The organism is Pseudoalteromonas sp. 2CM39R (assembly GCF_023161845.1).
In genome coordinates, this window is sequence record NZ_JALNTM010000004.1 from 230686 (window position 1) to 346028 (window position 115343).

General features: G+C 39.8%; 100 protein-coding genes (2 of these 100 only partly in view). 39 read left to right on the forward strand and 61 right to left on the reverse strand.

From position 1 onward, the window contains the following. The 8 genes from MTF66_RS11435 to thrS all read right to left on the reverse strand — a co-directional run. On the reverse strand, window positions 1–1448 hold the 5' portion of the coding sequence (locus tag MTF66_RS11435; RefSeq protein WP_055011907.1) for a SulP family inorganic anion transporter. It extends 109 nt beyond the left edge of the window; only the first 1448 of its 1557 coding nucleotides appear in the window; it begins with the start codon at window positions 1446–1448; its stop codon lies off the left edge, out of view. 116 nt (window positions 1449–1564) lie between these two features. Continuing rightward, entirely contained in the window at window positions 1565–2023 is a 459-nt protein-coding gene (locus MTF66_RS11440; RefSeq protein WP_008110469.1) for an Lrp/AsnC family transcriptional regulator, read from the reverse strand. A gap of 84 nt (window positions 2024–2107) precedes the next feature. Continuing rightward, entirely contained in the window at window positions 2108–2749 is a 642-nt protein-coding gene (locus tag MTF66_RS11445; RefSeq protein ID WP_248527281.1) for an MBL fold metallo-hydrolase, read from the reverse strand. 1 nt (window position 2750) lies between these two features. Then, complete coding sequence (locus MTF66_RS11450; protein WP_248527282.1) at window positions 2751–4568, reverse strand: M14 family metallopeptidase; 1818 nt, start codon at window positions 4566–4568, stop codon at window positions 2751–2753. Between the two features lie 317 nt (window positions 4569–4885). Continuing rightward, a complete protein-coding gene (rplT, locus tag MTF66_RS11455; RefSeq protein WP_008110477.1) occupies window positions 4886–5248 on the reverse strand; it encodes a 50S ribosomal protein L20 in 363 nt (120 codons plus the stop codon). 15 nt (window positions 5249–5263) lie between these two features. Continuing rightward, on the reverse strand, window positions 5264–5464 hold the full coding sequence (rpmI, locus tag MTF66_RS11460; protein ID WP_004587840.1) for a 50S ribosomal protein L35: 201 nt from the start codon (window positions 5462–5464) through the stop codon (window positions 5264–5266). Window positions 5465–5676: 212 nt separating this feature from the next. Next, complete coding sequence (gene infC / locus MTF66_RS11465; protein WP_008466946.1) at window positions 5677–6237, reverse strand: translation initiation factor IF-3; 561 nt, start codon at window positions 6235–6237, stop codon at window positions 5677–5679. 59 nt (window positions 6238–6296) lie between these two features. Further along, window positions 6297–8207, reverse strand: coding sequence for a threonine--tRNA ligase (gene thrS, locus MTF66_RS11470; protein ID WP_008466944.1), 1911 nt, complete (start codon window positions 8205–8207; stop codon window positions 6297–6299). A gap of 374 nt (window positions 8208–8581) precedes the next feature. Here thrS and MTF66_RS11475 point away from each other — a divergent pair, with 374 nt between their 5' ends. Beyond that, window positions 8582–9028 (forward strand): DUF3010 family protein, encoded by a 447-nt coding sequence (locus MTF66_RS11475; RefSeq protein ID WP_010389888.1) that lies wholly within the window; start codon window positions 8582–8584, stop codon window positions 9026–9028. A 169-nt stretch (window positions 9029–9197) separates the two neighbouring features. Beyond that, entirely contained in the window at window positions 9198–10931 is a 1734-nt protein-coding gene (locus MTF66_RS11480) for an AMP-binding protein (RefSeq protein ID WP_138621111.1), read from the forward strand. 45 nt (window positions 10932–10976) lie between these two features. Here the strand turns inward: MTF66_RS11480 and MTF66_RS38595 are convergent, their stop codons facing one another. The 7 genes from MTF66_RS38595 to MTF66_RS11515 form a co-directional block, all read right to left on the reverse strand. After that, window positions 10977–12083, reverse strand: a complete 1107-nt coding sequence (locus MTF66_RS38595) for a GGDEF domain-containing protein (protein ID WP_138621109.1) — start codon at window positions 12081–12083, stop codon at window positions 10977–10979. 181 nt (window positions 12084–12264) lie between these two features. Beyond that, on the reverse strand, window positions 12265–13617 hold the full coding sequence (gene gdhA, locus MTF66_RS11490; RefSeq protein ID WP_138621107.1) for an NADP-specific glutamate dehydrogenase: 1353 nt from the start codon (window positions 13615–13617) through the stop codon (window positions 12265–12267). Window positions 13618–14020: 403 nt separating this feature from the next. Beyond that, window positions 14021–14494: a DUF1456 family protein gene (locus MTF66_RS11495; RefSeq protein ID WP_138621105.1), complete on the reverse strand. Its 474-nt coding sequence runs from the start codon at window positions 14492–14494 to the stop codon at window positions 14021–14023. Window positions 14495–14592: 98 nt separating this feature from the next. After that, complete coding sequence (locus MTF66_RS11500; RefSeq protein WP_138621103.1) at window positions 14593–15837, reverse strand: lipoprotein-releasing ABC transporter permease subunit; 1245 nt, start codon at window positions 15835–15837, stop codon at window positions 14593–14595. Continuing rightward, window positions 15827–16525 (reverse strand): lipoprotein-releasing ABC transporter ATP-binding protein LolD, encoded by a 699-nt coding sequence (gene lolD, locus MTF66_RS11505; protein WP_010389881.1) that lies wholly within the window; start codon window positions 16523–16525, stop codon window positions 15827–15829. Before lolD ends, MTF66_RS11500 begins: the two co-directional genes overlap by 11 nt. Beyond that, window positions 16518–17735, reverse strand: a complete 1218-nt coding sequence (locus MTF66_RS11510; protein ID WP_138569599.1) for a lipoprotein-releasing ABC transporter permease subunit — start codon at window positions 17733–17735, stop codon at window positions 16518–16520. Before MTF66_RS11510 ends, lolD begins: the two co-directional genes overlap by 8 nt. Before the next feature lie 136 nt (window positions 17736–17871). Then, window positions 17872–18744 carry a LysR family transcriptional regulator gene (locus MTF66_RS11515; RefSeq protein ID WP_171043244.1) on the reverse strand — a complete coding sequence of 291 codons (873 nt, stop codon included), beginning with the start codon at window positions 18742–18744 and terminating at the stop codon, window positions 17872–17874. Window positions 18745–18874: 130 nt separating this feature from the next. On the opposite strand from MTF66_RS11515, the gene MTF66_RS11520 reads away from it, so the two are divergent. Next, complete coding sequence (locus MTF66_RS11520) at window positions 18875–19996, forward strand: S-(hydroxymethyl)glutathione dehydrogenase/class III alcohol dehydrogenase (RefSeq protein WP_109874696.1); 1122 nt, start codon at window positions 18875–18877, stop codon at window positions 19994–19996. Window positions 19997–20054: 58 nt separating this feature from the next. Beyond that, the gene (gene fghA / locus MTF66_RS11525; protein ID WP_248527283.1) at window positions 20055–20897 is read left to right on the forward strand and encodes an S-formylglutathione hydrolase; all 843 of its coding nucleotides are present in this window, start codon (window positions 20055–20057) and stop codon (window positions 20895–20897) included. Here fghA and MTF66_RS11530 read toward each other — a convergent pair. Next, on the reverse strand, window positions 20851–21225 hold the full coding sequence (locus MTF66_RS11530) for a hypothetical protein (RefSeq protein WP_138621097.1): 375 nt from the start codon (window positions 21223–21225) through the stop codon (window positions 20851–20853). The genes fghA and MTF66_RS11530 overlap by 47 nt on opposite strands. A 202-nt stretch (window positions 21226–21427) precedes the next feature. Between MTF66_RS11530 and MTF66_RS11535 the strand changes: the two genes are divergently transcribed. Further along, window positions 21428–22612, forward strand: coding sequence for a DUF1624 domain-containing protein (locus tag MTF66_RS11535; RefSeq protein ID WP_138621095.1), 1185 nt, complete (start codon window positions 21428–21430; stop codon window positions 22610–22612). Between the two features lie 117 nt (window positions 22613–22729). Here the strand turns inward: MTF66_RS11535 and MTF66_RS11540 are convergent, their stop codons facing one another. Continuing rightward, window positions 22730–24544 (reverse strand): DNRLRE domain-containing protein, encoded by a 1815-nt coding sequence (locus MTF66_RS11540; RefSeq protein ID WP_138621093.1) that lies wholly within the window; start codon window positions 24542–24544, stop codon window positions 22730–22732. A 457-nt stretch (window positions 24545–25001) separates the two neighbouring features. Next, window positions 25002–26909, reverse strand: a complete 1908-nt coding sequence (locus MTF66_RS11545; protein WP_138569592.1) for a beta-ketoacyl synthase — start codon at window positions 26907–26909, stop codon at window positions 25002–25004. Window positions 26910–27037: 128 nt separating this feature from the next. Between MTF66_RS11545 and MTF66_RS11550 the strand changes: the two genes are divergently transcribed. Further along, a complete protein-coding gene (locus tag MTF66_RS11550; protein WP_021033106.1) occupies window positions 27038–28048 on the forward strand; it encodes a GlxA family transcriptional regulator in 1011 nt (336 codons plus the stop codon). A gap of 129 nt (window positions 28049–28177) precedes the next feature. Next, window positions 28178–29407 carry an EAL domain-containing protein gene (locus tag MTF66_RS11555; protein ID WP_138569590.1) on the forward strand — a complete coding sequence of 410 codons (1230 nt, stop codon included), beginning with the start codon at window positions 28178–28180 and terminating at the stop codon, window positions 29405–29407. 13 nt (window positions 29408–29420) lie between these two features. On the opposite strand, the gene MTF66_RS11560 is transcribed toward MTF66_RS11555, so the two are convergent. The 3 genes from MTF66_RS11560 to MTF66_RS11570 are packed head-to-tail and all read right to left on the reverse strand — an operon-like array spanning window position 29421 to window position 32486. Beyond that, a complete protein-coding gene (locus MTF66_RS11560) occupies window positions 29421–29933 on the reverse strand; it encodes an MgtC/SapB family protein (RefSeq protein ID WP_008110519.1) in 513 nt (170 codons plus the stop codon). 13 nt (window positions 29934–29946) lie between these two features. After that, window positions 29947–31092, reverse strand: a complete 1146-nt coding sequence (locus MTF66_RS11565; RefSeq protein ID WP_138569589.1) for a GNAT family N-acetyltransferase/peptidase C39 family protein — start codon at window positions 31090–31092, stop codon at window positions 29947–29949. Beyond that, entirely contained in the window at window positions 31092–32486 is a 1395-nt protein-coding gene (locus MTF66_RS11570) for a RimK family protein (protein WP_138569588.1), read from the reverse strand. The genes MTF66_RS11565 and MTF66_RS11570 overlap by 1 nt, the downstream gene beginning before the upstream one ends. Before the next feature lie 311 nt (window positions 32487–32797). Between MTF66_RS11570 and MTF66_RS11575 the strand changes: the two genes are divergently transcribed. Further along, window positions 32798–33133: a zinc ribbon domain-containing protein YjdM gene (locus MTF66_RS11575; RefSeq protein ID WP_138621089.1), complete on the forward strand. Its 336-nt coding sequence runs from the start codon at window positions 32798–32800 to the stop codon at window positions 33131–33133. Between the two features lie 52 nt (window positions 33134–33185). Here the strand turns inward: MTF66_RS11575 and MTF66_RS11580 are convergent, their stop codons facing one another. The 5 genes from MTF66_RS11580 to MTF66_RS11600 all read right to left on the reverse strand — a co-directional run bounded on the left by MTF66_RS11580 (window position 33186) and on the right by MTF66_RS11600 (window position 37752). Further along, window positions 33186–33737 carry a hypothetical protein gene (locus MTF66_RS11580; protein WP_054200843.1) on the reverse strand — a complete coding sequence of 184 codons (552 nt, stop codon included), beginning with the start codon at window positions 33735–33737 and terminating at the stop codon, window positions 33186–33188. A gap of 104 nt (window positions 33738–33841) precedes the next feature. After that, window positions 33842–34318, reverse strand: coding sequence for a GreA/GreB family elongation factor (locus MTF66_RS11585; protein WP_138562292.1), 477 nt, complete (start codon window positions 34316–34318; stop codon window positions 33842–33844). A gap of 103 nt (window positions 34319–34421) precedes the next feature. Beyond that, window positions 34422–35351: a protein translocase subunit SecF gene (gene secF, locus MTF66_RS11590; protein ID WP_054200841.1), complete on the reverse strand. Its 930-nt coding sequence runs from the start codon at window positions 35349–35351 to the stop codon at window positions 34422–34424. Continuing rightward, a complete protein-coding gene (gene secD, locus MTF66_RS11595; RefSeq protein WP_138621087.1) occupies window positions 35344–37182 on the reverse strand; it encodes a protein translocase subunit SecD in 1839 nt (612 codons plus the stop codon). The genes secF and secD overlap by 8 nt, the downstream gene beginning before the upstream one ends. 108 nt (window positions 37183–37290) lie before the next feature. Then, a complete protein-coding gene (locus tag MTF66_RS11600; protein WP_138621085.1) occupies window positions 37291–37752 on the reverse strand; it encodes a hypothetical protein in 462 nt (153 codons plus the stop codon). 112 nt (window positions 37753–37864) lie between these two features. On the opposite strand from MTF66_RS11600, the gene MTF66_RS11605 reads away from it, so the two are divergent. The 4 genes from MTF66_RS11605 to MTF66_RS11620 all read left to right on the forward strand — a co-directional run bounded on the left by MTF66_RS11605 (window position 37865) and on the right by MTF66_RS11620 (window position 44209). Continuing rightward, on the forward strand, window positions 37865–39655 hold the full coding sequence (locus MTF66_RS11605; RefSeq protein ID WP_171043242.1) for an ABC transporter ATP-binding protein/permease: 1791 nt from the start codon (window positions 37865–37867) through the stop codon (window positions 39653–39655). Window positions 39656–39850: 195 nt separating this feature from the next. Further along, a complete protein-coding gene (locus tag MTF66_RS11610) occupies window positions 39851–41929 on the forward strand; it encodes a M13 family metallopeptidase (RefSeq protein ID WP_248527284.1) in 2079 nt (692 codons plus the stop codon). Window positions 41930–42095: 166 nt separating this feature from the next. Continuing rightward, on the forward strand, window positions 42096–42809 hold the full coding sequence (locus MTF66_RS11615) for a YebC/PmpR family DNA-binding transcriptional regulator (RefSeq protein WP_008110544.1): 714 nt from the start codon (window positions 42096–42098) through the stop codon (window positions 42807–42809). A gap of 122 nt (window positions 42810–42931) precedes the next feature. Then, window positions 42932–44209: a protein kinase gene (locus MTF66_RS11620; RefSeq protein WP_248527285.1), complete on the forward strand. Its 1278-nt coding sequence runs from the start codon at window positions 42932–42934 to the stop codon at window positions 44207–44209. Window positions 44210–44253: 44 nt separating this feature from the next. Here MTF66_RS11620 and MTF66_RS11625 read toward each other — a convergent pair whose 3' ends face one another. From MTF66_RS11625 to glk, 6 genes are all read right to left on the reverse strand, one after another. After that, the gene (locus MTF66_RS11625) at window positions 44254–45378 is read right to left on the reverse strand and encodes a sterol desaturase family protein (protein ID WP_248527286.1); all 1125 of its coding nucleotides are present in this window, start codon (window positions 45376–45378) and stop codon (window positions 44254–44256) included. A gap of 136 nt (window positions 45379–45514) precedes the next feature. Further along, the gene (gene gap, locus MTF66_RS11630; RefSeq protein ID WP_010389845.1) at window positions 45515–46519 is read right to left on the reverse strand and encodes a type I glyceraldehyde-3-phosphate dehydrogenase; all 1005 of its coding nucleotides are present in this window, start codon (window positions 46517–46519) and stop codon (window positions 45515–45517) included. Beyond that, window positions 46516–47148, reverse strand: coding sequence for a bifunctional 4-hydroxy-2-oxoglutarate aldolase/2-dehydro-3-deoxy-phosphogluconate aldolase (gene eda, locus MTF66_RS11635; protein ID WP_248527287.1), 633 nt, complete (start codon window positions 47146–47148; stop codon window positions 46516–46518). The genes gap and eda overlap by 4 nt, the downstream gene beginning before the upstream one ends. A gap of 33 nt (window positions 47149–47181) precedes the next feature. After that, the gene (gene edd / locus MTF66_RS11640) at window positions 47182–49032 is read right to left on the reverse strand and encodes a phosphogluconate dehydratase (protein ID WP_248527326.1); all 1851 of its coding nucleotides are present in this window, start codon (window positions 49030–49032) and stop codon (window positions 47182–47184) included. 338 nt (window positions 49033–49370) lie between these two features. Next, window positions 49371–50384, reverse strand: coding sequence for a LacI family DNA-binding transcriptional regulator (locus tag MTF66_RS11645; RefSeq protein WP_010389842.1), 1014 nt, complete (start codon window positions 50382–50384; stop codon window positions 49371–49373). Window positions 50385–50413: 29 nt separating this feature from the next. Further along, the gene (glk, locus tag MTF66_RS11650) at window positions 50414–51412 is read right to left on the reverse strand and encodes a glucokinase (protein WP_248527288.1); all 999 of its coding nucleotides are present in this window, start codon (window positions 51410–51412) and stop codon (window positions 50414–50416) included. A gap of 290 nt (window positions 51413–51702) precedes the next feature. Between glk and MTF66_RS11655 the strand changes: the two genes are divergently transcribed. Both MTF66_RS11655 and MTF66_RS11660 read left to right on the forward strand, forming a co-directional pair. Continuing rightward, the gene (locus MTF66_RS11655) at window positions 51703–52719 is read left to right on the forward strand and encodes a LacI family DNA-binding transcriptional regulator (protein ID WP_248527289.1); all 1017 of its coding nucleotides are present in this window, start codon (window positions 51703–51705) and stop codon (window positions 52717–52719) included. Window positions 52720–53009: 290 nt separating this feature from the next. After that, complete coding sequence (locus tag MTF66_RS11660; RefSeq protein ID WP_010389835.1) at window positions 53010–53639, forward strand: trimeric intracellular cation channel family protein; 630 nt, start codon at window positions 53010–53012, stop codon at window positions 53637–53639. Between the two features lie 12 nt (window positions 53640–53651). Here MTF66_RS11660 and MTF66_RS11665 read toward each other — a convergent pair whose 3' ends face one another. The 6 genes from MTF66_RS11665 to MTF66_RS11690 form a co-directional block, all read right to left on the reverse strand. Beyond that, complete coding sequence (locus MTF66_RS11665; RefSeq protein ID WP_069439489.1) at window positions 53652–53891, reverse strand: DUF3955 domain-containing protein; 240 nt, start codon at window positions 53889–53891, stop codon at window positions 53652–53654. Window positions 53892–54000: 109 nt separating this feature from the next. Then, window positions 54001–54426, reverse strand: a complete 426-nt coding sequence (locus MTF66_RS11670) for an N-acetyltransferase (protein ID WP_075169300.1) — start codon at window positions 54424–54426, stop codon at window positions 54001–54003. 27 nt (window positions 54427–54453) lie between these two features. Then, a complete protein-coding gene (gene yidC / locus MTF66_RS11675; RefSeq protein ID WP_248527290.1) occupies window positions 54454–55104 on the reverse strand; it encodes a membrane protein insertase YidC in 651 nt (216 codons plus the stop codon). A gap of 160 nt (window positions 55105–55264) precedes the next feature. Then, entirely contained in the window at window positions 55265–55657 is a 393-nt protein-coding gene (locus tag MTF66_RS11680) for a hypothetical protein (RefSeq protein WP_248527291.1), read from the reverse strand. 324 nt (window positions 55658–55981) lie between these two features. Further along, window positions 55982–56449 carry an OsmC family protein gene (locus MTF66_RS11685; protein WP_138621069.1) on the reverse strand — a complete coding sequence of 156 codons (468 nt, stop codon included), beginning with the start codon at window positions 56447–56449 and terminating at the stop codon, window positions 55982–55984. 95 nt (window positions 56450–56544) lie between these two features. Next, window positions 56545–56964 (reverse strand): nuclear transport factor 2 family protein, encoded by a 420-nt coding sequence (locus MTF66_RS11690; RefSeq protein WP_248527292.1) that lies wholly within the window; start codon window positions 56962–56964, stop codon window positions 56545–56547. Between the two features lie 335 nt (window positions 56965–57299). Between MTF66_RS11690 and MTF66_RS11695 the strand changes: the two genes are divergently transcribed. After that, a complete protein-coding gene (locus tag MTF66_RS11695; protein ID WP_138621067.1) occupies window positions 57300–58253 on the forward strand; it encodes an IS110 family transposase in 954 nt (317 codons plus the stop codon). 38 nt (window positions 58254–58291) lie between these two features. On the opposite strand, the gene MTF66_RS11700 is transcribed toward MTF66_RS11695, so the two are convergent. Both MTF66_RS11700 and MTF66_RS11705 read right to left on the reverse strand, forming a co-directional pair. After that, window positions 58292–59266 (reverse strand): DUF4365 domain-containing protein, encoded by a 975-nt coding sequence (locus tag MTF66_RS11700; protein ID WP_138621065.1) that lies wholly within the window; start codon window positions 59264–59266, stop codon window positions 58292–58294. Between the two features lie 123 nt (window positions 59267–59389). Further along, complete coding sequence (locus MTF66_RS11705; protein WP_138621063.1) at window positions 59390–60586, reverse strand: hypothetical protein; 1197 nt, start codon at window positions 60584–60586, stop codon at window positions 59390–59392. Between the two features lie 285 nt (window positions 60587–60871). Between MTF66_RS11705 and MTF66_RS38495 the strand changes: the two genes are divergently transcribed. Continuing rightward, window positions 60872–61006 carry a hypothetical protein gene (locus tag MTF66_RS38495; RefSeq protein WP_282454081.1) on the forward strand — a complete coding sequence of 45 codons (135 nt, stop codon included), beginning with the start codon at window positions 60872–60874 and terminating at the stop codon, window positions 61004–61006. A gap of 115 nt (window positions 61007–61121) precedes the next feature. Here the strand turns inward: MTF66_RS38495 and MTF66_RS11710 are convergent, their stop codons facing one another. The 6 genes from MTF66_RS11710 to MTF66_RS11735 form a co-directional block, all read right to left on the reverse strand. Continuing rightward, a complete protein-coding gene (locus MTF66_RS11710) occupies window positions 61122–62834 on the reverse strand; it encodes an alpha-amylase family glycosyl hydrolase (protein ID WP_138621061.1) in 1713 nt (570 codons plus the stop codon). Window positions 62835–62904: 70 nt separating this feature from the next. Then, window positions 62905–65307 carry a glycoside hydrolase family 15 protein gene (locus MTF66_RS11715; protein ID WP_138621059.1) on the reverse strand — a complete coding sequence of 801 codons (2403 nt, stop codon included), beginning with the start codon at window positions 65305–65307 and terminating at the stop codon, window positions 62905–62907. Between the two features lie 36 nt (window positions 65308–65343). After that, window positions 65344–66834, reverse strand: a complete 1491-nt coding sequence (locus MTF66_RS11720; RefSeq protein WP_138621057.1) for an MFS transporter — start codon at window positions 66832–66834, stop codon at window positions 65344–65346. After that, window positions 66824–68683: an alpha-amylase family protein gene (locus tag MTF66_RS11725; RefSeq protein WP_138621055.1), complete on the reverse strand. Its 1860-nt coding sequence runs from the start codon at window positions 68681–68683 to the stop codon at window positions 66824–66826. The genes MTF66_RS11720 and MTF66_RS11725 overlap by 11 nt, the downstream gene beginning before the upstream one ends. Window positions 68684–68821: 138 nt before the next feature. Further along, the gene (locus tag MTF66_RS11730; protein ID WP_138621053.1) at window positions 68822–70315 is read right to left on the reverse strand and encodes a tryptophan halogenase family protein; all 1494 of its coding nucleotides are present in this window, start codon (window positions 70313–70315) and stop codon (window positions 68822–68824) included. Between the two features lie 114 nt (window positions 70316–70429). Then, a complete protein-coding gene (locus MTF66_RS11735; protein ID WP_138621051.1) occupies window positions 70430–73225 on the reverse strand; it encodes a TonB-dependent receptor in 2796 nt (931 codons plus the stop codon). 659 nt (window positions 73226–73884) lie between these two features. Between MTF66_RS11735 and MTF66_RS11740 the strand changes: the two genes are divergently transcribed. After that, window positions 73885–75525, forward strand: a complete 1641-nt coding sequence (locus MTF66_RS11740) for an alpha-glucosidase family protein (protein ID WP_138621049.1) — start codon at window positions 73885–73887, stop codon at window positions 75523–75525. A 60-nt stretch (window positions 75526–75585) separates the two neighbouring features. Here the strand turns inward: MTF66_RS11740 and MTF66_RS11745 are convergent, their stop codons facing one another. Next, window positions 75586–76140 (reverse strand): TIGR00645 family protein, encoded by a 555-nt coding sequence (locus tag MTF66_RS11745; protein WP_138621047.1) that lies wholly within the window; start codon window positions 76138–76140, stop codon window positions 75586–75588. Window positions 76141–76383: 243 nt separating this feature from the next. On the opposite strand from MTF66_RS11745, the gene MTF66_RS11750 reads away from it, so the two are divergent. Continuing rightward, window positions 76384–76626: a hypothetical protein gene (locus tag MTF66_RS11750; RefSeq protein WP_010389786.1), complete on the forward strand. Its 243-nt coding sequence runs from the start codon at window positions 76384–76386 to the stop codon at window positions 76624–76626. Window positions 76627–76788: 162 nt separating this feature from the next. Here the strand turns inward: MTF66_RS11750 and topA are convergent, their stop codons facing one another. Then, window positions 76789–79497, reverse strand: coding sequence for a type I DNA topoisomerase (topA, locus tag MTF66_RS11755; RefSeq protein ID WP_138621045.1), 2709 nt, complete (start codon window positions 79495–79497; stop codon window positions 76789–76791). Window positions 79498–79750: 253 nt separating this feature from the next. Further along, the gene (locus MTF66_RS11760) at window positions 79751–82453 is read right to left on the reverse strand and encodes an Ig-like domain-containing protein (RefSeq protein ID WP_248527293.1); all 2703 of its coding nucleotides are present in this window, start codon (window positions 82451–82453) and stop codon (window positions 79751–79753) included. 185 nt (window positions 82454–82638) lie between these two features. Here MTF66_RS11760 and MTF66_RS11765 point away from each other — a divergent pair, with 185 nt between their 5' ends. Next, a complete protein-coding gene (locus tag MTF66_RS11765) occupies window positions 82639–83970 on the forward strand; it encodes a dicarboxylate/amino acid:cation symporter (protein ID WP_013464802.1) in 1332 nt (443 codons plus the stop codon). Window positions 83971–84042: 72 nt separating this feature from the next. On the opposite strand, the gene sohB is transcribed toward MTF66_RS11765, so the two are convergent. Next, window positions 84043–85059 (reverse strand): protease SohB, encoded by a 1017-nt coding sequence (gene sohB / locus MTF66_RS11770; protein WP_248527294.1) that lies wholly within the window; start codon window positions 85057–85059, stop codon window positions 84043–84045. 100 nt (window positions 85060–85159) lie between these two features. Continuing rightward, on the reverse strand, window positions 85160–87598 hold the full coding sequence (locus tag MTF66_RS11775; RefSeq protein WP_248527295.1) for a VolA/Pla-1 family phospholipase: 2439 nt from the start codon (window positions 87596–87598) through the stop codon (window positions 85160–85162). 207 nt (window positions 87599–87805) lie between these two features. On the opposite strand from MTF66_RS11775, the gene MTF66_RS11780 reads away from it, so the two are divergent. Continuing rightward, window positions 87806–88552 (forward strand): YciK family oxidoreductase, encoded by a 747-nt coding sequence (locus tag MTF66_RS11780; protein ID WP_109874741.1) that lies wholly within the window; start codon window positions 87806–87808, stop codon window positions 88550–88552. A 65-nt stretch (window positions 88553–88617) separates the two neighbouring features. On the opposite strand, the gene rluB is transcribed toward MTF66_RS11780, so the two are convergent. From rluB to MTF66_RS11800, 4 genes are all read right to left on the reverse strand, one after another. Beyond that, window positions 88618–89487, reverse strand: a complete 870-nt coding sequence (gene rluB, locus MTF66_RS11785; RefSeq protein ID WP_008110001.1) for a 23S rRNA pseudouridine(2605) synthase RluB — start codon at window positions 89485–89487, stop codon at window positions 88618–88620. Then, entirely contained in the window at window positions 89484–90074 is a 591-nt protein-coding gene (gene scpB, locus MTF66_RS11790) for an SMC-Scp complex subunit ScpB (protein WP_008110002.1), read from the reverse strand. Before scpB ends, rluB begins: the two co-directional genes overlap by 4 nt. A 151-nt stretch (window positions 90075–90225) precedes the next feature. Continuing rightward, a complete protein-coding gene (locus MTF66_RS11795) occupies window positions 90226–90747 on the reverse strand; it encodes a calcium-binding protein (protein ID WP_055011864.1) in 522 nt (173 codons plus the stop codon). Between the two features lie 202 nt (window positions 90748–90949). Next, window positions 90950–91381: a hypothetical protein gene (locus MTF66_RS11800; RefSeq protein WP_010389773.1), complete on the reverse strand. Its 432-nt coding sequence runs from the start codon at window positions 91379–91381 to the stop codon at window positions 90950–90952. A 240-nt stretch (window positions 91382–91621) separates the two neighbouring features. Here MTF66_RS11800 and xthA point away from each other — a divergent pair, with 240 nt between their 5' ends. Genes xthA through rlmA form a run of 3 tightly spaced genes read left to right on the forward strand, consistent with a single transcriptional unit; the run spans window position 91622 to window position 93881 of the window. Next, window positions 91622–92428: an exodeoxyribonuclease III gene (xthA, locus tag MTF66_RS11805; protein WP_248527296.1), complete on the forward strand. Its 807-nt coding sequence runs from the start codon at window positions 91622–91624 to the stop codon at window positions 92426–92428. A gap of 5 nt (window positions 92429–92433) precedes the next feature. After that, window positions 92434–93081: an energy-coupling factor ABC transporter permease gene (locus MTF66_RS11810; protein ID WP_138571215.1), complete on the forward strand. Its 648-nt coding sequence runs from the start codon at window positions 92434–92436 to the stop codon at window positions 93079–93081. Beyond that, the gene (gene rlmA, locus MTF66_RS11815; protein ID WP_138571216.1) at window positions 93078–93881 is read left to right on the forward strand and encodes a 23S rRNA (guanine(745)-N(1))-methyltransferase; all 804 of its coding nucleotides are present in this window, start codon (window positions 93078–93080) and stop codon (window positions 93879–93881) included. Before MTF66_RS11810 ends, rlmA begins: the two co-directional genes overlap by 4 nt. Here the strand turns inward: rlmA and yfbV are convergent. Further along, window positions 93865–94311: a terminus macrodomain insulation protein YfbV gene (gene yfbV, locus MTF66_RS11820; RefSeq protein ID WP_054201193.1), complete on the reverse strand. Its 447-nt coding sequence runs from the start codon at window positions 94309–94311 to the stop codon at window positions 93865–93867. The genes rlmA and yfbV overlap by 17 nt on opposite strands. Before the next feature lie 263 nt (window positions 94312–94574). Here yfbV and MTF66_RS11825 point away from each other — a divergent pair, with 263 nt between their 5' ends. The 7 genes from MTF66_RS11825 (at window position 94575) to MTF66_RS11855 (ending at window position 101228) form a co-directional block, all read left to right on the forward strand. Further along, window positions 94575–95789, forward strand: coding sequence for an acetate kinase (locus MTF66_RS11825; RefSeq protein WP_138593937.1), 1215 nt, complete (start codon window positions 94575–94577; stop codon window positions 95787–95789). Between the two features lies 1 nt (window position 95790). Continuing rightward, complete coding sequence (gene pta, locus MTF66_RS11830) at window positions 95791–97944, forward strand: phosphate acetyltransferase (RefSeq protein WP_248527297.1); 2154 nt, start codon at window positions 95791–95793, stop codon at window positions 97942–97944. A 222-nt stretch (window positions 97945–98166) separates the two neighbouring features. Then, window positions 98167–98550, forward strand: a complete 384-nt coding sequence (locus tag MTF66_RS11835; protein WP_010389757.1) for an ACT domain-containing protein — start codon at window positions 98167–98169, stop codon at window positions 98548–98550. Between the two features lie 6 nt (window positions 98551–98556). Next, window positions 98557–99054, forward strand: coding sequence for a PTS glucose transporter subunit IIA (locus MTF66_RS11840; RefSeq protein ID WP_248527298.1), 498 nt, complete (start codon window positions 98557–98559; stop codon window positions 99052–99054). Window positions 99055–99058: 4 nt separating this feature from the next. Then, window positions 99059–99403, forward strand: a complete 345-nt coding sequence (locus MTF66_RS11845; RefSeq protein WP_248527299.1) for an ArsC family reductase — start codon at window positions 99059–99061, stop codon at window positions 99401–99403. After that, window positions 99403–100533 (forward strand): succinyl-diaminopimelate desuccinylase, encoded by a 1131-nt coding sequence (gene dapE, locus MTF66_RS11850; protein ID WP_054200794.1) that lies wholly within the window; start codon window positions 99403–99405, stop codon window positions 100531–100533. The genes MTF66_RS11845 and dapE overlap by 1 nt, the downstream gene beginning before the upstream one ends. Beyond that, window positions 100533–101228 carry a M15 family metallopeptidase gene (locus MTF66_RS11855; RefSeq protein WP_248527300.1) on the forward strand — a complete coding sequence of 232 codons (696 nt, stop codon included), beginning with the start codon at window positions 100533–100535 and terminating at the stop codon, window positions 101226–101228. The genes dapE and MTF66_RS11855 overlap by 1 nt, the downstream gene beginning before the upstream one ends. On the opposite strand, the gene MTF66_RS11860 is transcribed toward MTF66_RS11855, so the two are convergent. Next, window positions 101215–102090, reverse strand: a complete 876-nt coding sequence (locus tag MTF66_RS11860; RefSeq protein WP_248527301.1) for a DMT family transporter — start codon at window positions 102088–102090, stop codon at window positions 101215–101217. The genes MTF66_RS11855 and MTF66_RS11860 overlap by 14 nt on opposite strands. Before the next feature lie 196 nt (window positions 102091–102286). Here MTF66_RS11860 and MTF66_RS11865 point away from each other — a divergent pair, with 196 nt between their 5' ends. From MTF66_RS11865 to MTF66_RS11880, 4 genes are read left to right on the forward strand one after another with little or no spacing between them, the layout of a single operon-like run. Further along, a complete protein-coding gene (locus MTF66_RS11865) occupies window positions 102287–103651 on the forward strand; it encodes an adenine DNA methylase (protein WP_248527302.1) in 1365 nt (454 codons plus the stop codon). 8 nt (window positions 103652–103659) lie between these two features. After that, window positions 103660–104085, forward strand: coding sequence for a YcfL family protein (locus MTF66_RS11870; RefSeq protein ID WP_138604884.1), 426 nt, complete (start codon window positions 103660–103662; stop codon window positions 104083–104085). A gap of 11 nt (window positions 104086–104096) precedes the next feature. Then, complete coding sequence (lpoB, locus tag MTF66_RS11875; protein WP_010389748.1) at window positions 104097–104714, forward strand: penicillin-binding protein activator LpoB; 618 nt, start codon at window positions 104097–104099, stop codon at window positions 104712–104714. Window positions 104715–104729: 15 nt separating this feature from the next. Then, complete coding sequence (locus MTF66_RS11880; protein WP_010389747.1) at window positions 104730–105197, forward strand: glycine zipper 2TM domain-containing protein; 468 nt, start codon at window positions 104730–104732, stop codon at window positions 105195–105197. A gap of 80 nt (window positions 105198–105277) precedes the next feature. Here the strand turns inward: MTF66_RS11880 and MTF66_RS11885 are convergent, their stop codons facing one another. Then, entirely contained in the window at window positions 105278–105724 is a 447-nt protein-coding gene (locus MTF66_RS11885) for a DUF4826 family protein (RefSeq protein ID WP_008110031.1), read from the reverse strand. A gap of 121 nt (window positions 105725–105845) precedes the next feature. Beyond that, window positions 105846–107240: a M28 family peptidase gene (locus MTF66_RS11890; RefSeq protein ID WP_248527303.1), complete on the reverse strand. Its 1395-nt coding sequence runs from the start codon at window positions 107238–107240 to the stop codon at window positions 105846–105848. A gap of 247 nt (window positions 107241–107487) precedes the next feature. On the opposite strand from MTF66_RS11890, the gene MTF66_RS11895 reads away from it, so the two are divergent. The 3 genes from MTF66_RS11895 (at window position 107488) to yddG (ending at window position 110986) form a co-directional block, all read left to right on the forward strand. Then, on the forward strand, window positions 107488–107943 hold the full coding sequence (locus tag MTF66_RS11895) for a phosphate-starvation-inducible PsiE family protein (RefSeq protein ID WP_008110035.1): 456 nt from the start codon (window positions 107488–107490) through the stop codon (window positions 107941–107943). Between the two features lie 109 nt (window positions 107944–108052). Beyond that, window positions 108053–109900: an ABC transporter ATP-binding protein gene (locus MTF66_RS11900; RefSeq protein WP_054200787.1), complete on the forward strand. Its 1848-nt coding sequence runs from the start codon at window positions 108053–108055 to the stop codon at window positions 109898–109900. A gap of 183 nt (window positions 109901–110083) precedes the next feature. Beyond that, window positions 110084–110986: an aromatic amino acid DMT transporter YddG gene (gene yddG / locus MTF66_RS11905; protein ID WP_248527304.1), complete on the forward strand. Its 903-nt coding sequence runs from the start codon at window positions 110084–110086 to the stop codon at window positions 110984–110986. A 52-nt stretch (window positions 110987–111038) separates the two neighbouring features. On the opposite strand, the gene MTF66_RS11910 is transcribed toward yddG, so the two are convergent. Beyond that, entirely contained in the window at window positions 111039–111458 is a 420-nt protein-coding gene (locus tag MTF66_RS11910) for an MAPEG family protein (RefSeq protein ID WP_010389742.1), read from the reverse strand. A gap of 267 nt (window positions 111459–111725) precedes the next feature. Here MTF66_RS11910 and MTF66_RS11915 point away from each other — a divergent pair, with 267 nt between their 5' ends. Next, the gene (locus MTF66_RS11915) at window positions 111726–112889 is read left to right on the forward strand and encodes a DUF3103 family protein (protein WP_008110046.1); all 1164 of its coding nucleotides are present in this window, start codon (window positions 111726–111728) and stop codon (window positions 112887–112889) included. A 52-nt stretch (window positions 112890–112941) separates the two neighbouring features. Here the strand turns inward: MTF66_RS11915 and MTF66_RS11920 are convergent, their stop codons facing one another. After that, entirely contained in the window at window positions 112942–113991 is a 1050-nt protein-coding gene (locus MTF66_RS11920) for an endonuclease/exonuclease/phosphatase family protein (RefSeq protein WP_248527328.1), read from the reverse strand. A gap of 421 nt (window positions 113992–114412) precedes the next feature. Between MTF66_RS11920 and MTF66_RS11925 the strand changes: the two genes are divergently transcribed. Next, a protein-coding gene (locus MTF66_RS11925) for an Nramp family divalent metal transporter (protein WP_248527305.1) crosses the window boundary here: on the forward strand, window positions 114413–115343 show its 5' portion. 269 nt of this gene lie beyond the right edge of the window; the window shows 931 of its 1200 coding nt (coding positions 1–931); its start codon is at window positions 114413–114415; its stop codon lies beyond the right edge, outside the window.

Sequence of the window (115343 nt, forward strand, 5' to 3'; positions counted from 1 at the left end):
CGTAAATGCAACTTTTTACCCGCTTTATTGTACTTATCAGCTAGGCTATCAATTGCTTCTATCGCACTGTGATCCGCAACACGGCTGTATTTAAACTCAACAATAACGTCTTTAGGGTCGTTCTTTACATCAAATAAATCAGCAAAGTTTTTAACTGAGCCAAAGAATAAAGGCCCGTGTAACTCGTACACTTTTGAACCTTCTTTATCAATATAGTTCGTTGTGTAAATATGTTTAGCATGCTGCCAAGCAAATACTAATGCAGACACAATAACACCCACACACACTGCAATGGCTAAGTCAGTGATAACCGTCACACCCGATACTAAAACAATTACAAATGCGTCAGATAAAGGCACGCGTTTCATCATTTTAAAACTTGCCCATTCAAATGTACCCAGTACCACCATAAACATAACACCAACTAATGCCGCTAGTGGGATCATTTCAATTAAGCTTGAGGCAAAGATAATAAACGCAAGTAACATCAGCGCAGCACTAATACCAGATAAACGCGAACGGCCACCTGAATTAATGTTAATCATAGATTGGCCAATCATGGCACAGCCACCCATTGCACCAAAGAAACCACATGTAACGTTTGCCGCACCTTGGCCAATACATTCTTTGTTAGAATGGCCACGTGTTTCTGTAATTTCGTCAATCAAGCTTAGCGTTAACAGCGATTCAATTAAGCCAATTGCTGCAAGAATAAGCGCATATGGGAAGATAATTTGTAGTGTTTCTAAATTAAAAGGCACCATAGGAATATGAAACTGCGGTAAACCACCGGCAATCGTTGCAGCTTCATTACCTGTCATACCTTTTAAGAAATCAAGTACTGTACGCGCTTCTAAGTCAAGGCCAATAACTAAGCCAGTTACCGTCACAATGGCAACCAGTGACGAAGGGACTGCGGTCGTTAATTTTGGCAAAAAGTGAATAATAGCCATAGTTAGCGCCACTAAACCGAGCATAATGTACATTGCACTGCCCGTCATCCATTCTTGACCGCCAGCACCATCAGGTACTTTAAACTGCCCGAGCTGTGCTAAAAATATAACTATCGCTAAGCCATTTACAAAACCGAGCATCACCGGATGTGGAACCATACGTATAAACTTACCGAGCTTAAATACCCCAGCCAATATTTGTAATAGCCCCATCAGCAACACAGTGGCAAATAGATATTCCACTCCGTGATCCAGTACTAAACTTACCATTACAACCGCAAGCGCACCGGTTGCACCCGAAATCATACCTGGACGACCACCAAAAATAGCCGTAATTAAGCCAACAATAAATGCGGCATATAAACCAACAAGGGGTTCTACATTTGCAACAAAGGCAAATGCAACAGCTTCTGGGATCAAGGCAAGTGCCACGGTCAATCCAGAGAGAATATCGTTTTTAGCAGAGCTTGGCGCCCTACTGAGTAAGTTAAACATTGAGTTCCTCAGTTTTATTTAGCTGACAAAAAAAGCGCTGAATTCTATCAAATTAGCGCTCATTTCACAATTATAGTTAATGCAGCCGATTTGTTTATTATCGGCTTATTTTTATTTTACAGTGGTAAGGCTGTACTACGTTTTACACAGGTCATGGTCACGTTAGAATGAACCTCTTGGACGTACTCTAAGCTAAGTAGGTTATCGCGTACAAAGTGCTCATAACCTTCTATGCCTTGAGAAATAATACGCAACATAAAGTCCATAGTACCCGCCATAGTGTAACATTCAGTCACTTCATCATAGCTAAGTATCAGTTTTTCAAACTCGGCTAGATTCTTTTTACCATGGTTTGATAAACGTACATGGGCGTAAACCAACATATCAAAGCCCAGCTTTTTTTCATCAAGCAATGCGACTTTACTTTTGATGTAGCCATCTTGTTCTAATTTAGCAATACGACGCCAACAAGGAGACTGAGATAGGCCTACTTTATCTGCAATTTCAGCGGTTGATAAACTTGCATCTTGTTGTAAAAGTGCCAATATTTGGCGATCTACGTGATTTAGAGACATTTTATTTCTTATTTATCTAATAAATTGGTTAAATTATACAGCCTTTTTAAAAAGCAGTCTGCATATTTTTAACAATTAAACACATCAACCAAATTGACCACTTACAAACGGATTGGTTGCCTTCTCATTGGCGACATCGGTATCTTCACCATGGCCACTTAAAATTGCGGTACTCAGTGGCAACGTCATTATATGGGCCTGTATTGAGCTAATAAGCTGCTTACTGTCTCCTTTTGGAAAATCAGTACGACCGACTGAGCCTTTAAATATAACATCACCCACAATAACGGTGCTTTGCGTATCTTGATAAAATACAACGTGTCCTGGGGTGTGCCCTGGGCAATGCAGTACTTTAAATGCAAGCTGACCAACTTGTACGGTATCATCATGTACTAGCCATTCATCTGGGTAAAAAGCACTGATAGGTTTAAATCCAAACATTGTGGCTTGCATTGGTAAGTTATCAAACCAAAAGCGCTCATCCTTATGTGGGCCAATAATCTTTATATTGTATTGCTCACGTAAACTATGAGCACCACCCACATGGTCTAAGTGTCCATGAGTCAACCAGATGGCTGACAAGCTCAAGTTATGCTGTGTTAGTGTTGCATTAATTTTGTCAACATCACCACCGGGATCTACCACCACAGCTTGCTGGGTTTGTTCGCATACTATAATTCGGCAATTTTGCATAAACTGCGTAACGGGAATTGTGATTATTTTCATCTTATATTTCTTTATTTTTTTGCGCTGGAATAACTATATCTTGTTCATATGACATTAAAATTGGGTATTTTAAATAAGCTTGATCGTAAAACGGGCTATGTTCATAGAGCCAATTTAAGCGCGCCTCAGGATCTGTAGCAAATGCTTTATCTAGCTTCAGTTTTTTATTAAATGCCTCTGCTAATTTCGGATCATCGCTGAGCATTTTCTCAGCGAATGGGAGCAATGCGTAATTTTCCATATACTCTGTTCGCTGAAAAATCGTATTAAATTCACCCCATGCAAAAAAAGAGTCAGGTGCTTCTGGATGCAATAAATGCACAGCTAACTCGCCTGCTTTTTGTTGGGTACTGACTTCAAACCAACCATCTAAATCGACATTCGTTGCCGGTTCATATTTAAAACGTGCCGACACTCTAAATCGCCCTTCAAATGGTGCTTTATCAAAGCTATATTGCGCCACTTTTGCCATTTTTAACGGCTGAGTATTGGCGCCACTGAGTTTATTAATTGATACTCCATGTAAAGCAAGCTTTTCGATAATATCGGTATACACTGGCGGAATAAAAAACGATTTTGGGACTTCGACTGTGTGCTGTACTTCTTTTTGCCAAAAAACAGGCAGCTTGTCATAATCTTGCTTTTTACCTAAATAACTTACTTCTTGCTGATTTGACAAAGCATTCATGCTTTTAGAATAAGCAATGCCTTTAAAATTAATATAATCAGCTTGCTCAGCGTAGCCACGTTTAACAATTAATTGCTTAGGAACAAATTGCTGTTCTTTTTTTACCGCATTTGCAAGTTTATCTTTATGGGTTGCTAACGCTTCAATAGCACCATCTATAAACACATAAGTCCCTAGCACGCGTTGCTTATAGGGTTTTAAAGAATGGTTTTCGACTAAAATAGTTGGCAATGATCTTAAATCACCCCAGCCATTAGAAAAACGAGGCGTCGCCACCCAACCCGCTAAACCTGATTTAAATTCTTGTTTATCCATAACAAACACTAAAGGGCCAGGGATATGTCCTTGATCAGTTAAGGTTTGATCAATAACAGGTTTAAAGTAACGGTTGAGTGCATCCGAAATAGCGGGCGACTCGCTAGCAAATACTGGGTTATAGCCGTAGGTGACATCATATTGGTAATCGGCCCCATCAGTCACATGCACGTCTATATATAAATTCGGATTATAATCGTTAATGACTGCAAGTACGCTTTTAACCTCTGGGGTATCTAATTTAGTGAAATCACGATTTAAATTAAGGTTATTGGCGTTTGTTCTAAAACCCATTTTTATCGGACCACGCTGATTAATTCGATTAAATGCGCTACTGCGTTCATGCCCATCAACATTAAGAATGGGGATAAATAGAATGTTTACCTTTTTTAATATATCGCGACGTTTACCCGTGGCAATATCTCTTAGCAACATAAACATTGCATCTTTACCATCAATCTCACCAGCGTGAATTCCGGCTTGAATTAGCACAGTTGGTTTAGTGCTGTTAGCCATTTGCCCAGCATCAAAAAAGCCTTGTTCGCTGGCAATCAACATTTTTATTGCACGTTTACTATTACTATAGCCAATCGTTTTTGATTTAAATTGAGTGGGATTCGCCGCTACCAACCTATCAACAAAGGCCATGGTATCAGCATAATTAGGAGACGAGACACCCGCAGAAATTTCAAAGTCTGTGGTTAAAGGTCCCTGTTGCTGCAATAGCGATGTGCTCGCACCTTCCCATGGTAATAATGGCGGTAAATAACTGTTATTCGCCATACTTGCAGATAAAACCAATAAACTTATAAACATATACTTCTCTAGCAAACGCATTAATTAAAAAAATTATAGCAATTAAAGCTTTTTAGATGCCAAAACTGCGGTAGTTCAACAAAAAAATGCAGCCAATTGCAGTTTCTTTTGATTATTTGCTCAAGTCCTAGTCAAGTGCTGATAAAAACATAATTAATATCAACCTTAAGAGCAACAATGAACATGCCTAAAATTCTGGTTTAGCTAATTTAAGTTAAATGGATACACGGCACTAAAAGGTATGATATAGCTAAAACAGTAAATAGCAGGCACAAAAAAAGGAGCCATAGGCTCCTTTTCAATACTTATACAAAAACTTAAGCTGCCGCTAGGCCTTCTTTTGCTTTTGCTACAAGCGCTGCGAATGCAACTTGGTCGTAAACAGCGATATCTGCAAGGATCTTACGATCGATTTCTACAGATGTCTTTTTAAGACCATTGATAAAACGGCTGTAAGACAGACCATTTTGACGTGAAGCAGCATTGATACGTGCAATCCATAATTGACGGAAAGTACGTTTCTTAGCACGGCGGTCACGGTAAGCGTATTGACCCGCTTTAGTAACAGCCTGGAAAGCTACGCGGTAAACACGTGAACGTGCTCCGTAGTAACCTTTCGCTTGTTTTAAAACTTTTTTGTGACGTGCACGTGCGACAACGCCGCGTTTAACTCTTGCCATTTCTAAAAACCCCTATTAAGCGAATGGTAACATACGTGAAACTAGACCATGGTCATTTTTATGAACCATCATCTTAGGACGTAGGTGTAACTTACGCTTAGAAGTTTTCTTAGTCAGAATGTGACGAAGATGCGCTTGTTTACGCTTGAAACCGCCAGAAGCAGTCTTTTTGAAACGCTTAGCTGCGCCTCTGTGACTTTTTAGCTTGTAAGCCATTGCAATAACTCCAATTGTATTGCTTTAAAATTAGTAAGAAGGCGTGAGATATATTGCTATAGCTCCACTTTAAAGGCCTAACTTACTGCTATGTTCCGGTGAAAACCCGATATAAATACCGCAATTTTACTTTAAAACCGGTTAACTCAGGTGGACATTTTCATATCACTTGCAAACCTGAGCTAAATTCGGTGCGTATTATCGCCTAATTATTACTTTTTAGCAACCGGCGCCATCATCATAACCATTTGACGGCCTTCAACACGATTTGGGAAAGATTCAACAACTGCTAATTCTTCTAAATCGGTTTTAATACGGTTTAATAATTCGATACCAATTTCTTGGTGAGCCATTTCACGACCACGGAAGCGGATAGTTATCTTAGCTTTATCGCCAGCTTCTAAGAACTTGCGTAAGTTGCGTAGCTTAACCTGATAATCACCTTCATCCGTACCTGGACGGAATTTGATTTCTTTAATCTGGATCTGCTTTTGCTTCTTCTTCTGCTCTTTTAGTTCTTTGCTTTTTTCAAAGATGAACTTACCGTAATCCATAACCTTACAAACAGGCGGCTCAGCATTTGGACTGATCTCTACAAGATCAACACCCGCTGCATCAGCCATAGCTTGCGCGTCTTTTAATGACTGAATTCCAGCTTGTTCGCCGTCGATGTCGATTAAACGAACTTCTTGCGCTGTAATTTCTTCGTTAATACGATTTTTTTGAGCTGTTTGTTGCCCTTTCTTGCCGCCTCTAATAGTACGTTCCTCCAAGAATATCAATAATATAAGCGTGTAGCTGGCTATTTTTGCTTGCCCTACACGCTCGATTTTTACTGTCGATTTTTGATTTCTTCACTGATTTTAGCTACAAAATCATCGACATTAAATTTGCCTAGGTCTTCACCTGTGCGAGTTCGTACTGCTACTTCTTGTTGCTCAACTTCTTTGTCGCCAACAACCAATAAGTAAGGAATACGCTTAAGTGTATGCTCACGGATTTTAAAGCCAATCTTCTCATTTCTCAAGTCAGCAGCGGCTCTAATTCCAAGTTTATTTAATTTTTGTACAATTTCCTGAACATACGGTGCTTGTTTATCGGTGATATTCATAATCACCACTTGCTTAGGCGCAAGCCACGTTGGGAATAAACCAGCATACTCTTCTGTTAAAATACCGATGAAGCGCTCAATAGACCCTAATATAGCGCGGTGTATCATAACAGGTGTACGTCGTTCGTTATTTTCAGCCACATATGTTGCGCCTAAACGACCAGGTAATGCAAAGTCTAGTTGCACTGTACCACACTGCCACGCTCTGTCTAAGCAATCGTACAAAGTAAATTCAATTTTAGGACCATAAAACGCCCCTTCACCTGGTAGGTAATCAAATTCAATGTCATTTGCCTTAAGTGCATCAGCAAGTGCAAGCTCAGCTTTGTCCCACATTTCATCTTCGCCAATACGTTGCTCTGGACGAGTTGAAAGTTTAACTACAATTTTTTCAAAGCCGAATGTTTCATACGTATCGTAAACCATTTTAATACAGGCCGATACTTCATCCATGATTTGCTCTTCAGTACAGAATACATGTGCATCATCTTGGGTAAAGCCACGCACACGCATTAAACCGTGAAGTGCGCCTGATGGCTCGTTACGGTGACAACAACCAAACTCAGCCATACGCAATGGTAAATCACGGTATGATTTTAAACCTTGGTTAAATATTTGTACGTGACCTGGACAGTTCATTGGCTTGATTGCGTATTCACGCTTTTCAGACTCCGTGGTAAACATGGCTTCTGAATATTTTTCCCAGTGACCTGATTTTTCCCATAACGAACGGTCCATCATCATTGGACCTTTTACTTCTTCGTATTGGTACTCACGTAATTTTTCACGCACAAATTCTTCTAATTCACGGTAAATGCTCCAACCATCGTTGTGCCAAAATACCATGCCTGGCGCTTCTTCTTGCCAGTGCCATAAATCAAGTGCTTTACCAATACGACGGTGATCACGTTTTTCAGCTTCTTCTAAACGCTTTAAGTACGCTTTAAGTTGCTTTTTATCGCCCCACGCTGTGCCGTAAATACGCTGCAGCATTTTATTTTCAGAATCACCACGCCAGTATGCACCTGCTACCTTCATAATTTTGAAGTTTTGACAGAATTTCATGTTAGGAACATGTGGTCCACGACACATATCTACGTATTCTTCGTGGTGGTATAAACCTGGGCGATCATCTTGAGCAATATTTTCGTCAAGAATTTCTATTTTGTATGTTTCGCCACGCGCCGCAAACGTATCGCGTGCTTCTTGCCAGCTAACGGTTTTTTTCACTACATCGTAGTTTGTTTTTGCAAGCTGTAACATACGCTTTTCAATAGCATCAAGATCATCTTGAGATAACGAATGTTCCATATCAATATCATAGTAAAAACCGTTATCGATAGTAGGACCAATCGCCATTTTAGCGTCTGGGAAAAGTTGCTTAACTGCATGACCAATTAGGTGGGCACAAGAATGGCGAATAATTTCTAAACCATCGTCATCTTTTGCTGTAATAATTTCAAGACGAGAGTCGGCTGAAATTAAATCACATGCATCCACGCGTTCGCCATTCACACGACCAGCAATGGTTGCTTTAGCAAGACCAGGGCCGATATCGTTTGCAACATCAAGCGTGCTTACAGGGTTTTCAAAACTACGCTGACTACCGTCAGGGAGAGTAATAACTGGCATTATAAATCCTTACATACAGTGGTGACACCTACAATGTATCACGTGTATTTTTTAATTAATTAAATGAGAATGACTCGACAACGCTTTTACGAATAAGCATTGACTATTTTTCGCCGTCAAAGGCTAATGTAGATGCTGAGTCTGCTCAACTACAAAAAAGATATTGTCGCGTGCTGCAGCGTTAATTACAAGTTTTAAGCTACTAAAAACCACGCATTTTTAACATAAATGTGCAATTAATAACTTTTCTTCAGTCACGCCGCATCAAATTAACGTAAAGCACTATATTAAAGCAGCACACAAAGTGCTTAAACTCGCATTTTAATGCGTGTTGCGTATAATAACCGGTAATTAAGTTATAGTAGAGATTAACAATGAGAACATGTGGTGTAGAAATTACCGGTAGCGATGTACTACTTTGTATTTTAAGTAAAGATAACGACGTTTTTGATATTCGTGACGTGCGCCAAACACGCTTTACCTTAGGTAACGGTAACGACACTGAAATAATGCGTAAATTTCAATTTGATTTTGCAAAGCTGATGCAAGATTACCAAATTGATTCTGTTGCCATTCGCGAACGCCAGCCTAAAGGTAAATTTGCAGGTAGCGCTAAAGGGTTCAAAATGGAAACGGCTATTCAATTAATCGACAACCTCGATGTTCGCGTGTTTTCAACTACTGAAATAAAAGAGCAAGTAAAACGCAACCCAATCCCTATCGCGTTCGAAGACACTGGTCTTAAAAAATATCAAGAAAATGCATTCGTTAATGCTTACGTTTATATCATGAAAAAAACCTACCGCAGCGACGAAATGTAATACCAATTGCATCCTTGTAAAAACGCGTAATAGCTCAATATTACGCGTTTTTTTATGTCTAAATTTTCAAATAAAAGTGTAAGACATTAGTCTAACCCTCTTCCCTTTGTCGACAATTCATGTTTATTTAATCAACAAGCCTTGGATAGATAAAAACATGGAGAATGTCATGAAAGCGACACAAACAGTGCATAAAGAAGTAGAACAAATAAACACTATACCGCTATCAAATAGTTATTTTAAGGGGATTCAAAGCACACCGCTAATAGAGCAAACTATTGGAGAATACCTTGATTCAATTGTCGACAATAACCCAGAGGCATTGGCAGTTGTTGTTGCTCACCAAAATATTCGCTTAAACTATAAGGAGTTTCAGCAGCAGATTGATCAGCTTGCTATGGGGTTGTTGGCATTAGGGGTTAAATCAGGTGACAGGGTCGGTATTTGGTCACCCAACAATATACAATGGTGCTTAACTCAATTTGCCACGGCCAAAATCGGCGCAATCATGGTGTGTATTAACCCAGCTTACCGCCCCAGTGAACTGCAATATGCGCTTAATAGTGTTGAATGTTCCACGCTTATTACTGCTACCTCATTTAAGGGCAGTCACTACGTTAATATGCTACAAAGTTTAGCCCCAGAGCTAAATAGTTGCCAAAAAGGGGAATTAAAAGCCGCTAAACTCCCTTCATTAAAAAATGTAATTTGTATAGGTGATGAGCCAGTAAATGGTATGTTTTCGTTTAATGAAGTACTCGCCATGCCCTCAGATGCCCACCAGTTAGAACTTCAAGCGGTGGCTAAAACCCTAAACTGTAATCAAGACATTAATATTCAGTTTACCTCTGGCACCACAGGAAACCCTAAAGGGGCTACGCTAACGCATAAAAACATTCTTAATAATGCACTGCTTGTTGCCCAAGCAATGCATTTTACTGAACATGATAAGCTGTGTATCCCTGTACCGCTTTATCATTGCTTTGGCATGGTTTTAGGCAGCTTATTGTGCGTAAGTAAAGGCGCTGCAGCTATTTATCCAAGTGATTCTTTCGATCCAAAAACCACATTAGAGGTGGTACAACAAGAAAAATGCACCGCTCTTCATGGCGTGCCTACCATGTTTATAAGCGAATTAGAGCTTAATAACTTTAGTGATTATGATTTAACTACATTACGAACCGGCGTTATGGCAGGCTCAACCTGCCCCGAACAAGTTATGCGTAAAGTACAAACACTAATGAATATGAACCAAGTCGTTATAGCCTATGGACAAACAGAGTGTAGCCCAATCAACAATATCACTGAAACCGACTCATCAATTGAGCGTCAAGTCACCACTGTAGGACGAGCGCTTGCGCACACTGAAGTAAAGATTATTGATGAGGTGGGTGAAGTTCAAAAAATAGGCCAACCAGGTGAAGTCTGTAGCCGTGGAGCTGGTATTATGCGTTGCTATTGGAACGATGAAGAAAAAACCAAAGCTACTATCGATAATCAAGGTTGGCTACATTCTGGCGATTTAGGGGTAATGGACAGTGAAGGCTTTGTCAGTATTGTTGGCAGAATTAAAGACATGATTATTCGCGGCGGAGAAAATATATATCCCCGCGAGATTGAGGAAGTTTTATACACCTACCCAGGGATACAAGATGCGGCAATTTTTGGTATTACCGATGAAAAGTTTGGCGAAGAAGTCTGTGCCTGGATCCAGCCTAAAGAAGGTGAAGTGCTTGATGAGCAAGCAATTCGATTATTTTTAAAAGACAAACTCGCCTACTTTAAACAGCCTAAATATATTCGCTTTGTTGAACATTACCCGATGACGGTAACCGGAAAATTGCAAAAATTTAAAATGCGCGAACAAATGCAAGAAGAGCTCGCCGAATCTGCATTTTCATAAGCTGGTTAAATGCAAAGCACTATCAGCTTAGTGCTTTGCATTGTCTTACTCAATTTCAGGTTGTTTAGGAACAACAAAGTCAGTAATACTTATATTTCGTCCTGCATTTTTAGCTTTATAAACCCCTACATCAGCTGTTGCCAACAATGATTTAATTGAAGGTCTATATGTAGTGTATTTATCAATTGCAATACCAGCAGAGACAGTAATACGGTTAAAGGGTGAATACTGATGCGCAATCGGATCGTTTGCAAAGCGTTTAGGTAAGTCACTCAACCAATCTAACTCATTCGCCTGTAATGTTTTTACCAATATAAATTCTTCACCACCAAAACGCACCACAATATCAGCGTCACAATGTTTTAGTCGGTTTGCGACTGCTATTAATACGTTATCTCCCTCTAAGTGGCCGTAGTTATCGTTATAATTTTTAAAATAGTCGACATCAATCATGGCTAACCCTAAATATTGTGATGGCGCTAACTTGTTAATTAATGCTTTACAGCGTTTATCAAAACTATGCCGATTATGCATACCTGTTAATTGATCGGTATTGGCTTTTTCAGTTTCAAATAATTCCGCTTTATATTGCTTTCTTAATAGGGTATCTAGTTGATATTGCACTATGGCCAGTACAATAACTATGCTGAAATAAAAATAAAGTGTCCACGCAATCGAAGTAGAAGAAAAAAGCTCAATAAATATCAGGGCAATGCCAATTATTGACCATAAAACCAGTTTATGTCCTAAGTGCAGCATCGGTATGGCTATAAATGCAGCAGCGACAAGCATAGGTCCACCCTCTTTTAATTCACTATAGCGTTGCACATATTCCCAAAAGAAATAACTAAATAAAAAACAAAATAAAACCGCATAACTGAAAAAGCGCGAATGCAAGTACTCTGAACTTAATGTTCTATTTACAATAATGAGGACTATCGATAACAACACCATAGTTACGCGCAAAATTGTTATGGTTGAATTGGCAGGCTCTTGTTGATTAAGCCAAGACATAAAAATAAAAGACAATAAAAACAGTGTTACTAGATAGAGTGATGCATCAGCAAGACGCATTGAGCTTTTATTGAGTTGATTTTGGAAGTTGTGCTCTGTTGCACTTGAAAAATAAAAAATTGCGGGAATAAGACGCACCGGCACTCTCCTTAATAAGCTCACTTATCCTTATCCACACTATAGTTTATTGTTATTAATTAGCGAGTTAAATTTACCTTATTAAATAATATTATACATTACTTTTGCTATATCCTGAACAATGCCTACTCAAGATATAGATAAAAATTATTGGGTTCACTAATAAATAGCCGAGGCGTCGCTATACAACGCCCTGTTCAATCATTGCATCTGCTACACGTCTAAATCCAGCAATATTTGCACCAAGTAACAAGTTACCGGGTTGATTAAATTCTTTTGCGGTATCGTTAGCTGTAGTGAAAATATCTTTCATTATTTGCTTTAACTTTTCATCTACTTGCTCAAATGTCCAGCTTTGCATACTGGCATTTTGTGCCATTTCTAATTGGCTCGTTGCCACCCCACCTGCATTTGCTGCTTTGCCAGGTCCATAAGCAATTTTTGCTTCAATAAAGCAATCAATCGCTTCTTTGGTTGAAGGCATATTTGCTCCTTCACTGACTAAAGTACAGCCATTTTCAAGTAGTGCTTTTGCATCCGCTTGGGTTAATTCATTTTGTGTAGCACAAGGAAAAGCCGCATCCGCACTGTAACGCCATACAGCATGACCATCCTGAGGGTACTCATCGCGAGGCGTATACTTGGCATGAGGATGAGTATCTAGGTAGTCACTTAAGCATCCTCGTGAGTGCTCTTTTAATTGCTTAATAAGTTTTAAGTCAATGCCACTCTCATCGTACAAAGCGCCTTTTGAGTCACTACAGGCAATAGGCGTAGCCCCTAGTTGATATAATTTTTCCATGGCATAAATTGCCACATTGCCTGAGCCTGAAATTAAACAGCGTTTTCCTGATAAGCTGTCATCACGATCTTCAAGCATATAGTTAGCAAAATACACTGCGCCATAACCCGTTGCTTCTTTGCGAGCAAGCGATCCACCCCAAAGTAAACTTTTACCGGTTAGTACGCCTTCATAGCGCCCTGTTAAGCGTTTGTATTGGCCAAACATATAACCAATTTCTCTCGCCCCTACGCCAATATCCCCTGCAGGTACATCGGTTGTAGGACCAATATGACGATATAACTCGGTCATAAACGATTGGCAAAAACGCATTATCTCGCCATCAGAGCGTCCTTTAGGATCAAAATTAGCGCCTCCTTTGCCGCCGCCTATAGGCAAACCAGTCAGTGCATTTTTAAAAATTTGTTCAAAGCCTAAAAATTTTATGATGCTGGCATTTACACTTGGATGAAAACGTAAGCCGCCTTTGTAAGGGCCAAGCGCCGAATTAAATTCGATACGGTAGCCTTTATTAACTTGAATATTGCCCTCGTCATCAACCCAAGGCACGCGAAACATTAACTGACGCTCTGGCTCTACCATTCTTTGAATAATTGCTTGTTGTTGGTAATGACTGGTTTGCGCAAATACAGGCTCTAGCGAGTCTAGCACTTCTTCTACTGCCTGATAAAACTCACATTGCGCAGGACTCGTCTGCTTTAATTGCGCAATTGTTCTGTGTATATAATTCATATTTATTCTTCCATGTGGGTATTTTTTAATTCGAAACAGGAAAAATGATCAACGTTATTGTTAGTGGAGAAATTGATTATGCGATCATTATTTTTACACTTTAACATCATAAATAAACGGGATGCACGTGTTTGATGTTGAATTAAATTGTTGTTTCTTTTGTATAAAAACCCATTAATAAAGAATTTGTATGCTAAAGACGCCAGTTTTAATGAATAACACGTTAAAAGTATTAAAAAAATAGTAAAACAAAATACGACTCTACGTTTTTACGAGCGCAACAATATAAAATGCTTTATGAGACTGAAGTTGTAGAAGGGGTAAGACTGATAATAACGTAGGTTTTAGTGAGTTCGTTTAAGAGGTTTAAATGGAGGTTGTTAACCAACCTCCATAAAATGCATTAAGCTTTTTCGCCATCTGGGCGAAAAGTACGCTGCACACCGGTTAAAAATAAACGTAAAACTTGATCGTTACACACACGGTAATGTTTGTTTTCAACTTTACGTGAAAATGCACTAAGTTCATGCTTACTTAAATCAAAATCAACTAAGGATAGTGTGGCAATCACGTCTTCTGCTTTCATATTTAAAGCAATACGTAATTTCATAAAAATAATATTATTGTTTAATTTAGTCTCTGGGATTGGCTGCTCACCGTCACGTTTACCGCGCTTAGTATTTATAAAGCCATTTAAAAATACCGCAAATTCAGTGTCACTTATTGGGGTGTAACCCTGCTCGCCCTCTTTAGTTAACCATGCAATCACCTGCTCTGTGCTGACGCTCTGCTCTGCAGCGGCGAACACGTCAACCATTGCTGAATCGGTTAAATCAAAGGTGTAGCGAATACGGCGTAAAATATCGTTATTTGTCAAAGTAAATCCCAGGTAAAATAAGTGCTCAGCAAACAAAAGCTGTTTAATAGCGGCGCAGTTTATCAGAGTTACACGTAGCGCCCTATTAAATACTGTGTTTAATTACCCAATACTTTTGCCGGATCAACACGTGTTGCTTGCCATGCTGGATACAGCGTCGCCAATATTGCAAGCACAAAGGTGGCAATAACAGTTAACACTATATCTTGCCAAACTAATTTACTCGGTAAGAATTCGATAAAATACACACCTTCTAGCGGATTTTCACCCAGCAATAAACTCAGCCAAGTAAAGAGCTCACTAATATTGATTGCTAGAATGACTCCAATAATAGAGCCTAAAACTACGCCAACAAATGCTTGAGTTAAGCCTTGCATTACAAAAGTAGCCAATATAGTACTGTCTTTGGCACCCATGGTTTTTAAAATGGCAATATTGCCTTCTTTTTCGCGCACTTCCATCACTAAAGACGAAACAATGTTAAAACTGGCGACTGCAATAATCAAAAACACCACAATATAAACAATTGTACGCACCATTTGAATGTCTTGATACAAGCTGCCTTGGGTTCTAAACCAACTCGATATATACACATAATCAGTGACTGTTTGCCCTACTCTCAGCGCTATTTGGTGCGCTGCAAACACATCATCAACTCGTAAACGTAAGCCGGTTACTTGGCTTTGATCGTAGCCTAAGGTTTGTTGTGCTTTGCTAAGGTGAATAAACGCGGCACTGCTATCAATAGGCCCGCCCATTTCTATAACGCCTGCGAGTGTCAATGTGACCCGTTTTGGCGCAAGTAATGATTGCCCTTTTTCACTAATTTGGGGGATCAATAAAGTGACATTGTCGCCTATTGATATATTAAGTTGAGTGACAATTTGCTTGCCTAAAATAACATCCTCAAGTGCTAGCTGACTGACTAATTTACCTTGTGTAAATTGGTTAACCGCTGATACGTCACTCTCTAGCGAAGGCTCAACACCACGTATTTCAACTGCTTTTAATTGGCTTTTAAATTGCGCCATACCATTTACTGCTATAAATGGGGCTGCTCCTGTTACTTGTGGTTGCTGTTTTAATTTTTCGACTTTGTTGGGCCAATCAGCAATCGGCCTACTTGGTGCTACATATTCAACTTGTGGCACTACACTTAATAAACGATGAACCAATTGTTGTTCAAAACCATTGATCACCGATAACGCCACAATTAAAACGGCAACACCAAGTAAAATACCAATAGTAGATGCCTTAGCAATAAAACTAACAAACGCGTTTTTTTCATCTTTATGGCCTGAATAGGCTCTGAAACGTTTACTTATAAAGGCACTAAGCAACATGGTTTGACTCTTTTATTGATAATTTACCATCATCTAAATACGCTATTTTACCCAACTTGTCGGCAAGTTCTAAATCATGAGTCACCACCACAAAACTGGTGTTTAAACTTTTATTTAGCTGATTAATTAAATCGTAAATTTTAATCGCGTTTTGCTTATCTAAATTACCCGTTGGCTCATCTGCAAGAACCAGTGCAGGCTCAGTCACTAAAGCACGCGCTATGGCAACACGTTGGCGTTCGCCACCAGAAAGTGCCGACGGTTTATGGCTACTTCTGTGCGCAAGCCCAACTTTATCAAGCATATCGAGTGCTTTTACATTTGCTTCTTTGGCACTCAAGCCTTTTATTAACAGTGGCATAGCAACATTTTCAACCGCACTAAATTCCATTAATAAATGATGAAATTGATAAATAAACCCTAAGTTTTGATTTCTAAATGCGGCTTGTTGGCTGCGAGAAAGTTTAGCCACATCTTGGTTTTTGATTTTTGCACTGCCAGAACTGGCGGTATCTAAGGTACCCAAAATATGTAATAAGGTACTTTTACCTGAACCTGAGCTGCCTACAATAGCTAGCATTTCACCTTGGGTTAGGGCTAAATCAACCCCTTTTAATACCTCAACTTGGTTTTGCCCGTCTTGGTACACTTTACTTATTTGTTCACAACTAATTACTAAATCATTCATAACGTAATACCTCGGCTGGGTTTACTTTAGCGGCCTGGCGCGCAGGATATAAAGTCGCTAAAAAGCTCATTGCTAAGCTTAAAAGCGCAATCACACTTAAGCTAAGCGCATCAAATTTGACCGGCAGTGAAATCCCCGATAATAAATTTAAGCCAACCAACGCCAGCAGTTCATTAATATATAAGCTAAATAAAATACCTAAAGAGGCACCTACTGCCGTACCAATCACACCGTTATACAAACCTTGAACCATAAATACCGTTTGTACTTGGCTTGGCGTTAGCCCTAGTGTTTGCAGTATCGCAACTTCGCTTTGTTTTTCACTCACCATCATGGTGAGCGCCGACACAATATTGAACACCGCCACCAGCACGATTAAGCCCAATAACATAGACATAATGCGTTTCTCCATCGCCACAGCGGCAAATAAAGTGCCTTGGCTACTACGCCAATCGGTGTATTTAAAATTCTTCAGAATAAGTTGGCTGTCTTGAATAAATTCATCAAGTGCAAATGGCTCATGCAGTGACACACTTAAATTAGGGGGTGTAGAGCTACTTTGCTTTAATACTCGTTGCAATGACACACCACTGGTAAATGCCAATCCCATGTCAATTTCTGAACCAGTTTCGTAAATAGCAGCAATTTTGAATAAACGCTGGCTAGGAACACGACCAAGGGGTGTATAAGTTGACGCATTGGGCATAATAACGCGCAGTTTATCGCCCAAGCTAACGCCGAGTTTACGGCTTAGATAACGGCTAATAGCAATGTGATAATTATTATTTAATACACTTTGCCAATTCCCCTGCACTACTTTGTCAGTGATTTTATAAAGCGAGCCATCATTATCATAGAGCCCTTGCAGCAGCACACCATGCAGGTCTTTATTTGTTTGTAGTATAGCTTCACCATGGCGGTATAAACTAACATGATCAACATACGGTGATTGCTCAAGATCGGCTTTAAGAGTATTCATTTGCGCTTTAGAGTGTTGTTTTGCCTGCACTTCAACGTGTGGAATGAGTCCGAGCATATTCGTTTTCAGGCTGCTTTCAAAACCGTTCATGACACTACTTACTGTAAAGAGCGCCATTAAACCAATCGCTATACCTGCAATAGAAAAAAAAGAAATAAACGAAATAAACGCATTGCCTTTGGAAGAGCGACTATATCTAAGTCCGATAAACAGGCTAACAGGTTGAAACATATTAATTAAAACATTAATGCTAAAAGTGTGGCTTTATAGTAGCACGAACTCAGCGCAATTGAATATCACCATAAATGTAAGAAATAATTTATAAATCTTATACTTGGCTATATTATAAGCAAATCACTAAGCCAAGCTAAACTTTTAATCCTGTTACTAGATAATCAAGTAATACCCGTACATTAGTAGCAACAAATTGCCGAGGAGGATAGAGCCCCCACACACCCTCTTGCTGAGGTTGATAAGCTGTTAATATTGGTACTAACTGCCCTTTTTTTATCTCATTCTCTATGTAGTAATCCGGCAACTGAACAATACCCAACCCTTTTTTAGCGCCGTCAACCAGTGCCCAACCGCTATTGCAATGCAACCTCCCTGCTACTTTAATATGTTTGTCACGACCGTTTTCATTTACTCGCCAATAACTGCTGTTACCAATTAAGCATTGATGCTGGTTAAGTTCACCTAACGTATGGGGTTCGCCAAAACGCGCTAAATAGCTTGGTGCAGCACACATAATAAATCGCCGAGAGCTCAAGCGTCGCGCTTTTAAACTCGAATCTTTTAAATGGCCTAATCGAATGGCTAAATCAAAGCCGCCCTCCAGCAAGTTTTCTTGCTCGTTAGAGAGCGTTGCGATTACTTCTACCTCGGGGTGATCATGCATAAACGAATGCACTATCGGCATAATAAAACTTTCACCATACATAACCGGTGCGGTTAATTTAATTTTACCTTTAGGGGATGTTTGCACAGACGCGAGCCCCTGAGTGGCTTCATCCATAGCGTGTTGTAAATGTTTTACTTGGTGTAAAAACTGCTCACCTTCTTTGGTTAATACCACCTTTCGGGTCGTACGCGTTAAAAGTTGGGTATTTAACCGTTGCTCAAGCTTAGTAACATGGCGGCTAATATGGGCAACCGATAGACCCAACGTCTGTGCAGCTTGAGTGAAACTTCCCTCTTCGCCAACAGCAATAAACTCATCAATTCCTTCCCAACGCATTATTATTACCAAACTGTAAAAGTGTTTTATTAATTTAGAGATTATCATTGTTATAGAAATAAATACAATAGGCACATCACCCAAACAGTTTGGGTCTACAATTGATATTCAAACCACTACAAAGGATATACACATGTCTGAATTTATAAAATCAAAAGCAGCGATTGCCTGGGGCCCTAATCAGCCTTTAAGCGTTGAAGAAGTTGACGTGATGATGCCTAAAAAAGGCGAAGTGATGGTAAAAATTACTGCCACAGGTGTATGCCATACAGATGCTTTTACTTTATCAGGTGAAGATCCAGAAGGCATTTTCCCCGCTATTTTAGGCCATGAAGGTGCCGGGGTGGTTTACGCTGTGGGCGAAGGCGTTACAAGTGTAGAAGTTGGCGATCACGTTATTCCTCTATACACCGCAGAATGTGGTGAATGCAAAATGTGTACTTCAGGTAAAACCAACTTGTGCTCTGCTGTACGCGAAACACAAGGCAAAGGCTTAATGCCAGATGGCACAACGCGATTTTTCAAAGACGGCCAACCAATTTATCACTATATGGGGACGTCGACCTTTTCTGAATACACAGTACTTCCTGAAATCTCGCTAGCTAAAGTAAATAAAGAAGCCTCTTTAGAAGAAATTTGCTTATTGGGCTGTGGTGTCACTACCGGTATGGGCGCTGTAACAAATACGGCAAAAGTAACAGCGGGCGATACGGTGGCAATTTTTGGTCTAGGTGGCATTGGTTTGTCGGCCATTATTGGCGCAAAAATGGCTGGTGCAAGCCGTATTATTGGTATTGATATTAACACCTCTAAGTTTGATCTTGCGACTAAACTCGGTGCAACCGACTTAATTAATCCAAAAGACTTCGACAAGCCAATTCAAGAAGTGATTGTAGAGATGACCGACGGCGGTGTTGACTACTCATTTGAATGTATTGGTAACGTTGATGTAATGCGCTCTGCCCTTGAGTGTTGTCATAAAGGCTGGGGAGAATCTGTAATTATTGGTGTAGCTGGTGCTGGCCAAGAAATTTCAACTCGCCCGTTCCAACTTGTTACTGGACGTGTATGGCGTGGTAGCGCATTTGGAGGCGTTAAAGGTCGTTCGCAACTTCCTGAAATTGTAGAGCGTTACATGGCGGGTGAATTCGCTCTTAATGATTTTATTACCCATACCATGAGCCTTGAAGAAATTAACGATGCCTTTGATTTAATGCACGAAGGTAAGAGTATTCGTACTGTTATTCATTACTAATTTCTTTTAATCACCATTACCAGCCGTTGCTATTAAGTAACGGCTTTTAAGGATTGTTATGTTAGAAAATATCTCAACAGCAAAAGTGGCTGCTGGCTGGCATAAGCAGTATAGCCATACTTCCTCAAGCACCCATTGCAGCATGCGTTTTGCGGTATTTTTACCACCAGGCGCCAGTGAAAAAAATAAAGTACCAGTACTTTATTGGTTATCAGGATTAACCTGTACCGATGAAAACTTTATGCAAAAAGCAGGCGCGTTTAAAAAAGCGGCAGAGCTAGGCATCGCTATTGTCGCACCTGATACCAGTCCGCGTGGTGAAAACGTTCCTAACGAAGATAGCTACGATTTTGCCCAAGGTGCAGGGTTTTACGTCAATGCAACGCAGGCACCTTACAATACTCATTTTAATATGTACGATTATGTGGTGAAGGAACTACCTGCATTAATAGAGCAACATTTTCCAGTAACAACTAAAAAAGCAATTTCTGGGCATTCTATGGGTGGCCACGGCGCATTAATAATTGCCCTTAAAAATCCTAAAGCTTATACCAGCGCTACAGCATTTAGCCCAATTGTAAACCCGATAGATTGTCCTTGGGGTGCTAAAGCCTTTACTGGCTACTTAGGTACTGATAAATCAGTCTGGGCAGAATATGATAGCTGCGAATTAATGCAACAAGCCAAACAAGCTGATTATTTACCTATGTTGGTTAGCCAAGGTGATGCAGATAACTTTTTAGATGAGCAACTTAAGCCACAAAAGTTAGTAACTGTAGCTACACAGAAAGGCTATCCGTTAACACTCGAAATGCAAGCTGGTTACGACCATAGTTACTATTTCATTAGTAGTTTTATAGACCAACACTTATTATTTCATCATCAGTTTTTAACTGCTTAGATTCATTACTGTGTAGAGTAGATTTATCTACTTCTACACATTCTTTAAGATTTTTTGTGACCTGCCTGCATTTTCTAATCACACCGTCATCTCCTTTTACTAAACTAAATACTGCAGAGTCTATTTTGAAACCTAGCTCAGCAAAAGAAAACCCGTCCTTATCAACGGGAACTGGCTCAAATGGATTTTCATAAGGAGTAGACCGAGCTGGATTTTTCATCCGCTGATTTTCTTGTGCATTTGAGGCTGCTTGTCCATCCAACATAACGCCAAAAAATGTACAGCCATTAAGCATCAGCAATAGTGATAAAAAAAATATTTTTTTCATGTTTAACCCTTTAGTAGCTTCAACTTTAACTATTTAGTTAATAGAGTAACTCCATTAAAAAAGTAAAACTGTAAAAATCTGTTAGTAAGTGAAAATTGTTTACAACATAATTTATACTAAAGTATTTTATTATCACTCTCGCAAAATGATATAATATAACATATAATTAAACTCGTTTTTTCATCCATACCAAAGCATATTTATGTCATTACCTTTATCTCAAAATCGTTTACACCATATAGACTTACTCAGAGGTCTTATTATTATATTTATGGTGATTGATCACGGCATGTATTATTGTCTAAATTATTCAGTGACCGATCCCATGAGCATACCAGGAACAGATGCGCTTACTTTTTTCACTCGTTTTATATCGCACTTTTGTGCGCCATTATTTGTATTTTTAGCGGGCCTTTCAGCTGCAATAACCGAGCATAAATACACTTCCACGCAAGCTTTTTCAAAAAGTTTAATTATACGTGGACTAGTCCTTATATTATTTGAATTTACTATTGTGTCGTGGTCTTGGAGCTTTAATCCACTGTTTCCAATGTTATACGCTCAGGTTATTTGGGCTATAGGTTGGGGATTTATTATTCTGGGGCTTTTACGTTTAATCGGTCTGTATGCGATTTTTGCCATGGGCTTAATTTTAGTATTTGGCCACAACTTATTTGATGCCGTCAACTTTGAGCCAAATACAATCGCAAATACGATATGGTCTGTTTTACATCAAAAAAATGTACTCGAACTTCCTTTTAACTTTAAAATTAGAACCACCTACCCCGTAGCACCTATTGTTGGGTTAATGGCGTTAGCCTATTGTGCAGGTGTTTTTTATAAAGCCAAGCAATACAGTAACCGAGTTATGGATTATGGCTTAATTTTGGGTGTAAGCTGCCTAGTTTTATATACGCTTTTGCGTGGCTTTAATCTTTATGGTGACGCATCAATATTTACGATTAGTGACTCTTATTTACTCACTATAATGTCATTCTTAAACCCGACCAAATACCCACTTTCCCTGCAGTTTATGTTGTTAACCGTTGGTATAGGCCTAATTATGCTTAAACTATTGAGCAAGCTAAAAAGTGATTTTTCGCCAAAGTTTTTACAAGTATTGGGTAAAACCAGTATGTTCTCGTACTTAGCCCACTTGTATTTACTGCATGCAATAAGTTGGTTACTTATCCCTGTTTTAGGCTTTAGTTTTTCTGATTTGACTTATGGCGAAACACTGGTGGGTTTACCAACTGGATACGGTATGAGCTATGTTGCAACACTGATATTTATTGCAGTCGTAATTGGCCTAACAGCCGTTCTTGCCAATTATTATTTAGCATGGAAGCAAAAAAATAAACACAGTTTAATTGCTAAGTATATTTAACCTTACTTTCTCCCCACAACTTTATTGTGGGGAGAACACGTTTGAGCTAATTATGGTTAAATGCTAATATTTTAATCCTTATCAAAATAAACATCACCAACTACAAAGTTAAAGCGATTAATCATATTGCGCTTCACTCCAAACTCTTACATAGTCTACAAGCATATTAGCTTTAAAATCATCACTAATATTATTTTCATTACCATCCCAACCACCTACTTGTAACGATAAAATAATGTAAGAAGGTAAACTTCCAACTCTGTCGTCATAGTGCTCCCAAACTTTTTCACCATCTATATACATACCGACAAAACCAGGCTCCCAATGCATGCCATATACATGAAAACCATCAGGGGAATAATTATGATAAAGCTCGCCAGAACTTATTGACTTATGTTGACTACCGTAACCATCCCAATGCAGAGCAGAGATACTGATGTCTTCCCCCCAAATACCTAAACTCTCCATAATATCAAACTCCATTCCCTTATCGAAGGTAGGTGAGGTATCTCCCCAAGTATCTTTAATTAATAGAAGTGGCTCTTGACCAAAATTAGTATCTGCATAATTACCTCCTCGCACAAAAGCATCTTCAGTCGGGGATAAACTTTCTTCATTTACAATTAAAGCAGGCCTATCAGAAATATTATTCGATTCACTACTAAAAATTTTTATAAGCTGGCTACGCATATAATTGTCAATCAATGCAAAGCTAGCCTCTTTACCAGAGCTTTTTTGCTCTCTTATATAACTGGTAACATCCACTTCAATTATGTTTCCCGTAACCTCTCCATAGCTATGACTAAACCATAAAGGATCAATCTGCGGTTTAGTATTCCAAGTTACAGTATCTTGGGTCCAATCTGTGGAAAGTGTTTTATGCACAGCTATGCTGCTTTGAGTGTTTGCTTCAGAGATTTTAAGTCTTAAGAATGCAGAAGAAATAGTAGTAGATACATCATCAAGATTAAATTTTAATAATGACTGCCTCCTATAAGTATTATTACCATAAATACCTTTGTCAGGTAGTAACCAAAATGCAGGCCAAGCACCATGTACTGAGTCATACTTAATTTTAGCTTCAAAGTAACCATATTTTTGTCTAAATTTACGAAAAGTACTTACCTCAGCGGCTTTATAAAAGTAACGTTTGGTTCCTTGATTTAATGTGTTTTTTACTGATTCAAGCTGCAACATTTCATTTTCAATGCGAATAGTTTCTCGCCCAGCATTACCTGCGATACCACTCATTCCTAAATATTGCTTTCCAACATGCCAATTGTTAGGGTTTAATAAAGTTGAATTAAAGTTATCTTCAAAAGTCAGCTCCCAATTACCAGCTAACGGCGGAGAAATATCATTATCTGGCTCTCCCTCGATAAAGGAAACCGAGTCCATATAAAATATACCTGTTCCAAGAGGGCCTTGAATACCAATAGCTAGAACTTTTTCATTTTCATCAAGATTAAAGCCATTTAGATTTATTCTAATCGTGTGCCATGTATCGTCTGAAAAGTTATTATGGCCGGGCATACCATCCAATGTCCAAAATTCGTTATTGGTTTCGTCAAGATTTATTTTTAATGAATCGTTACCGCGACGGAACATTAAAGAGCCCTTATTTCCTGATTTTCTGTATATTTTTGCCTCAAGAATTGAATTTTTAAAAGGAGGTACTTGAGCAATGCGTAATCCTGATTGAGTCCAATAGTGTGCCTGCATTGATATAGCTCTTTCTCCATCAACTACTGGCTCACCAATTTGGGTTAAAGTCGATTCACTAGATGAGGTTGCCCATAACTTAGCCCCATTTCTAGGCTCATCATCAAATAAAATAACAGAAGCAAAACTTGATTTAGCTGCGAATAATAAAGCATAAAAAGTGAGTTTTATTTGTAGGGGAAACCTGCGATGTAATAATGTGAATTTCATTTTCTATCCTTAACTAATTGCTTAAGCAGAAAACAAGTTTTACCAAATAATAAAATTATAAATATCTGATGAGGACAAAAAGGTAATACTTAAACCCTAATCAACCAAACTTTTACTAGTTAATAATAATGATACGAAGCAAAGCTGGTATTTTCAATTTTTCTACAGATTTAATTATTTAGTAATTCACAAGAGTTAGTATCTCTGAGCAACTACAAAGGATATGATTTTTAATATTTAAGTGATGAGCTATTATTTCTTTAACTGGAATATGAACAAGATTACAACATACTAACTCGTGAGATCTGAGCTACAATTTAGATAGTTAGACATCACCAAACTGGAGATTTACTGCACTTAACTTTTGAAAGTTCTTTAAATAAAATGTACTGATTTAGTCATAAATCAAACATTAAAAAAGGCGCTATAAAAGCGCCTTGCTAACAAGTATGTGTGCTTAGAACATATCTTGATAGGAATTTGTTGTACTAAATGTAATTGCTTTTTCAAAGCCTGGCAGTGTAATGCTGTGCTCATCTAAAACAATCTCATTTTCATCAATCAAGCCATCACCAAAACGGTAAATTAGCGAGTATTGACCTAAATCGGCTTGCGTTTGGTAAGTATGCTGTGCATCTTTTACTTGGCTATGTTTTTCAACATAGCTGTTCATCAGTGCATCACCATGGCGTTTAGCAAGCATTTGCATGGTTACTTTTGCGCTCAGTACAGTCGCTGTTGCATTATTTCCACCAAAGCCTTTTGAGTTAATAAACGCAATATCCATATCACCACAATCGTAGTGGCTATTACGAATATCTAAATGTTCGCTGTAAACATCGTCGGCTACTTTATCAATGGTGGTAATACCTGGCATAATATTATGACTAAATACACCTAACGCAATGGCAAGCTGATCGCCACTAGCAGGCGCAATAGTATGGCCTACATAGGCTTTAGGCGCAGTCACTTTCCAGTTATCAATAGCAAATGTTTGCGCTACTTTATGATAAATTAAAGATTCAGTAACACGATTTTGTGGCGTACTTGAGCCGTGCGCTAAAATAAAGCTACGTTGTTGCAGTGCCTCTTTACCTAACAAGCTAGTAGCAAGTGCTGCTGATTTCGCCATGGTGATGTAGTTGCCAGGCCCAGGTGAGGTAATTGACTTTTTAACTCCATCGGCATTCACAAATACATCCGGCACACTGCCCATAATATCTGCACCGAGTTCCAGAGCCAGTGCATCATCCATTAATATAGCAACCTGAGCCCCCTCACCTAAGGTAAAACCGCAGTTCTCACCAAATGGACGACTACTTTTACGGTAGTCAGGCTCATCATCATTGCTTAAATTATCTAAACGGCGCAAACCTTCAATATTGGCCAGCGCACTCATATTACCAAAACCTTCAACCACTTCTGGAGTAATCGCACATTCAACACTTGCAACCACTGCAACACGGGTACGACCAGCTTGAATATCGTTAACGGCAGCGCGCAAGTTATATAAAAATGTGGCACATGCGCCTGAAGTTGAAAAAGTCGTCCCCACATTCCCAGTAACATAGGCGTTAATAAAATCGGTCGACATCGTATTTAAACCCAGCGCTAACTGTTTAGTACTAACACGATCGCCCTGCTGACGCGCTTTAACTAATCCACCTAAGCCTTTATCATCCATTTGACCAATAACCGATGCTGAATAGGTACCAATTTTATCTGGCTCTACGCTATTCATAATATGTTGCCAATCAAGTCCTGTTGATTTTATTGCATCGGTGGCAGCAAATATGGTCGCTTGTAAACCGCGCGGCTGGTAGCGGCTGTTATACATAATGGCAGGATCAAACCCGGTTGGAAATTGCCCAGCCGACTTAATCGGGTTATCACGGGTTGAGTCATGTTTTACATCTAGCTCAGCAGCAATCGTGACTTTTACTTTTTTATTATCAAGCTCATCTATTTGCCAGTTGCTTGGTAAAGGCGATGGTAAGTCACGACGACGTGTTTCAAACACAATTGAACTATCATCTGAAGCCGTTAAAGTCATTTTTTGCTGCCAAGGTGTGGCATCAACATCAAAATGTTCTTTTTCAATTTTTCGAATTAATGTACCAGCAATAATTTGCTCACCAAAGCGTGCTTCAATGTCGCTTTGCTCAACATGATTACCTTGGCTGTCTTCAAGTTGGCCGTTTACTGTAGTCACTAAGTTCATTAATGTGGCAAGGCCTAAAAACGTTTCTTGGCGAGCTTGCGCCGCTAAGCTATCTAACACGATACGACGATAACCTTGATGAAAAGAAGTACGGCCAGCGGCATTAATGCCTCCCATGCCTACAATAACGGGTAATGCAGTCATAATTTACCTTTAAAATGCGTGTTATAAGAATATGACATTAGTTTAATTGGATTATAGAGACGTCTTTGTGCTTTAATAGCCAAATAAGCGGCATAAAAGGCCAAAAACAACTGGTCGGAGCATTCACAATGAGCAACAACCCATTAACTCCCCCCATAAATATTGGTATCGCAGTGTTTGAGCATTTGTTGGTAACCAGTCTCACATTACCGATTGAGATGCTGCGTGCGGGTGAGGCTTTTGCTAAAGGCCATAGTGATAAAAATAACTTTAAACCTCTGGCTATTCATTTAGTGGCTAAAAATAGTGATGCCATTAAGACGCGAACTGGACTATCGATTATTCCTGATTGTACTAGCGAAAACTCACCTTATTGCGATTTAGTTATTGTGCCTGGTATTTGGCGTAACCCTCGCCCGGTGATACGCGCTAATCAACAATTAGTCACTTGGCTGATCGAGAGCTTTACCGTAGGAAGTCATATAATTGGAGTAGGCACAGGTAATTGTTTTGTTGCAGAGGCTAGTTTACTTGACGGACATCCCGCTACTACCCATTGGCATTATGCTAAACAGTTTAAGCATGACTACCCTAATGTAAGTTTAAAACCTGATTTTTTTATCACCCAGTCAGAACGTATGTATACCGTAGCCAGTTTAAATGCACTTGCTGATGTTATCGTACATATTATTAGTCAATATTATGGTAAAGAAGCGGCACAACATGTGGAGCGCAACTTTTCCCATGAAATTCGTAAACCCTATGAAGATCAACGTTACTTAGAGGGAGCAGTAGATAGACACCCAGATGAGCTGATTGCACAAATACAGTTTTGGTTAAAAACCAATCTAGCCAGTGAGCTCAACTTACAGGAGGTTGCGGCTCAATTTAGTCTAAGTTATCGCACCTTTACCCGTCGCTTCAGAAGTGCCACTAACCAAAGTCCAATCGAATATTGGCAACAATTACGAGTAGAAGGCGCCAAAGATTTATTGGCATCTTCTAATTTATCGATTCAGGAAGTTGCTTTAGAGGTTGGCTATAATGACCAAGGGCATTTAACCCGAGTATTTAAAAAAGTATTACGCCAAACACCCAGCGAATACCGTAAAGTCGTGCGACGAAAATTATTTGGTTAAGTTTTAACTAAACCGTGTTCACTTTTGATGGTTAGCAAAGATTGATATAGCCTTGATTAGATTTTTTTATATATATAAATTATAGTATTACGCATGAAGTGTGGTGAAATTAATACAGGGAGATAGCTGATGGATAAACTTACCAATCTGCTTGTCGATCAACAAAGCAACGCATCCATTGAGGCTAAACTAGCTGACTTACTCGCGTTAGTTCGCAAACATTTAGATATGGATGTTGCTTTTATATCTGAATTTATTAACGATGAGCGGGTTTTTAAAGTGGTCGATAATCCCTCTGAAAACCAAATTGTTAAAGTGGGTAATGCCGATCCGATTAATGAAACGTATTGTCAAAAAATCACCGATGACAAGCTTAGTCCTATTATTACTAATACCTACGCAAACCCAATAACCAAGGCTATGCCCGTAACCGAAAAGTTAGGTATAGGCGCTTATATAGGTGTTCCTATCAACCTGTCAAACGGTAAATTATACGGTACTTTTTGTTGTTATAAATCACACCATGATGAAAGCTTGAACGATCGCGATTTATCGTTTTTAAATATTATTTCGGAAATAGCGACTGGCTTAATTGAAAAAAACTTATCAAAAAGTATATCGCGTAATCACGCCAAGTCAGCTATTGAGCAAATTATTAGCGATAATGATATTAGTATCTACTTTCAACCTATTTTTAGTTTAAAAAATAATAAAGTTGCAGGTTTTGAATCACTTGCTCGATTTTTTACTACACCTTATAAAACTCCTGATGTATGGTTTAAAGAAGCAAAAAAGGTTGGCTTAAATGAAGCATTAGAAATGCTAGCCATTAAAAATGCAGTCACCAACATAGCCAAATTTAATAATTCAACTTACATTGCTATTAATTGCTCACCATCGCATATCCTAAGCGGTGCACTTAAAAATACATTACAAAACATTGACTGCACTAGGCTAGTATTAGAAATTACTGAGCATTCGCCAATTTCCGACTACGAAAAAATGCGAACTGCACTTAGGCCTCTCAGAAACAAAGGCCTTCGCTTAGCTATTGATGATGTAGGCGCAGGCTTTTCGTCATTTCAGCACATTTTAGAGCTTGAAGCCGATATTATTAAATTAGATATCAGCCTCACACAAAATATAAACACTGATGATCGTAAGTTTTTGCTAGCAAAAGCACTGTGTGGGTTTGCAAAAGCAATCGACTGCACCATCGTTGCCGAAGGAATTGAAACTGAAGAAGAACTCAACTCGTTAAGAAAGCTCAATGTAGATAGTGTGCAAGGTTATTTTATTGGCCGCCCCACAGCAATTAACGATGCACTTAGTTTGCTAAACGCAACTCTACCAGCATGAAAAACGCCACTATTTAGTGGCGTTCGCTATCTATACTGTCTTTTCGATAATAACGTTTGTGATAACTTTTTACTTTAGCGTGCACCCCTTTGCTGAGGCTTTTAAACTTAGCTTCGAGCACATCAACACCATATAAAATACCAACCACCAATATAGAAAGCTTAATTGCAGCACCTAAGTTTTCGGTTGCGATCATCACCCCAATAGACGCAAGCACCCAAATAGTGGCCGCGGAGGTAACCCCTACCACTGCACCATCTTTTGCTAGCATAACGCCTGCGCCTAAAAAACCAATACCCGTGATTATTTGCCCCACTACACGAGAATGATCAATCACATCCCCTTGTAAATTAAACGCCGTAGATAAAAACAAATATGTGCCTAACGTTATTAATGCTGATGTGCGAATACCCACAGGTTTACCGCGCAATTGACGCTCTATACCAATAATAGCGCCACAAAAAGCGGCGGTGCCAATAGCTGCCCATGAGTATGGCGCTACATCGATAAAATCTAAAAATGTCACTTAATATCCTAATCTATTTTACTTTACCAATAGCAACTGCCGTTCTGAGCCTTTGGCTACCAAATGCCGACATTTTACTAAAGTCGCTACGTGCAATTGGTACGTACTGACAATCTATTGCTAGCTGGTTATCTTTTCCAGGCTGGCAAAATGGGTCATGTACGTAAACACAATGTGCATCTAAATGGGTTACACACACCCAGTGCGGTGATTTTTTACCATCAAACCGATACGTACTAATTAACAGCAACACACTAAACCCCTGACTCAACCAGTTTTCTATGTCAGTTAATTCAACATCTTTTTGTGTAACTGAAATATTTGCCGCTGCAATACCCTCAACAAACTGTTTATGAACCGTGGCCAATACTGATTTTTTGTTATCACTGCGAACCCCATCTAAAAATAATGGTTCAGATGTATTAACAATTACCTCACTTGTAAAACCGCGTTTATTTGCAGCCAGTGCCAAGCCAAATGGGTGACAACCGCCATGCCCAGAGGTCATAAAAATAGTGGTACCTTCACGCCACAAAGCTAATTCATGTGACTGACTCAGCTCTGTGTTTGAGTCAAGAGCAGCCATTGCCATTAATAACGCAGCAGGACCACAGGTAAACTCGGTGGTTTGCTGATACCATGGCGTTAAACGCTCAACCTGCAACTCACTGGTTTGGCGAATATTTTTTTGCATGCGTAAGGCATCACTGTGATCGTCATAATAATCACTGTATTGACCAAATACGCGATACCCCACACTTTTATAAAGCCCAATGGCGCTGTCGTTATTTACTGCAACTTCTAGGCGCAAATAAATACGTCCACGCTCACTGGTCGCTTTTTCAAGTTCATTGAGTAATTTTTTGGCTATGCCCTTGCCCTGCATTGTTGGTAATACGGCTAACGAATACAAACGCGCTAAACGCGTGCCTTTATGGCACCACACTAAGCCATAGCCACATAGTTGCGCATTTTGCTCAGCAACTAATAAAATCCCATGTTTAACCCCAAGCCAGCGCTTTAAACTACGCGCACTTAGCTTATCGTTACTAAAGCAAGTATTTTCAAGCGCCACCAACGCCTTTAAGTCAGTGGTTATTGCAGGGCGAATAACTAGCTTGGTCGTCACTGTTACTTTTTCAGCCAAAGCAATAGGCATTAGCCGCGGCCTCGTGCTTCTAACCGCTGTTTAAACTCATCCATTATGATCATGTATAGCTCGTCACCTAAGTAACCATCTTCTACTTTGTGATCAATGCTCGGGTTGTCGTTTACTTCCAATACATACGCACGACCTTGGTGCTCTTTAACATCTACACCGTATAAACCTTTACCCACTGTTTTGCAGGCCTTTAAAGCAGCGTCTAACACAGCTTTTGGTAACTCAAAGGTTGGTAGAGTTTCAAAGCCACCGGAAAAAAACCGTTTTGCGTCATGGTTGTATATTTGCCAATGGTTACGCGCCATTAAATAACGACATGCATAAATAGCACGACCATTAAGTACCCCTACGCGCCAATCGTATTCGGTGTACATGTATTCTTGTGCCAATACCAGCGCACTCAGTGCAAATAATTCACTAAGCTTAGCTTCTAATTCATCACGATTAGCAACTTTATAAACGCCTTTTGAAAACGACCCTTCTGGCATTTTTAATACCAGCGGATAAGTAAACGACGCTTCTAGTTGCTCAATTGTGTCTTTTGATTGATCTGCCACCACCACGGTTTTTAAGCTCGGTACTTTTTGATAATTAAATGCATCATGTAAGTACACTTTATTACAGCACCGTAAAATAGACTCCGCATCGTCAATCACCACTAAACCAAGGCTTTGCGCTTTACTTGCAAGGCGGTAGGTTGGGTGATCAATCGCTGTTGTTTGACGAATAAACAACGCATCAAATTGGGCAATATTATCTATTTCCTCAAAGCTAAGTGCTTTTGCGTTAATACCATGTTTCGCTGCTGCTTTTATAAAACGTGTAATTGCATCTTTATCGCTTGGCGGTACTTTTTCGTTATGATCAACCAATATCGCCATATCCCAACGAAAACGGCGCTCTACTTTACCAATACGCCATTGCGTTTGGGTAAACTCATTGAGCTTTTCAATAAACGCAGCATATTGTTGCTCACTTAATGAGGTTAAAGAGCCTTGTTGCAATAAACCTTGCTGATCGACAAATAAAATAGGCGCTGGGTATTGTTTAAATATCGATTTAGCCGCTTTACTTTGTAATTCGTTAAGAGCATTACCAAAATAAACTGCGCCATCAATATGCCCAGTATTTAAAATAGGTGCTTGTCCACTTCTAAGCGCGTTTATTGTTTTAACGCTTGGTAATACTTGGTGTTTGCGGGCTTCTGCAAGCAATGAACAATAATAACCCTTACTCAAGTATTGGCTTGAGTCGCATAAATTAATAATGCGGGTTTTAGGTTCGTTGCGTTTTGGGTAGTCACGCAAGTAGGTGTTAAACGTAATGACATTTTCAAATGAAAGAGCAAGTGCTTGCTCGTTGTTATCAACCACAATTAAGGTTTTAAACACGACTTTTCCTAGTTAAGTCAAAATATAAATAATACCTTGGCTAGTTAGCTCAGGTAGTTAAACAGCAAATAGAAACACCCATCGGACTAAGTGCAGCAAATAGCAAATCACTTAATACGATAGGTGCTTTAACGAATATCTACTATAAACGTTAGCGCTTAAATTGCTTAAGCGACACTTGCTTTATAAGTCCTTTTTTAAATACACACAAACGAGATATTTTTAGCGTGAAGATAAAAATATTTGATGAACTTTTTTATTGTTAATTTGTGTTTTAAAATAGCCAAAATTTACCACTAAAAGTGATCATTATGTCTCTTCCCGCTTGCCCTAAATGCCAATGTGAATACATTTACGAAGACCAACAGCTGCTTATATGCCCAGAATGTGCTTATGAATGGAACCCAAATAATACAAGCGATGAAGACGCTATTTTGGTAAAAGATGCAAACGGCACTTTACTAGTCGATGGTGACAAAGTAACCGTTGCGAAAGATTTAAAAATTAAAGGCAGTTCTCAGGTTATAAAAATTGGTACTAAAGCTTTGGTAAGACGTGTGCTTGATAAAAAAGATCACCAGCTAGATTGTAAAGTAGATGGCATTGGCGAAATGATGGTAACGGCTAAGTTTGTGAAAAAAGCCTGAAATTACAAAAACTCACTTGTAAAAATTAACACAAAGCAATAACGCTTAACTGCTAATTTTTTAGCTCTTTAGATAGCGCAGCTAATGTTTGATCGTAAGCATTCTGATTAAAGTTACTTGAGTGTGGGTTCATAAAACCATGTAAGTAATCAACATGCTTTACGTTAACATTAGCCTTTGTTGCAAGCTCCACCTGTAATGATTTAACATCAAAGTGCGGCTCATAATGCGGAAAAATGAGTTCAATCTCAAATTGTGGTTGTATATCTGTATGGTGCCTAATTTGCGAGCTGTAAAAACAAATGCCCTTAGCTATCGTTTTAATCGCCGGGTGTGCAGACATTGACCAAATTGCCGATGCGCCAACACTAAAACCAATCAATATAGTGTTGCCAGCGAGTGGTTTAATCGCTTTTTGTAAAATAGCTACATACTCATCAAGGCCTATATGCTGACTAAAATACTCATAGGCCTGCTGTTCACTGTTAAATGCCATATCAACCCCGCCATAGGGATCGACAATAGACTGAGCGTTTAGTTTTTCAGCAAATGCTTTTAAAGCCGCTGTATTACCAAAAATATCACTGACCAATACCAAGTTCATAAACGGCTCATCTTTAATTTTATTCTATAAGTTTTAGGCAATAATTTAACAAAGAGGCCTACGAGATGCTACGCCTCAGAGTAAGAGACAAATAAATACTACATTCAAAGCACTTCAACCACATCGTAACTATGTTTTACATCACCGAGTGTTAAACTAACTTCATCATCGACTTGTTTACCTAATAACTGTTGGCCTAATGGTGCGCCAGAGGTAAGTACTTGAATGGTTGTGCCTTTAATATCAACGGTTAATCCACCAGCTGCTGGGCCTAAATAAAACCATTTTTGTGTGCTGGCATCGTCTTCTAAACATACCAATGAGCTTATAACGACAGTGCCTGTAACGGGTTCGTTGTATATGGCTTCAAATAGTTGTATTTCTTTATAGCACTCATTAACTCGCTCTGCATGGCCTTGTGCTAAATAGGCAGCTTCAAGCCCGAGGGTATCGTATTGGGTCTCTGCAATACTTTCTTCATGGGTAGCGGTATCGTGAGCTGTTTGAGCTGCAATTTTAGCAGTGTTTAGTTGCTCATCTAAGGCAAAACGAAGGTGCTCAGTAACATGGGCTTTATTCATTTGGAGAATTCACTAATTCGATAAAAATAATTTGCTATTTTAGCATTGTTGCTACATCGAACACTATCCCTTTGCTGTGTAACAACAATGCTGATATTTAAGGCTATGGCATATCCATTAATGCCTGCGTTTGCTGATCCACTTGCTTATCGTAGTTTTTAGCACTTAACCCAAGTAGCTCAGGTAATGTAGCAGCAATACAAATAGACGACAGCGTGCCTACGACTATTCCTGCAAACAAAGCAATGGCAAACCCCTGCAGCGGCGCGCCAGCTAACAGCCAAACACTTGCCACTGTTGCGAGCGTGGTTCCTGAGGTAATAAGCGTACGAGTTAAGGTGCTTTTAATAGCACTGTTGATAATACGACTTGGTTTGAGTGTGATGTTTGTTGGTATGCGCAACAGCTCGCGCACCCTATCTCCAACTATTATTGAGTCATTTAGGGAGTAGCCAATAATTGCCAATAAACTGGCTAAAACGGTTAGGTTAAACTCTATTTGTAACCACGAAAATAAGCCAACCACCAGCACTAAATCATGTAATAAAGCCACCACAGAGCCTAATGCTAAACGCCACTCAAACCGAACAGCTAAATAAATCATTACCGCGACCATCGCAGCAAATAAGGCTAAGCAGCCTTGCTCAAATAATTCATCACCCACTTGAGAGCCAATATAAGCCGATGATAAAACCTCTGCGTTTATATCTGGGTTTTGGCTAATCGCGGTTTTCCAAGCATCATTATTAGCTTCCTCACTTGGCGCTTGCGTTAATTGAAAATGATTATTGCCCTGTGCTGTAAGTTCAAATTCACCTTGATGGTTTTTAGCAATAAATTGCTCAAGCTGTTTTAGTTCAACACCTTGGCTGGTGGTAAATTCTGTTAAATAACCACCCGTAAAATCAAGGCCAAAATTAAGCCCTTTTTGTGCAATAGTGAATACTGATAACAACACAAATATGGCACTTATAAGCAAGCCTGTATAACGCATACGTGACCCTGTCTCACATTTTAAAAAAGTGTTAAGCATGCGCGTTTACTCCTGCTTTTTTGCCCAGCTTTAAATATAAGCTTTGGCTTAAATATTTCGATACATACACACCAGTAAACACCGATGTGATAAGACCAAGCGCCAGCGTTATCGCAAAGCCTTTTACTGGGCCATAGCCTATGCCATATAAAATAATCGCGGTGATCATGGTGGTAATATTGGCATCTAAAATCGTATTCGCAGCTTGTTTATAGCCCTCTTGTATCGCTTGATACGGGGGGCGACCTTTGCGACGCTCTTCTTTTATACGCTCGAATATAATCACGTTAGTATCAACCGCCATTCCTATAGTTAATACTAAGCCTGCTATTCCTGGAAGAGTTAAAACCACCCCAGGTAATAACGACATTAACCCCACTAAAGAGGTTAAGTTTAAAATTAACGCAACATTTGCAATAAGCCCTAAACGGCGGTACCACAGCGCCATAAACGCAAGTGTTAAACCCATACCTAACATTAACGCCGCCAGCCCATTGTTAATGTTGTCTTGGCCAAGGCTTGGACCAATAGTTTGCTCATGCACTATAGTTACGGGCGCAGTAAGCGATCCCGCACGCAGTAACAGCGCTAAATCGGCAGCCGCTTGCTGGCTTTGCATATTGGTTATACTAAACCGCGAGCTTAAATGCTGGGCAATGTTCGCCACATTAATGACTTCGCTTTTTTTAACCACTTCACCTTTAGCATTTTGTGAATACTCTGAATAAAGCGTTGCCATAGGTTTACCTATATTCGCCTTTGAAAAATCCGACATAGCATCGCCACCTTGGCCATCTAAGCTCAGTTGTACCAAAGGTTTACCCCAGTCATCACGACCTATATTAGCGTTATTAATATGCTCTCCGGTAAATATAGGTACAGGGTCGAGCTTAATAGTCCCTCCCGATTGCAAATTAAACGTTTGCCCGCCTCTCTCTTTAAGTTGATAAAACCCCAATGACGCGGTTGCACCAATTATGCGTTTTGCTTCAGCTGGATCTTGCACGCCAGGTAGCTCAATACGAATGCGCTGCTTACCTTGGCGCTGTGTAACGGCCTCAGTTATACCGAGCTCTTCTATGCGTGAGCGAAGTGTGGTGAGTGTTTGGCTCATCACTTCTTTATCAAATGCGCTGCGCCCTTGCTCAGAATAGCTAATTTTAACGACCTGTAAGTTGCCATTAGTTGATGTGGTTGTAGTGAGGTTTTCAAAACGGCTTTTAAGCTCTTTTATGACAACTATTAGCTTATCACCAGCATTCTCAAGCGCACTTATTTCAAAGCCCTGATTAGTCTGCTTCGCTTTAACGCCATAGGCTTTTTGTTTAACAATAATAGCTTTTGTTTGTTGATATGCACTGAGTAATTGCTCATCAACCGCTTTTTCTAAATCAACATCAAGTACAAACAATACCCCGCCGTTTAAATCAAGACCCAGCTTTATAGGCGATAAGCCAAACTCTTGTAACCAAATAGGGCTGGTTGCATGTTCAACAATTTTAACTTGTGTGTTTGGAAAGTTTGATTTTAAAGCCGCCTGAGCTTGGGCACTTTGCGTAGGTGTATTTAAAAGTACATTAATATTTGCTTGGTCTTTTAAACTTTCACTCACTTCAAAACCTTGGCTATTTAAAAAGCTAACTAGGTTTTCAGTACTTGGCATTACTTGCGTTTTAACATCAGAAGCTGCACTAATATGCAACCATGACTTATTGGGATATAAATTAGGTAAGGCGCTTATTGCTAGTAACACTAATACAATCAGCATGGCTACATAGCTCAATTTAAACTTAGCCTTAAATGGCTTTTTCTCTTTTTTTAGACTTAACATAGTTATTCCTTATTACTAGGCATAGCCCAGTAACGTACCTATTAGGCACAATTAATCTGCAGGTCAAAACGCGATGCGTTAAAACCAATTAACATTAAATAAGGAACTTTAAGCGTGATAGGTAGTTACAGCGGTGTATAACAGGTTAGCGTCTTTCCAGCCGCTCAAGCGCGACTTTTTACTTTTAAATACCCAGGTATACCAAGGCTGACTTATGTTGACTGCTTGCGGTCGCAAAAAAATATGCCTACACCCATTTAGGGCAAAAAACTCATGCACTACATCGTATTCAGGATCGCCCTGCGCACTGTGTAAAAATAAAAATGAGTTATTGGCTGTTAGCCTAGGTTGATGCGCATCAAAATCAGAATGCTTTGAGTTTTTATGCTGTAAATCGCCAAGCGATTTTGTAGGTACGGAAATGTTAGTTAAATGGTCAACATTAATAACATCGCTATAACTGCTTTGGTTACTGTTTAATTCGTGCTTTACGCCCATAGCATGGCTTTGCACACTAAAGAGTGCAGCAAAAAACAAGCATGTAGCGAAAAAAACGCGAAATTTAAACATTGGTCATTTAAAACTAAAATAAAGGATAGCTAGTATATAAGGGCAGCTAATTAAAATACAATAGCAGTTCTTAAGCTAATTAATTTATATAAAAAAAATACTGAGATCCTCGATGCGCTCCAGACAAAGTTCAGTAAAACGCCCCGACGCCATGAATTTAAAACAAAGCGTTCAAACTCTTTGGCCTTATATCACTAAATTTAAAGGCCGTGTGCTGATTGCCATATTAGCGCTAGTCGGTGCTAAAGGCGCGACATTACTCATGCCATGGGCTTTAAAAGAAATAATTGATTCGGTTGATAAATCAATTAACCCACTACTGCTCGTTCCTACTTTATTACTCGTTATGTACGGCGCATTGCGCTTTGCTAGCGTATTTTTGGGTGAAGTACGCGATGCGGTATTTTCGCGAGTCACCGAGCATGCCATGCGAGATATTGGACTTAAAGTGTTTAAACATTTGCACTCATTAGATTTAGCTTTTCATTTAGATAGGCAAACTGGCGGCATAAGTCGAGATATAGAGCGCGGCACCAGTGGCTTAAGCTTTTTAATGCGTTTTTTAATGTTTAATATTGTGCCCACGTTGTTTGAAATAATGACTGTGGCGATTATTTTTGGCAGCTTGTTTTCTATTTGGTTTGCGCTGATCACCCTATTGGCTGTGGCTATTTATATTTTTTTTACCGTGACGGTTACCCAATGGCGAAACCGCTTTATTCGTGAGTCCAATGCTGCCGACAACCAAAGTAACACCCGTGCCATCGACAGTTTATTAAATTACGAAACCGTAAAATACTTTAATAATGAACAGCATGAAGCCCAAACTTACGACACATTTTTAGCAACCTGGGAACAAGCTCGATTAAAAAACAGACTCTCGTTACTGGCGCTTAATTCAGGGCAAGCGCTGATCATTGCGTGTGCCATAACCGCATTAATGTGGCTTGGCGCTAATGAAGTGGTTACCGGCGAGTTAACGATTGGTGAGCTGGTAATGATCAATGCGTATATGATCCAATTATTTTTACCGCTTAACTTCTTGGGATTTGTATACCGTGAAATACGCCGTGCCCTTACTGACCTTGAAAACATGCTTGGGTTATTAAATACCTCCCCCAAAGTAGCAGATAGCGAAACCGCGCAACCATTAGCACTCAAAAATGGGGCAATTAGCTTTGAAAACGTCAGCTTTAGCTACGATAGTAAACGTCCTATTCTTAAGAACGTCAGTTTTCATGTAAACCCTGGTGCTAAGGTAGCGGTTGTAGGTGCTAGTGGCGCAGGTAAAAGCTCGTTAGCCCGCTTGTTATACCGTTTTTATGAACTTTCATCGGGCGCTATAAGAATTGATAATCAAGCCATAAACACAGTTACCCTCGCAAGTTTGCGTAAAGCTATTGCCATAGTGCCGCAAGATACTGTGTTATTTAATACCAGCATACGCGAAAATATTCACTACGGCAGACCCAGCGCCAGTGAAGATGAAGTAAACAAAGCTATAAACATGGCGCACCTAACAGACTTTATTAATAGCCTAGATAAAGGCGATAAAACCTTGGTAGGCGAACGCGGACTAAAAGTCTCTGGTGGCGAAAAACAACGTATTGCTATTGCTCGCGCTATTTTAAAACAATCGCCAATTTTAATTTTTGACGAAGCCACTTCGGCGCTCGACTCACAATCTGAGCAAGCCATATTAAATGCTATGCGAGAAGTTGCCTCTAATCATACCAGTATTGTTATTGCGCACCGCTTATCAACAATTACCGATGCCGATACAATTATCGTACTCAAAGCGGGAGAAGTAGTAGAACAAGGTAAACATGATGAATTACTCATGCAAAATGGTGAATATGCTCATATGTGGACCTTGCAACAAAAGCAGTCAAAGGCGCAATAAACTAAGCCTCTCGGGTACGATTGAAGTATCTGAGTGCTTTTTTGCTATTTTGCTAGTATTTCATTCATCTTATCGACCGGTACGGTTATTCACCTCAAAAGGTTTGTTTGCAGTGAAGTTATCAATACAATCAAGTAGCTATTTTTATAACAAAAATATAACGAATTAAATAACGTGAATTCATAGGGGAAAATAATGAAAAAGAGTTTAATTGCAGCGGCGCTCGCTGCCACATTTATTACTGGCTGTTCTGAGCCACAAACAACAAAAACTGAGCAAGTAGCAGCAGTTGCAGAAAAGCCACAAGCAACAGAGCAAGCCGAATTAGGCACGTTTGGGGTTGATTTAACTGCGCGTAACGAAGCTGTAAAACCAGGCGACGATTTCTTCATGTACGCCAGTGGTTCATGGTACGACAACTATCAAATGCCAGCAGATAAAACCCGTTACGGTGCATTCTCTGCGCTAGCTGAGCGCAGTGAAGATCGCGTTAAAGAAATTATTGAAGAAATTGCAGCGCGTGAAAACTTAAACGCCGAAGAGCAACTGGTCGCTGACTTTTATAACTCGTACATGGATACCGAGACGCTTAATAAACTTGGTATCACGCCAATTAAGCCGTTGCTTAACGACATCAATTCGGTTGCCTCTACTGATGATTTGGCAAAAGTATTTGGCCAATCTTGGCTTACGGGTGTGCGTGCTCCAATTGGTGGCGGTATGTGGTTTAACCGTTTAGATCCCAATAAATACGAAATGTCATTAGGTGCAGGTGGCTTAGGCTTACCTGATCGTTCTTACTACCTTGAAGATGCAGAACGTTTTGTAAAAACCCGTGAAGCGTATGTTGCACACATTGCCGATATGCTTAAATTTGCAGGGGTTGATAATACCACAGAGCGTGCACAAGCGATTTTAGCGCTTGAAACCAAAATTGCAGAAGGTCATTGGCCGCGTGAAAAACGCCGTAATCGCGATTTAACCCTAAACCAAGTAAAACGCGATGAGTTAAGTGCGCAATACCCAGGATTTAACTGGGATTTATACTTTGCACAAACAGGTTATAAAGTACCACAATTAAATGTATCGCAGCCTGAACCTGTTAAAGCCATGATTGACTTAATCAATAACGAAGATTTAAGCGTATGGAAAGACTACCTTACATATCATGCGATTAATGGTAACTCACGACTATTATCTGAAGAAATATTTAACACTAGCTTTGCCTTTTATGGAAAAGAGTTAAATGGTCAACAAGAGCCACGTCCACGCTGGAAACGCGCTATCAGCCAAATGTCTGGCACTAGCTCATTGGGCTTTGCAATTGGTAAAATTTACGTAGATCGTTATTTCCCTGAGTCATCTAAGCAACAAATGTCTGAACTTGTTGAAAACTTACGCACAGCACTTGGTGAGCGTATTGATAACTTAGATTGGATGGGCGCAGAAACAAAAGTAAATGCGCGTGCAAAATTAGCGGCGTTTGTGCCAAAAATTGGTTACCCAGATGAATGGCAATCTTATGAAGGCTTAAGCATTAGCAAAAATGACTTAATGGCTAATGTAAAAAATATGCGTGAGTTTTTCCAAGCTGAAAGTGTAGAAAAAGAGCTGAAAAAGACCGACCGTAATCGTTGGGGCATGACACCACAACGTGTTAATGCTTACTACAATAGTTCGTTTAACGAAATTGTATTCCCTGCCGCTATACTACAACCGCCGTTTTTCGATCCAAATGCAGATCCAGCAGTAAACTACGGTGGCATTGGCGCTGTAATTGGCCATGAGATGGGCCATGGCTTTGATGATCAAGGCTCAAAATCTGACGCTAACGGCATTCAACGTAACTGGTGGACTGATGAAGATCGTACTGCTTTTGATGCTAAAGCTGACAAACTGGCGGCTCAGTACAGCAAATATGAGCCAATTCCAGGTAACTTTGTAAATGGCCGCAACAGTTTAGGTGAAAATATTGGTGATGTGGGTGGTTTAGCCATGGCTTATCATGCTTACAAACTAAGCTTAAATGGTAAAGAAGCACCGGTAATTGACGGTGTAACCGGCGATCAACGTTTCTTCTTAGCATGGGCACAAGTATGGAAAGAAAAACGTACTGAGCAAAGTATGTTAAACCAATTACGTGGTGGTACACACGCACCAGGTCGCTTTAGAGCACAAGCGCCTCGTAACCATGATGCTTGGTATAAAGCATTTAATGTAAAACCAGGCGATGAGTTATACCTACCAGAAGAAGAACGCGTTCGTATTTGGTAATACCCTAACAACCGTTCATCGTTTGTAACGAATAAACAGCCCGCTTATGCGGGTTGTTTTATTTTTGGCTACTAACAATACTTACTAGCCCTACCCCGTATTTACCTTTAGAATATGGGCTTGCAAATTTTTTTCAATTATTTATACATATTAAGGCGAAACGCAGATGGGAAGAGCTTACCAAAACAAAAAAGATTCAATGGCTAAAACTGCGGGTGCTAAAACTAAAGTTTATTCTAAATACGGTAAAGAAATTTATATTTGTGCTAAAAATGGCGGTGTTGATCCAGACGGCAATCTAGCACTACGTCGTTTAATTGAACGCGCTAAAAAAGACCAAGTACCGGCTCACGTAATTGAACGTGCTATTGATAAAGCCAAAGGTGGCGGCGGTGAAGACTATGCAGCCACGCGTTACGAAGGCTACGGCCCAGGTAACTGTATGATTATTGTTGACTGTTTAACCGACAACAACAAACGTACTTTTGCTGATGTACGTGTATGTTTTACCAAAGCAAACGCTAAAATTGGCGCACAAAACTCAGTTTCACACTTATTTGATCACCTTGCTATTTTTGTGTTTGACGGTGACGACGATGAAACCGTACTTGAAGCACTGATGATGGCAGATGTTGATGTTACCGACGTTGAAGTAGAAGACGGCAAAGTGACCGTATTTGCACCGCACACTGAATACAACAATACCCGCACAGCACTTGAAGAAATGGGTGTTACAGAATTTGACGAAGACTTAATTGCCTTTGTACCTCAAGTTGAAGCCCCTATTGAAGGCGAAGACGTTGAAGTTATGGAGCGCTTTTTAGCCATGCTTGAAGATTGTGATGACGTACAAAACGTGTACCATAACGCTCAATTTTAATCGTTAAACGAACAACCTGAACTTCGAATAATAAATCTGTTTCAAGCAGAGTTCAGATCAAATAATGTTTAAAGGTCAACTTAGTTGGCCTTTTTGTTTTATGTAAAATGGATTAATTAATTTTGAATACCCTTTCACAATTTCGCAACGGACAATTGCTTGGTGCAACACATCTACAATTGGTTGAAACGCTAAGCGACTTTCCTGAAGAAATTTTTACACTTGCTGATACCCTCGAAGTCTTGGATTTATCAAATAACAATTTATCTGATTTACCTGATGAATTTGCTTGCTTAACAAAATTAAAACGACTGTTTTTGTCGTTTAATCAGTTTAACCATATACCTAAAATACTCGCTAAGTGCCCCGCTCTTATCATGGTTGCCTTTAAAGGTAACCAAATAACTGAGTTTGCAGATAACAGCCTGCCTAAAGCGATTGAATGGCTTATTCTTACAGATAATAAAATAGCCAAACTGCCTGCAACATTTGGCCAATACACTGCGCTTAAAAAGCTGGCTTTGGCAGGTAACCAACTCAGTGCTCTACCAACAAGCATGGCAAACTGCCATAACTTAGAACTAATTAGACTCTCTGCAAATCAATTAACTCATGTTGATGATTGGCTATTTGAACTTCCTAAGCTTACTTGGCTTGCATTTGCAGGTAATTGCTTTAATAAATCACAGTGCCTTACCCAATCAAATTTAACCAATAAACCACTGAGTGACTACTCGCTCAGTAAAGTAATAGGCCAAGGCGCATCAGGAATTATTCATCTTGCTTATTCAACAAATAAAGAGCCGGTTGCTGTTAAGTTATTTAAAGGGAGTATTACAAGCGATGGTTATCCGCTGGATGAAGTTAATTGCTGCTTGCAAGCGCTTGAGCATCCAAACTTAATTAAAGTACTGGCTTACATTGAACAACAGCAGCAGCTTGGTTTAGTTATGGAGTTAATTGATTCAAGCTTTACGAATCTAGGCTTACCTCCCAGCCTTGATACCTGTACTCGTGATACATTTGAAAGCGATTGCCATTACTCTGCCGATACAATTTATAGCATTGCAAAGCAAATGGTTAGTACTGTGGCACACTTGCACCAACACAATATAAGCCATGGTGACATTTATGCGCACAATACTATGGTAAACCCGCAAGCAAGGGTTCTGTTTGGTGATTTTGGCGCAGCTACTGATCTTACTATGCTGAGTGATTATCAACGTCAACAAATGCAATTAATAGAAGTGCGCGCTTTAGGGTGTTTAATTGAGGACTTACTTACCACCTGCCACGAGCAAAGTGCTGAAGTAATGCACTTACAACATATTTCGCAGCAATGCATGAGCGAAAATGTTGCACAGCGGCCAACGCTTAGAGTATTAGCTGACTTTTTATGATTGCTGCGGCCATGGACCTTATGGCCGCAATCTAAAACTACAGACTATTTTTGTTTTTTAAACGGGTAAATTTGTTGCTTTAGCATACCTACAGGCATGTAGTCCCCGACAACACCATATTCTTTAGGCCACTCTGCTTGGCCTTTTACCGCAGTACCAAATAAATAATCTAAAAACGAGAAATGGGCTGCATAATTTCGATCAATGGCAGCTTTATCGGATGCGTGATGCCAATGGTGAAACTGCGGAGTAACCATAAAATATTTTAACCACCCAAATTTTACATTCACGTTAGCATGATTAAATACGGCTTGAAAACCAACAATAATTACATATAAGCTAATTATTTGCTGTGAAAACCCCAGCACAAATATAGGGGTTAACACTAAACTGCGAGTGATCAGTATTTCTAAAATATGCTGACGAGAGCCTGCGAGCCAATCCATTTCTTTGGCACTGTGATGCACACCATGAAATCGCCACATAAATGGCACTTCGTGATACGCACGATGCGTCCAATACTGCATTAAATCAGCCACCAAAATAATTAAAAATAGCTGTAGTATAAACGGCATTTTCGCTATGTAAGCTTGCAGTGTGCTCGAAACCGCCCAACCAAAACCATAATGCACAAAATGATTAGTAACCAGTAATACAAAACCCACTATTAAGTGATTAACAAAGAAGTGGTTTAAATCCCCGCGCCATTCACTACGAAGTATTTTTTGCTCTTTTCGATGCGGAAGTAGTTTTTCAATTAAAATAAAAATTAAGGTAGAGCCTAGTAAGTCTAATATAAACCAATCTAGGCCAATATAAGGAGTGTTATCTGCAAAGTCATTCACTTCAACATTCGGGCCACCAAAGCTAATGGCCAGTATAATAAAAAACCACGCAGTGGCACCCAAACGCTTATTCGTATTTCGTACAAAATTAAGTAACCCTAAGCTACCGGAAATAATAAGAGCAACAAACATGAGCTGACGTAAAAAGTCAACGCTATAGCTTTTGCGTAATTCTGGAGTCGTTAAATATTCCGGAAAGTGGAATGCAAGCACTCCTAAGCAACTTAATATTGCCAAAAAGCAAGCAATATAACCGCTGATATTACCCTCACCAATTTGCAGGTGACTAGTACGAAATATTTTTTTAGTGACGTGTTTTAGCATTATTTTCCTTAATATGGCATGCAGTTCCCTATTCTAATGCGCACATTCTAGCAAATTTTGGGCTAACTAAAACACAAAAAAAGCCACGTAGTGCGTGGCTTGGCTGGATAAAGTAAAATTTAACTACACGGAAAAATTATAAATAAGCACCCAGCGCTTTAACTTGATCTAACATGCGGTTTGAGAAACCCCATTCGTTGTCGTACCACGCCATTACTTTAACTAATTTACCATCAGCACGCGTTTGCGTTGCATCAAAAATTGATGATGCTGGGTTATGGTTAAAGTCGATAGAAACAAGCGGCAGCTCATTGTACTCTAAAATACCTTTCATAGAGCCAAACGCAGCGTCTTTAACCACTTGGTTAATTTCTTCAATACTTGTGTCACGCTTAGCAATAAATGTTAAATCAACTAACGAGACATTAATTGTTGGTACACGTACCGCCATGCCATCTAGTTTACCGGCAAGTTCAGGCAGAACTAATCCAACCGCTTTTGCAGCACCCGTTTTAGTTGGGATCATAGATTGAGTCGCACTACGCGCGCGGTATAAATCTGGGTGGTATACGTCAGATAAGTTTTGATCGTTGGTGTAAGCATGAATGGTGGTCATGCTACCTTGTTCAATTCCTACTGTATCGTTAATTGCTTTAGCAACAGGCGCTAAACAATTGGTTGTACATGAAGCATTAGAAATAATGTTGCTATCGGCATTAATTACATCGCTATTTACACCGTGTACTACTGTAGCATCCATATCAGTACCAGGAGCCGATACCACTACTTTTTTCGCGCCCGCTTCAATATGCTTATTAGCTGCTTCGCGAGAAGTAAATAACCCCGTACATTCAAGTACGATATCAACATTTAGTTCTTTCCACGGTAAATTAGCAGGGTCACGTTCTTGCGTTAGCGTGATCACATCATCGCCAATTAGCATAGTGTTATCTTTAAGTGTTACTTGCTGTGAAAAACGACCATGTACTGAGTCAAACTGAGTCAGATGAGCATTTACATTGGCTGGGGCTAAATCGTTAATAGCCACAATTTTAATTTCATTATTTTGCGCTGATTCATACAGTGCACGCAATACATTACGACCGATACGGCCGTAGCCATTAATTGCTACATTAATCATTTTTGACTCCTATTAACTTCACATGCTTGGCGAGCAAGCGTTTCAATAGCTTGCCAGTCTTTATTTTCAATAAGTTGTTTGTCTAACATCCACGTACCACCTACACAAATAACATTGTTAAGTGCTAAGTAATTAGGCGCAGTAGCTAAACTAATGCCACCAGTTGGACAAAAAGTAATATCAGGTAATGGGCCGCCAATCGACTTAATCATCGCAGTTCCGCCTGCAGCTTCTGCAGGAAAAAACTTTAAAAATTTAAAGCCGTGCGCTGCTAAGTTCATCACTTCGCTTGGGGTTGCTGCACCAGGTAAAAAAGGAATACTTGACTCTTTTGCCAATGCTAATAGTTCATCGCTTACGCCTGGGCTCACCATAAAGTCAGCGCCCGCTTCAACTGACGCGTTAAAGCTTGCTTTATCAACCACAGTGCCAGTGCCTACATAGGCTTCTGGTACTTCAGCTTTCATTAACTTTACAGCTTGTGCAGCAATTGGTGTACGTAGTGTAATTTCAAGTGCTTTTAAGCCACCGTTGTACAACGCTCTTGCAAGTGGTACGGCATCTTCTAGTTTTTCGATTACCACCACTGGCACAACGGGTGCCGATGCTAAGATTTTTTCAATACTCATTACTTGTTCCTCATTACCCAATATGGCTAATTATTATTCAAGTCCAAAAGCACTTGCACCTAAATCGGCACTGCTTACGATATTTCTAAATCCAGTAAATAATTCACGGCCTGTACCAAATGTTTGGCTTGCTTGGCTAATTTGTAGCTCACGCTGTGCAAGTTCTTCGTCGCTTACATGCACTTTTAAAATACCATTTGGCGCATCTAAAGTAACAATATCGCCTTCATGGATTTTAGCTATAATGCCACCTTCAACTGCTTCAGGTGCTAAGTGGATTGCTGCTGGTACTTTGCCTGATGCACCCGACATACGTCCGTCAGTAACAATGGCCACTTTATAGCCCTGATCTTGTAATGTTGCCATTACCGGCGTGAGCTTATGAAGCTCTGGCATGCCTTTAGCCTTAGGGCCTTGCTCTTTAAGAACAGCAATGAAATCTTGGTTAAGCTCACCACGGGTATAAGCGTCTTGTAACTCACCTTGTGAGCTAAATACTTTAGCTGGTGCTGACACCACTTGATGAGATTCTGCAACGGCTGATACTTTAATAACCGCCTTACCTAAGTTACCAGTTAGTAGCTGTAAACCACCTTGCTTGCTAAATGGATTACTTACAGGACGAAGTACTTCTTCATCATGTGAGTTTTCAGGACACGCAACCCATTTAACTTTACTAGGGCCATTGGCATCACTCATAATCAAGTTATCGTCTTTATCGAGTAGCGGCTCACACATGTAAGGTGCAAGACCTTCGCCTAAAATAGTGGTTACATCTGTATGTAGGTAACCAGCACCTGCTAATTCACGCATTAAGAAGCCCATACCACCGGCTGCTTGGAAATGGTTCACATCTGCTGAGCCATTAGGGTAAATACGCGTCAGTAATGGTACAACCGCTGATAAATCAGACATGTCTTTCCACGTAACCTGAATACCAGCCGCTTTTGCAATCGCCACAATGTGGATTGCATGATTGGTTGAGCCACCAGTTGATAGCAAACCAACGAGACCATTAATAATGGTTTTTTCGCTGATCACATCCGCTAAACACGGGCCATCTTTGTTTTCTGTAAGCTGCTTGAGCATGGTTTCAACTGCATTACCCGTTAAGCCATCACGCAATTCTGTGTATGGATTGATAAACGAGCTACCTGGTAAGTGTAAGCCCATAATTTCCATTAACATTTGGTTTGAATTTGCTGTGCCATAAAACGTACACGTCCCAGCACTGTGATAAGAAGCACTTTCCGCCTCTAATAACTCATCGCGAGATACTAAACCTTGGGCAAACTTCTGACGAACACGTGCTTTGTCTTTGTTTGGAATACCTGACTGCATTGGTCCTGCTGGTAAAAAATACACAGGTAAGTGACCAAATGATAAAGCACCAATTAATAAGCCAGGAACAATTTTGTCACACACACCTAAACAAAACACACCATCAAACACGTCATGCGATAAAGAAACCGCAGTAGACATAGCAATAACGTCACGAGAGAAAAGCGATAGTTCCATGCCGTCACGACCTTGGGTAACGCCATCACACATTGCAGGTACACCGCCAGCAACTTGCGCGGTCGCGTCAAATTTAGTGGCAATGCTTTTAATTAAATCTGGGTATTCTTTGTAAGGCACATGCGCAGATAACATGTCGTTGTATGAATTAATAATTGCAAGGTTTGGCACCTCATCTGCTTTTAAACGCGCTTTGTCATCGCTGCTGCACGCAGCCATAACATGGGCAATATTGCCACAGCCTAAACCAGCACGAACTCTTGTTTGTTTTTTTGCGTGCGAAATACGATCTAAATAGGCTTGACGGGTTTGTTTACTGCGCTCAATAACGCGTTCTGTGACTTCTTGAATTCGAGGGTGCAACATAATTTTACTCATCTCTATTCGTTAGAGGATAAAGGCTCAGTAACAATTATAGACTCCACGAAAATAACTGTACTGAGCATCTTTGACTTACCCGTTCAAAGGTACGCTACCAGGGAGCCTCTCACAACAACCCTGACACCGGTGTCAGGGTATTAACGCATGACAATGACACCGGTGTCAACCCTGAGTAATAAAAATAGTCATTTTTTTTAACATGTGCAATAAATAAACGTGAATTTTTAGTGAAATATTAGCGGCAAATAATGAAGGTTAAAAATGCAGATAAAAAAAGCCCGAGTAAGCGTCACTCATACTCGGGCTACTGTGAAAAAGCGGTTTTATTTTACGGCTGCGGTTGACTCTCGCGTGATTAATTTTGCTTCTAAAATCACCTTATAAGGCGACTCTTGCGGCTCAATAATATGGGTAATTAACTGGGTAACAGCCTGTTTAGTCATCTCTTCTACGGGTTGCGCTATAGTAGTTAGTCCGGGCCAAATATGACGCGCTATGGGAGCGTTATCAAAGCCAGCAATAGAAATGTCATCTGGTACACGTAAATTACGCTGTGTAGCTAATTTAAGAACGGCGGCTGCCATGTAATCATTCGATGCAAATACAGCAGTAGGTCGTGGCGATAAATCTAAAATACTACGCGCACTGTCTACCCCTGAGTGATAACTAAAGTTACCCTCTTCAACTAAGCGTTCATTAAATTCAATACCATGGCTTGCTAACGCGCGCCTGTAGCCTTTAAAACGCTGCTGTGTAGCACTGTGATCTGGGTGACCTTTAATAAACGCGATAGAGGTATGCCCTAGGTTTATTAAATGTTCGGTAATTTCAAATGCGCCCTGCTCGTCATTACTGGTAACAGAAATAGAGTCATCTTCTAAAATAGCAGAAGCCACTCGAGCATAAGGAATCTTTTTCGACTTTAAAAAGTCAACCAGTTCTGAAAAGTCACAAAATGGTGGCGTAAGTACTAAACCATCAAGGCGTGATGACTGTAATAGCTGCTCTATATTATTAATAAGTGCATCACCTCTGAGCTCACAAGGGTGAATCAGCAAGTTATAGTTGTTTTCTTGGCAAGCAGCTAATGCGCCTGTTTGCACTCGAGTAATATAACTTTTACTTGGGTTATCGTATAAACAACCAATAATAAAACTACGGTTTTGTGCAAGCCCTCGAGCAATGGGATTAGGTGTGTAATCAAGCTCTTTAAATACCGCTAATACTTTCTCGCGGGTGGCCGCGCTCACATTTGGTTCGTTATTCAGTACGCGCGATACCGTTTTTTTAGATACACCGGCATAACTAGCAACGCTATTTATAGTGACTTTTTTCATCTATTTATTTCCAAATGTATGCAACGTAATTAAACCTGTTGACTCGTATGCAAACACGCGGCAGCACCAATTAAAGGAATGTTGTCTTGTGTTACTAATGTGACCGGAATTTGACCTGTATATTGCGACATTATGCCCTTTTGTGAAAAGCGCTCCATGAAGCGGCTTTCCAGTAAACGAGCCTGCATTCTTGGTAATATGCCACCGCCAATATAAAGGCCACCAAGAGCACCGTAAGCAAGCGCTAAGTCGCCTGCTACACTGCCAATCCAATCACAAAACTGATTAAGCGTTGCCTCACATACTTCACATTCACCGCTGTTGGCTAAGCTACTAATTTGTGCAGCGTCTAAATTCTTTGCGGCGACCCCTTTAACTGCAGCCATTGCTTTGTACAAATGAGCAATGCCTGGTCCAGAAAACACAGTTTCTACCGATACATGTGGGTGGTCTTTCTTAAGTGCTTGAATAAGCTGAGCGTCAAGTTCATTTACTGGCGCTAGAGAAATATGACCACCTTCTGAACTCATTACCGCACACGAATGTGCAGTTCTTACTAAACACGCTGCACCAAAGCCTGTACCTGGGCCCATTACACCAATATTTGCTGTGTCGTCTGCTTGGCCAGGTTTAACGGTTACGTTTTGAGAAGGATCTAAATACGGAGCGGCGTAAGCGAATGCAGCAAAGTCGTTTATTACGCTTAATTGTTCTAAGTCAAAATGGTGTTTGAAATCATTAACGCTAAAGTGCCAACCTAAGTTAGTTAAGTGAACTTGGCCCGCGTTAATTGGGCCTGCTACTGCTAGGCATGCGCGTTTAGGATTTATATGAGACACTGTTGATAAGTAATACTCGGTAGCACTTTCGAGGGATCCATAATTAGCACTTGGAAACGTATGATTATGCTCAATGGTAAATTGATTACTTGATTCATCAAACCCCGTGATCAACGCAAAGCGAGCATTTGTGCCGCCAATATCGGCAACCAGAATTGGATCAAAGTGTGTGCTAGAGTGTAAACCCATAGTGTTATCTCTTTTGTTTAAGTAATGAGTACTTATTATTTTAATGGGGTATCATTGATACTTATTTACTTTGAGCTATCACCTCAAAGCAGCTATCACTGTAAAAAAGGCTACCTTTAATAATAAAGGTAGCTAATACGTTTTGACAACAAAATGATAAAACGTCCTTATTGTGACACCGGTGTCATGAAAAAATCAATAAAAAAATGCCTTTATTGACAAATAAGCTTGAAAAAAATCACTAATAAACGAGAATAGCCCCTTATTGTCCTCTTAAATAAGTAATCGTGATGAAAGGTAAAGCCACCTCATTTGATATAGCCCACTATGCTGGGGTGTCTCAATCTACAGTTTCTCGTGCTTTACGAAATAGTCCCTTGGTAAATGATGAAACCCGAAGGCGGGTTCATGACATTGCCAAAAAGCTTAATTACAAAGTGGATAAAAACGCCAGTAACCTGCGCACTCAACAAAGTAGCACCCTAGCATTATTGTTGTTTGAAGATCCGACCTCAGATGAATCGCAAATCAATCCGTTTTTTTTAGCCATGCTGGGCAGTATTACTCGTGCCTGCGCTAAAGAGGGTTACGATTTACTCGTGTCATTTCAATCGGCCAGTGCTGATTGGCAGGCAGATTACGAAGACAGTCACCGTGCAGATGGCATCATTTTATTAGGTTATGGCGACTACATAGATTTTCAGCCTAAATTTAACACCTTACTTGAACAAAACACCAAATTTGTTTGCTGGGGAGCAAGTGTTGATAACCGCCCTGATTTAACCATAAGTTGCGATAATTATGGCGGTGGTAAACTCGCCGCCGAGCATTTATTAGCACATAGCCGAAATGACTGCGCGTTTATTGGCGATGCCTCTGATCATAGCCCCGAATTTTTTGCCCGCTTTAATGGCTTTAAAGACGCGTTACAACAAAATGGCATTACACTTAATGAGCGTAAAATTGCCAATGCTATCTCTACCGAAGAATCAGGCTATCATGCCACTCGTTCATTAATTGCTAATAACATTACCTTTAATGCACTTTTTGCTGCCAGCGACCTTATAGCAATAGGCGCAATACGGGCATTAAAAGAAGCCAATATTAACGTACCAAAAGATGTAGCCGTGATAGGCTTTGATAATATATCTATTGCCAGTTACATTAATCCGCCGCTGACAACCATAGAGCAAAATACCACTATTGCTGGGCAAATGTTGGTTGAAAACCTATTAAAGCTCATTAGGGGTGAGCAAGTGCAAAGCACCCTACTACCACCGCGTTTAATTGCACGTGGCTCAAGCTAATTTATTCAGTAAAACCACTTTTAAGAAGCAACAAAATTAAAGACAACAGCGCTCTTTTACCTTAAATTAATTCAGGCTTTATTGCATTTTTACGGTCATTTGTCCTTTTTGCTTTCAATACTAAAGCTGGTGCTTTCGTAACATTAACAGGCTATTCACACCTCGCTATCACATTAGTTTTTTTAATCTGAAAGCAGCTGTTTTTAATGTAATTTTTCACTCGTCAATGCATGCTTTTATCACTACAATCCTGTTTTTATTTTATTGTTAAAACTTTAAGCGATCATCTCATGCTATTAACCATCGTTTATATTATAGGTATTACAGCAGAAGCCATGACCGGTGCTCTTAGCGCTGGGCGCAGAAACATGGATTGGTTTGGTGTTATGTTAGTAGCCAGTGCCACAGCTATTGGTGGTGGTAGCGTACGAGATATTTTATTAGGTAACTACCCACTTACTTGGGTAAAACACCCAGAATATTTACTGATCACTTGCCTAGCCGGTATTGTTACCACTTGGTTGGCAAAATGGGTGGTTAAATTTAAAGGCATATTTATGCGCCTAGATGCACTAGGTCTTGCTGCGTTTAGTATTATTGGCTGTCAAGTTGGACTTAATATGGGTTTGCACTATGGAATTTGTGTGGTCGCAGCTATAGTAACAGGTGTATTTGGTGGATTATTACGAGATTTAATTTGTCGCCAAGCACCATTAGTACTTCATCATGAACTTTACGCAAGCGTAGCGCTTATAGTCGCGTGTTTATACTTAGCGCTACACCACTACAACATTGATGACAATATCAGCGTGGTTGCAAGTTTAGTAGTAGGCTATTTAATTCGAATGGCATCGGTACGCTTTAAGTGGCGCTTACCAACATTTAATTTATTAGAACCCGCTAATTTAAATAATGAGTAATAACAGCAGCTTTTAATGCCCACCTGCCCTAGCACTTTTAAATAGCCCGAATACTTTTCGGGCTAACAAACTAACCACAAAAAGAACTCCCAAAGCAAAACACAGTATGCTCAAGGGCATAAACACGCTTTCATGTAGAACACCATTATGATCAACATATTGATACACACTGTTTTCTATCAGCATAAAACCCGTGCCAAGCAATAAAAAGCAAACACTCAATGTGGCTGTTTTGTTTGAAAAAAAGCGCATAATCTATCCATAACTATTTTATTAAATTGTCGGGATAGCAGTTTGAATGAGCGAATATTAATCTACAGTGACTGAGCAATATTAATTTTTAAAATAAAAGTCACGCTCATTAAACTAAGCTTTTAGACATATAATAAAATCTGTCGTCTTCTTTATCTATGCTGAAACCTGAACGTGTGTAAAGCTTGTGCGCAGGGCTTATTTTAAAAACGCGAAGCCTAAGTTGCATAGCACCTCTGTGCACAGCTAAACGAGCACCCTCATTAATTACTGCAGCACCAATACCCATATTTTGAAACGCAGCATCTACTTGTAGGTCACGTATATAGCAACCCTCATCATCAAAAGCCAAGCGCATTGCACCCACTACATCGCCATTTAACAAAACATCCCAATTTTCAAGGTCTGAAATTTGCTCACATATTTTAAGTTGCTGCCAATCAACACCATAATGCTCATAATATCCACGCATATTGGTATAGGTTAACTGTGCAGAAGCCATTAAATCGGCTGTGGGCTGATAACACATATTCATTATTGCCATTCCTTTGTTTAGCGACCTTTACAAAACTTGTTGTGCTTGCTGGTTTTTAAAATATTTATTTACTAATAATGACTGCAACAAGCTAGTACTACTTGATGCAGCCCAGTACAAACCAATTGCAGAAGGAAAGTTAACCAGAGTAACAACACAAATAATTGCGGGAATTAGGAACAATAAGGTGCTGGTTTGCTCTGCGCTACCAGGCATCATCATCATAGATAAATATGTAATAGCCCCCACTAGTAACGAAAGCGCAATATCAGGCTTTGCAATACTGGCAATCCAAGCAAACTTACTATTAAATACAATTTGTTGCAGAGCCTGAAAAGTTCCAAGGCCAAATACCCCTTGGCTTGCCATATTAGTCACACTTTTTTTATCGATAAACTTAATGTTGTGCTTTTTATACAGCGCCATAGTTAATTTTGCGATTTCGCTGGGCTGGTTTTTATAGTTGTTTTTTATGCTATCTAGCTCAGGTTTTAGTGCGGCAATTGCTTTTTTATTTCTAACCATATTAGCCATAGCAACAAGGTTAATCGGCATTAAAACTAATCGTCCAATAACGGTAAACAAAATAATTGCAACCGCTTGGCTTACGCCCACTTCTTGGGTAAAAAAGGTGATTGATTGCACAATAAAATCAGTAAATAAATTCCAAATTTCCATTTTAGTTTTCCTTTTAATATTATGTATTAAAAGTAACCACTACGACATATTATGTCAACAGTTTATTTTAAACTAAAAATGGGTTGCTATTTAACTGCGGTTAGATTCTGATATTTAGTCATATGAAGATTGCAGCGCAACTAAAAATATTTTATTAAATCTAGTGTACTTGTTTTGGTGGTTTATTAATTACATGCTTTAACCAATGTGTCCATAAAGCAAACATTAAAAGCATCGAGTTTATGCCGATCATTATCCAAGGCCTCAACTCAAATGCAAAAACACTAATAACAAAAGGAATAAGAGGAATAGAGAAACCAATTGTTGTCAGTAATACCCCAGGATAAAAGAAAAAGAATCCCCAGTTTGTCCTTAGATATAACCCTATGGCAGAAGTAAATAACAGAATAATCCATATAATTATTAGCAAGTTATTTGCAAGCGTCAATCCAGCCGCCCCTATAATTGAAAACATTTCCCAATTAACAAGCAATGTAATAACGATCAGAAAAGAAATAACTCTTTGTCCATATTTGTATACTAAATCTTGCATATCGACCTTACTACCTAAATTAAAAAACACCCAACAACAGCTACTTGAATATATCTTTTATTTACTTTCGAATTTCGCTCAGAGAAGTTTAAAAAAATCGACTCTCGCTGAAATATAGAGAGTATTACTAAGTGAGACTTCCAAAAATTCCACCATATTTTTAATGTATATATTTAAAAGTCATTAAGTTTCATACTTTTATAAAACAATTACTTTATACGAGCTGTTCTTGAATAAATAGCGCGATATTAATAAAAGTGATAGTTAACTAAAATGCGCCTATTGGAAAACATTAAAAGTATTTTATTCATCTATAATCGCGCTTTAAGGGGTGATTTCAGTAATAATTTTAGTTTTAACCGAATTAGCAATAAAACATTGTTGGTGCGATTGATGGTGCATTTTTTCAAGTTTTTCCATTGTTGGTTGCTTATCACCAGAAAATTTCACATGTGGTTTAAGGGTGACTTGAGTCATTGATATTTTACCTTCACTATCTTTTTCCATAATACCTACAGCATTATCAATATATGAATCAATTACATACTTATTTTTTGCAGCTATAGATAAAAAGAATAACATGTGACAACTTGAAAGGGAGGCAACAAAAGCTTCTTCGGGATCCACATTTTCTTCCACAGAGTAAGGCAAAGGAACGATATGGGGAGAAGATGAAGCTTGAATTGTTAAGCCTCCATCAAAAATCCATTCATGCTCTCGGCTATATTTATTATCAATATAACTTTCGCTTCTGTCTCTAACCCAATTGATTTTGGCAAAATACTTCGACATTAGGACTCCGTATTAAATGCTTGGTGTATTAATCACATAAAGATTTTACAGTCAGCGTGTTGTATATTTTTGCTTTTTGAAAAAAAAACATTGAATTAGTTAGCTGGTGGGAACCATACACTTTTAATTTTACCATCACGTACTTCATATATTACAACAACAAGCATATCTTCCCTTCCCTCTCCAAGGCCTTGTATTCTTTCATAATCAATGACGATAGGCCCATTAACTACTCTGTTTTCAATAGTAACTTTGAACCCTTTTGGCACTGTTTTTAAAAATTGAAACGCCTTTACTAACTCTTTTTTGCCTACTGTCTGTGCTATATCTCCTGTGAGGTGCTGCATTTCAATATCGGAGGAATAACAACTAGCAAAAAGCTCAATATCATGTGCGTTATAAGCCTCGACTTGTGCTTGCACGACAGTTTCTGGATCTTTGCTTTGTGTGCAAGAAAATACGTTGGAAGAGTAAAGCGCAGTTAATGCAACAATATAAGTAGCGGTAATTCTCATTAGTGTAACTAATCCCTAGTTTAATTATGATGTAAAACGCCAAAATTATGCTTAAATATCAGTTAGTTAAAATAATAAACGCAGGAGCATTGCACTTTTTAAATAGCTTGTATGGATAATAAACCCATAAATTAATTATTATTTTAACCTAGTTCGGGTAATGTGAGGCCCAAACTTTGGCTGCAACCAAAGCCTTTTATACAGTAGTTCGATTGATTGAAGGCTCCTCTATTGAGAGACCGGTAACAAGTTAGAACGCTGTATAAACTCCAAGCATTAAACTCGGATAGTCAACAGGGCCTCGAGCCCGAATAGCAAGGCAGAGTCAGCTTATTATGAATACAAAAAATAATCAAAATGAAATTAACGTCGGTGTCGATACAGGTAAAAAACAACTCGATATTTATATCAGGCCTTTAGACATTTACTTTACTGTAGAAAACAATCAAAGTGGCATTAAACACGCCATTCAAATCTTAAAAAAACACCCCGTAACGTGCGTCACTATTGAGGCGACTGGACGTCTTGAACAGCCTTTTATTATAGCCTGCGCTGAGGCGAATATTCCCTTCGTTGTTGCTAATCCCGTGAACATAAAACGCTTCGCAGGCGCTATCGGCCAAAAAGCAAAAACGGATAAACTTGATGCACAACTTATTGCTCACTTTGGTGAAGCGATTAAAACGCCTTTATCATCTTTAATGCCAGAGCAAATGCGCTTGATGAGCGATTTACTCTCGAGAAGACGCCAGTTAATGGATATGCAAACGATGGAGAAAAATCGCTCTCAAATAATGCCAAAAACACTATCGTCACTCATAAAACCTATCTTAACTACACTGGAAAACCAAATAGATAAAGTCGATTTAAAACTTCAAAAACTGATTGAACAATGTGACGAATACAAAGCAAAAAATGCCATTATCCAAAGTGTGCCTGGTGTTGGCAATGTGGTCGCGTTTAACTTGCTTAGTGATATGCCTGAGTTAGGTTATGTGAACAACAAAGAGGCAGCTTCTTTAGTGGGTGTAGCCTCATTTAATCGTGAAAATGGCGTGTATCAAGGTAAGCGAATGATACGTGGCGGCCGACCTAAAATAAGAACTGCCATATATATAGCGATGATGTCAGCCATTCAGTACAACTCTAAATTTAAAGACCTTTATCAACGTATGGTCAAAGCAGGAAAGCCTAAAAAAGTAGCCATTATTGCGTGTATACGAAAGCTGGTAGTGATCATAAATTCTATGGTGAAGGATGGTGTCATGTGGGATCCTAAAATGGTTTAAAATTAGGAATTGACACCATAGTCACTTGTTATGTAACTTTACGCCATACCAAGAAGTTCATATATAGGAATACAAATTTCCTCATTTTCTTCTTCTGTCATTTCTAGCCAATCGGTTACTCGGTTGAGAAGTTCATGTTGTTTATGAACAAATTGTATAAGTGCATGCTTGTCAATTTTTACTTGAGCGCTATTGATAAGCTGTGCATTTGCACAACACAGCGCTATTGACTTTAAACCACATAAATTACTAGAAGGATCACAATAAAAGAATAAAGGTAACTTATAAGCTAATATTTTTGAAAAGTGCACTACTTCTGGTATTTCAAATAATTCACGAGGATCTGATTCATACCCGTGAAATGAAACTTCAACGTTACTTTTCTTTTTAAAAGCAAGTTCCCGAGAGACTTGAAACCTCTCAAATTGGCTTGCGACCTCTGATATATCACCTGATTCGACCCATTCTCTTGAAATTAATATATGAAGGTTATCTGTATATTTAGTTATAACGTCATTAATAAGCCAATATTTTTCCAACTCGTCTGTGTGGTCTGTTACATCCGGTAATAAAGCTGTAATTGATTTTTTACTTTCCGCCAAAACTTGTTTCTTGGGAATAGACATTTTCCATGCCGCAGGTGTTCTATCTGTTTTGGCGGCATCAAATAACTCCCAATACACGTGATTTGAATCTGGATCGCACAACATAATAAATACAGGTAATGGGTAATTTAATAAGTAATTTATATGTTTAAGCTCTCCACGGTAAATATATCCCCACCTATTTTCTTCTTTTAGGAAGGATTTACCATATTTTATTTGTACTGCAAAAGTTTGCCCCGTAACTGTACCGTTTGTATCTACTAAATCAATTTGGCCATCTATTCCAAAATCAAACTCTTGAGGGGTTCTTTTAAAGATCCAACCTAAGCTTTCAAATATGATATTTGAAACTCGTTGTACACCTAATTCCCCTTTTTTTGCTTCTACAGAATACTTTGGACCTAACATTTTAACTACCATGAATAAAAAAGATGAATGATGAACGAGGCTAATGAGTTACATAACGCCTTGCTCACCGGTAAATTAGGAGCAAAGCGAGTAATTTATCCGCGTGGAGCAACTTGTTAGATTTCAACTTTCTAATATCTCGCATTCTTCATGCCCCCACATTTTCCAAATATGAGAGTAGTAACAAGCTTGTTTTGTCTTTGCCCTTTTCCATGGTGCTTGCAGACAATGCTGGCTCACTGTGTAGCCATTCTTCTCATTTTTACAATATTCGTAAAGGCGACAAGCCTGTTCTCTTCCTTCTAGCATCTCAGAAATAGACGCAATTGCAGGATACATCAGGTGCGTATGCGAGCTTTCTGAGCCTGCTTGAACCCACACTTGATTATGTTTATTAATAGAAGGTGGAAATCCGACTTCACTAATGATAGAAAAGAATCTATTCCTTGCACTATCGGCAGTGCTTTCGAACAATATAGACGATATGGATTGGCCATTTTTTCTGATGTTACCCCCCGCTCGAACAGCCCTAGAACCCCAACGTTCATTACAAAATGGCTCAACTGTAAAAAGATCATTAAGCTGATCTTGAGCTTCTCTACCAACATGCTCAAAGTACTCGATAGACGTCTGATCCTCATATGAAAATCTCTCCATCACGAACTGATAGTAGTCGTTCGGAACAATGTACCTCACTCTTTCCGAATTCAATTTTTTTGCAGCCTCAACAAATATCTCAGCAGGATTGAGGAACATCAGGGAAGCTTCACAGATTTCCAAAACTGCGGGTGCGCTCACTTCGATATCCGGACATAGATAGTCTACGACTAGTTTAGCTGAATCGTAGGGGAAGCTTTTTATCGGCATCTTCCCATAAATTTCGCATTCAATAATGTGAGCCATGCTTTCCAGTATCGCAATGGATCCAAAATGGAAGGTTTGGCTGCCCCCATACTCAATTTCCGTATAGAAAACTGGGTCTACCACATGCTCAACCTGCTCACGGTGCTCCGCGATCGAGGTAATCATAACGCTATCATTGTGCGTCATGTACTTGCCTGCACCGTCTCCCGCATAGATTGAAAACAGATCAGAATTTGCATTAACCGAATCAGACCGTTGACTCGCTACAACAGGCACAGTCAAAGATCTGGAACTGCGTACTAACTTACTGAAACATTTCAGTTGATCGACGTATCTGCAGATATTTGCCAATCCATAGGTAGTAGTTACATCCTGCAAGAAGTGCACTAACTCATGAACAAGTGTCCTTTCATGAGGAGTATTGAGCAGTTTATTGATTGGCTGATCAGTATCCACGTACAACCAAAAGGCTGCGGGTATGTAGTATCCGTTACATTGATAAACTTTCATTGAAATCTAACAACTTTATAGTGCGCTCATCGCGCATATTTCTGCCAACGATACGCTCATGTATTTTATAAATCATTTTTACCAAATAACTTAACTCATTGCTAGCTATAATTATTTCTTGCTACTAAATATAATAACAAAGAAGAAAGTGCGCTAGGCGCGCATTTTCTTGAATATGGGAGCGAAACAAATACACTGTATAAAGACATAGCTCTTTTTGTTGGTGGAAAGATGAAAACGCGTTCACCATTTTTAAATTACATCGCAGAATCTATGTTGGTGTGTCAGTATTCATTACGTACCGTGGACACCTACCAAGGTGGATTGCATCTTATATTTATTTTCATGATAAGCGCCATGACGTAAGAACAAGTTGAGCTAGTTATAACTAATTAAAATGAGCTATAACTTGGGGGCAATGCAATAAAAACATTATTACAAAAAGGGGCTTACGTATGTTAGCCCCACGAATGAATTTTATTTACAGTGTGTTATTCAGTAACAACAAACCGTAACCAGCGAGTTGCTCGTCATTTAGGTCGTGTTGCCAGTTTGGCGTTAAATCATCGCGTTTGATGCTGCTGACGCTTTGCGGGTTAGCGGTTAAGTTAAGCACAAACATACTTTTACTGCCGTTTAACTCGCGGGTTATTTCGACAAGGCCGTTGTTGTGTTGCGTTAATTCGTAACTGCCTTTAATACCCAGCTCTGGGCGCTGTTTTTTTAGTGCGATTAAGTGCTGATATAAACGCCACAGTGAATCAGATTGTGCTTGTTGCGTTTTTACATTGCGATCAGCAGCATTAATTTGCTGTGCTAAAAATTCAGGCCACCACTGAGTGTAGTTATCACCAAACAGTTCAGCCTGCTCAACCCAACTTGTTTGAGCTTGAGTAAAGCCAGCTTGATTGCTGTTATTCCACTGCATTGGCGCGCGTTTATACACATCGTGACCTGTGCCACCTTGTGTTAGGCCAATTTCTTCACCGTAATAAATATACGGCGTGCCAGGAGAGCTAAATAACATGGCGGCGGCAAGTTTTGCCTTATCGTCGTGTTCAGCAAGTTGATAAGCCACTCGTTCTTGGTCGTGATTAGTTAAAAACGGTGCAAAAAAATCAAGCGGTGCAGTTGAATCAATACGCTGTTGTAAATTTTGTTTGAGCACATTGGCATCAACTTTACTGACTTGTTGATTAGATTGCATGGTGCCAAATTGCGCTTCACCACTGGCATCGGGTTTTAATAAGCCCAATATTTTATAGCCTACTTCAAAATCAAAGCCTTGATCGAGGCCTTTACCTTCGCCAAAGTATTTTGCCGCAACGGGAATGTCAGCCCATGCTTCACCTACTAAGTACGCCTCTGGATCAACGCTTTTTACGTATTGGTTAAAATGCTGCCAATATGCAATGGTTTCGTCGGTATCGGCTTGCGCATCTGCGCCACCTTCCATTGCAAAACGAACTGCGTCTAATCTAAACCCTGCAACGCCTTTATCAAGCCAAAACTTAGCCATTTTTTCCATTTCGGCAACAACATCAGGGTGGCGTAAGTTCAAGTCAGGTTGGCTTGCTCCAAACGCGCCGTAGTAATACTGCTGGCGTGTTTCATTCCAATGCCATACAGCATCGGGTTGGTCGTTATTACTCCAAGCATGTCCCCAACCACTTCCGGCTTTTGGCATATCGTCGCGCCAAATAAAGTAATCTGCATAAGGGGCTTCATTATTTGCTGAACGCTGAAACCATTCATGGTTACTTGATATATGGTTTATAACTAAATCAAGTATGACTTTCATGCCTTTGTCGTCAGCAGCTTTTATAAAGGCTTCAAACTCGGCCATGCTGCCGTAGTCGTTTTCTACTTGATAAAATTCAGTAAAATCATAGCCATGATACGACGGCGCTTCAAACATTGGGGTTAACCACAGCGCATTTACGCCGAGCTCTTGTAGATACGGGAGCTTTTGGGTCATACCATTAAAATCACCATGGCCATCAGCATCGCTGTCGTAAAAACTGCGGGGCCAAATTTGGTAAAAAATGGCATTTTCCCACCACGGGTTTGCTTGTTGTTCAGTGTTTAGTGGCGATGTTTCGGTGTTATTCGTGTAGTTATTTAATGATGGTGCGCTTTGGCAGCCTGTTAGCATGATTGCTAATGCTAATGCGCTCAAGGTAAATGTTTTCATTTCAGCCTCGTTATTATTGTAATAACTAACATAGCCGTATTTTACTACGGCTATGTTAGTTAGTTTGCGGTTATTTTAGTGCTTTAGTTACCACTGGGTAATGATCCCATACCTGCTTGTCGCTTAGTGAGCGCACTAGCTTAACGTATTCCGCATGTGTCCACGCCAATGGTGTGGCCGAGTTAGTACCCTCGCCTAACGTGTAACCCGCTTTATTAATGCCTACACCATCCCATACTTGTTCAGGTAGCATCATGCCTTGGTTAGCAAATTGCTCTAGGCCTTTTACATAACTATTTTTAATAGCCTGCTGTTTTGTTGCATCTAAACTATTATTGGCATTTGCGGCGGCAATTTCGTAATGACCTCGTTCACCGGTAAAAAATGGCCAAACTCGCCCACGTTGCCCTGGGCTGTTTTTACCACCTTCGGCATAGTTAGCGCCAGTTACTTCGTCTTCACCGTATCCGTCGTTACCATAGCGGCGGTAGCCTACAAATGTGCCGCTGCCGTCAGTAAACTCAAAGCTGTATTTAACTTGTAGGTTATCGGTTAGGGTTTCGTCATCATATTCTGGCAGTGTTTTTACTATGCTAGGCGATAGTGCATCGCGTACGCCATAGCGAACGAGTTCTAAAAAGCCGCCATCAAGTATTTGCTTTTTATTAAACCCTTCACGGCCATTATTAGCGTTAATTTTAGTATTTGAATTGGCGTCTTTATCTTGGCCAATGCGAATAAAATATTCACCATCAGAAGCGCTCGACTCTAAATTACCAGTCGTTGTAAACATTAATTTTTCAATATCATTGTTATAACGCTTAGCTGTATTTAGGTAACGTGTTGCATTGGCATCATCACCTGCTAGTTTAGCGATATCGGCTGCAGTAATTAAACCAGCAACAACCGCGGCGGTAGTAGATGGCGAATACCCTTCTTGCTCTTCCCAGCGTTCTTGCTGAGTGGCTGGCGGCGTTATTTGTGTGTCGTTCCATAGAATGTTTGCACGACCACCCTCAACTAAAAAGTCTGCCGCAGGTTTTAACATACGACTATACCAATCGCTCAGCTCTGCATCACTTAATACACCTGCCTGATGGAGTTTCCAAGCAAGCATGAGTGGCATTGCAGTTTGGTCAAGTTGTACGCCCACCCATTCTAGTTCACCATCAACATGTGTTTTTTGTAAAAACCACCCTGTATCGCCTTTATTGCCTGGGATTTTGCTGTTTACTTGAACTTTTTCAAGGTATTCGAAGGCGGTTTTAGCGGTCGCATTATCGCCCATGGCCATAAACGCCATGGCAACTTGATAAAAGTCGCGCACCCATACCGCTTTGTAACCAGTAGAGCCTGTTTTAGCCGATACGGTTTCGCCCCATGGGTTAGATAGTGAGGCAATAAGTGCGCCTGCATGAGTTTTATCTTCTTGCGCTTTAAGTACCATGGCACTGGTGTAAAGTAACTTGCCGTTATCTGCTGTTTGTTCGCTCATATTATTTAGCGGTGCAAGGCTTTGCAGGTAGTCTTGCCAACCAAGCGCTTCGCCTTTACCGTTGTAATTATCAAGCACCGCTTGGTAACCTTTGGCTAACGTAGCTTGCCCTTGTTTAAAGCTGATTTGTTCGCTATTACCAAAGCTTAGGGTTAAATCGAACTGGCTGTTTTCACCAATTTCACCCAGCTCTGCAAGTAGGCTAACATTACCCGATTGTTCACCGGTATTTTTATAAACTTGAGTGAGCTGCTGAGTTGTTTTCAGCTGATTTAAACCATCGCTCACACCTGTAAAACCAACACTTGTTTGTTTAAATGGCTGCGCACCTTGCAATGAAAGGTAGCTGTTGTCTTGCCATGCCAGCAATCCTTGTTCTGTTGTTTTAGCAAAATCATCAAGGCCGTTATTATCAACATACGGGTTAACGCTTACGTATGCCTTAACGCCTTCAAGCTGGGTATTAAAAATACTGCGTACAAATAAGCTTTGCCCATCAGGATCGGTAAATATGTGTTTTTCGAGGCTAAAGCGGCCTTGTTTATCTTTGCTTACAACTTTGTAAGCTAATGATAACGGGCGGCCTTTATCGTCTTTGTATAAGTAGTCAATGGTAACGTCTAAATCGTCAGCTTCTGTGACTGTAAAATCTTTTCCTACTACAACAAATTGCATGTCTTTAATTTGCGCTTGATGAATAAGCCCAAACATCGTTTCGGTGATCATACCTTTGGCAATTGAGAACCATACTTTTGACACCGTTCCTGTAGGGGCCTCATCACTGTAATGGCCATTTTGATATTGCTCAAATGATGTGCCAATACCGGTTTTGCCTGCATAGGCCCAAAATGGCTCTGCCCCAGGGGCACCTGGTGCCGATACCTGTATTACAGCGCTGTTTGATGGCTCTTGCTGCGCGCCACAAGCTGTTAAACCAAGCATTAATAAACTGGTGGTAATTGTATTTAATTTTTTCATTTTAAAGCCTTAATTAATTTCAGTTTACTCGTTACTTTATTGAGTGTGCTTAACACGCAATACCGCAACCGCTGCAAGTACAAACGACACAGCGCCCAGTATTAATGCGTAAATAGGTTGGTTTTCAAAAAAGTGGCGTAATATTAACCCCAGTACGCTAGCGGCTAATAATTGGGGGATCACAATGAAAAAGTTGAAAATACCCATGTAAACGCCCATTTTATGGCTCGGTACCGAGGTGCTTAACATTGCATAAGGCAGAGATAAGATAGACGCCCACGCAAAACCTACGCCTATCATTGGCCAAATAAGTAAGCTGGGATCTTTTATAAACATAAAGCTTGCTAGGCCTAGCGCACCTAAAATAAGGTTAAGTGCATGTGCTACTTTTAATCCCACGCGTTTAACGATGATCGGGATACATAAAGCAGCAATCGCGGCAAAGCCATTGTAAGCGGCGAATAATATACCCACCCAATCTGCACCGTTGTTGTACGCTAACGAGCTGGTATCTGTACTCCCGTAATGAAAGCTAGTAACCGCTGAGGTGCTATAAATCCACATAGCAAATAACGCAAACCAACTAAAAAATTGTACCCATGCCAATTGCTTCATCGCCTCAGGCATAGTGAATACATCATTCACTACATTATAAAAACCGCCGCTAGTGTGCTGTTTAGCTTTTAATGCCGCTGCAATAAATTGAATAACACCAAAACTAACTAACCCAGCAGCCAGCAAGTAAAGTTCTTTTTCCAGGTCCAGCCCTAATACTGTGGCTAAAACAAGCAAACCTAAGCCGCTAAAAATAACGCCGCCTTTGGTAAAATTAACGCTATTAGTAATATTGGTTTGTGCTGTTTGTGATTCTTGTTGATTAAATTGTGCAAGCTGCTCGGGTGAGTACTCTTTTGTGGTGACAATAGTCCAGCCAACTGCAATAAATAAAATAACCCCACCAAAGTAAAACGAATACTTTACAGAATCAGGAATTTGACCAATCGGTGCAGTATTAGCAATATCAAACCAGTTGGTCATCATCCAAGGGAGTGCTGATGCAACCACCGCTCCCACACCAATAAAAAAGCTTTGCATGGCATAGCCTGTGGCGCGCTGCTTGTTTGGCAAGTTGTCGCCTACTAATGCACGAAACGGTTCCATGGTAACGTTAATTGAGGCATCCATAATCCACAGCATACCCGCAGCAATCCAAAGCGTGGGAGAATTTGGCATAATAAAAAGCGATAACGTGGTTAATATAGCGCCGTATAAAAAGAAAGGACGACGGCGGCCTAATTTGCCCCAAGTTTTATCACTCCAATAACCAATAATTGGTTGCACAATTAAGCCCGTGAGCGGCGCTGCAACCCATAAAATAGGAATATCGTCGACATTAGCGCCAAGTGTTTGAAATATACGGCTTACGTTACCGTTTTGCAGTGCAAAGCCAAATTGAATGCCTAAAAAGCCAAAGCACATATTCCATATTTGCCAAAAGCTTAAGGTTGGTTTGTTGTTATAATTCATGATCAGCCTTATTTGTTAAAACGGCACTGCTGAGTGCATCAAGGGTCAGCGTAAAGGTTGTATTTTGTTTCTCATCGCTCACCAAAATACTGCTATGCGACTCTAGTAGGTCGTATAGCGTGGAGTTTGGTTTGAGCATAGTTGCTTGATTCGGCGTGAGCGTAATAGTGACTGTTTGTGATTGCTGGCTAAAGTTGCTCAGCACCCATAATGATTGCTGGCCTAAGGTGCGTACAAAACCCACCACTCTATTACTGCCTGTTACCATCAAGGGTGCCATATCACCGGCAACAACAGCAGGTAAGCCATTAAGTTCCATAATTGCGATATAGTATTGACGTAACTGTGCTTGCTCAGGAGTTAAATTTACGCCATCAAACTTGCCATTATTCATCCATGCTTGGTGCGCTGGTACGCCAATGTAATCAAAAATACTGGTGCGTGTAGGCGAACCAAAGCCTGCGTTTTCTGATCCATCTTCACCTACGTCTTGGCCAAAATAAAGCAAGGTTGGCGAACGACTAATTAAGTTAGAAACCACCATAGCCGGTTTACCCCATGCAGCGTCGCCAGCAAAGTCAGGACTTGCGATACGTTGTTCGTCATGGTTTTCTAAAAAGTGCAGCATGTGCTGTTCAATATCTGCCACTTCAGCTTGTGCTTTAAATACCGTGTTAGCGGGTTGCTTACCTTGCATAATCCCTTTTAGGGTGTCGTAAAAACCGACCTTGTCATACAAGTAGTCCATTTTACCTTGGTGAATATAGGTGCGGTACATCAATGGGTTATATACTTCGGCGAGTAAAAACGCATCGGGTTTATGTGTTTTTATTGATGAATTTAAAAAGCTCCAAAATTCAACGGGTACCATTTCAGCCATATCATAGCGAAAGCCATCAACCCCTTTATCTAACCAATAAAGGGCAATATTTCTAAATTTATACCAACTATTTGGCAGTTCTTTATCTTGCCAAAATTCATAATGTGCACGGTAATCTTGGTTTTCAAGCGATTTAGGTAAAGTTGGAAAGTCTAGGCTGCCATCGGGTTTAACACCGTAGTTAACTTTTACCGTTTCGTACCAGTCGTTTATATCAGGCTTTGGAGCACGTGCACCATTGCCAGTCCATTTTGCTGGGATTTCACTAAATTGACCATCGGCTAAAGGGTGTTTGTTGCCACCTAATACTTGGTAGCTGTCGCTTGTTGGTACTTTAAATGATTCACCCGGTACATAGTAAAAATTATTATTTTTAGCATACGCCTTGCTAGTATCATCGTCCTCACCAAAGTCTTTCACGCCGTTAGGCTTTGCGATTGAGTGATAATCTCGAGCCACATGATTAGGAACAATATCAATAATTACTTTCATGTCATGCTCATGAGTACGCTCAATTAGCGCGCTGAACTCTTCGAGTCTATTAGTAACATTAATTGCCAAATCAGGGTTTACATCGTAATAATCTTTTATTGCGTAAGGCGAACCTGCACGCCCTTTTACCACATCAGGATCGTCTTGTTTTATACCGTACTCAGTGTAATCACCCACCAAGGCATGATGCAAAACGCCGGTGTACCACACATGCGTGGTACCTAGCTCTTTAATGCCTTTTAATGCCTCGTCGTTAAAATCAGCAAACTTACCAACGCCATTTTGCTCTTTGGTTCCCCATGGCACATTAGCGGTTTGGGTGTTACCAAATAAACGAGCAAATACTTGATATACCACTGGCTTAACTGGGTCTGTTTGCTTAACTAACAAATCTGTTTTTGTCTCTTTGTCATCACTGCAACCGTGCACCAGCAATGCGCTGCATATAAGCAACGGCGTGTAAAATCTTTTTTTCATTGTGTGTGTCATTTTTATTTCAGTGTTGTTATAGGTTTATACTAAAGCTAAGTAAGGCTTGGTTACAGTTGCTGCATACGTATTCACAGCCATATTCAGTGACAATTAACCCGCAACCAAAACACCATGTCACGCTACTTAGTTTGTTTTTAACTTAGCTAAAAACTCTTTATGAGTAGGTAATTTATCTACCGTTGAATTTATTAGAGTTTTTAACGTTGCGAATAAATCAGTTAGTTGTTCATTGCTTAATGAATCAACAATACTGTTATAGTCATCAGGTATTAGGCCTTGACCTATAAATACTTGCTGCCAAGCTACTTCTGCAAATAACTCGTCGTTTTCGCGCACTACTTTGCCCGTTTGTTTAAATAAATCCATTTTATGCGCTAACGATTGAGGAGTTTCCATTTGCTTACATTGACGCCAAAATGGGGTGTCTTCTCGCTCAGTTAATTTATAGTGCAAAATAATGAAGTCACGAATATGCTCGATTTCACTGGTGCTTTGCTTATTAAATTCAGTTACTAACGCATCACTAACCCCATTATGAGGAAACAACTTGATTAAACGTGTGACCGCACTTTGTATTAAGTGAATACTAGTAGACTCTAAGGGCTCTAAAAATCCACTAGAGAGCCCTACTGCGACTACATTTTTATGCCACTGCTTTAAACGTCGACCTGTTTTAAATTTAATTAAACGCGGGCTTGTTGTTGGCTCACCCGGTAAGTTATTTAATAAAAGTGCGGTTGCTGACTCATCCGATAAATAGCGGCTGCAATACACTAAGCCATTACCTGTTCGGTTTTGTAGCGGAATTTGCCACTGCCAGCCTGCGTCATGTGCTATGGAGCGCGTATAGGGCTTTAATTCGTTGCTGCCTGTTGATTGCACTGCAACAGCCCTATCGCAAGGTAAATAATGCGACCAATCAACAAACCCCGTATTAAGGGTTTGTTCAATTAAAAGTGCGCGCTGGCCAGTGCAATCTATAAATAAATCCCCTTGGATTTGGCTATTATCGTCAAGTGTTAAGTTGGAGATATTACCTGTCTCAGGGCATTGATTAACGCGCTCTATTTTTGCATCAATGTGTTTAACGCCGCGTGATAATGCAAGATTTTTTAAATATTCAGCATACAAAGTGGCGTCAAAGTGAAACGCATAACTAAGCCCTGGTAATTGAGTATTAGGAATAGTATTTAGTAGCGTAAATTTGTGCTGTTTAGCGGCTTGATAGTTAAGAGAAAAATCCCATAAAGAGTCCTCGCTGCCATTAATGTGCCCTTTTACCCAAAAATTATAAAAGTTACAAAAGGGAAAATCTTTACCAAACGAGCCAAATGCATGCATGTAGCTATGCCCTGGTGTTTTCCAATTTTCGAACTCTATACCCAGTTTGATAGATGCATTAGTGGCATTTATAAAATCTTGCTCATTAATACCGAGCGCATTATTAAGCCCAATAATAGGAGGAATAGTGGCCTCTCCCACACCTATTGTACCAATGCTACTTGATTCAATAAGGGTAATATTAATTACTTTACCTAACACTTTATTAAGTAGTGCTGCGGTTATCCAACCAGCTGTTCCACCGCCGGCAATGACGACATGTTTTATTGGCTTCATATTATTGCTCACTTTTTTAAATCAGAATTTAAAAAGTTTGATAAAACTTAGGTAAAGTAGCTATAAAAAAACCCTTGTAAAACTAATTACAAGGGCTTCTTAATACAAAACTTATTATAGCTTGTAGCTTACACCGAGTAAGTAAGTACGGCCATAGTCTTGGTAATCACGCACTTGCAGCGCATTATCGCCTTGCAATGATGTAAACGCTTCTTCGGTAATGTTTTGAATTTGGAACGTCATTGATAAGTTCTCAAAACCAGCAATACCAGAATCAGCAAAGTCATAGCCTACTTGCGCATCCCAAATAGTCTCGCCAAGTATATCAACTTGTTGTGTTGCAAAACCTGAACCGTAGATATCACCTTTAAAGTCACTACGTTTACGCATGCTGGTACGTGCTTGGAAACCATTGCGTTCGAAGTACACAGTTAAGCTATCAATTTTATCTGACAAACCTGGTAGTTCGTAATCGTTTCCGTTTTGATCTTGCAAGTCTTGCTCAACGCTGGTGTGGCTCGCAATTAAACCAAAACCTTCTAATGACTCATGTAATACACTGAAAGGGAATGATAATGAAAGCTCATAGCCCCATAAATTACCATCGCCACCATTCACTTTACTTGAGCGGGTAGCTGTATTTCTATCCGCAGGAGGAACTTCGCCTGTTGCTGGGTCTTCTTTACCTGTTACATCAACATCATAACGCTCATCAAAAATCCATTGGTCAATGTCTTTATAAAATAACGCTGCTGAAAAGTAACCTTCTGCATCAAAGTAGTTTTCGTATGTTAAATCAAAGCCTGTTGCTTCTTTTGGTTCAAGCTCTGCATTACCACCAGAAATAGACCAGTAGTTACCATTTTCGTCAGGCTTTTCGCTGTTATAGCTTGTCTCAATCGATGCATGCATTTCATCAAGGCGAGCACGAGAAATTGTTTTAGCCGCGCCAAAACGAATTGTTTGCTCTTGGTCGATTGCAAAAGATAAGTTTAAGCTTGGTAATACATTTGAATAGTCGTGGCTAATATCAGTAGGTGATGCAACCACTAAGCCATTAATATTTGATGCTTCGAAGCCTTGTGATGACTGCTCAGTGCGTACATAACGTATACCTACATTACCTGTTACCGGTATGCCACCAATCTCAGCGTTAATGTCTGCTTGAATAAATGCAGCGGTAACTTCTTCTTGTACCGTCCACGAACGCGTTAAGTGTTTTTGATCCGTTAAGCTTTCTTGTAATAGATCGTAATAACCATCATTTACCAGGCCATTGGTGTCATAAGCAATCATGTCACCCATGCCAATAAAGTCTAAACTTGCTGAGCCTAAACGGTATTGCTCTGGCACTGATACCATACCTGGATTATCTAAAGAAAAATCTTTTAAAGTCATGAAGTAGCCTTCAGACTGTTTTACTTTCTCACGGTCGCGGTAAGATAAACCAAAGTTAATACGGCTAAAGTATTCGTTTTCAAGTACTTTACTGGCCGCTAACTTAAGCGTTGAAAGCTCATCGCTAATTTCTGGGGCATTAATAAAGCCATCTTGTGCGGTATTTTGATAAGCCGTATCATTTAAACCGTACTTATTATTAAGCGCAGCACTGCTTCCCCAAGATAAAGGACCGCCTAATTGAATTAAGTCGTAGTCGCTGTAATCAAGCTCATGAGTGAATTGTGCGCCAGTATTTCCACCATCAAATGCATACCCTATGTTATCGGCAACACCATTTGAATCGCCACGCCCAGTACCTGAGTAACTCTCAATACTCCAAATCGTACGGTCAACTTCTGAGTGGCTGGCATCAAATTCAACTGACCAATCATCGTTAATATCGTATTTAGCGTTAAAACCAAATTGTGATAGTTCTGCTTTCCGCTCTTCATAGTCATTTCGTACAACAACACGCTGACCTTGCGTTACTGCACTGGTAATAAAGCCAGACTGCTCATCTACAGTAACACTATTTGGGTCGATGCTACCTTGACCCCAGGCGAAAGGTACTTCAATTCCACGTAAGATTTTTTCGTCGTTGAAATCTACATATAATGCATCAAACGTCATGTTTAAACGGTCATTTGGTGCAGCTTCTACAACTAGCATCGCTGAATCACGTTCAAGTGTTGATGAACGTACGAAAGGTTTAGCGCCGCCTAAAATTGAATAGTTTTGTCCATCATTACCTGTGAACTCTGGATAACCCCAAGAATTCCAGCGTTTTTCTTGGTTTGGAGAACTCATTGTGTTGTAAGCAAATGCTACACCTATAGTGTCATCTGCAAACTGGTCTATGTATGAAACTGTGCCACGAAACCCTTTGTCATCGCCATCTGGGTTTAATTTATCAAAGCTAGTTTGCTCATACTGACCATTAAACATGATCACTTGTTCACCTTTATTTAAAGGCTTTACCGTTTGCATGTCGATAACACCGGCAATGCCTTCAGCTTCAATGCTAGCACTTGGCGTTTTATAAACAGTAACACCGCTCATTATTTCTGATGGGTAAAGGTCAAACTCAACACCACGGTTGTCACCAATAGATACCTGCTCACGGCCATTAAATGTTGTTGCGCTTTCGTTTTCGCTAAAACCACGAACACTTACACGACTAGCACGGCCATCAAGACGTTGCGCTGTTAAACCTGGTAAACGTGCGATTGACTCTGCAATAGATGAATCAGGAAGTTTACCAATGTCTTCAGCAGAAATTGACTCAACCACCTGTGTTGAAAAACGCTTAGTATTTATTGATTCAACAACACTACCGCGAAAACCTTTCACTTCGATGATTTCTACATCATCATTTTTTATTGTTTCTTCTTGTGCCGCAGTGGTGGCAAAGCTTGATAATCCGGCAGCAGTTAATGCTAGCGTTAGTATACTTGGTTTGAACATAGCCATAATGTTTTCCCGTTACCCATAATGTGATACCCGCTTACTTGCTTAAGTGATAGTTAAACATGCGAGCTTATTTTGTTGTCAGGATGAATATTAACGCTCGTATTATTTTATTAACAACTTATTGCATACGTATTCAAAATAGCACCGCACGCACAAATTTAACATTAAATTTACAAATCAACATGTAACCAACTGTTTTAAAATAGGTTATTTTGGTGCAAGAGTATTTTATGAGTTAAGTGATAACCACTATTTATTTTTTTATGAAATAAACCTTTCATAAAACGCTGATAAAGAGAAGCAAGAAAATTTTATTTTTTAATTAATTACTAAACACATTATCTACACAAATTAAATTGGTAAGACCAATAACTAAAAACACCAACTCAGTGCAGACCTTTGTTTTTGTGCACCTAAACAGCGCAAACAATAAATTAACAACTCCATATTAGAATTGGTAAAATATAATAAGAATAATCCACGACTCAAATCGATTGCCTGAACGATTAGTTCATCCTGTTTTAATACCTTAAAATCGGTGCATACGTATGCAGGATTTTTACAGTATGACAGGCTTCAAGTATGCTTTTTCAAATAAACGGGGATTATTACCTCTAAAAAAAGAACAACACAAAGACAGTGTGAAAACGGAGAAAAGCATGGCCCAAAAGCAATGGTATAAAGGTGCGGTTATTTATCAGGTTTATCCGCGTAGCTTTCAAGATAGCAACAACGATGGCATTGGTGATTTAAAAGGGATAATAAATCGTATTGATTACATTAAAAGCTTAGGGGTGGATGCTATTTGGATCTCACCTTTCTTTAAATCGCCGATGAAAGATTTTGGTTATGATATTAGCGACTATCGTGATATTGACCCGCTTTTTGGTAATTTAGCAGATTTTGATGAGTTAATTGCGCAAGCGCATCAACGCGATATTAAAATTATTATTGACCAAGTGCTTAGCCATACCTCAGACCAACATCAATGGTTTATTGATAGCCGTGAAGACTTAACCAACGATAAAGCTGATTGGTATGTATGGGCCGATGCTAAAGAAGACGGCACAGCACCTAATAATTGGTTGTCTATTTTTGGTGGCGGTGCATGGCAATGGGAGCCACGTCGTGGACAATATTACTTACATAACTTTTTTACTGAACAGCCTGATCTTAACTTTCATAACCCCGATGTTCGCCAAGCCGTACTAGATAATGTTGAGTTTTGGCTTAAAAAGGGCGTGGATGGCTTTAGGTTAGACGCAATTAACTTTTGTTACCATGACGCTTTGCTTCGTGATAACCCAGCAAAACCAAAAGAAAAGCGTCAAGGCCGTGGCTTTAGCGAAGATAATCCGTATGCATTTCAGTACCATTACTACAATAATACCCAGCCTGAAAACATAGAGTTTATGCGTGATATTCGTACTTTACTCAACAAGTACCCTGGTACCGTATCACTGGGTGAAATTTCATCTGAAGATTCATTAGCCACAATGGCAGAATACACCCAAGGCGGCGATAAACTGCATATGGGTTATAGCTTTGAGCTGTTAACGGATGATTACTCAAGCGAGTATATAAGAAATACCGTTACTACACTTGAGCAACGCATGACTGAAGGCTGGCCTTGCTGGGCATTTAGTAACCATGACGTAGAACGTGTTGCTAGCCGTTGGAGTGAAACGGGAGAGGTAAACCCATCGCAATGTAAAATGTTGACCGCCCTACTCGCTTCACTACGTGGCAGCGTGTGTATGTATCAAGGTGAAGAACTCGGACTCGGTGAAGCCAGTGTTGCTTTTGAAGATTTACAAGACCCATACGGCATAACTTTTTGGCCAAACTTTAAAGGTCGCGATGGATGTCGTACCCCAATGCCTTGGGAAAACCGTAATAACTCACAAAGCAATGCACACAATGCAGGATTTAGCGAGGTAAAACCGTGGTTACCTGTTGATCAACAACACAAGCTCCAAGCAGTTGCTGAACAAGAGAATGATGCAAACTCAATATTAAATGCGTACCGTGAGTTTATGGCCTGGCGTAAAAACCAGCCAGTATTACTTGAAGGTGATATTGAGTTTATACAAACCGCCGAGCCAATTTTGGCTTTTTACCGCACGTTAAACGAAGAAAAGATGTTGTGTGTATTCAATTTAAGCGGGGCAAAAGCAGAGCTTGCTATTGATATTGTTGTTGAAAAAGAGCATAGCGCGCTTTCTCATTACAACGCGCAGCTTAATAATAAAACACTGACCGTTGAGCCATTTGGTAGTTATTACGCCAACTGCAGTTAATATTTAAAATTATTACAAATAAAAAACCCGAGCATTGCTCGGGTTTTTTATAACAAATTTTTAGTGGTTAATTGTTTTACTATTTAAATAATCAGTAAAAGCAAATAGTACACCTGATACCACAAACGTAACGTGTATCAGTACTTTCCAGAGTAATTCATTATTAGAATGAGACGTAGAACTTATAAATACCTTAAGCAGCTCAACGGCTGAAATGGCCACTATTGCACTGATCAGCTTCATTTTTAAACCAGAAAACCCGACCTTACCCATCCATACAGGGCGGTCTTCATGATTTTCGATATTAAGCTTAGAGACAAAGTTTTCGTAACCGCTAAAAATAATAATCAACAGCAGACCTGCTAACAATGCAGTATCAACTAAAGTTAAAATACCAACCAACAGCTCTTGATTACTAGCAGTAAACGTCGCTATCCCCATCATATATAGTTGTTTAAAAAACTTTATAAGTAGTAAAACCACAGCAAATAATAAGCCGACAAAAAATGGGGCGAGTAACCAGCGTCCTTTAAATATCAACGACTCAAGACCGTGTTCAACTTTATGAACAGGGTGTATTTTTTTATTTGTATTATTTGTGTGTGGCTCTGACATAGGGGCACCTAAAAATTAAAACGCGACATTAGCTTAAATTAAACGCTAACACAATCACTTCAGCCTAAAAGTAGGTACGCAATATGCTTATCCTGACGATAAAAATTTTTCGTTTTCCTTTGTGTGAATTGTGATTAAAAATCAGTTTACCAACAGAGATGTTCTGCCTTGGTTACACTTGTTTTATGTAGGCATTATTTGAATGCATAATTCGATTGTTACTCCATTTTTAGGAATAAAAAAATGAATAAAGCATTACTCGCGTTAATCGTTGCACCGTTTTTCGCTTTATCAGCTGCAAATGCAGTTGCAAGCGATACTACAGACGCTTCAGCCGAAACGATTCAAGAGTTCACAGAAATGTGTATTAGCTGGGCTAAAGAAGACGACGTAAGCGATGAAGCAATTTATAACTATGTTTTAAAGTGTGTGAATGATGAACTAACATCTGAAGGCTATAACAAAGTCACTGCTGTTAAGATTTAATGAATAATTGAGCGGTTCAAACCTAAATTGGTTACATTTTAACTCTGTAAAATAAAAAATCAGGTTAAAAATGCCATTGTGATAGGTTTGATAATGCAAAAAAACCGGAACTGTCACAGGCTGTGCGTTCCGGTTTTTATTATTAAAGCGATGAATAATTAATTATTCATCATCTTTATTTGGTTTGGCTTTAGCTTTACTTTTAGCTGGCGCTTTTTTAGCTGCAGCTTTCTTTTTAGGCGCAGCTTTTTTCTTAGCCTCTTCTACCCATTTACCACCCTCGTAATGAGCCGTCCAACCAGTTGCTTTACCATCAACTTCAGTCATTACATATTGAACTTTGTTTTTACGACTGTAACGCACAACAGCAAGGTTGCCATCAGGATCTTTGGCTGGTGCATCAGCTAAGTAGTAAAACTTAGGCGAAATACGATCTCTAAAGCGTTGTAACTCTTCTACTTTAGGTGCACGTGTTTCTCGTGATTTAGGGAACGTATTTGCTGCTAAGAAAATACCAGCCGCGCCATCACGTAATACAAAGTAGGCTTCAGACTTTTCACATTCTAATTCAGGAATATGAACTGGATCTTCTTTTGGTGGCGCAGCTTCGCCATTTTTTAACAACTTGCGTGTGTTTTTACATTCATCGTTGTTACAACCAAAATACTTACCAAATCGACCTGATTTTAGCTCCATATCAGCGCCACATTTATCACACTCGATAATAGGGCCGTCGTAGCCTTTAATTTTAAAGGTACCCTCTTCAACAACATGCCCCTGACATGCTGGGTTATTACCACACACATGCAATTTACGGGTTTCGTCGATAAGGTATGAATCCATCGCTGTTTCACAAATTGGACAGCGCTTCATTTGCATTAATGTTTCTGTTTCAACGTCTTCAACATCAGATGCAACCGCTTCATCACCCGACACTAAATTCATAGTAGTAGTACAGCGCTCTTTAGGTGGCAGGTTATAACCTGTACAGCCTAAGAATACGCCCGTTGAAGCAGTACGAATGCCCATTTTTCTGCCACAGGTTGGACAGTCAATATCGGTTTCTACCATTTGATTAAGACGCATGCCGCCTTCATCTGGTTCGCCTTTAGCAATGTTTAACTGGGTTGAGAAATCAGAATAAAACTTATCGAGAACTTGCGTCCAAACACGCTCGCCTTCAGCGATATCATCTAAACGACCTTCCATTTTAGCGGTAAAATCGAAGTTCATTAAATCAGTAAAGTTTTCAACTAGGCGATCGGTAACAATTTCACCCATTTTTTCAGCGAAAAAGCGACGATTTTCTACTCGAACATAGCCACGATCTTGAATAGTCGAAATAATAGACGCGTAAGTAGAAGGACGGCCAATGCCACGCTTTTCAAGTTCTTTAACTAAGCTCGCTTCACTAAAACGTGCTGGCGGCTTGGTAAAATGCTGCTTAGGATCAAGCTCAACTAAGGTGAGAACTTCACCTTGCTTAACAGCAGGAAGTGATTGATCTTCTTCGTTCTTTTTACGCACTGCTGGCTGTACTTTTGTCCAACCATCAAAGCGAAGCACACGGCCTTTTGCCTTTAATGTGAAATCATTGGCGGCAACGGTTAATGTGGTTAAGTCGTATTCAGCAGGCACCATTTGACAAGCCACGAACTGACGCCAGATAAGCTCATAAAGCTTTTTAGCATCGGCATCAACACCTTCAACATGCCCTGAAAGTACCGATACGCTAGAAGGACGAATCGCTTCGTGCGCCTCTTGTGCATTGCCTTTTGAGCTATAGTTAATTGGATCAGCAGGTAAATATTTTGCGCCAAACTCATTGGTTACATACTCACGACACATCTCAACCGCATCTTTTGATAGATTAGTTGAATCGGTACGCATATAGGTAATGTAACCACCTTCATATAGGCGCTGCGCAAGCATCATGGTCTTTTTAACGCCATAACCGAGTCGAGTACTGGCGGCTTGTTGCATGGTTGAAGTAATAAATGGCGCACTTGGGCGACTCTTACTTGGTTTTTCTTCAACGCTTACAACTTTATATTCGGCATTCTCGAGGCTTTTAACTGCTGCTGTAGCTTGTGCTTCATTTACAGGCTTAAATGGCTTATCTGCTTGTTTAGTGACTTCTAAACGTAAGTCAGACTCGCTATTTTTAACATCTGCATGAATATCCCAAAATTCTTCAGGGATAAACGCTTTAATTTCACGTTCGCGTTCTACCAATAAACGCACTGCAACAGATTGAACTCGCCCTGCAGATAAACCTCGTGCAACTTTAGCCCACAATAAAGGCGAGACCATAAAACCAACAACGCGGTCTAGGAAACGACGAGTCTGCTGTGCAAAAACCATATCGGTGTTCAATTCACCCGGAGTTTCAAACGCTTGTTGTATTGCATTTTTAGTGATTTCGTTAAACACAACGCGCTTATACTTTTCAGGTTCGCCACCAATGATTTCTTGAAGATGCCAAGCAATTGCTTCCCCTTCTCTATCCAAATCCGTTGCGAGATAGATTTGATCAGCATTTTGGGCAAGCTTTTGTAATTCTTGAACAACCTTTTCTTTACCCGGCAATACTTCGTAATGTGGCTCCCACCCTTTTTCGGGATCGATGCCCATACGCGCGACTAAGTTAGAATAGTCACGTTGCTGTTTATACGCTGCTTTCTCATCAGGTGGCATTTTACGAACCTCAGCAGGTGTTTTGCTTGCTGGTACTTTGTTTTTGCCTGATCCTGATGTAGGTAAATCTCGTACGTGCCCAATACTGGACTTAACGATAAAATCATTACCTAAGTATTTATTAATTGTTTTAGCCTTAGCAGGTGACTCTACAATTACTAGCGATTTGCCCATAGTTGCCTATTTCTAACCTAGTTTTTTAAATGTGTTTAGCCGACTCATGCGGCGCGAATATTTATAGGTATATCTACAAACACTAGTTCTTACAAGCTTTTAATACAAACTTTTCAGTATTTACTGAATAAACAAACAATTTCTGTTGTTAATTTAAACAAACCAGCGTTTTTTGAATAATTGATGTGGAATATATAGAATAGAAACAAAAATGCCAACCTTATTGGTTGGCATTTTTTATCCTTCACATATTTTAAACCTTAGGTTCGTCTAAAATCGACATCACGGTATATTGGGTTTTCACACCTCCTGGCGTTTCAAACTCAATGTATAAAAACCCAGAATCAACATCATTTGGCTCAGCCTCTTTAGTAATATTAACTGAAACAGAGATTGGCGTTTTTTGTGCTGTATTAACCACGGTGTAATCTGTTAACCCTCTTAATACACCATTGTCGGCAGTGACGCTCACTGTAGTGCCCGCAGGCAGTGGATTGTTATGAATATCGCTGAAGAAAATAGTCACTGAAATCGCACTGTAGGGCGTTGAGTCGCTGATATCAATAAGATTTATGTCGCACATACCTTCCATATCAGAAGCTTCTAAGCGAATACCGTCACTTAAACTACAGTCATTTAAAGCCGTTACAGCTCTAATGTAAGGTGTACTACCTGACATAACTAACTCTGAACGAGCGCGTACATTAACTGTTTCACGAGTACACGCATTTGCAGCAAGGGCCTCATCACTACATAACAAGCCATTGTATATACCATCACCACTATCATACAGGCCATTATTTAATGGGCCTGAGCGTTCCACATACCACTCATCTTCACCACCATTAGAATCAACAGGGTCTGTTGGGGCTGGTAAATTCCCATCAAACACTCCATTTTCGTTAAAATCTATAAAGGCTTCAGGTAAATCTTGTAAAGTTGAGTCAAACTCGTTTTGATTAAACTCACCGTTGGCAGATACATCATTAAATGACTCTTCACCCACAGAATAAGCAAGTAAACTAACACGCCCACCAAGTGGATAATCAATTGGCGCGTTATTAGGTGCATCAGTTAGCGCAATTGGATCGCCATTGCTATCTAGATAATTAATTAAGTTACCATTTGCGTCTAGTTGTGACTCTCTAATACCTAAAGTACAAGGTGCTGATTGTCCAAAATAACGGTCGCATTTATCTGCAACAGAATTATTATAAATGCTGTAATGATATGGGACTGGATTTTGGCTACGCCACTGCGCTTTACACACACCGTCTGTGGTGCGACAAAGTAATAAAGGTGTAAATTGTTCATCATCAATAGTGCCAACTGCACCACCTTCACTGGCAATATAAATTGCCGTGTTATCTGGTACAAAATTATTAAAATGATCGGCTGCAAATACGGTTAAGTCTGTAGTTACTCCTGCTTCGTTTAATGACTCGGTATTAAAGGTTTGCACTGCAAGCGTAAAACTATCTTGATCTGGCACACCTGTCGTAATAGTAATATCATTAGAGACAATAGAGATCACACTATTTTGTGAAGTATCTCCACTATCAATTTGATGTGAAGCAATAACAGATAAAATACCAGCAGCTTTTCCTGAACGGATATTTACAGTGACTAATCCTTCATTATTAGTAAATTGAAATGCGCTGTCTAATAGAGCCCCTCCAGGGTTTTGTGAAAGTGCAAAATCAATTTGCTTTTGACCCACTGGATTTCCATTTACATCTAAAAGCTTAAAGGTGAGTTCTGAATTCTCGGTCAAGGTTTGACCACCTGCTCCTTTAATAGCTAACACTTGATTAGTCGCCCCCATAAACGCAATTGAGCCAGTTTGAGCTGCAGCTACATTTATGTTTATAGTTTTTGTTGCAACATTGCCGCCAGTAACAACAGTCGCGGTAATCGTATCTATACCATTACAGCCATCAGCTTTATAAGTTGCACTTGCCGTACCACCAATACTCGTTACCACATTATCGATAGTGGCCCTAGGAGTGGATTCTTCTGCGCAAGCAGAAGTGAATTGCACTTCCAGCGGAGTAGTAAATACATTATTACTACCATCTACGATCTCAGCTGTAATGATCGTGGTAGAACCTGCAGATAGCACATCTCCGGTAGCAATACCTGCGCTTAAATTTACATTGACTTGAACAGCGTTAATTTCAAATAAAGCACTCGCAATTCCGCCCTGTGCGGTTAATTCAACTTGACCAACACCTGAGCTACTGCCAGGCAATAAATTCAAAATAGCCACACCAAACGCATCAGTTTTAGCTGTTAAGCTTTCTGGTAGTAAAATTCCTAGTGTTGTTGTCGCTTGAACCAGTACATTACTGGCTGGCGTATTACTACCAGGTTTTGTGATTTTTGCATAAACAATCGCTTGTTGCCCAAGTAAGTTGCTATTTTGTGAACAATCAGATGGATCAAGTTCTGTAGAATCTCTATCAATATTTAACCAACTATCAGGACAGTTTTGTAAGATTTTAATGTCAATATTTGCAGCAGAGTCATTAGATTGCGGCTCATCACCTGCGGTATAAAAACCGAGCTTACTTGTGGAGCCTTCGTAGCTGGCAACAATAGTTCCTGCTCCTTCAACACTGCCTGCACTGAGCTCAATAGTTGCAACACCACTTGTATTTGTTAATGCGCTTGCTGTAGCAGGTATGAAAGAGCCAAGTGTTGTAGTAAAACTAACTTCTTGACGAACAACAGGCTGTCCATCACTGTCAGTTACAGTCGCAACGACCTCAAGCGGATTGTTAGCGGTAACGATTCGATCTTCAAAATTAAGTTCAACTTGGGTATCTAGTACGGCATTGTCGCCTCCAGTATCCCCACCAACGGTTCCTGTCTCTTTCTCAAGTGAGCCACCACCGCCACAAGCAATGAGTAATGAGCTGAGCAATATAATGCTAAGCAAACGGGTTAAAGGCATATGTTTCTCCAATGCGCTATTACTAAGTTAAACTTATTTACTTAATGTTAACTTATAACTTAGTCTAAAATCTCAGATTTTTACTTCTTTTTGCGATAAAAATTTTTAAAAAGTTGACGTTTTTCCTGTAAAAAAAATTACATGCTGTTAGTCTATGCCAAATTTATAAAAAATAGATTGGAAATATGTCTAAAATCCGTTCAATGAGTTTAACTACTCGCATCATGATTGGTATGGTGCTTGGTGTTGCAGTAGGCTTTATATTTCAGGCTATATTAGCTGGTGAAGACGATTACCTAATCCCTCTTGGGTTATTCTCTTTGCCAATTAAAGCCTTTTTTGTTGATGGCCTTTTTCATGTAGGTGGGCAAATATTTATAGCTAGTTTAAAAATGCTAGTTGTTCCCCTCGTCTTTGTATCGCTTGTGTGTGGTACTTGTAGTTTAAGCGATCCTAAAAAATTAGGCCGTTTAGGTGGAAAGTCGATTGGCCTATATTTGGTTACCACAGCGATAGCTATTACAGTGGCAATTACACTGGCGTTACTATTTAATCCAGGTGAAGGGATTGGGCTTCCTTCTCAAGCAAGCTACGACGCAAAAGAAGCGCCAACTTTAGCTCGCGTTATTATTGATATGTTCCCTACCAATCCTTTTGAAGCAATGGCAAAAGGTAATATGCTACAAGTTATTGTATTTGCTTTATTATTTGGTATTGCAATGGCGCTTAGCGGTAAAGCAGGTAAACGTGTAGCAACGGTATTTGAAGACTTAAACACGGTTATCTTAAAACTAGTTACTTTGTTAATGAATATTGCCCCTTACGGCGTATTCTTCTTAATGGCTAAGTTATTTACTACAATCGAGCTTAACTTAATTGTAAGCTTAGCTAAGTACTTTGGCGTCGTTGTTTTAGCCCTGTTATTGCATGCATTCGTAAACTACACCCTACTGCTAAAAATACTTACAGGCCTAAACCCGCTCACTTTCTTAGCTAAAATGAAACACACCTGTTTATTTGCTTTTAGTACCTCAAGTTCAAGCGCAACTATGCCTATCACACTTGAGACTGCAACTAAGAAGCTAGGCGCTAATAACTCAGTGGCCTCATTTACTATTCCATTAGGCGCAACCATTAATATGGATGGCACTGCAATTATGCAGGGTGTGGCTACGGTATTTATTGCTCAAGTATTTAGTGTTGATTTAACTATTTCTGATTACTTAATGGTAATACTAACAGCAACGCTTGCCTCGGTTGGCACGGCGGGTGTTCCTGGTGTTGGCTTAATTATGCTGGCTATGGTACTAAACCAAGTAGGCCTACCGGTTGAAGGCATCGCAATTATAATAGGTGTTGATAGACTACTTGATATGACCCGTACCGCAGTAAATGTAACAGGTGACTGTATGGTAACCTGTGTAGTTGCTAAAAGTGAGGGTGAGCTAGATGAAAGTATCTTCAATGACCCTAATGCAGCTAAAGACTTAGAAGACTATCACAAGTCAATTGACTAACCGCTTCTCTTGTTAGTTATAAAAAAAGCCTTGCTACTTTAAGTAACAAGGCTTTTTTATTGAGTTTTGTTATTAGGGATTTAACGCCTTAAATTTTGACATTAAACTTACACCTGCTTTATTCACTCCATGGCTAAGCCCTATTGCAAGCTTATCACTTAAACCTTTTTTAATTTTGTATTGAACCTTGTATATTTGATGCTGATGTTGCTGCTCTAACAATGCATCATCACTGGTTTTAATAGTATCAACCAACCCTTTTTCAATTGCTTGGGTTGCAAACCAATGTTCACCCGTTGCCACTAAGTCCATGTTCAAACTGGGACGCTGTGTGCTTACAAACGTTTTAAACAATGCATGAGTTTGCTCTATCTCTTCACGAAACTTTTCACGGGCTTTATCGGTATTTTCACCAAATAACGTTAGCGTACGTTTAAATTCGCCCGCCGTAATTTGTTCAAAATCAACATCGTTCTTCTTTAATATTTTATTAAAGTTTGGAATTTGTGCAATAACACCAATAGAGCCAACAATTGCGAACGGCGCTGCAATAATATGATCAGCCACACAAGCCATCATGTAGCCACCACTGGCAGCGACTTTGTCTATTGATACGGTTAACTCAATACCAGCTGACTTAAAACGTTGTAGTTGTGATGCAGCTAAACCATAGCCATGCACAACGCCGCCACCACTTTCAAGACGAACTAACACTTTGTCCTTTTTAGGGTCCGCGATTGAAATAATCGCAGTCACTTCTTCGCGTAAACTCTCTACTTCATGTGCATCCATGCTTCCGTTAAAGTCAATAACATAGAGTCGTGATTTAGGCTCTTCTTTTTCAGCTTTTTTTTGCTCTATTTTTTGTTGCTTTTGATAGGCTTTTAGCGCTTTTTTACCTAGCGTATTATTTAAAAAGCTTTCTTTTATATTAGTAAGCTGCTCTGATAAGTCATCTATTTCTATCTCACCTTTTTTTGCTTTTGGCTTAACAGCCGAGCTTACAATTAAGGTCAAAATGACAGCGATAGCAATAACAAAGGTAATGGTTTTAGCAAAAAACAAACCGTACTCGTATAAAAATTCCAACTGTGTTCTCCGTTTATAAATTTCAGTCAATTTAGCATGCTTTAAAATAAAAAAAAGCCACTATACAGTGGCTTTTAGTACTTAATTGAATGGTTGATTATTAATTCGTCACAACCTCAGTGTTTTGCACCATTAAAAGGCGCCCTCTTGAAGCTAGGTAAGTAGCAACCTGCAATTGCATTTCAGCATTCGCAGCTGCACTACCCGCAACTGTAGACGACTCACCTTCATCTTGTGCTGGCGTTAATATTGACCCATGATGGCCGGTATTAAATTTAACTAAATAGCTAGAGCCCATTTCTGTTGGCGCTTGAGTGGTACTCACCGTGTCTAACCCCATAAAGTTAGCCAAAGGGACAGTACCTGCAATTGGGTTATTGGCAGTCATCGGCGGAATAACTTGATCTGGCTTGTTATTATCTGTGCCATCACCTACCACTACGTTCATGTATACAGGTGTTTCTAGTGCTTTAACCGTTGCTGCATAGTTGGTTGGGTCGCCACTATCTAATGCTGTTTGAGCTGCAAATACAAACTGCGTCATCACGCCCTTGATATTAGCAAGTTTATCAGTTTCTCCCGCCATCGTTAGTGCTTTTGCAAACTCAGTAAAGCCACATGAGATACTTGCTTGCGTTTGCGCTGACTCACCACAGTTAGAAACAGCGGGGCCATCTCTGAATGCCTTAAACTCTATCGATTCAGCAGTTCCAGCTTTAGAAAGTACAGAGCCTTGAATAAATGGACCAAACGCTGCTGATTCTAACAAGAAGCTAGCAATACCGCCGCCGCCACTTGCTAATGCTACAGCGTTAACCTTAAACAATGGATCTACTTGGTCGACCAATGGGCTATTCGCTTGTGCGATAAATGCAGGTGCTACAATTGAGCCCAGTGAATGGCCAATGTAAGATACATCAGTGGAATTTAGTGAACTATCACCACTGAAGTTTAAGCCTAAACGTAAACCAAGTAAGTCAGCACTTGACTGACGCAAGCTATCTCTAGCTACCAATAACGAATTCAAGTTCATGTAACTAAGTACAGAGCCTTTTCCCGAAGTTGCGTTAAAGTCATCGTTACCGTCTAAATCAACGTCTACACCACGCTCGCCATGACGAGGGTGATCAATTGCAACTGTGGCAAACCCTTGCAGTGAAAGCTGCGCTGTTAGTGTTAACATGCTTTCTTTTTGTGTGGTTATACCGTGTTGCATAATCACTACTGGCCAACCACCTGCTGGCATATTAATAGCAGGTAAATTTAGCTGTGTTGTTCTTATATTATTAACAACGGGTAATATAGGTTTAGTAATTTGCACTGGCACATTAGCCATACTTTGCACTTTAGGAAGTGAGTTATATTTAGTTAAGTGTTTAGTGCTATCAAGACCTAAATCACGAAGCTGTCCATCACTTAAAGCAGCACACATTGCATCGTTAGTGCTAATAGGATCGGTTGGGAACGCTTCACCAGCTTGCGCTTTATAGCCTAAAATAGCGACAGCACTATCACACATACCTTGCCAGTAAGTATCGTTTAAATCACTGATCTCTTTACCTTCAGGCGTGCCTAAATACATAGGTAATTGAATGCTGCCTTTTTGATATTGCGCAGCTTGGAACACGTCAGGTACAGTCACCCCCTGCAATGCAAAAGCTTGTTGTACGTTAGCCATAGGCTGAGTTGGAATTTGCAACGCAGGCGTTGGAATTGTTGGCTCTGTTAAGCTTGCTGCTAAAACCTTTTTAATCGTGCCAAGCACTGGGCCTGCTGATTGCATTGTCATGGCAGCAGAAAAAATAATATCGTCTTTTGTAATATCACCAGAGCTTACTACTACGTTTTCATAACTATTCACAGCTCCTTGCAGCGCAAGTTGTGATGGCGTTACTAAAGGCGCTTCTTGTTTAACAGTGGCATATGTTGAAGATGGTTCAATTGAGCGACCTTGTGAATCTTTCAGTTCAGTCGTTAGCACATTAATGTATGAACTACCGGCTTTAAAAGGCTTAAGTGGGACAATAGCTACTGCATCACCAGAAGCCTGGGTTACAAAATCCACGCCAAAGGTCAATTCGCCTACTAATTTACATGCTGCACCGGCTGGTGCTTGCGAACATTCGGCATCAGTTAAGCTTGCACCCATGATCACTTCAAAAATACGTACAGAGCCTGGTGAAGCTGCAGACGTTTGATCAAGGCTAATGCCCGGTGGAAAGGTTAGATCAATTTTGAATGGCACTTGAGTAGACCAGCCATCAAGTGCGCCTATTGCTAGTTGCGGATCTGCATATTCAGCTCGAGAGATAGAAACATTCTCGTCATTTAATTCCCCAGGAATATTGAGTGTGCCATCAAGCGTACCACTCATCAATAAATCATTAGGAACCGAAATTACACCATTTGCAGGGTCAAACTTTACCGTAGCTTTTGGAATAACTGTAACTGAATCGTTTTTAACATCTTCTAACGTTTCTCCGCCGCCACAGCCTGCTAATGCAGCTGCAACTGAGAGCGAGAGTAGCATTTTTTTCATAGTGTTCTCCGCACAAATCTTATTTTTATAGTGTGTTTATAGTCAGTGTAATTAAGTTAAAATAATGTAGCTAGTATATTAATGAGACATTAGACCAGTTAAACTTAACGTAAACTTTCTAGTTTCGCCACCTAAATTTGTAATAAATTCGATTACTTGTCGATTTGCTATGTTAAAATCAAAAAAAATTTAAACATTGGTACTTTTATGCATACCTATCAAGCAACTGAAAACGCACTTAAAGACAAAGTAATTTTGATCACAGGCGCAGGTGATGGTATCGGCCGTGTCGCAGCTATTACCTATGCTAAACATGGTGCAACCGTTATTTTATTAGGAAAAACAACTAATAAACTAGAATGTGTGTATGACGAAATCGTCAATGCAGGCTACCCACAGCCAGCGATTGTGCCTATGGACTTAAAAGGTGCAACTAAGCAGAACTATCGAGATTTAGCCGCAACAATCGAAAATCAATTTGGCCGCCTTGATGGACTATTAAATAACGCGGGTATTTTAGGTACTTTAGGGCCGTTAGAGCATTTTTGTTCATCAACATTCGAAAATGTGATGAAAGTAAACGTCACCGCACAAGCGATGATCACTAAAGCGCTATTCCCTGTCATGCGTAAATCAAAAAGTGCCTCAGTGGTATTTACCTCATCGGGTGTCGGTCGTAAAGGAAGAGAGTTTTGGGGACCTTATGCAATTTCTAAATTTGCAGTAGAAGGTATGATGCAAACATGGGCGTGTGAAGTTGAAAAAACGCCAATCCGTGTTAACTGTATTAACCCAGGCGCAACCCGAACATCAATGCGTGCAAGTGCATTCCCTGGTGAGGATCGTGATTTACTTGCAACACCTGAAGATTTAATGCCAACTTATCTGTATTTAATGAGCGATGACTCAAAAGATATCAATGGTCAATCGTTAGACGCACAAGTTAAAAAATAATATTTAGTTTTAAACGTAAAAAAGCCGCTATAAAAAGCGGCTTTATTGTTTTATTAGTAGCGTAATTACTTACGTTTAGTCGGTTTTACACGTTGATTATGCTTTTTAACCGCCTTACGAATTTGATTTATTTTCGCGCGTTTATCTTTACGTTTTTCAGGGATAACCGACAGCTTAGTTTGCGTTTCTTTACCAAGTTTAACTGTTTTACGTAAATAGTTAACTGTGTCTAAATCGTACTCAATCCAACCACCTTGTGGTACACGCTTATCAAGCTCTAATTTACCGTAACGTATACGAATTAGGCGTGACACTTCCACATCTTGTGATTGCCATAAACGACGAACTTCACGATTACGGCCTTCGTTAAGAGTTACGTTGTACCAGCGGTTAATACCTTCACCGCCCATAGGCTTAATACCGGTAAATTTAGCCGGACCATCTTCAAGCTCTACACCGCGAAGTAAGTTTTTCATTGTTTCGTCAGTCACTTCACCAAATACACGAGCTGAGTATTCGCGTTCAACTTCGTAGCTCGGGTGCATTAAGCGATTTGCTAATTCACCATCATTCGTAAAAAGCATCAACCCTGACGTATTCACATCTAATCGTCCTACTGCTATCCAACGATCGCCATCTATACGTGGCAAACGGTCGAATACAGTACGACGACCTTCTGGATCTTTACGAGTACTTAGTTCGCCCTCTGGCTTGTTGTACATAATTACGCGACAAATTCTGTCAGCTTTTTCTTCAATTTTAACAGTGTGGCCGTCAACACGAATTAAATCGGTTTCTTCAACCCTGTCGCCTAACTTAGCTACTTTACCGTTTACACTCACACGATTAGCGTCAATGTATTTTTCCATTTCGCGGCGTGAACCTACCCCTGCGCGGGCTAGGACTTTTTGTAACTTTTCACCTTGTATACTCATTTGGATGGTTCTCTCACAGAAGGATCACTTAATAACTGGGTAATTTTACTTTGCTGTTGCTCTGGCAATGCAGGTAAATCATGAAGTCCCGTTATTGAAAAATAATCTAAAAATTGTTTAGTCGTTGCATAAAGTGCCGGTTTCCCAGGTACTTCTTTATGCCCAACTACTTTAACCCACTCTCTTTCAAGCAGAGTTTTAATAATATTTGAGCCTGTTGCTACGCCCCGTACTTGCTCAATTTCACCACGGGTAATAGGTTGTTTATATGCAATTAGCGACAAGGTTTCGAGTAAAGCTCGCGAATACTTAGGAGCGCGTTCTTGCCATAAATTACTCAACCATGGGCTTAAACTGCTACACGCTTGAAAACGATACCCACTGCCTACCTCAACTAAGCGTATACCTCGGGTTTGATAATGAACTTGAATTGCCTCTACAGCATCATTAATCCGCGCCATAGAAATTGCTAAATCGTTTAAAACCGTGTCCTTAAGATGACGTTTTGATACGGGCTTATCTGCCACAAAAATCGCCGCTTCAATGATTTCAATTAATTGTTCATCACTAATTCGCCGACCTACCATAATCACTCTTAAGTTAATAAAAACACACAGCCATCTATTATGACAGAACAATCACAAACTAGGAAAATATATTAACAAAATAACGTTTCATAGGCATAAAAAAGCCAGTGAAAAACACTGGCTTGATATCAAGTACATTCAGTAACGTAATTTAACTGTTTTTAAATTGCTCAAGTGCATCATCTTCTGCAACAGAATCACCATGCTTTTGAATATAGCTGTTGAACTCTTTTTTGCTTATTTGTTTATCTTTATTACGATCCATGTAACCAAAATGATTTGATATATCATCGTCATCAGCTTCAGTAACTGAAATAAAACCATTGCTATCATTATCTAAGCTTTTAAAATCATTTTCTATTTTATCAAACTTAGCAATATCAGCTTTAAATGCAGACTCACTCACTTCACTATCTGTAGCAACTTTTCCAGCATTTAGCTGCATATAAGCATCATATTCATTACGGCTTATTTGATTATCCATATTTGTATCTATGTTTGAAAAGTGCTGCCAAATACTATCATCGTCGGCTTCTGTTTTAGAAATAAAGCCATCGCTGTCGTTATCTAAGCTTGCAAAATCACTGTCGATTTTTTCTAAACCTTGATTTGAAGAACAAGCTGCTAAACTCAATGCGGCTAAAACAGTAGAAGCTATCGTTAATTTTTTCATCAGACGTATCCTTGTATTAATAAATTTCAATTTTAGTGATACAAATACGATGCCAAAAAAATAAACCATTAAAATCAGACAATTAAACAAAAACAACTTCTATTGCGATATTCAATAATGCAATTTTTCCAAACTACATAGGTAATTTTTACAAAAAAAAGCTCGGTAAAAACCGAGCTTTTTATATATTAAATACAGTAATTTAGATTGCAGCGTTTTGGTAACGCTTCACAAAATCAGTTACGTTTTGGCCATTACACTTTAATGTGTTTAAGTTACCAATTTGCTTACGCACTGGTTGTAAGCCTTGCTTTAATGCAGTTATACATAACTGTGTTTCTTGATGTGAATCTTTTGCAAATACTTCAACTTTTGATGCTGCAGGCTGTGCTGCAGTTTGTTGTTTTGCAATATCGCGAATGTCTTGACCGTTACATAGGATACTTTTTGAATAACGAGATAAGTATATACCATGCTTTGCTGCCATTTTACGTGCAGCTGAAAAACCTTCATTGGCGCTTACTACGCACAAGTTTGACTCTAATTTATTGTCTTTGCTGTAATACGCATTGCTTTGTGCAGAAGCGGTAACAGAAACAAAAAGAGAGGCAGCTAAAAGTAATTGAGTTTTCATCAGGTAGTCCTATTTGAACGAGTTAAACAAACGATTTTTGCGCATTATATAGACAACTTTTAACATATCAATTGAATATTTTATTTATTTTATTATTTAATAATGCATTTACAATGTTTAAACATTAAACAGCAATTGATCAACAATTGTGCAGTTATTTTCTCATTTCAGTCATGTTATGTCGCTCTAAATGCTGATACAATTTGACGAATAGAAAAAATAAATTTGAAGGTTAACTTTATGAAAGTGATTTCTTTTAATATCAATGGTCTGCGTGCTCGACTACACCAGTTACAAGCTATTATTGATAAACACCAGCCAGATATTATTGGTCTTCAAGAGATCAAGGTACATGATGAAGCGTTTCCGCTAGACGATGTACAAAAGATGGGTTACCACGTTTATTTTCATGGGCAAAAAGCGCATTACGGCGTGGCAATGTTATGCAAAAAAGAGCCTAAATCGGTATTAAAAGGCTTCACTACTGACACCGATGACTCGCAAAAGCGTATGATTAGCGTCACTGTAGAACAAGAGAATGGCCGCGATTTACATGTAATGAATGGCTATTTCCCACAAGGCGATAACATTAATCACGAAACTAAGTTCCCCTACAAACGTCAATTTTATAAAGATCTAATGACCCATCTGAATAGCCATTTCACCCCTGATCAAGATGTAATTGTTATGGGTGACATTAATATCTCACCAACCGATTTAGATATTGGCATTGGCGAAGTAAATGCAAAACGGTGGTTAAAAACGGGTAAATGTTCATTTCAACCTGTTGAGCGTGAATGGCTTGCTACCTTATTAAATTGGGGTTTTAAAGACACCTTTAGAGAACAAGACCCAGAAATTAACGACCAATATTCTTGGTTTGACTATCGTTCAAAAGGATTTGTTGATAACCGCGGCCTACGAATTGATGTGGTACTAGCAACGCATGATTTAGCAGCTCGCTGTATCGACACAGGCATAGATTATGAATTGCGCGCTATCGATAAACCATCAGATCATGCGCCTATTTGGTCAGAGTTTAGTTAATAATTATGTTAAGCGTGCAGTTGCAAGGGTTACTGTGGATTGTTGTCATCGTTATCGGCTTTTTAAGCGTTAACAAATCAACATACAGTAATTTATTTAATACCCCAGCAAGACAATCAGGTGTGTTTGCCTGTGCACTGGTACTCGCTTTGTTATGGCGTATAAAGGCCGGTATTTTACCCGGTCTCGACTTGCATATATTAGGCATTACCGCAGTTACCCTAACATTAGGTTGGCGTCTTGCTATATTAAGTTGTGTACTCGCAACAGCGCTTTTAACTGCTTTTGGACAAATAACACCTGAATTAGTCGCGTTAAAACTCATCATTAGTGCGTTTATACCGGTGTTATTCAGCTATTTAGTTTTTATTGTGTGTTATCACTATTTAGCACGGCATTTTTTTATCTATATATTTGTTTGTAGCTTTTTAACAGCGGGTGTCGTTGCCTGTATTAACATTATACTCGGTGGCGCTTTTTATTACGCAATAGGTGAATATAGTTGGCATCAGCTGAGCGAGAATTATATTTACCTAAGTCCTATTTTGGCCTTTCCTGAAGCTATGCTAAACGGTATGGCAATCACGGTACTGATCACCTATCGCCCACATTGGGTAAAAACTTTTTTTGATAAGGACTATTTAGGCTCATGAGTCTTCATTACCATTGCCCTATTTGTAAACAGCCACTAGCACTTAATGATAAAACATTACGATGCGATAACAATCACAGCTTCGATTTTGCCAAAGAAGGCTACGTAAACTTACTACCTGTGCAAAACAAAAACTCTAAACAGCCTGGCGATTCGTTGGAAATGGTGCAAGCTAGGCGCTCATTTTTAGAGCAAGGTTATTATGGCTTTTTACAAACGGCTTTAGCCAATATGGTAAAGCCACTTAATGCTGAAATAGTGATTGATTTGGGGTGTGGTGAAGGGTTTTATACTCACGCTATTGCTAACAACAGTCAGGCTAGCGTATACGGTGTGGATATATCAAAGTCGGCAGTTAAATATGCAGCAAAACGTTACAAACAATGCCATTTTAGTGTTGCTTCAATTAGCCAAGCGCCTTTTGATGATCACCTTGCTGACGTTTTGGTTAGTGTGTTTGCGCCTTTATTTGACAGTGAACTTGCACGTCTAGTCAAAGATAATGGTTGCTTAATTGTGGCAAGCCCAGGCCCAACTCATTTGAAAGAACTAAAAAATTACATTTATAGCAACGTAAACGAACATACCGAAATAGCAGCACCTGCGGGCTTTGAAAATACATCGCAACAATTAATAACAGAGCAGGTATCGCTTACATTTAACGATGTTAAGAACTTAATTATGATGACGCCATTTGCGTGGAAGTTTAGACCAGAACATTGGCAAGCACTTGAGCAAAAACAACAGCATAGCGTCACATTGTCATTTTACATTACGCAATTTACTAAAATTGCTCTTTAGTAAACGTTTTATCCATTTTATCGAACATATCTTTTAGTAATTCGGCAAGCTCCAAATAGCGGGGCTTGTTTTTTCCCATTTGCGCGTCGTAACCGTTAGCAACCATTTTTGCAAATAACTCGTTATACCATTGCTGCATAGCAGGCTCTAATTCAGTTTGCGCACGTTTACCCAACCATAAAAGCCCTTGTAATGGCAACGAGATAAAAAACAGACTACTGGCAATCGCTTGGGGCAGAAAATCCGAGCCTAAATAATTAATCTGAAAAAACAGGGTCAGCATGGCTAATATTGGCATAACTGTAATCGCAAGCTCTGTGGCTCTGATCACTTTAAATTCTGCAAATAATGGCGCAACCTCTTTTCGCATTGGCCATGTTTTAGCATAAGAACGCCCTAATTGAACTTGCGACATCACACTTTTTTGCATTAATAAATCCTCATAGTCACGGTTTGTAACACTTAAACAAACGTAATACTTATAAAAGTGTAACACAATTATCGCTGCTTTCACTTTATCGGTAAAAATGCTCAATTTCATTAGTAAAACTCACAAAAAGCATAAATTATCGAAAGAATTTCACAAAGCCCTTTTAATAAAGTCTACTACACTTTAGTCTACACTTATTTAAGCCACAAAGGCTTATACATCAACCAAGTGTACTGATTAATACTTAAATGGAAAATGAATCTATGCCAACACTCCCAAATAATCCAAACCACGTTTTGGTACTCAATTGTGGAAGTTCAAGTCTAAAGTTTGCGATTATTGATGCAAACACAGGAAACGACATCATATCAGGTTTAGCTGAGCGCCTAGGTGATGATGCTCCCTCAATTAAATATAAGTTTAAGGGAGAAAAAACCACTATTAAGCTTGCTGCTAACCAGGCACATGCCCATGCAATTGATACGCTGGTTGATTTGATAAAAGATCACAACCTCGACGAGCAATTAGTGGCAGTGGGTCATCGTGTTGTACATGGCGGTGAGCACTTTACCCAATCAGTTTTAATTGACGAAAACGTCATTGCAGGTATTACCCAAGCAGCCACATTAGCTCCTTTACATGGCCATGCTAATTTACTAGGTATTTCATCAGCACAAGCATCATTTAAAGATTTACCACAAATAGCTGTGTTTGATACCGCATTTCATCAAACTATGGATGAGGTTGCTTATTTGTATGCCCTTCCTTATAAGCTTTATAACGACTTTGGGGTTAGACGCTATGGATTTCATGGCACTAGCCATTTTTATGTAGCAGGTCAAACCGCTAAAATGTTGTCTTTACCTGTTGAAGAAAGTAACTTTATTAGCGCCCACTTAGGCAATGGCTGCTCTGTGTGTGCGATCAAAAATGGTAAAAGTGTCGATACCAGCATGGGCTTAACCCCGCTTGAAGGACTTGTTATGGGTACTCGTTGTGGTGACATTGACCCAGGGCTATTTAACTTTTTAACGACCCAACTTGATTACACCGCACAGCAAATTGATGACCTGCTAAATCAAAAAAGTGGCTTATTAGGAATAAGCGAGCTATCAAACGATTGCCGTACTATTGAAGAGGCTGCCATTGCTGGCAACTCGCAAGCCATGCTGGCACTTAATATGTTTTGCTACCGCTTAGCAAAACAAATAGCCGCCTACATGGTACCGCTGCAAAAATTAGATGCGCTTATTTTTACCGGTGGGATTGGCGAGAATTCCGATATTATTCGCGAAAAAGTACTTACACAGTTAGCCTTTTTAGGTATCAATTTAGACCCCCAAGCAAACCTTGATGCACGGTTTGGCCAAGCTGGATTAATTAGCGCTGCTAATTCAACAAGCAAAGCGGTGGTTATGCCTACCAACGAAGAATGGGTTATTGCACTCGACGCCGCAAACATCACCAAGGAGTTATAATATGGCTCGTCGTATTATGTTGGTTCCTATCTCTACAGGGGTAGGTTTAACCTCAGTATCAGTTGGTTTAGTAAGAGCGCTGGAACAAAAGACGGTTAAGGTTAATTTTTTCAAACCTATCGCCCAGCCGCGTGCAGGTGAAACTGGCCCTGAAAAATCGACCCAAATTGTCACTCAAGGCTCACCAATTAAGCCGCCAACACCGTTTGCGCTCGATTACGCAGAGCAAATGATTGGTGATGGTAAAGGTGATGACTTATTAGAAGAAATTGTTGAGCGTTTTCAAAGTAAGATCAACGATGACGAAGTGGCTATAATAGAAGGAATGGTGCCTACTCGTCGCCAACCTTATGCGGGACGCATAAACCGTGAAATTGCGCAAACCTTAGGGGCCGATATTGTATTTGTGCTTACCCCAGGGAATTACAATATTACCCAAATTGAAGATCGCCTTGAAATTGCTGCCGGAAATTACGGTGGCATAGATCACCCTCGTGTGCTGGGTTGTATTTTCAATAAAGTAAATGCCCCTCTAGATGAAGAAGGTCGCGCTCGCGCTGATTTAGTCGATACTTACAAGCCAGAAGCGCTTGATAACGAGCTTAACCGCCTGGCTTCTTTACCAATTTTTAGAAAAAACCCTTTTATGTTACTTGGTGCAATTCCGTGGGACTTTGAGCTGGTCGCGCCGCGCGTTAAAGATTTAAGTGCCTATTTAAAAGCCACTATTATTAACGAAGGCGACATGGTGCATCGTCGACTAAGACGCATTACTTTTTGCGCCCGCACGGTATCAAATATTCTAAATTATTTTACCCCAGGTGCGCTATTGGTCACCCCAGGCGATCGTTCAGATATATTGGTTGCAGCCTGCTTGTCTGCCATGAATGGTACTAAACTAGGCGCTATTTTGCTCACTGGTGGCTTTGAGCCTGAGCCGCGCATCATGGCGCTGTGCGAACAAGCCATGCAAACAGGGCTGCCTATTTTAGCAACCGAAGGGGACACTTGGCGCACCTCGTTATTACTGCATAACTTTAACCTAGAAGTGCCAAGCGATGATGAACAGCGCATTGAAAAGGTAAAAGATCATAACGCAGAGTATATAGATTCTGATTGGTTAGATAGCTTAGCTAAAAGTGTGGGGAAAACCCGAAAACTATCCCCTCCTGCCTTTAGGTATTTATTGACTGAAAAAGCTCGTAAAGCCGAAAAAACAATTGTACTGCCTGAGGGTAACGAACCTAGAACCATTAAAGCAGCCGCTATTTGTGGCCAGCGGGGCATTGCTAAAACAATTTTATTAGGTGATCGTGATGAAATATTGCGTATAGCCGAGCAACAAGGCATTGAGCTTAACGAGCATGTAACTGTAATTGAGCCAAGCAGTATCATAAATGATTACGTAGCACCTATGGTGGAAATTCGTAAAAATAAAGGTCTTACCGAAGTAGTCGCCCAAGAGCAACTTCAAGATCACGTCGTACTTGGCACTATGATGCTAGAGCAAGGTAAAGTCGATGGCCTGGTATCGGGTGCGGTAAACACCACTGCAAATACTATTCGCCCACCGTTACAGTTAATTAAAACCGCGCCAGGTTCATCATTAGTGTCTTCTGTATTCTTTATGCTATTGCCTGATCAGGTTTTGGTTTATGGTGATTGCGCTATTAATCCCGATCCTAATGCCGAACAACTAGCTGACATTGCAATTCAATCTGCCGACTCAGCAGCAGCATTTGGTATTGAACCTCGCGTAGCCATGATAAGTTACAGCACCGGTGACTCAGGCAGTGGGGCTGATGTAGAAAAAGTGCGAGCGGCAACTAAGCTTGCCCAGCAAAAGCGCCCAGATCTAATTATAGATGGACCACTACAATATGATGCAGCGATTATGGAAAGTGTAGCGATTAAAAAAGCACCTAACAGCCCTGTTGCAGGTAAAGCAACGGTATTTATATTCCCTGATTTAAATACTGGCAACACCACCTATAAAGCGGTACAACGAAGCGCTGATTTGATCAGTATCGGTCCGATGCTGCAAGGGATGCGTAAACCAGTTAACGACTTAAGTCGTGGCGCATTAGTTGACGACATAGTGTATACCATTGCTTTAACTGCCATTCAAGCAGCGCAAGCTGAGGCACTTAATTAACCCCTTTAACTAACATGTCCTTTTTATAGCCTAGCCATTTTTTAATTACTTATTAATAGGTTAGGCTATTTATACCTTACAACCCCCAAGCTTATCCACAGAAATTGTGGACAATTATTTTTTAATTAATAAAAACTTTAACAACGGCTCAGTTTGGGCCTTTAACTTAGATTCAATACTCTATACTATAAAGCTATTATCTTGCTGCTATGGATGGGTTTTATGTCAAAACAAACACTACAATTACACAGCACTGTTTTATCAATTCATAGTTTAGCGCTTGATGCCGACATCCCTCCTGCCCTGTTAAAGCAACCATTATTTTTTATTTCAAAAACGCACGATGAACTCTCGGTCGTTTGCCCTGATGACTTTATAATTGATAGCCAAGATACAGAATCGAATTGGCAAGCATTAGAAGTAATTGGCCCATTAGGATTTTCGTTAACCGGTATTATGGCAAATATTTCAGGAGTATTAGCAAGAGCTGGCGTGTCAATTTTTTCAATTTCAACCTATGACACCGACTATATCTTAGTAAAAAAGCAAACAGTCAACAAAGCGATGGCTGCTCTTAGAGCCGATGGCTACAATGTGGTAACTTAATTAATAATGAAATCTGAAGACGTTAGCTATTTAACTAAAAATAAAATTGGCCGAGGCGCGATACAAATAACTAGCCCATTCAGTGGCAAAGTTATGCAGATGGACGCGCATCCTGAAGCTTTTTTCCGCTTTGGAACTTTGGGGCCTGGGATTATTGTCAGCTTAACCAGCCATAAAGTGTTAGCGCCATTTAATGGCACTTTATTGCAAGTTAAAAGCGGCGGGTGCGAATTTATTCTAAAAGCTAAAAATGGCTTAAAAGTATTAATAAACTTAGCCGTACCCGATTCTCAAACTCTCACGCATACTCATATTGCTCAGCTTAATGGCAGCAAAATAACCAAAGGACAGCGCCTCGCTTACTTTGATTTGCGTGAACTCGATGCGCCTATTTTAGCCAGCCTTATCATACTCAATGGCCACGACTTAGGCACTTTTCATTATTCTCACCCGCAGGTCAATGCTGGTGTAGATACCTTATTAACTATTATCAAAAAGAAGTAGGTTTATGATCACTCTCTATGGCATTAGCAACTGCGACACTATTAAAAAAGCAAAAAAATACCTAAGCGATAATGACATCGCGTTCACTTTCCATGACTATCGTAAAGATGGCGTTAATCATAATATGGTTAGCGATTTTGCGGAGCATATTGACTGGGAACAACTTGTTAATAAACGTGGCACAACATACAGAGCGCTGTCGGATGAGCAAAAGCAAAGCTTAACTAAGCAAACTGCTATCGATATATTGGTTGAACAACCTGCAATGATTAAACGCCCTGTTCTTATTAATGATGGGCAATATCACTTAGGTTTTAAAGCAGCACAATACGATGAGATCTTTAAATAATGACCCATCCAGTAATTACCCTAGCCCAAGCTTTAATTCAGCGAGAGTCGGTTACACCTGAAGATGCAGGCTGCCAACACATGATGAATGAGCGTCTAAGTGCAATTGGCTTTGACATTGAATCACTCTTTTTTACTGACACGCTCAATACTTGGGCACGAAAAGGCACGCAATCACCACACTTTTGTTTTGCCGGTCATACCGATGTGGTGCCCACTGGGCCTGAAAAAAATTGGCAGCATCCGCCTTTTGCTGGTCTAATTGAAGACGGTTTATTACATGGGCGTGGCGCAGCCGACATGAAAGGCTCACTGGCAGCTATGGTTGTAGCCACAGAGCGCTTTGTATCTAAGCACCCAGATCATAAAGGCTCTATCTCGTTTTTAATTACCTCAGATGAAGAAGGCCCTTTTATCAACGGCACTACCCGCGTAATAGATACTTTAGAAGAGCGCGGTGAAAAAATTGATATGTGTCTTGTTGGTGAGCCTTCATCGCGCGATGTACTCGGTGATGTGGTTAAAAATGGTCGTCGTGGTTCTCTAACTGGTTTTTTAACTATCGCCGGTGTGCAAGGGCATGTGGCTTACCCACACTTAGCGCAAAACCCAATTCATTTAGCCACGCCAGCATTAACTGAATTAAGCCAAACTGTGTGGGATATGGGTAACGACTTCTTTCCTGCCACCAGCTTTCAAATCTCTAACATTAATGGCGGCACAGGTGCCGGTAATGTGATACCCGGTGAGCTTGAAGTACAATTTAACTTTAGGTTTAGCACCGAAGTTACTCATCAGCAGCTGCAACAAAAAGTGAACGCGATTTTACAAAAACACAATTTGAATTACGAACTAAATTGGATTGTAAATGGCCTACCGTTTTTAACCGATCACGGTCCGTTAGTTGATGCTACCGTCGCTGCGATTAAATCAGTAACTGGCTTAACCACTAATTTAGAAACAACAGGTGGGACATCAGATGGCCGCTTTATTGCTCAAACCGGCGCTAAAGTAATCGAGCTGGGGCCACGTAACGCCACAATTCATAAAGTTGATGAGTGTGTTAGCACAGATGACCTGATCGCGCTGGCCGATATTTATGAACAAATATTAGAACGACTGTTAACTTAATGACTGCAAATAAAGAACTCATACAATGCATCACCGGACAAAGTGATGCACACTTAGTCGCCATACAAAACCATTATTTGCATACCAATATTGTCAACGACTTTGTTGCACTGCAATCAGCGGCTGCATCCGCTGGCTTTGATTTATGTATTGCATCAAGCTTTCGGGATTTTAATCGTCAATCGGCTATTTGGAATGCTAAATTTTCAAATAAGCGCGTGGTGTTAAATAAAGCGCAACAAGCCGTTGAACTAAATTCACTGAGTGATATTGAAAAATGTACCGCCATAATGCTGTACTCTGCACTGCCAGGGGCAAGTCGCCATCATTTAGGCACTGACTTAGATATTTTTGATAAAAGCGCAATGAGTGACGATTATGAGTTGCAACTAACCCCCGATGAATATCAGCATGGCGGGCCTTTTGCCGAACTGAGTCAATGGCTAGACACTCACCTAGCAGAATTTGGATTTTATCGGCCTTATCAGCATGATTTAGGCGGTGTTGCCCCAGAACTTTGGCATATTAGTCACATTGCGCAATCAGAGCAGCTTATGAGGCACCTGTCAGTTGAGGTATTACACAACTGCATTAAAGAGAGTGATTTATTAGGTAAAGACGCTATTTTAACCCACTTACCTGCTTTATATGAACGCTTTGTGCTTAATGTGAGCCCACCTGCTAAGCGGTGTTAGTTTTTTTATTTAACGTAAAAACCAATACAGCCAGTAAAATAATACTGCTGGGGAGCATAAATTGCACAGTTAAGGTTTCTGATAAAAACACCGCTCCTGCAATAGCTGCCAAAACGGGCACGCATAACTGCACTATAGCTGCATGCGTGCTTTTTAATAAAGGCATAGCCACATACCAAATACTATAACCTACGCCTGATGCGATGGCACCTGAGGCTATTGCAAGTAACACCCCTTCCATACGTACATTTTTAAGCTGGCTCATACCCACCACAATTAAAATAGGTAGCACTAATAAGCTGCGAATAAAGTTATAAGTGGTGGCCCTAAGTGGTGACACACACGCTTTGCCTCTAATACTGTATATTCCCCATGCCACGCCACTTATGCTCATTAATACTACCGCCATTACCGGTGGCGCTGTTTGCGAAGGCAGCATTAAATAAACAAAAGCCACAAACGCCACAATAAATGCAAGCCATTGCACAGCGGTTAAGCGCTCTTGCTTATAGATGCCCCAGCCGATCATGGTAAATTGCACCGCGGAGAATAAAATAAGCGCGCCCATACCGGTATCTAACTCTATATAAGCTATAGAAAAACACAGCGCATATATCAGCAAGCTCACACTGCTTCGCCAGCTTCCGATATCGTTAATAACGGAGCTACTTAATTGTGCTTTTTTATTTAATTGCTTTGTATAGAGCAGCATAATAATAGCCAAACACACTGCCCCGCTGAGAAGCCGTATAACAGTGAAATTCCACGCATCAATATAACCTTGAGCTAATGCTAAGCGACACAATAACGAATTGGCAGCAAAGGCAACTAACGCGATAATAGTAAACAGAGTGGCTTTCAAATAAATTCCTAACGTATTGATAAATATGTACCGTATTTATATACGGATTAAATTAGCGTCCATTGTTGTAAACGTTAATATGGTTATTTTTTAATAATAAAGCTTTAATGTTTATACACTACGCTTTTTTACAATCTTTCACACCTACATTTATAAGCCATGTGTTAACCTTATAAAATAGATAAAAGGAGTGCGTGTGCGTCACATTTTAATTTTCAGTTTTTGCTTTATTGTAAGTGGTTGCAGCACTATTGGCTTTAACGACTTGTTTAATGATTATGCCACAAACACCACCCCTGTTAGGCAAGCTATTAGCAATAATAATATTGAAAATGCACGCACCCTTATAAAAACCAACAGTAAAGCCCACAGTAATTATTTACTGAACCAATTAGAGCAAGGGCGTATTGCTGATTTAGCTAATAATCCAGATAGTGCGCAAACATATTTTGAAACTGTCTACCAACAGATGCAAGCAAAGCGCCAAGCAGCCAAAATACAAGTAAGTGCAGGGCTTGAACAAAGTAATGCGCTGTTAACTAACGATTCAGCAATAGGTTATATCCCACCAGCCTACGAAATGAGTATGTTGCATAGCTACAAAGCACTTAATTATGTTTATAAACGCGATATTGAGAGCGCGTTAGTTGAAATACGCCGTGCCAATAAAGTACAAGTTGATGCACTACTCGATAATCAAAGCGAGTTTGATAATGCCGTTGCTCAAGCACAGCAACACTACCCAGACATGGATAATTTAACTCGCTCGGTAAAAAATGGCTTTCAAAATGCGTACACGTTTTACTTATCAGGGTTGTTATATGAAACGGCAAAGCAAGGCGATGATGCCTACATAGACTATAAAAAAGCACTTGAAATACAACCTAATAATCAGTACTTACAGCAAGATATATTGCGCCTTGCCAAGCAGCAAGGCTTTGCGTATGACTACAAACAATTTAAGCGACAGTTTGGTGAAGTAAACACTATAGATAAAAATCAAGGCGAAGTGGTTATATTATTTGAACAAGGCCTAATACCAAAACAGTACGAGTTTAAATTACGATTGCCTATTTATACTTCGCAGGGGGATGCCCGCTTTTATAGCTTAGCAATGCCCGTTTATATTAATAATGCCTACAGCAGTGCCGTTAATAATATAAAAGTTAATAACCAAGTATTAGCATTAAGTCCATTAGTGCATTTAGAGGCACTGGCCGCTAAAACGTTAGAACAGCAAGTAGCTGGTCGTGTTTCAAGGCAAATATTACGTCTTGTCGCTAAAGAAAAAATGCGTGCAGAGCTTGCGCGCAGTGCCGGTGATGTAGGGAACATTTTGGCAAATTTGTATAATCTTGCATCTGAGCAAGCAGATACGCGCAGTTGGCTCACCCTGCCTAATCAGATCAGCCTTGCCCGCAGTACAGTGAAAGCAGGCGAGCATACTTTAAACGTTGGCTCACAACCGCCAATAAATTTTACCGTTAGTAAGCAAGGGTTAACGTTAATCTACCTAACCTCTGTTAATAACTATTTTAACTCCCATGTAGTGCAACTTTAGGAGCCATCATGAAATACATACTTCCCGTTATTGCGCTGTTTATGCTTAGCGCATGTAGCAGCCGACCTGTAACCTCAGGTATTGGGGTTGAGCAAACTGCCAACGCTTACAAAGAGCAGCTCAATGTAAATAATCCACAATTAGCTAAAAAGCTTTTAATAAGTGATGTAAAAACGCGTCAAACAAATAACCTTACCGACGTGGTAGTTACTTTAGCGAGTACCTATAAAAAATCGCAATACTTACAGTATCAATTTAACTGGTTTGATAAAGATGGCTTTGTTATTAAAGGCAACCACTCACCGTGGCAAGCACTAACATTATTTGGCTTTGCTAAAACTCAGCTTGCAGGACTAGCACCTAGCTCTAATGCCGTTACCTTCTCATTAGCTGTAAGAGAAGTTTCAACCGACGCACAAGAATTTAAAGATTAAAGGAAATCATGATGATCAATAAACAATTTAAATCACTGTCTAGTTATGCAATTTTAGGCTTAGCGGCACTGACACTTGCAGGCTGTGCCAACAAAGCTGTTGTCAGCTATGGTGATGCCCAAGCCGTAGAAACCACAGATATAAACTTTGGCTCTACAGACTTACAAAAAGTTGCCTCGCAAATGACCGACTCTCTGCTTAGTTCGCCTGTGGTTGGTACTATGACCGCCAATACACGCCCTGTGGTATTTGTAGAGCGTATTAAAAATAAAACCAGTGAACACATAGATACAGAATCAATCACCGACTCAATCTCTACTCAATTACTGCGTAGCGGCAAATTTAGATTTGTTGATATGACCCGTGTAGAGGCGGTTCGTGAGCAAATTACATTTCAAAACGAAGACGCCTTAGTCAACCCAAGTACTGCTGTGGCTTTTGGTAAGCAAATTGGTGCGCAATATATGCTGTACGGTAACCTATCAAGCATTGTTAAATCTAATGCAGATAAAGCCGATGTGTACTACAAATTTACAATGCGTTTAATGGATATGCAAAGCGGCCTTGTTGAATGGGCTGACGAAACTGAAATTCGTAAGACGCGTGAAAAATCAACGTTTGGTTGGTAATAACAGGAGCGAATTATGAAAACGCTTAGCTTAATTTTATGCGCTTTATTAGTAGTAAGTGCCCCAACGTTTGCCAAGTACGAACGAAATAAAGCCGTTCCTGTACAGCAAGTACTATTTGGTAAAGTAAAGTCGGTGCGCACTATTACTGAGCAACAATTAGTACAAGACAAAAGTAACGGCTGGAAAACCTTTGGCGGTGCCTTACTAGGCGGTGTTATTGGTAACCAGTTTGGCGGCGGCAGTGGTCGAACTGTAGCGACTATTTTAGGATCGGTGATTGGTGGTAACGTTGCTCATAATCAGCAGCAAACACAGCGCTATGAAAACACACAGCTCGTTGAATTACTGATACAAGTAGAAAGTGGTGAGCAATTTATGGTGGTACAAGACAACGATCCCGCTATGCGTTTTCACCAAGGGGATAATGTTCGCCTGATCTACTTAACCAATAACACGGTGCGAGTAGATAGCGCGTATTAATATTCTTTTGACGGCATAATTGAAAAAAACCTAACTTAGGTAACTAAGTTAGGTTTTTTTAAAGGTAATTACGCTTATTTTTAAGCTGGTTCTTTTGCCCAAAGCTGCTCATTTTCATGCATTTCATATAAGCCATGAGCACGGTTTATAAGTAAGTTTGCAAAGTCGGCTTGGGTTTTATCTCGTGCACCCGCGGTAATAATTTGGTCGGCCTTTAACTGCCACTGCAATGAAAAATAACGCATGGCATCACGTGCATCTTTTGCTGCAGACGCTTCAGCATGATCGGTTGGTAAACGACCGGTGATCACCCAATAGCTTTTACCGTTTTGCGCTTTAAATTTCCAAAGTGCGCATAAAGGTGCTAAAAAACGGCTTTCTTTTTCAAGCAAGGTTTTAGGCATAATGCCTTTTTCAGCTAAATGTTTTTGCGCATTTTGAAAACATTCGCGCTGCCATTGGATTTCTTGTTGCTGAAGTTCAGCTTGCTGCTCTGGTGTTAATGGTTTTTGTTCTTGTTGCTGCATTTTAATAACCTTTTTACTTCTTTGTTTACACTTTAAGGGCATAACAAATAAGGCGCAAGCATAAATAGCGAGCTTAACACCTTATTAGCAGCTGTTTGCTGGGTTTTTAAACAAAACACACTTACTTTATGTTGTGATCAAACGATCCTGCATCACCTGGGAATACCACTGGCGACTCAATACCCTGTTTATTCACGCTAGCAACTCCAAAATAGTAATTATCAATAACCACATTTTTTAGGGTAAATTCACTGACCTTATCAACCCATTGACTGTATTGCCATTGTGGTTCACTAGTATAGCGCCAGTATATACGATAGCCTGCTACATTTTTATCCTCTGTTGGCTGCCAAGAAAGAGTGGTACTGGCGCGTACGGCACCACTAATTTTCACCTCTTTTGGTGGCGCAGGAGCCCACGCCATTGATGCAAGGCTTACCGCATTTAACGAGGTAAGTTTTGCGGCGTAATCAAAATCCACCCCATCAATAGTATCACCGTACACTACCCCATTTTCGGTGCGCAGGTCTTGATGTTGGCGATCATAATGCTCGTTGGTTTCCATAATGCGTACAGCCGCAAAACCCGCATCATTAAACGGACGATGATGCCCGCCTCGTGCAAAACGGTCGAGCCTATATACCAGCATGGTATCTAAGTTCTCAATGTATTTATCAGCAATGGTGTCTATGTAACGCGCTAAATTACGGCTCGCTGAGTCAACTTCGCCGCCAGTAAAACGACGAGTACGGGCTTGTTCTTTAGTTTCAACTACACGCGTACCTTCAGAAAAAATACGTGCAGTGGTGTTATCGGTTACGCCATTAATGCCGGTAATGTTACCAATCATGTCGTTATTTAAAACACCATGAACCTGCCAGTTATTTTTTTGTGCGTAAGCAGTTAAAATTTTACCGCCAAATAAACCTTGCTCTTCACCTGAGAGTGCTGCATATACCACTGAGCCATTAAATGTATATTGCGATAACACCCGTGCCGCTTCAATCACACCGGCTACCCCTGATGCATTATCGTTTGCCCCAGGTGAATCGCTAGTAAAATCCATAACATCACTAACGCGTGAGTCTATATCTCCCGACATCATCACCATACGGTTAGGATCGGTGTTACCGCGCTGAATCGCAATTATGTTAACCACTTCCACAGGGTCAGGAATGCGCTTTTCACCCGAGATGGTTTGTTTTACTTCTAGTATCTCTAAACAGCCACCACACTGTGCCGAAATTGCTTCAAATTCTTTTTTTATCCAGCGTCTTGCCGCGCCAATACCACGGGTATTCGATTTAGTTTCAGATAAAGTATGGCGGGTACCAAAATCCACTAACGTTTGAATATCATCTCTAATACGCTGCGCTGAAATTTGATCTGCAATATTGTGCAATGATGCTTGTTGTGTGGTTTGTGCCGCCACACTATAAAATGACGCGCTACAAACAGATGCAACCGCACTATACTTAATAATCCGAGTAACTAACTTTAAAGGTGAAATTGACATAGCAGTTTAATCCTTATTGTTGATGTTTTTAAAATGACAGCTCTGCAGGTATACAGCAATGCATTTGAGATAAACGTTAAAAACCTCAAGTTAAATTACATTTAATTAACACGCTTAGTTTAGCTATCGCTTGCTCGGTTCCTAGTTTAATAAAAATAATCACTTATTCTGTTTTGTACGTATATTAAAAGATAATCAGCTATCATTTTATATACCCTGTTTAAAAATAATAAGGTGCTGTAAAAATATGAAGAAACACGAAGAATTACCTGAGGATCATGTTGACCCGCTTATGCAGTATTTACATCATGCGATTCGCTTTGCTATTAAAATATTAGCGGTGCTCATGGTGCTAGTTATTTTTTGGAGTATTGCTGATGTAGTATATGTTTTATATATGCGATTGAGCTCTCCCCCTTACTTTTTATTAAACATTGAAGACATTCTGCAAACCTTTGGTGCTTTTATGGTGGTGCTTATTGCGGTAGAAATATTTACCAATATTCGTTTATATTTAGGCTCCAGTTCACTTCCGGTTGAGCTGGTCATTGCCACCGCACTAATGGCTGTGGCGCGTAAAATTATTGTTTTAGATTTAAAATTAGTGACCTCAGAGCAAATTATTGGCCTTGCATTAGTGACTTTAGCCTTAGGTATATCTTACTGGCTGGTAAAAAATAAAACCGGTCATACAAAACTGTAAATCGTTAACTTAACTTAAGATAACAGCTAAATACCTCATTCCCACTGCGCCTTTGCGCTTTACAATGGTATAGTGGGATACCTCTATAAATACTTAATAAGCTTCTAATATGTATCGATTATTTGAACGGATGACTAAACCGTTCCCGGAGCGTTCTCCATCTCAGCCTCCTAATACCTTATTTGCCTTTTGCCGCCATTACACCAAAGGCATGGAACTGTCTTTAGTGCTTATGTCGCTCAGTGCCGCATTATTAGCTATTTTAGAAGTGTCTTTATTTAGTTACATGGGGCAACTGGTTGACTGGCTTGGCGAGTACACCCCTGAAGAACTTTTTTCGCAGCAACAATCCGAATTAATAAAAATGGGGTTAATGCTTTTGGTTGTGATGCCTGTGGTGGTATTTTTTAGGTCAGCTATTTTACATCAAGCACTGTTGGGCAACTATCCGATGTCGATACGTTGGTTAGCGCACCGTTATTTATTACGCCAAAGTGTCAGCTTTTATCAAAATGAATTTGCCGGGCGAATAGCCACTAAAGTGTTACAAACCTCATTAGCTGTGCGTGAGTCAGTCACTAAGTTACTTGATGTATTGATGTACATTGCCGTTTATTTTGGCTCAATGGTGTTTTTAGTAGCCGCCTCAGATTGGCGCTTAATGCTGCCGCTATTAGTGTGGTTAGCATTATATATTTGCGTGCAAATTTACTTTGTACCACGGTTAAAAAGCATTGCTAGCTCACAAGCTGATGCACGCTCAGAAATGACCGGCCGTATTGTTGATAGCTACACCAATATTTCAACCATTAAGCTGTTTTCTTACACCCAACGCGAAGAGCAATATGCTAAACAAAGCATGGATGTATTTTTACAGCCTGTATATAAACAAATGCGTTTGGTAACCAGCCTTAACGTGGTTATTCAAAGCTTGAACTATTTACTGGTATTTTCGGTGGCAGCAGTGTCTTTGTATTTATGGTCGTTAAGTGCCATTAGTGCGGGGGCTATTGCAGTAGCATTGAGTTTGTCGTTAAGGCTTAATGGCATGGCCCAATGGATCATGTGGGAAATTAGCAGCTTATTTGAAAACATTGGTACCGTAGCCGATGGCATGCGCACCCTTTCAAACCCGATTGCGGTTGATGACAAGCCAAAAGCCGATAGTTTAAAAGTAACTCAAGGTTCAATCGACTTTAACAATGTACACTTTAATTATGGTAAAGCCGCTAATGAAAATAACCGAGGTCCAGTAATTAACGGTTTAAACTTAAATATTAAACCGGGCGAAAAAATTGGCTTAGTGGGTCGCTCTGGCGCGGGTAAATCCACATTAGTTAACTTGTTGCTACGTTTTTACGATACAGACAAAGGCTGTATTAGTATTGATGGCCAAAATATAACTGATGTAAGCCAAGAAAGCCTTCGCCGCTATATCGCTATGGTCACCCAAGACACCTCACTACTGCACCGCTCAGTAAAAGACAACATCTTATACGGCAGACCTGATGCAACCGAAGCGGAAATGCTCGATGCGACCAAACAAGCCAAAGCGCTCGATTTTATAAACGATTTAGAAGACAGCAAAGGCAATAAAGGCTTTGAGGCACAAGTGGGCGAACGAGGAGTAACCCTCTCGGGCGGGCAACGCCAGCGGATTGCGATTGCTCGGGTGTTACTTAAAAACGCGCCTATTCTTATACTTGATGAAGCTACCAGTGCCTTAGACTCAGAGGTAGAAGCGGCTATTCAGGCCAGCTTAGATGATTTAATGACAGGCAAAACGGTTATTGCTATTGCACACCGATTATCAACCATTGCACAAATGGACAGGCTTATTGTGCTTGATGAAGGTGGTGTTGTAGAGCAAGGCAGTCACGATGAGTTAATTGCCCAAGGCGGCATTTACGCTGCACTGTGGGCACATCAAACTGGCGGCTTTATTGGTATTGAATAAAAAAACCATCTCAGAGTAGGTCATCATTTGGCCTGCTCTTGTTTACTAAAATTTAACTTTATTATTAATTTTAAATGCTATTTATAGCCTTTTAGTCGAATTTTATAGCCCACCTATTGCCTCACTGTTTTTATAATGTCACATTCGCGACTGATTTTTTTATCATTCATCAGGCAATTCACCATGTCTTTTTTAATCAAACATAAATACACCCTCTATGGGGTGTTCGCTATTTTACTTTGGAGCAGTTTAACTGCTTTTGTTCGTGATTTATCGGAGTTATTTAGCCCAATTGGCGGTGCCGCTTTAATTTATAGCGTCAGTGCGATTTTTTTAATGTTTGTCATGGGTGTACCAAGGCTAAACAATTATCCAAAGCGCTATTTAGTCTTTGGTGGCAGCTTATTTGTGATTTACGAAATGTGTTTGGCTTTATCGCTTGGCTTTGCAAATAGTCGCCAGCAAGCGTTGGAAATGGCGATTATTAACTACCTTTGGCCAGCGTTAACCATTTTATTATCGATTATTGTTAACCGCATTAAAGTAAGCGTATTAGTCTACCCGAGCATACTGATTGCGTTTTTAGGGGTTGCATGGTGCATTGCAGGTGATAGTGGTTTATCTGTGGAAGTATTAACCAATAATATAAGTGACAACCCATTGCCCTACTCTATGGCGTTTGCAGCGGCGTTTATTTGGGCTGTGTATTGCAGTGTAACGGTAAAACTTAGCGAGGGTAAAAATGCCATTAGTGTATTTTTTGCAGCCACGGCAATCTCTTTATGGATAAGTTACGGATTGAGTAATGAACCCAGCTTTGAGTTTAGCCTAGATTCTAGCTTTACCTTAGTATTGGCAGGCGTGGTTATTGGTGGAGGTTACGCACTATGGAACCAAGCAATCATTGGCGGTAACCTAGTGTTGTTAGGCACCTTGTCTTACTTTATCCCTGTGTTATCAACACTATTTGCTGCTATTTACTTATCAGTATCGCTCACCAGCGCATTCTGGCAAGGCGTTGTGTTAGTGACATTAGGCTCATTAATCTGTTTTATTGTGACCCGAAAAACAAAGCCAGCCCAATAAAATATGTAAGCGAAAAGCTAGAGGCTGTCTGCTTTTCGCTTTAATCATTTACTTAACTAGCTAATCGCAGTCCTAACAGCACTAACATCACAATGTTTGCTATCACACTGATTAAAAAGAAGTAACTACGCGGGCTGGGGTTTTTCTCGGTGGCAATTGCGTAATACAGTGCCATATGAATTAAACGTGCAATCACATATACCCAAATACATATTGCAAATACCGAGCTGTGGTAATTCATCACAAAAGCAAATAAAACCGTTCCTATAAACAACGCGCTGTTTTCTAGGGTGTTATGAAAAGTACGATGAGCCCTAAATATAAAGCTCTCATGAGATAGCTCTTTATCTATTTTTCCTGGCACTGCACCGGGCTGTTTAGCCTTACTAAACGTCGCCACAGCCCACTGAACTAACATCATAATTAAGTATAAATAAAATGCTACAAACGCAGAATGTGCAATATCGGTCATTGTTTTTTCCTTTGTGTTGTTATTAGAGTAATAGTTACAGCAACTATTAAGCCAAATTTAAACCACTGATATGTATATAAATTATTTTATAAAATATACATTTTTTGTAATAGATTCCTGCTTTATATAAAAATTACGGTGTTTATGTAATGTATATCAAACCGCAAGCCAACATTAATACTAATTACGTATTTTATAAATTTAACTTGAGCATTTATTCTAATTATTGTTTTATAGTGTTACTAGAAACGGAACGGCGGAATTTGTATGAAAAATAAAATAACCAAATCTTTAGCTACAGCGGCATTATTGAACTTTATATCAGTACCTGCTTTTTCAGCTCAAGCTCATATTGAAAATGCAGAAAACTTGGTACAGCAAGCTCAATACAAAAACGTAGCAACTATTAAGCGTAATTTCGCAAAGCAAGTAGCGCTTAATTATTCAGTATTGAATGCTGATTTAAAACAATCAGTAAATAAATATAACTTAGTTTTAAATGCTGATCAGTTATCAACTGTAGCACGGCATACAAAGCGTAATATAAGTCAGGCAAATAGCGCCTTACAACAACTTAAAGGCTTACCAAACAATACAGGAAGCTTGTTACAAGTTCGTTTGGCAAGTGAGTCCATGCTTACTGATTGGCAACAAGGAGAAAGCCCTTTATTCGCATTTGCACCCGCTGGTGACGATAGCCAATGGAGCGAGATTGAAGCGTTCGATCAGTTTGGTGACATTCATTATCTGAGCGTTGACCAAATGCCAACCCAACCTGTTTTTATTGTGGAGTTAGATCAACAAAAAGTACAGGATGCGGGTATTGCAGTAATGAAAGGAATTTTGTCTGCTAACAAGTTCAGCAAAAACATGGTTAGCCCACAAAATCAATTAAGTAATGAGCAGCCATTACAAACTAGCGTGCTAAAAAAAATACATTTAGAGGATGATAAAGAACCTTGGATTTCAGGAAAGGCAGAAGTTTATGCCATCGTAACGGGGATTAATCCTAGCAGAGATGAACCAATATTAGATATTGTTGATTTACCTTATTTAGATCATGACCAAACCACTTACAGCCCTAATCAGGTTTTAATTCATTGGCAACGTTATCGTTGGCAAGCGGTCGATTTGCTTTTAATGGAGCAAGATGACAACACTAATTATAAAACCTTAGCAATGAAATTATTAGAAATATCAGAGCAAGTAATGGCAAGTATCCCTGATTTACAAGCACAGGGCTATACTATTATTCCTAAACTTACTAATGAATTGCTTAAAGCAATGCCTGATGAATGGTTTACCAATAATGATGATTATGTTGATGTTTTTTACACGCTATTTGAAAACAAAGACTATCAAGAATATAAAGGGGCCAGCAGTAATGCTACTATTACCTTGTCACCTTTAGAGATTAACCCTCGTCAGTAAATAGCGACTCGCCACTGTTTGGCTTGGTAACTAAACAGTGGTGAGTTAATCATTACTCCCGCAGTTTAAGCGTGATACATACAACGCCGTGATCGGTACTTAAATCGTCGCGCTCAAACTCGGGGTTAATTAAATGACGATCGTAAGTATGATAATCGCTTACTTCAAAAAAACTGTCGTCATAGCCAGAATCAAACTCACAAGACAGCAAAATATAATCAAGTACTGAACTGCTTGCGCCAAAGTAATGTGTTGCTTTTCGTAATGGTTTTAAACATCGATTATCTTTATCGGTAATACCTTGTATTGACTCATTAGCTACTTCATCAAGCTCGCAATCATCGTGTAACTTCGTAAACAACTGCCACGCATCGTTAAGACAATATTTTGCAAGGTAGGTTTTACTATCAAACGCGGGGGCAAAACGCAGTGTATTGGTTAGTAAATGGCTTAAAACGCCATCAGCTAGGTCGTTATTAAAATCTCCCATTAGTATCATAGGCTGTTGCGTGGCCTCACGACGACTTATCATTTCTATCATCAGCAATGTTGCTTCACTACCGCGCTGAATAGTTGAGCCCCAGCCACCCGCTACATTTGCTTTTAAAATTTCAATAATGTTTTTTTCAGCGGTTAGTTCTTTATTAGTTTCATCAATCTCAATTGATGGCCGTTTAGATTTAAAATGCACCACATAGCAATCGGTATTGCCGATATGCGGCAAACTTATTGTGGCTCTAAGTACTCTACGGCTAAAGGCAAAATCTTCAGTTAAACCTAAAGTACTGGCAAGCTCATAGTCGTGTTTAACGCTTGCTACTTCAACGATGGGGTATTTTGCTGCTATTGCCACAACGGGGCGTTTATAAATAAAATCATCTATTACCTGTGGCTCATCCACCACAGCAAAGTGCGCATAACCTTGCTGCTTTACTAATTCTCTAAGCGACTCAATGCTAAACACTTCCTGAAAGCCAATTACATCGGGCTGATGCTCGGTTAAATAATCAATAATCCAGCGCTGTTTTTTTGCCCATTGCTCCGCGGTATATATCCGCTCAAACTCATAATAAGCATTAGGTGGCTCAAGATAATTAAACAGGTTAAATGTGGCTATTTTTAATGTTGAATTGGTTATCATCATCTCAGGGGATTGTTCTGAGTTATCAGTTAAAGGTGATGTATTACAGTCACTAATAATGGTCGCCTTTGAAAGTTTATATTGTGTGCTATTGTCAACATCATATAAGATTTTTGCTGAGTGCCAAAGCTTGATAACAACTAAAACCAATTAAATCGTTTAAAGTTTAAGCAAACGAAACCTATCCCCTTTAAATTTATATACAAGTTGGTATGCTACGCGACCTTTTTTAACATATGGTTATCAAAAAAGGCAAAGCCAAGGGGCGGCTAATGCTGCAAGGCACTTAGTATAAGTGGCAGCAATATTACAGGCATCACGTTAAACAAACGTTAGGTGTAACTTTAAATAGCAATATAAAAAGCACTATTAGGGTCAAACTATGCGATTAGGACCAGGACTACTCGTCACCGCTGCCTTCATTGGACCAGGGACTATTACCACCGCGAGCGTAGCGGGTGCAAACTTTGGTTTTGCACTAATATGGACATTACTATTTTCAGTAATTGCCACCATATTATTACAATCTATGGCGGCGCGCCTAGGCGTAGCCACTGGGCAAGACTTAGCACAAGCACTAAGAGCCCATATTGAAACTCCCCTATTTAAATCTCTCGCTATATTTTTAGTGATCAGCGCCATTGGTGTTGGCAGTGCCGCCTACGAGGCTGGTAATTTAAGCGGTGCCAGCATGGGATTAATTGAAATATTCCCTCAGGTAAATGCCCAACTTTGGACGCCACTGATTGCATTTTTAAGTGCCATACTACTTTATAGCGGTAAACACAAAGTTGTTGAAAATGCGCTTATTTTACTAGTGATTTTAATGAGCCTAGTGTTTATCTCTACGCTTGTTATGGCGGCTCCCTCGCTCAGTGACTTATTAGCTGGTTTTATTCCTAGCATGCCTGAGGGCTCAGTCACCACAGTATTAGCATTGGTAGGTACGACCATAGTGCCATACAACTTATTTTTACACTCAGGGGTACTGGCTGCTCGCCATGACAGCGAGAGTGACAAACAAAAAGTAATTAAAGAAACCAATATAGATACGGGCGTGTCCATCACCCTAGGTGGTGTGATCACCTTAGCTATTTTATCAACCGCATCAGTAGCGTTTTATGGCCCCGATGCAGGGCAAATTAGCGCTGCCAATATGGCGGTGCAGCTTGAGCCATTACTTGGCGATGCCGCCCATTACTTTTTTGCTATTGGTTTATTTGCCGCAGGTTTAACCAGCGCAATAACTGCTCCTCTTGCGGGCGCTTACGCCGTATGTGGCATGTTAGGTTGGTCAAATAAAATGGATAACA

Bases quoted from the DNA above. Each gene is read 5' to 3' on its own strand.
- MTF66_RS11545 (WP_138569592.1), bottom strand. From the start codon at position 26,909: ATGACTGCATTACCCGTTATTGTAGGCATGGGAGGCATTAATGCCGCT.
- MTF66_RS11535 (WP_138621095.1), top strand. From the start codon at position 21,428: ATGTCATTACCTTTATCTCAAAATCGTTTACACCATATAGACTTACTC.
- MTF66_RS11745 (WP_138621047.1), bottom strand. From the start codon at position 76,140: ATGTCAGAGCCACACACAAATAATACAAATAAAAAAATACACCCTGTT.
- fghA (WP_248527283.1), top strand. From the start codon at position 20,055: ATGTTAGAAAATATCTCAACAGCAAAAGTGGCTGCTGGCTGGCATAAG.
- MTF66_RS11720 (WP_138621057.1), bottom strand. From the start codon at position 66,834: ATGAATTATAACAACAAACCAACCTTAAGCTTTTGGCAAATATGGAAT.
- MTF66_RS11710 (WP_138621061.1), bottom strand. From the start codon at position 62,834: ATGAAAACATTTACCTTGAGCGCATTAGCATTAGCAATCATGCTAACA.
- MTF66_RS11540 (WP_138621093.1), bottom strand. From the start codon at position 24,544: ATGAAATTCACATTATTACATCGCAGGTTTCCCCTACAAATAAAACTC.
- edd (WP_248527326.1), bottom strand. From the start codon at position 49,032: ATGTTGCACCCTCGAATTCAAGAAGTCACAGAACGCGTTATTGAGCGC.
- MTF66_RS11840 (WP_248527298.1), top strand. From the start codon at position 98,557: ATGAAATCTGAAGACGTTAGCTATTTAACTAAAAATAAAATTGGCCGA.
- MTF66_RS11520 (WP_109874696.1), top strand. From the start codon at position 18,875: ATGTCTGAATTTATAAAATCAAAAGCAGCGATTGCCTGGGGCCCTAAT.
- MTF66_RS11795 (WP_055011864.1), bottom strand. From the start codon at position 90,747: ATGAAAAAATTAACGATAGCTTCTACTGTTTTAGCCGCATTGAGTTTA.
- MTF66_RS11445 (WP_248527281.1), bottom strand. From the start codon at position 2,749: ATGAAAATAATCACAATTCCCGTTACGCAGTTTATGCAAAATTGCCGA.
- MTF66_RS11660 (WP_010389835.1), top strand. From the start codon at position 53,010: ATGCTATTAACCATCGTTTATATTATAGGTATTACAGCAGAAGCCATG.
- MTF66_RS11885 (WP_008110031.1), bottom strand. From the start codon at position 105,724: ATGCAGCAACAAGAACAAAAACCATTAACACCAGAGCAGCAAGCTGAA.
- MTF66_RS11685 (WP_138621069.1), bottom strand. From the start codon at position 56,449: ATGTCGAAGTATTTTGCCAAAATCAATTGGGTTAGAGACAGAAGCGAA.
- eda (WP_248527287.1), bottom strand. From the start codon at position 47,148: ATGAGTATTGAAAAAATCTTAGCATCGGCACCCGTTGTGCCAGTGGTG.
- MTF66_RS11625 (WP_248527286.1), bottom strand. From the start codon at position 45,378: ATGCTAAAACACGTCACTAAAAAAATATTTCGTACTAGTCACCTGCAA.
- MTF66_RS11900 (WP_054200787.1), top strand. From the start codon at position 108,053: ATGTATCGATTATTTGAACGGATGACTAAACCGTTCCCGGAGCGTTCT.
- MTF66_RS11565 (WP_138569589.1), bottom strand. From the start codon at position 31,092: ATGCCTATTGCTTTGGCTGAAAAAGTAACAGTGACGACCAAGCTAGTT.
- MTF66_RS11670 (WP_075169300.1), bottom strand. From the start codon at position 54,426: ATGAATATGTGTTATCAGCCCACAGCCGATTTAATGGCTTCTGCACAG.
- MTF66_RS11655 (WP_248527289.1), top strand. From the start codon at position 51,703: ATGAAAGGTAAAGCCACCTCATTTGATATAGCCCACTATGCTGGGGTG.
- topA (WP_138621045.1), bottom strand. From the start codon at position 79,497: ATGGGCAAATCGCTAGTAATTGTAGAGTCACCTGCTAAGGCTAAAACA.
- MTF66_RS11810 (WP_138571215.1), top strand. From the start codon at position 92,434: ATGTTAAGCGTGCAGTTGCAAGGGTTACTGTGGATTGTTGTCATCGTT.
- MTF66_RS11715 (WP_138621059.1), bottom strand. From the start codon at position 65,307: ATGAAAAAATTAAATACAATTACCACCAGTTTATTAATGCTTGGTTTA.
- MTF66_RS11910 (WP_010389742.1), bottom strand. From the start codon at position 111,458: ATGACCGATATTGCACATTCTGCGTTTGTAGCATTTTATTTATACTTA.
- MTF66_RS11695 (WP_138621067.1), top strand. From the start codon at position 57,300: ATGAATACAAAAAATAATCAAAATGAAATTAACGTCGGTGTCGATACA.
- MTF66_RS11530 (WP_138621097.1), bottom strand. From the start codon at position 21,225: ATGAAAAAAATATTTTTTTTATCACTATTGCTGATGCTTAATGGCTGT.
- secD (WP_138621087.1), bottom strand. From the start codon at position 37,182: ATGTTAAGTCTAAAAAAAGAGAAAAAGCCATTTAAGGCTAAGTTTAAA.
- lolD (WP_010389881.1), bottom strand. From the start codon at position 16,525: ATGAATGATTTAGTAATTAGTTGTGAACAAATAAGTAAAGTGTACCAA.
- MTF66_RS11740 (WP_138621049.1), top strand. From the start codon at position 73,885: ATGGCCCAAAAGCAATGGTATAAAGGTGCGGTTATTTATCAGGTTTAT.
- MTF66_RS11475 (WP_010389888.1), top strand. From the start codon at position 8,582: ATGAGAACATGTGGTGTAGAAATTACCGGTAGCGATGTACTACTTTGT.
- dapE (WP_054200794.1), top strand. From the start codon at position 99,403: ATGACCCATCCAGTAATTACCCTAGCCCAAGCTTTAATTCAGCGAGAG.
- MTF66_RS11870 (WP_138604884.1), top strand. From the start codon at position 103,660: ATGAAATACATACTTCCCGTTATTGCGCTGTTTATGCTTAGCGCATGT.
- MTF66_RS11450 (WP_248527282.1), bottom strand. From the start codon at position 4,568: ATGTTTATAAGTTTATTGGTTTTATCTGCAAGTATGGCGAATAACAGT.
- MTF66_RS11680 (WP_248527291.1), bottom strand. From the start codon at position 55,657: ATGCAAGATTTAGTATACAAATATGGACAAAGAGTTATTTCTTTTCTG.
- yidC (WP_248527290.1), bottom strand. From the start codon at position 55,104: ATGGAAATTTGGAATTTATTTACTGATTTTATTGTGCAATCAATCACC.
- MTF66_RS11775 (WP_248527295.1), bottom strand. From the start codon at position 87,598: ATGAAAAAAATGCTACTCTCGCTCTCAGTTGCAGCTGCATTAGCAGGC.
- MTF66_RS11510 (WP_138569599.1), bottom strand. From the start codon at position 17,735: ATGTTTCAACCTGTTAGCCTGTTTATCGGACTTAGATATAGTCGCTCT.
- MTF66_RS11550 (WP_021033106.1), top strand. From the start codon at position 27,038: ATGAGCAACAACCCATTAACTCCCCCCATAAATATTGGTATCGCAGTG.
- rplT (WP_008110477.1), bottom strand. From the start codon at position 5,248: ATGGCAAGAGTTAAACGCGGCGTTGTCGCACGTGCACGTCACAAAAAA.
- lpoB (WP_010389748.1), top strand. From the start codon at position 104,097: ATGATCAATAAACAATTTAAATCACTGTCTAGTTATGCAATTTTAGGC.
- MTF66_RS11835 (WP_010389757.1), top strand. From the start codon at position 98,167: ATGTCAAAACAAACACTACAATTACACAGCACTGTTTTATCAATTCAT.
- secF (WP_054200841.1), bottom strand. From the start codon at position 35,351: ATGCTTAACACTTTTTTAAAATGTGAGACAGGGTCACGTATGCGTTAT.
- yfbV (WP_054201193.1), bottom strand. From the start codon at position 94,311: ATGCAAAAAAGTGTGATGTCGCAAGTTCAATTAGGGCGTTCTTATGCT.
- MTF66_RS11760 (WP_248527293.1), bottom strand. From the start codon at position 82,453: ATGCCTTTAACCCGTTTGCTTAGCATTATATTGCTCAGCTCATTACTC.
- MTF66_RS11440 (WP_008110469.1), bottom strand. From the start codon at position 2,023: ATGTCTCTAAATCACGTAGATCGCCAAATATTGGCACTTTTACAACAA.
- gdhA (WP_138621107.1), bottom strand. From the start codon at position 13,617: ATGAATTATATACACAGAACAATTGCGCAATTAAAGCAGACGAGTCCT.
- scpB (WP_008110002.1), bottom strand. From the start codon at position 90,074: ATGGTAGGTCGGCGAATTAGTGATGAACAATTAATTGAAATCATTGAA.
- MTF66_RS11730 (WP_138621053.1), bottom strand. From the start codon at position 70,315: ATGAAGCCAATAAAACATGTCGTCATTGCCGGCGGTGGAACAGCTGGT.
- MTF66_RS11750 (WP_010389786.1), top strand. From the start codon at position 76,384: ATGAATAAAGCATTACTCGCGTTAATCGTTGCACCGTTTTTCGCTTTA.
- MTF66_RS11690 (WP_248527292.1), bottom strand. From the start codon at position 56,964: ATGAGAATTACCGCTACTTATATTGTTGCATTAACTGCGCTTTACTCT.
- MTF66_RS11725 (WP_138621055.1), bottom strand. From the start codon at position 68,683: ATGAAAAAAAGATTTTACACGCCGTTGCTTATATGCAGCGCATTGCTG.
- MTF66_RS11895 (WP_008110035.1), top strand. From the start codon at position 107,488: ATGAAGAAACACGAAGAATTACCTGAGGATCATGTTGACCCGCTTATG.
- MTF66_RS11580 (WP_054200843.1), bottom strand. From the start codon at position 33,737: ATGAACTTGGTATTGGTCAGTGATATTTTTGGTAATACAGCGGCTTTA.
- xthA (WP_248527296.1), top strand. From the start codon at position 91,622: ATGAAAGTGATTTCTTTTAATATCAATGGTCTGCGTGCTCGACTACAC.
- gap (WP_010389845.1), bottom strand. From the start codon at position 46,519: ATGATTAATGTAGCAATTAATGGCTACGGCCGTATCGGTCGTAATGTA.
- MTF66_RS11880 (WP_010389747.1), top strand. From the start codon at position 104,730: ATGAAAACGCTTAGCTTAATTTTATGCGCTTTATTAGTAGTAAGTGCC.
- MTF66_RS11610 (WP_248527284.1), top strand. From the start codon at position 39,851: ATGAAAAAGAGTTTAATTGCAGCGGCGCTCGCTGCCACATTTATTACT.
- MTF66_RS11800 (WP_010389773.1), bottom strand. From the start codon at position 91,381: ATGAAAACTCAATTACTTTTAGCTGCCTCTCTTTTTGTTTCTGTTACC.
- MTF66_RS11915 (WP_008110046.1), top strand. From the start codon at position 111,726: ATGAAAAATAAAATAACCAAATCTTTAGCTACAGCGGCATTATTGAAC.
- MTF66_RS11555 (WP_138569590.1), top strand. From the start codon at position 28,178: ATGGATAAACTTACCAATCTGCTTGTCGATCAACAAAGCAACGCATCC.
- MTF66_RS11700 (WP_138621065.1), bottom strand. From the start codon at position 59,266: ATGTTAGGTCCAAAGTATTCTGTAGAAGCAAAAAAAGGGGAATTAGGT.
- pta (WP_248527297.1), top strand. From the start codon at position 95,791: ATGGCTCGTCGTATTATGTTGGTTCCTATCTCTACAGGGGTAGGTTTA.
- MTF66_RS11890 (WP_248527303.1), bottom strand. From the start codon at position 107,240: ATGTCAATTTCACCTTTAAAGTTAGTTACTCGGATTATTAAGTATAGT.
- MTF66_RS11615 (WP_008110544.1), top strand. From the start codon at position 42,096: ATGGGAAGAGCTTACCAAAACAAAAAAGATTCAATGGCTAAAACTGCG.
- MTF66_RS11735 (WP_138621051.1), bottom strand. From the start codon at position 73,225: ATGGCTATGTTCAAACCAAGTATACTAACGCTAGCATTAACTGCTGCC.
- rpmI (WP_004587840.1), bottom strand. From the start codon at position 5,464: ATGGCTTACAAGCTAAAAAGTCACAGAGGCGCAGCTAAGCGTTTCAAA.
- MTF66_RS11480 (WP_138621111.1), top strand. From the start codon at position 9,198: ATGAAAGCGACACAAACAGTGCATAAAGAAGTAGAACAAATAAACACT.
- MTF66_RS11575 (WP_138621089.1), top strand. From the start codon at position 32,798: ATGTCTCTTCCCGCTTGCCCTAAATGCCAATGTGAATACATTTACGAA.
- MTF66_RS11825 (WP_138593937.1), top strand. From the start codon at position 94,575: ATGCCAACACTCCCAAATAATCCAAACCACGTTTTGGTACTCAATTGT.
- MTF66_RS11500 (WP_138621103.1), bottom strand. From the start codon at position 15,837: ATGTTGCTTAGTGCCTTTATAAGTAAACGTTTCAGAGCCTATTCAGGC.
- MTF66_RS11665 (WP_069439489.1), bottom strand. From the start codon at position 53,891: ATGCGCTTTTTTTCAAACAAAACAGCCACATTGAGTGTTTGCTTTTTA.
- MTF66_RS11600 (WP_138621085.1), bottom strand. From the start codon at position 37,752: ATGTTTAAATTTCGCGTTTTTTTCGCTACATGCTTGTTTTTTGCTGCA.
- rlmA (WP_138571216.1), top strand. From the start codon at position 93,078: ATGAGTCTTCATTACCATTGCCCTATTTGTAAACAGCCACTAGCACTT.
- MTF66_RS11855 (WP_248527300.1), top strand. From the start codon at position 100,533: ATGACTGCAAATAAAGAACTCATACAATGCATCACCGGACAAAGTGAT.
- thrS (WP_008466944.1), bottom strand. From the start codon at position 8,207: ATGCCAGTTATTACTCTCCCTGACGGTAGTCAGCGTAGTTTTGAAAAC.
- MTF66_RS11765 (WP_013464802.1), top strand. From the start codon at position 82,639: ATGTCTAAAATCCGTTCAATGAGTTTAACTACTCGCATCATGATTGGT.
- glk (WP_248527288.1), bottom strand. From the start codon at position 51,412: ATGGGTTTACACTCTAGCACACACTTTGATCCAATTCTGGTTGCCGAT.
- yddG (WP_248527304.1), top strand. From the start codon at position 110,084: ATGTCTTTTTTAATCAAACATAAATACACCCTCTATGGGGTGTTCGCT.
- MTF66_RS38495 (WP_282454081.1), top strand. From the start codon at position 60,872: ATGAAAACGCGTTCACCATTTTTAAATTACATCGCAGAATCTATGTTG.
- MTF66_RS11780 (WP_109874741.1), top strand. From the start codon at position 87,806: ATGCATACCTATCAAGCAACTGAAAACGCACTTAAAGACAAAGTAATT.
- MTF66_RS11585 (WP_138562292.1), bottom strand. From the start codon at position 34,318: ATGAATAAAGCCCATGTTACTGAGCACCTTCGTTTTGCCTTAGATGAG.
- MTF66_RS11605 (WP_171043242.1), top strand. From the start codon at position 37,865: ATGCGCTCCAGACAAAGTTCAGTAAAACGCCCCGACGCCATGAATTTA.
- MTF66_RS11845 (WP_248527299.1), top strand. From the start codon at position 99,059: ATGATCACTCTCTATGGCATTAGCAACTGCGACACTATTAAAAAAGCA.
- MTF66_RS11645 (WP_010389842.1), bottom strand. From the start codon at position 50,384: ATGAAAAAAGTCACTATAAATAGCGTTGCTAGTTATGCCGGTGTATCT.
- rluB (WP_008110001.1), bottom strand. From the start codon at position 89,487: ATGAGTATACAAGGTGAAAAGTTACAAAAAGTCCTAGCCCGCGCAGGG.